General features: G+C 60.1%; 83 protein-coding genes and 2 tRNA genes (1 of these 85 running past the window's edge). 35 read left to right on the forward strand and 50 right to left on the reverse strand.

What is annotated here, in order from left to right:
- The 9 genes from exeE to OKB77_RS02195 form a co-directional block, all read right to left on the reverse strand.
- Positions 1-876 carry the 5' portion of a GspE family T2SS ATPase variant ExeE gene (gene exeE / locus OKB77_RS02155; protein ID WP_103251307.1) on the reverse strand. It extends 630 nt beyond the left edge of the window, so 876 of the gene's 1,506 nt are visible here — the first part of the coding sequence; the start codon lies at positions 874-876; the stop codon falls past the left edge of the window.
- Positions 876-2,915, reverse strand: a complete 2,040-nt coding sequence (gene exeD, locus OKB77_RS02160; RefSeq protein ID WP_252657086.1) for a GspD family T2SS secretin variant ExeD — start codon at positions 2,913-2,915, stop codon at positions 876-878. The genes exeE and exeD overlap by 1 nt, the downstream gene beginning before the upstream one ends.
- Before the next feature lie 21 nt (positions 2,916-2,936).
- On the reverse strand, positions 2,937-3,770 hold the full coding sequence (gene exeC / locus OKB77_RS02165; RefSeq protein ID WP_307772846.1) for a GspC family type II secretion system variant ExeC: 834 nt from the start codon (positions 3,768-3,770) through the stop codon (positions 2,937-2,939).
- Between the two features lie 227 nt (positions 3,771-3,997).
- Positions 3,998-4,690: a GspB family T2SS assembly factor variant ExeB gene (gene exeB, locus OKB77_RS02170; protein ID WP_005359023.1), complete on the reverse strand. Its 693-nt coding sequence runs from the start codon at positions 4,688-4,690 to the stop codon at positions 3,998-4,000.
- Positions 4,690-6,258: an ExeA family protein gene (locus OKB77_RS02175; RefSeq protein WP_270816857.1), complete on the reverse strand. Its 1,569-nt coding sequence runs from the start codon at positions 6,256-6,258 to the stop codon at positions 4,690-4,692. Before OKB77_RS02175 ends, exeB begins: the two co-directional genes overlap by 1 nt.
- A 327-nt stretch (positions 6,259-6,585) precedes the next feature.
- Complete coding sequence (locus OKB77_RS02180) at positions 6,586-8,031, reverse strand: HD domain-containing phosphohydrolase (protein ID WP_270816858.1); 1,446 nt, start codon at positions 8,029-8,031, stop codon at positions 6,586-6,588.
- A gap of 49 nt (positions 8,032-8,080) precedes the next feature.
- Complete coding sequence (locus tag OKB77_RS02185; RefSeq protein ID WP_069526331.1) at positions 8,081-9,202, reverse strand: beta-ketoacyl-ACP synthase III; 1,122 nt, start codon at positions 9,200-9,202, stop codon at positions 8,081-8,083.
- Positions 9,203-9,256: 54 nt separating this feature from the next.
- Positions 9,257-10,420: a vWA domain-containing protein gene (locus tag OKB77_RS02190; protein WP_252657082.1), complete on the reverse strand. Its 1,164-nt coding sequence runs from the start codon at positions 10,418-10,420 to the stop codon at positions 9,257-9,259.
- A gap of 3 nt (positions 10,421-10,423) precedes the next feature.
- On the reverse strand, positions 10,424-11,266 hold the full coding sequence (locus tag OKB77_RS02195) for an AAA family ATPase (protein WP_005347493.1): 843 nt from the start codon (positions 11,264-11,266) through the stop codon (positions 10,424-10,426).
- Between the two features lie 159 nt (positions 11,267-11,425).
- Here OKB77_RS02195 and cysK point away from each other — a divergent pair, with 159 nt between their 5' ends.
- The 4 genes from cysK (at position 11,426) to crr (ending at position 15,418) form a co-directional block, all read left to right on the forward strand.
- Entirely contained in the window at positions 11,426-12,394 is a 969-nt protein-coding gene (gene cysK, locus OKB77_RS02200) for a cysteine synthase A (protein WP_252657081.1), read from the forward strand.
- Positions 12,395-12,834: 440 nt separating this feature from the next.
- Positions 12,835-13,092: an HPr family phosphocarrier protein gene (locus tag OKB77_RS02205; protein WP_005338266.1), complete on the forward strand. Its 258-nt coding sequence runs from the start codon at positions 12,835-12,837 to the stop codon at positions 13,090-13,092.
- 46 nt (positions 13,093-13,138) lie between these two features.
- Positions 13,139-14,866: a phosphoenolpyruvate-protein phosphotransferase PtsI gene (ptsI, locus tag OKB77_RS02210; RefSeq protein ID WP_058058331.1), complete on the forward strand. Its 1,728-nt coding sequence runs from the start codon at positions 13,139-13,141 to the stop codon at positions 14,864-14,866.
- Between the two features lie 42 nt (positions 14,867-14,908).
- A complete protein-coding gene (gene crr, locus OKB77_RS02215) occupies positions 14,909-15,418 on the forward strand; it encodes a PTS glucose transporter subunit IIA (RefSeq protein WP_005338264.1) in 510 nt (169 codons plus the stop codon).
- 98 nt (positions 15,419-15,516) lie between these two features.
- Here crr and OKB77_RS02220 read toward each other — a convergent pair whose 3' ends face one another.
- From OKB77_RS02220 to pykF, 5 genes are all read right to left on the reverse strand, one after another.
- Complete coding sequence (locus tag OKB77_RS02220; protein ID WP_103251314.1) at positions 15,517-16,449, reverse strand: GGDEF domain-containing protein; 933 nt, start codon at positions 16,447-16,449, stop codon at positions 15,517-15,519.
- Between the two features lie 339 nt (positions 16,450-16,788).
- Positions 16,789-18,819: a M13 family metallopeptidase gene (locus OKB77_RS02225; protein ID WP_201952038.1), complete on the reverse strand. Its 2,031-nt coding sequence runs from the start codon at positions 18,817-18,819 to the stop codon at positions 16,789-16,791.
- Between the two features lie 54 nt (positions 18,820-18,873).
- Positions 18,874-19,278: a hypothetical protein gene (locus OKB77_RS02230; RefSeq protein ID WP_040065860.1), complete on the reverse strand. Its 405-nt coding sequence runs from the start codon at positions 19,276-19,278 to the stop codon at positions 18,874-18,876.
- Between the two features lie 408 nt (positions 19,279-19,686).
- A complete protein-coding gene (mscK, locus tag OKB77_RS02235; protein WP_005359039.1) occupies positions 19,687-23,016 on the reverse strand; it encodes a mechanosensitive channel MscK in 3,330 nt (1,109 codons plus the stop codon).
- A gap of 150 nt (positions 23,017-23,166) precedes the next feature.
- Positions 23,167-24,579 (reverse strand): pyruvate kinase PykF, encoded by a 1,413-nt coding sequence (gene pykF, locus OKB77_RS02240; RefSeq protein WP_031227651.1) that lies wholly within the window; start codon positions 24,577-24,579, stop codon positions 23,167-23,169.
- Between the two features lie 308 nt (positions 24,580-24,887).
- Between pykF and OKB77_RS02245 the strand changes: the two genes are divergently transcribed.
- Together OKB77_RS02245 and OKB77_RS02250 are read left to right on the forward strand one after the other, a co-directional pair.
- Positions 24,888-25,130 carry a hypothetical protein gene (locus OKB77_RS02245; RefSeq protein WP_201952036.1) on the forward strand — a complete coding sequence of 81 codons (243 nt, stop codon included), beginning with the start codon at positions 24,888-24,890 and terminating at the stop codon, positions 25,128-25,130.
- A 167-nt stretch (positions 25,131-25,297) separates the two neighbouring features.
- Positions 25,298-26,062, forward strand: coding sequence for a DODA-type extradiol aromatic ring-opening family dioxygenase (locus tag OKB77_RS02250; protein ID WP_201952032.1), 765 nt, complete (start codon positions 25,298-25,300; stop codon positions 26,060-26,062).
- Between the two features lie 92 nt (positions 26,063-26,154).
- Here OKB77_RS02250 and OKB77_RS02255 read toward each other — a convergent pair whose 3' ends face one another.
- The 3 genes from OKB77_RS02255 to OKB77_RS02265 form a co-directional block, all read right to left on the reverse strand.
- Positions 26,155-29,907, reverse strand: a complete 3,753-nt coding sequence (locus tag OKB77_RS02255) for an AAA family ATPase (protein WP_201952029.1) — start codon at positions 29,905-29,907, stop codon at positions 26,155-26,157.
- Entirely contained in the window at positions 29,904-31,130 is a 1,227-nt protein-coding gene (locus OKB77_RS02260) for an exonuclease SbcCD subunit D C-terminal domain-containing protein (RefSeq protein ID WP_201952027.1), read from the reverse strand. The genes OKB77_RS02255 and OKB77_RS02260 overlap by 4 nt, the downstream gene beginning before the upstream one ends.
- A 103-nt stretch (positions 31,131-31,233) precedes the next feature.
- Positions 31,234-31,662, reverse strand: a complete 429-nt coding sequence (locus OKB77_RS02265; protein WP_040065867.1) for a GNAT family N-acetyltransferase — start codon at positions 31,660-31,662, stop codon at positions 31,234-31,236.
- A 177-nt stretch (positions 31,663-31,839) separates the two neighbouring features.
- On the opposite strand from OKB77_RS02265, the gene rdgC reads away from it, so the two are divergent.
- Positions 31,840-32,751: a recombination-associated protein RdgC gene (gene rdgC / locus OKB77_RS02270; protein WP_005347467.1), complete on the forward strand. Its 912-nt coding sequence runs from the start codon at positions 31,840-31,842 to the stop codon at positions 32,749-32,751.
- 191 nt (positions 32,752-32,942) lie between these two features.
- Positions 32,943-34,724, forward strand: coding sequence for a gamma-glutamyltransferase (ggt, locus tag OKB77_RS02275; protein ID WP_201952024.1), 1,782 nt, complete (start codon positions 32,943-32,945; stop codon positions 34,722-34,724).
- A gap of 64 nt (positions 34,725-34,788) precedes the next feature.
- On the opposite strand, the gene OKB77_RS02280 is transcribed toward ggt, so the two are convergent.
- From OKB77_RS02280 to OKB77_RS02310, 7 genes are all read right to left on the reverse strand, one after another.
- Positions 34,789-35,259 (reverse strand): FKBP-type peptidyl-prolyl cis-trans isomerase, encoded by a 471-nt coding sequence (locus OKB77_RS02280; RefSeq protein WP_005347462.1) that lies wholly within the window; start codon positions 35,257-35,259, stop codon positions 34,789-34,791.
- Between the two features lie 174 nt (positions 35,260-35,433).
- Positions 35,434-36,582, reverse strand: coding sequence for a sodium:phosphate symporter (locus tag OKB77_RS02285; RefSeq protein ID WP_005338243.1), 1,149 nt, complete (start codon positions 36,580-36,582; stop codon positions 35,434-35,436).
- Positions 36,583-36,889: 307 nt separating this feature from the next.
- Entirely contained in the window at positions 36,890-38,236 is a 1,347-nt protein-coding gene (locus OKB77_RS02290; protein WP_064341208.1) for an APC family permease, read from the reverse strand.
- Positions 38,236-38,502, reverse strand: coding sequence for a hypothetical protein (locus OKB77_RS02295; protein WP_021230505.1), 267 nt, complete (start codon positions 38,500-38,502; stop codon positions 38,236-38,238). The genes OKB77_RS02290 and OKB77_RS02295 overlap by 1 nt, the downstream gene beginning before the upstream one ends.
- A 538-nt stretch (positions 38,503-39,040) precedes the next feature.
- Positions 39,041-40,390 carry an APC family permease gene (locus OKB77_RS02300; RefSeq protein WP_058057765.1) on the reverse strand — a complete coding sequence of 450 codons (1,350 nt, stop codon included), beginning with the start codon at positions 40,388-40,390 and terminating at the stop codon, positions 39,041-39,043.
- Between the two features lie 366 nt (positions 40,391-40,756).
- Positions 40,757-42,046, reverse strand: a complete 1,290-nt coding sequence (gene gabT, locus OKB77_RS02305; RefSeq protein WP_201952021.1) for a 4-aminobutyrate--2-oxoglutarate transaminase — start codon at positions 42,044-42,046, stop codon at positions 40,757-40,759.
- Between the two features lie 124 nt (positions 42,047-42,170).
- Positions 42,171-43,634 (reverse strand): NAD-dependent succinate-semialdehyde dehydrogenase, encoded by a 1,464-nt coding sequence (locus OKB77_RS02310; protein ID WP_201952018.1) that lies wholly within the window; start codon positions 43,632-43,634, stop codon positions 42,171-42,173.
- Positions 43,635-44,047: 413 nt separating this feature from the next.
- Between OKB77_RS02310 and puuR the strand changes: the two genes are divergently transcribed.
- The gene (puuR, locus tag OKB77_RS02315) at positions 44,048-44,650 is read left to right on the forward strand and encodes an HTH-type transcriptional regulator PuuR (protein ID WP_201952014.1); all 603 of its coding nucleotides are present in this window, start codon (positions 44,048-44,050) and stop codon (positions 44,648-44,650) included.
- A 45-nt stretch (positions 44,651-44,695) separates the two neighbouring features.
- A complete protein-coding gene (locus OKB77_RS02320; RefSeq protein ID WP_201952011.1) occupies positions 44,696-45,973 on the forward strand; it encodes an NAD(P)/FAD-dependent oxidoreductase in 1,278 nt (425 codons plus the stop codon).
- A gap of 127 nt (positions 45,974-46,100) precedes the next feature.
- Here OKB77_RS02320 and OKB77_RS02325 read toward each other — a convergent pair whose 3' ends face one another.
- From OKB77_RS02325 to OKB77_RS02345, 5 genes are all read right to left on the reverse strand, one after another.
- Positions 46,101-46,349: a DUF3297 family protein gene (locus OKB77_RS02325; RefSeq protein ID WP_005338226.1), complete on the reverse strand. Its 249-nt coding sequence runs from the start codon at positions 46,347-46,349 to the stop codon at positions 46,101-46,103.
- A gap of 112 nt (positions 46,350-46,461) precedes the next feature.
- A complete protein-coding gene (locus OKB77_RS02330) occupies positions 46,462-46,890 on the reverse strand; it encodes an N-acetyltransferase (protein WP_201952009.1) in 429 nt (142 codons plus the stop codon).
- An 85-nt stretch (positions 46,891-46,975) separates the two neighbouring features.
- Complete coding sequence (locus OKB77_RS02335) at positions 46,976-47,455, reverse strand: TIGR00645 family protein (protein ID WP_227096060.1); 480 nt, start codon at positions 47,453-47,455, stop codon at positions 46,976-46,978.
- Positions 47,456-47,647: 192 nt separating this feature from the next.
- A complete protein-coding gene (locus OKB77_RS02340; protein WP_005338217.1) occupies positions 47,648-49,033 on the reverse strand; it encodes an ATP-binding protein in 1,386 nt (461 codons plus the stop codon).
- Positions 49,033-49,707: a response regulator transcription factor gene (locus OKB77_RS02345; RefSeq protein WP_040066247.1), complete on the reverse strand. Its 675-nt coding sequence runs from the start codon at positions 49,705-49,707 to the stop codon at positions 49,033-49,035. The genes OKB77_RS02340 and OKB77_RS02345 overlap by 1 nt, the downstream gene beginning before the upstream one ends.
- A gap of 199 nt (positions 49,708-49,906) precedes the next feature.
- Between OKB77_RS02345 and OKB77_RS02350 the strand changes: the two genes are divergently transcribed.
- Positions 49,907-50,587 (forward strand): bactofilin family protein, encoded by a 681-nt coding sequence (locus tag OKB77_RS02350; RefSeq protein WP_201952006.1) that lies wholly within the window; start codon positions 49,907-49,909, stop codon positions 50,585-50,587.
- Between the two features lie 87 nt (positions 50,588-50,674).
- Here OKB77_RS02350 and OKB77_RS02355 read toward each other — a convergent pair whose 3' ends face one another.
- Together OKB77_RS02355 and tsaA are read right to left on the reverse strand one after the other, a co-directional pair.
- Positions 50,675-51,223, reverse strand: a complete 549-nt coding sequence (locus OKB77_RS02355; RefSeq protein WP_201952003.1) for a cytochrome b — start codon at positions 51,221-51,223, stop codon at positions 50,675-50,677.
- Between the two features lie 288 nt (positions 51,224-51,511).
- Positions 51,512-52,216 carry a tRNA (N6-threonylcarbamoyladenosine(37)-N6)-methyltransferase TrmO gene (gene tsaA / locus OKB77_RS02360; protein WP_042081000.1) on the reverse strand — a complete coding sequence of 235 codons (705 nt, stop codon included), beginning with the start codon at positions 52,214-52,216 and terminating at the stop codon, positions 51,512-51,514.
- 213 nt (positions 52,217-52,429) lie between these two features.
- Between tsaA and OKB77_RS02365 the strand changes: the two genes are divergently transcribed.
- Positions 52,430-53,428 (forward strand): NAD-dependent epimerase/dehydratase family protein, encoded by a 999-nt coding sequence (locus OKB77_RS02365; RefSeq protein WP_201952000.1) that lies wholly within the window; start codon positions 52,430-52,432, stop codon positions 53,426-53,428.
- 164 nt (positions 53,429-53,592) lie between these two features.
- On the opposite strand, the gene OKB77_RS02370 is transcribed toward OKB77_RS02365, so the two are convergent.
- The 4 genes from OKB77_RS02370 to cydD all read right to left on the reverse strand — a co-directional run bounded on the left by OKB77_RS02370 (position 53,593) and on the right by cydD (position 58,016).
- Positions 53,593-53,979 (reverse strand): DUF488 domain-containing protein, encoded by a 387-nt coding sequence (locus tag OKB77_RS02370; protein WP_139443901.1) that lies wholly within the window; start codon positions 53,977-53,979, stop codon positions 53,593-53,595.
- A gap of 9 nt (positions 53,980-53,988) precedes the next feature.
- Positions 53,989-54,360, reverse strand: coding sequence for an Rcs stress response system protein RcsF (gene rcsF / locus OKB77_RS02375; protein WP_013723982.1), 372 nt, complete (start codon positions 54,358-54,360; stop codon positions 53,989-53,991).
- 163 nt (positions 54,361-54,523) lie between these two features.
- Entirely contained in the window at positions 54,524-56,254 is a 1,731-nt protein-coding gene (cydC, locus tag OKB77_RS02380) for a heme ABC transporter ATP-binding protein/permease CydC (RefSeq protein ID WP_201951999.1), read from the reverse strand.
- Entirely contained in the window at positions 56,247-58,016 is a 1,770-nt protein-coding gene (cydD, locus tag OKB77_RS02385; protein ID WP_201951996.1) for a heme ABC transporter permease/ATP-binding protein CydD, read from the reverse strand. The genes cydC and cydD overlap by 8 nt, the downstream gene beginning before the upstream one ends.
- Positions 58,017-58,217: 201 nt before the next feature.
- Here cydD and OKB77_RS02390 point away from each other — a divergent pair.
- Positions 58,218-58,291 (forward strand) — tRNA-Gly (locus OKB77_RS02390).
- A gap of 15 nt (positions 58,292-58,306) precedes the next feature.
- Positions 58,307-58,381: transfer RNA gene (locus OKB77_RS02395), tRNA-Gly, on the forward strand.
- A gap of 161 nt (positions 58,382-58,542) precedes the next feature.
- On the opposite strand, the gene arcA is transcribed toward OKB77_RS02395, so the two are convergent.
- Positions 58,543-59,262, reverse strand: a complete 720-nt coding sequence (gene arcA, locus OKB77_RS02400) for a two-component system response regulator ArcA (protein ID WP_005338193.1) — start codon at positions 59,260-59,262, stop codon at positions 58,543-58,545.
- A 396-nt stretch (positions 59,263-59,658) separates the two neighbouring features.
- On the opposite strand from arcA, the gene OKB77_RS02405 reads away from it, so the two are divergent.
- Both OKB77_RS02405 and OKB77_RS02410 read left to right on the forward strand, forming a co-directional pair.
- Entirely contained in the window at positions 59,659-60,066 is a 408-nt protein-coding gene (locus tag OKB77_RS02405) for a DUF3293 domain-containing protein (RefSeq protein ID WP_201951993.1), read from the forward strand.
- 42 nt (positions 60,067-60,108) lie between these two features.
- Positions 60,109-60,588 carry a putative 4-hydroxy-4-methyl-2-oxoglutarate aldolase gene (locus tag OKB77_RS02410; protein ID WP_118854119.1) on the forward strand — a complete coding sequence of 160 codons (480 nt, stop codon included), beginning with the start codon at positions 60,109-60,111 and terminating at the stop codon, positions 60,586-60,588.
- A 3-nt stretch (positions 60,589-60,591) separates the two neighbouring features.
- On the opposite strand, the gene OKB77_RS02415 is transcribed toward OKB77_RS02410, so the two are convergent.
- Positions 60,592-61,071 carry a hypothetical protein gene (locus tag OKB77_RS02415; protein ID WP_064338427.1) on the reverse strand — a complete coding sequence of 160 codons (480 nt, stop codon included), beginning with the start codon at positions 61,069-61,071 and terminating at the stop codon, positions 60,592-60,594.
- A 157-nt stretch (positions 61,072-61,228) separates the two neighbouring features.
- Between OKB77_RS02415 and OKB77_RS02420 the strand changes: the two genes are divergently transcribed.
- The 7 genes from OKB77_RS02420 to OKB77_RS02450 all read left to right on the forward strand — a co-directional run bounded on the left by OKB77_RS02420 (position 61,229) and on the right by OKB77_RS02450 (position 67,641).
- Positions 61,229-61,627 (forward strand): META domain-containing protein, encoded by a 399-nt coding sequence (locus OKB77_RS02420; RefSeq protein WP_005359119.1) that lies wholly within the window; start codon positions 61,229-61,231, stop codon positions 61,625-61,627.
- A gap of 239 nt (positions 61,628-61,866) precedes the next feature.
- On the forward strand, positions 61,867-62,235 hold the full coding sequence (locus OKB77_RS02425; RefSeq protein WP_005338181.1) for an ArsR/SmtB family transcription factor: 369 nt from the start codon (positions 61,867-61,869) through the stop codon (positions 62,233-62,235).
- 4 nt (positions 62,236-62,239) lie between these two features.
- Complete coding sequence (arsD, locus tag OKB77_RS02430; protein WP_167564785.1) at positions 62,240-62,608, forward strand: arsenite efflux transporter metallochaperone ArsD; 369 nt, start codon at positions 62,240-62,242, stop codon at positions 62,606-62,608.
- A 27-nt stretch (positions 62,609-62,635) separates the two neighbouring features.
- Positions 62,636-64,399: an arsenical pump-driving ATPase gene (gene arsA, locus OKB77_RS02435; RefSeq protein WP_201951990.1), complete on the forward strand. Its 1,764-nt coding sequence runs from the start codon at positions 62,636-62,638 to the stop codon at positions 64,397-64,399.
- A 109-nt stretch (positions 64,400-64,508) separates the two neighbouring features.
- Positions 64,509-65,573 (forward strand): ACR3 family arsenite efflux transporter, encoded by a 1,065-nt coding sequence (gene arsB, locus OKB77_RS02440; RefSeq protein ID WP_201951986.1) that lies wholly within the window; start codon positions 64,509-64,511, stop codon positions 65,571-65,573.
- A 75-nt stretch (positions 65,574-65,648) separates the two neighbouring features.
- Positions 65,649-66,074, forward strand: coding sequence for a glutaredoxin-dependent arsenate reductase (arsC, locus tag OKB77_RS02445; protein WP_201951983.1), 426 nt, complete (start codon positions 65,649-65,651; stop codon positions 66,072-66,074).
- A 358-nt stretch (positions 66,075-66,432) separates the two neighbouring features.
- A complete protein-coding gene (locus tag OKB77_RS02450) occupies positions 66,433-67,641 on the forward strand; it encodes a NupC/NupG family nucleoside CNT transporter (RefSeq protein ID WP_201951980.1) in 1,209 nt (402 codons plus the stop codon).
- A gap of 77 nt (positions 67,642-67,718) precedes the next feature.
- On the opposite strand, the gene OKB77_RS02455 is transcribed toward OKB77_RS02450, so the two are convergent.
- Positions 67,719-69,818, reverse strand: a complete 2,100-nt coding sequence (locus OKB77_RS02455; RefSeq protein ID WP_103251343.1) for a hypothetical protein — start codon at positions 69,816-69,818, stop codon at positions 67,719-67,721.
- A gap of 441 nt (positions 69,819-70,259) precedes the next feature.
- Here OKB77_RS02455 and OKB77_RS02460 point away from each other — a divergent pair, with 441 nt between their 5' ends.
- Positions 70,260-70,409, forward strand: a complete 150-nt coding sequence (locus tag OKB77_RS02460) for a hypothetical protein (protein ID WP_005338159.1) — start codon at positions 70,260-70,262, stop codon at positions 70,407-70,409.
- Between the two features lie 179 nt (positions 70,410-70,588).
- On the opposite strand, the gene OKB77_RS02465 is transcribed toward OKB77_RS02460, so the two are convergent.
- Positions 70,589-71,365 carry a BPL-N domain-containing protein gene (locus tag OKB77_RS02465; protein WP_201951977.1) on the reverse strand — a complete coding sequence of 259 codons (777 nt, stop codon included), beginning with the start codon at positions 71,363-71,365 and terminating at the stop codon, positions 70,589-70,591.
- Between the two features lie 334 nt (positions 71,366-71,699).
- Here OKB77_RS02465 and OKB77_RS02470 point away from each other — a divergent pair, with 334 nt between their 5' ends.
- Positions 71,700-72,227 (forward strand): metal-dependent hydrolase, encoded by a 528-nt coding sequence (locus OKB77_RS02470; RefSeq protein ID WP_201951974.1) that lies wholly within the window; start codon positions 71,700-71,702, stop codon positions 72,225-72,227.
- A gap of 188 nt (positions 72,228-72,415) precedes the next feature.
- Here OKB77_RS02470 and OKB77_RS02475 read toward each other — a convergent pair whose 3' ends face one another.
- The 9 genes from OKB77_RS02475 to OKB77_RS02515 form a co-directional block, all read right to left on the reverse strand.
- Complete coding sequence (locus OKB77_RS02475; RefSeq protein WP_127908154.1) at positions 72,416-73,279, reverse strand: hypothetical protein; 864 nt, start codon at positions 73,277-73,279, stop codon at positions 72,416-72,418.
- The gene (locus OKB77_RS02480; protein ID WP_201951968.1) at positions 73,280-74,095 is read right to left on the reverse strand and encodes a HipA family kinase; all 816 of its coding nucleotides are present in this window, start codon (positions 74,093-74,095) and stop codon (positions 73,280-73,282) included.
- A 214-nt stretch (positions 74,096-74,309) separates the two neighbouring features.
- A complete protein-coding gene (locus OKB77_RS02485) occupies positions 74,310-74,690 on the reverse strand; it encodes a hypothetical protein (RefSeq protein WP_019445644.1) in 381 nt (126 codons plus the stop codon).
- Between the two features lie 646 nt (positions 74,691-75,336).
- A complete protein-coding gene (gene trpA / locus OKB77_RS02490; protein WP_201951963.1) occupies positions 75,337-76,143 on the reverse strand; it encodes a tryptophan synthase subunit alpha in 807 nt (268 codons plus the stop codon).
- Positions 76,140-77,333 carry a tryptophan synthase subunit beta gene (trpB, locus tag OKB77_RS02495; protein WP_201951960.1) on the reverse strand — a complete coding sequence of 398 codons (1,194 nt, stop codon included), beginning with the start codon at positions 77,331-77,333 and terminating at the stop codon, positions 76,140-76,142. Before trpB ends, trpA begins: the two co-directional genes overlap by 4 nt.
- A 69-nt stretch (positions 77,334-77,402) precedes the next feature.
- Positions 77,403-78,824 carry a bifunctional indole-3-glycerol-phosphate synthase TrpC/phosphoribosylanthranilate isomerase TrpF gene (gene trpCF / locus OKB77_RS02500; protein ID WP_234922472.1) on the reverse strand — a complete coding sequence of 474 codons (1,422 nt, stop codon included), beginning with the start codon at positions 78,822-78,824 and terminating at the stop codon, positions 77,403-77,405.
- Positions 78,825-78,910: 86 nt separating this feature from the next.
- Positions 78,911-79,924 (reverse strand): anthranilate phosphoribosyltransferase, encoded by a 1,014-nt coding sequence (gene trpD, locus OKB77_RS02505; RefSeq protein WP_058053107.1) that lies wholly within the window; start codon positions 79,922-79,924, stop codon positions 78,911-78,913.
- Between the two features lie 15 nt (positions 79,925-79,939).
- Positions 79,940-80,539, reverse strand: coding sequence for an aminodeoxychorismate/anthranilate synthase component II (locus OKB77_RS02510; RefSeq protein WP_005359135.1), 600 nt, complete (start codon positions 80,537-80,539; stop codon positions 79,940-79,942).
- Complete coding sequence (locus tag OKB77_RS02515; RefSeq protein WP_201934131.1) at positions 80,532-82,166, reverse strand: anthranilate synthase component 1; 1,635 nt, start codon at positions 82,164-82,166, stop codon at positions 80,532-80,534. Before OKB77_RS02515 ends, OKB77_RS02510 begins: the two co-directional genes overlap by 8 nt.
- A gap of 434 nt (positions 82,167-82,600) precedes the next feature.
- Between OKB77_RS02515 and rnm the strand changes: the two genes are divergently transcribed.
- The 5 genes from rnm to rluB all read left to right on the forward strand — a co-directional run bounded on the left by rnm (position 82,601) and on the right by rluB (position 86,685).
- Complete coding sequence (gene rnm / locus OKB77_RS02520) at positions 82,601-83,482, forward strand: RNase RNM (protein WP_075112437.1); 882 nt, start codon at positions 82,601-82,603, stop codon at positions 83,480-83,482.
- A 106-nt stretch (positions 83,483-83,588) separates the two neighbouring features.
- A complete protein-coding gene (locus OKB77_RS02525; RefSeq protein WP_201951957.1) occupies positions 83,589-84,209 on the forward strand; it encodes an L-threonylcarbamoyladenylate synthase in 621 nt (206 codons plus the stop codon).
- The gene (locus OKB77_RS02530; protein ID WP_160880718.1) at positions 84,202-85,071 is read left to right on the forward strand and encodes a segregation and condensation protein A; all 870 of its coding nucleotides are present in this window, start codon (positions 84,202-84,204) and stop codon (positions 85,069-85,071) included. Before OKB77_RS02525 ends, OKB77_RS02530 begins: the two co-directional genes overlap by 8 nt.
- Positions 85,055-85,627, forward strand: a complete 573-nt coding sequence (gene scpB, locus OKB77_RS02535; protein ID WP_005338125.1) for an SMC-Scp complex subunit ScpB — start codon at positions 85,055-85,057, stop codon at positions 85,625-85,627. Before OKB77_RS02530 ends, scpB begins: the two co-directional genes overlap by 17 nt.
- Before the next feature lie 134 nt (positions 85,628-85,761).
- Positions 85,762-86,685, forward strand: coding sequence for a 23S rRNA pseudouridine(2605) synthase RluB (rluB, locus tag OKB77_RS02540; protein ID WP_005347347.1), 924 nt, complete (start codon positions 85,762-85,764; stop codon positions 86,683-86,685).
- Positions 86,686-86,840: 155 nt separating this feature from the next.
- Here the strand turns inward: rluB and OKB77_RS02545 are convergent, their stop codons facing one another.
- Positions 86,841-87,569 (reverse strand): transporter substrate-binding domain-containing protein, encoded by a 729-nt coding sequence (locus tag OKB77_RS02545; RefSeq protein WP_201951954.1) that lies wholly within the window; start codon positions 87,567-87,569, stop codon positions 86,841-86,843.
- Between the two features lie 190 nt (positions 87,570-87,759).
- Here OKB77_RS02545 and tesB point away from each other — a divergent pair, with 190 nt between their 5' ends.
- Positions 87,760-88,626: an acyl-CoA thioesterase II gene (gene tesB / locus OKB77_RS02550; RefSeq protein WP_005338122.1), complete on the forward strand. Its 867-nt coding sequence runs from the start codon at positions 87,760-87,762 to the stop codon at positions 88,624-88,626.
- Between the two features lie 78 nt (positions 88,627-88,704).
- Here tesB and aceK read toward each other — a convergent pair whose 3' ends face one another.
- Positions 88,705-90,432 (reverse strand): bifunctional isocitrate dehydrogenase kinase/phosphatase, encoded by a 1,728-nt coding sequence (gene aceK, locus OKB77_RS02555; protein WP_101531469.1) that lies wholly within the window; start codon positions 90,430-90,432, stop codon positions 88,705-88,707.
- 206 nt (positions 90,433-90,638) lie between these two features.
- Here aceK and OKB77_RS02560 point away from each other — a divergent pair, with 206 nt between their 5' ends.
- From OKB77_RS02560 to thrC, 4 genes are all read left to right on the forward strand, one after another.
- The gene (locus OKB77_RS02560) at positions 90,639-91,346 is read left to right on the forward strand and encodes a tRNA/rRNA methyltransferase (protein ID WP_100654199.1); all 708 of its coding nucleotides are present in this window, start codon (positions 90,639-90,641) and stop codon (positions 91,344-91,346) included.
- A 247-nt stretch (positions 91,347-91,593) separates the two neighbouring features.
- The gene (thrA, locus tag OKB77_RS02565) at positions 91,594-94,053 is read left to right on the forward strand and encodes a bifunctional aspartate kinase/homoserine dehydrogenase I (protein WP_201951952.1); all 2,460 of its coding nucleotides are present in this window, start codon (positions 91,594-91,596) and stop codon (positions 94,051-94,053) included.
- 2 nt (positions 94,054-94,055) lie between these two features.
- Positions 94,056-95,066 (forward strand): homoserine kinase, encoded by a 1,011-nt coding sequence (gene thrB / locus OKB77_RS02570; RefSeq protein ID WP_201951949.1) that lies wholly within the window; start codon positions 94,056-94,058, stop codon positions 95,064-95,066.
- On the forward strand, positions 95,063-96,364 hold the full coding sequence (gene thrC / locus OKB77_RS02575) for a threonine synthase (protein ID WP_201951944.1): 1,302 nt from the start codon (positions 95,063-95,065) through the stop codon (positions 96,362-96,364). The genes thrB and thrC overlap by 4 nt, the downstream gene beginning before the upstream one ends.
- Positions 96,365-96,450: the final 86 nt, after the last annotated feature.

Below are 96,450 nucleotides of genomic sequence, written 5' to 3' on the forward strand. Positions count from 1 at the left end.
GGGGTCTTCCACCGTCAGAATGTTGCGATCCCGAGAGTTGATTTCAGACAGAGCAGCATAGAGGGTGGTGGATTTACCGGAACCGGTCGGGCCGGTGACCAGAATAATGCCGTGGGGCTTGCGAATAAGCTCGCTGATGATGGTGCGGTTGGCCGCGGTCATCCCCAGCTGCTTGAGTTCGAGGCGCACGTTGTTCTTGTCGAGCAGACGCAGTACCACCCGCTCGCCGTAGCTGGACGGCATGGTGGAGACCCGTACGTCGACGGCGCGGCCGCCGATACGCAACGAGATACGGCCATCCTGCGGCACCCGCTTCTCGGCGATATCCATCCGCGACATCACCTTGATCCGCGAGACCAGCAGTGATGCCAGCTTGCGATGGGGGCGCAGGATCTCCCGCAGTACCCCATCGATACGAAAACGGATCACCAGTGCCCGCTCGAAGGTCTCGATATGGATATCGGAGGCCTCCTCCTTGATCGCCTCGCTCAACATGGCGTTGATGAGGCGAATGATGGGGGCGTCGTCATCGGCATCCAGCAGATCTTCGCTTTGCGGCAGCTCTTCGGCCAGGGCGAAGAAGTCCATCTCGTTGCCGAGATCTTCCATCAGCTGGCGCGCCTCGGAGGAGTCGCGCTGGTAGTGGGCCATCAGCAGCTCTTCGAAGGCCTCGTTGTCGAGCTGCTCCACCGCGAAGCTGCAACCCGCGACCCGCCGCACCTCCAGCAGGGCTTGCGGGGTGACGCCGGGGCGGCACTGCAGCACGGGGGCGCCGTCCCGCTCAATCAGGATCACCCCGAAATTGCGGGCAAAGACAAAGGGGAGCTCGGGCAGTGGCGCAGGCACGACGCTTCCATCCAGATGGTAGGCACTCATCAGGGCTTACTCTGCACAAACGGGGTGGTGCTCTCGACAGTGTTCTGCTGTCTGCTCCGCATCTCGTTGATCTGCTTCTGGATCTCTTTTTGCAGCTCGGGCGACACCATCACATCCTGGCCATAGGCAGGCAATACCTGACGGGCGGGGGAGGTGAGATACCCCTCCTGCGAGGCGGCATTGAGCTGCTCGGCGCGGAACAGGGAGTACTTGTTGCTGGAGACACCGGTATAGACGTCCGCATCACGCAAGATGGTCGGCCGGATAAAGACCATCAGGTTGCGCTTGGAGGTGGTGTTGGATGTGGAGCGGAACAGATAGCCCAGCACCGGGATATCGCCAAGCAAGGGCACCTTGGAGACCTGCTCCTTGGTCTGTTCGTCCATCAAACCGCCCAGCACCACGGTTTCGCCGCTTTTGACCAGCACCGCGTTCTTGACGGTACGGGTGTCGAAGGTGGGGCCAAGGTTGGCAGTACCGGTCGCCTGTGTCTGGGCGACGCTGGAGACCTCCTGCTCGATATTGAGCAGCACCGAATCCCCTTCGTTGATCTGCGGGGTCACCACCAGCTTGGTGCCCACCGTCTTGCGCTCGATGGTGTTGAACACCTGATCGCTGGTGGTGGAGCTTTGCGAACCGCTCTGGACCGGGACCTCCTGACCGACGTTGAAAGAGGCCTCCTTGTTGTCCATGGTGACGATACTCGGGGTGGAGAGAATATCGTTCTTGGTATTGGAGGCCAGCGCCGTGGCCAGCATGGCCCAGTCGCCGTGATAGAAACCGGCGGCCATGCCGTTGAACTCTTTCAGCAGATTGGCGGCGGTGTCGGTCTTGCCATTCTGGTAATCCTTGCCCGCCGCAATGGCACCACCGAGAGGCAGACCTGAGTTGGTGAACTGGGTGCCACCGCCGTTGGCATTGCCCCACTGAACGCCGAGGGTAAGACCATCGCCATCCTGCATCTCGACGATGATCGCCTCCACCAGCACCTGGGCGCGGCGGATATCGAGCTTGGCCACCACCTGCTCCAGTTCGGACATCACGTCCGGCTGGGCAGTGATGACCAGCGCATTGGTGGTCTCGTCAGCGGAGATGGCCAGCTTGCCACCGCCGATGCTGGCGCCACCTGTGGTTGCGCCGCCGCCCTTCTTGTCGGCCTCGATGCTGGAGCTGACCCCCTTGAGCACCTCGACCATATCTTTGGCCTTGCCATATTTGAGGTAGAAGACCCGGGTGTTGCCCTGGCTTTGCAGGTCGCGGTCGAGCTGGCGCACCATCTGGATGATGCGGGCGCGCGCTTTCGGCTCACCACTCACCACCACAGAGTTGGTGCGCTCGTCGGCCACCACCTTGGGGGAGAGCAGCAGGGAAGCGGTGCCACCCTGGGGGTTGCCATCCTTGTTGAGGTTGGTTACCAGCCGCACCATTTCACCCGCCGAGGCGAACTTGAGCTTGATGATGTCCACATCCTGATCGCCTGCGCGGTCGACCCGGTTCACCACTTCCACCAAGCGGTTGACCACGGCGGCGCGGCCGGTGATCAGCAGCACGTTGGAGGGCTCGTAGTGCACCACGTTGCCACCGCCGGCGTTGTCGTTGAGCTGGCGCAGCAGCGGTGCCAGCTCACGGACCGAGACGTTGCGCACCGGCACTACTCTAGTCACCATCTCGTCGCCGGAGCCCGGGTTGCTGCCATCCACCACCGGAATGGCGGAGGTCTTGGCATCCCGCGAGCGCAGCACCTTGAGCACCCCGTTGTCCATCGGTACCACGGCAAAGCCGTAGACGTCGAGCACGCTCAGGAAGAACTGGTAGTACTGATCCTCATTGAGCAGGTCGTAGCTGCGCACGTTGATCTTGCCGCGCACCGAGGGCTCTATGATGATGGTTTTATTGAGGTTCTTGCCCACCGTATTGATGAACTCTTCAATCTCGGTGTTCTTGAAACTGGCAGAGTATTCGGTGGCCCAGGCTGAGCCCGCCATCATCAGTGCCGCTGCGATAGTGGCCAGACGCCAGCTTTTCCCTTTAGTGGTCATTATTGGTACGACTCCAAATCATTATTCTGACAAGCGCACATAGATGTCGAACTGTTCGCCCTGTCGCTCGACGGTCACTGTCATTTCCGTTGCGCCAGCCATCTGCTGCATCGCCTGCATGGCTTGCATGTTGTCCCGTAAATCCAGCCCGTTGATGCTGATGGCCAGGTCATTGGCCTGCAGCCCGCTCTGGTTGAAAAACTCAGGATTGCTGCCCGGGTTGAGGCGATAGCCGGTCATGCGGCCATCCACCTGAACCGGTGAAATATTGAGGTAATCTGTGATCTTGCCCGGATCGGCCATCAGCTCGCTGCGCAGGGAGCCAAGGGGGGCGGCGTTGGTCTGTGGCAGCGGCTTGCCATACTCCTCACCATCCAGCATCAGAGTCTCGTCGCGGCCATCCCGCTCGATGATCACCCGATCCGGATAGACCTGCCGGATCCGCGCCTGGGTGCCGTCAATCATGTCACCGATCCCGTAGGAGTTCTGGATGCCGGACATGGCGATGATGGCGATGGATTTGGCGGGATCCGAGCTCGCCAGCACTCCGTTGAGCTGGGCATTGAGCTGGGTACGCGGCGCATTGGCGGCCACGGCGGCTTTGGCCTGTGCCTTGGGGATCGCCTTGCCAAACAGCGCCAGTCGGCTTACCTCGCCCAGTTCAAGGCGCGGGTTGTTCTGGCCGCTGACCGCCACGGCGGAGGGTTGCCACGGTTGGCTGGTTTGCGGGCTTGCCAGGGTGAGCAGACGCCAGGTGAGGGCGGCGCTCTGCTGGGCCAGCATGATCAGCAGCGCCAGAAAGGCCACCTGGGTGACTCTGGTCATGGGAAGCCGCCGGCACTGGGCCAGCAGCATGGTCAAGATGTCATCCCTGAATCGTAGCGTCATATTAATCAACAAATTCCAGGCTCTGGGGCGGCTGCGTATTGTGTACGGCGGAGTGCTGTGACACAACGGGTTGGGGCGCGCCAAACCGTAAAAATGGATATTTCATCACACCGTAAACCTTTGAATGCTCACAAAAGTGGCACTCAGGTGAGGCGCATCCTGCTTGCCAGCGAACATCAGGGTACGGTGCTTACTCACCCTCGCCAATCCTGCAGCGCCTTGAGGGTCACGCTCTGTCCGGCGACCTGCAGCACTATGTATTGCTGGTCGATGGTGGCGAGCACGACTCCCGGGGCGATTTCGCTCCCCTCCCGGTATTCCCGGCCATTGAGCACTACGGCCCGCTTGGCGGGGTTGGAGGAGAACACATGAGAGCCGTAGCTCAATTGCGGGACCTGCTGGCGCACCGACTGGGGTGCCGAGCCCAGCGCCATCAATTGGGCTGGTTGCACGTTCTGGCTGGCGGCGTGTGGCGTCTCCTGCAATGGGGTCTCATTGAGGGCTTTCATCAGTTGCTCGGCCAGACTCAGCGCGGGGGTATTTCCCTGGCTGGTCCCCTCGTTTTTGGCCACTGCTCTGGGTTGGACCACTGGCTCCGGCAGGGGCGGGGGCAGCGGACGGGTCACCATTGCCTTGGGTTCAACCCGCACGAAGGGTGGAGTGATCACCTCTTTCACCTCCACCTTCTCCTCGATGGGGCGCAGGTGGATCAGATGCCAGCCATAGTTGGCGCCCGCCCCCAGCAGCAAGGCCAGGGGAGCCAGCAGCCAGCCGATGCGGCGTGGGCTGCGCTCCTCTTCCCGGGGCATGGGCAAGCCCATGGCCGGAATATGGGCGGAGAGTTGCGGTTGCTGCGCACGATGCAGCGCCTTGAGCAGGGTAGACATCAGGAGGCCTCCTCCAGTCTGGGCATGGGTTCACCGGAGAGGGCGTTGAGACGCAGCAGGGTGTTGCTGCCAGCGATGCCATCAGGGGCCAGCCCCTGATCCCGCTGGAACTGCTGCAACTTGTTCTTGAGCTCGCCATCGAAACGGCGCACCTTGCGTTCGGGTTGCTGCAGCGCACGGCTCAGGGCGTTGTCGAGCCACTGGATCTGGGTCTGACCGGCATTGCTGGCGATCAGGCTCACGCCCCCTTTCGGCATGCGCCAGAGCAGGGTGTAGCTGCCGCCCCAGTTGTCGCTGAGCCACTGGCGATCCACCTGCCAGCTTTGGTCGCCGATCATCAGGCTGGCTTTGTTTGGCCCCAGATTGACCAGGGTCGCATAGTAGAGGCCGCCAGTCTGGTCAGTGAGCGTGATCATGGCGGGATACTGCAGGGCGCGCAGCTCGTCGAGGCTTGCCTCTCCCGCCTGACAGCGCAGACCGGCACGGGGTGCGTTGTCACAGGTTGCCTCGAACGGTTCCGGTTCATAACCCCAGACCCGATAGAGATTCTGCATGGCGCTGTCGGGGTCGATGGCCTGATTGATCGCCTCGGTCAGCTGCTCCTGCTGCTCTGCGGTCTCGTCGATGGTGACCGGCACCTCGACCTTGACTACCGGACGGGTGGGGAAGACGCCGAAAAATTGCCAACCCCACCAGCCTGCGGCCACCAGCAGGGCGCCCGCCAGCGTCACCATCAGACCGGAGGCCCAGCTTCCTTCGTCCCGAACACCATTGACCTCGAAGGCGGCCTGGCTGATATCGCTGTGGACAATCTTGTAGCTGCCACGGGCGAAAGCGGCGATCAGGGCGCGGTCGCAGATGAGGTTGATGAAACGGGGGATGCCGCCACTCAGGCGATGAAGCGTCTTGATGGCGCGCGGGGTAAAGATGGGTTGTACGCAGCCTGCAACTTGCAGCCGGAAGCGGACGTAGGCATCCACATCGCTGTGAGAGAGTGGCAGCAGGTGATAGCGGGCGGTAATGCGCTGGGCCAGCTGGCGCAGCAGGGGTTGGCGCAGCATCTGTTGCAGCTCGGGCTGACCGATCAGTACCACCTGCAGCAGTTTTCGTTCGTCGGTTTCGAGGTTGGTGAGCAGACGCAACTGCTCCAGTACGCCGGGCAGCAGGTGCTGCGCCTCATCCACCAGCACCACGCTGCGCTTGCCTGCCGCCAGGTTGGCCAGCAGGTGATCGCGAATAAGGTCGAACAGCCGCTTGATCCCGGCATCTTCGGGATAGGGGAGTTGAAACTCGTCACAGATGGCGGCCAGCAGATCCCGTTCGGTCAGAGAGGGATTGAGGATATAGGCGATCTCGGTCTCGGCGGGCAGCTGTTGCAGCAGGCAGCGGGAGACGGTGGTTTTGCCGGTGCCCACTTCGCCGGTCAGCAGCACAAAGCCGCCGCCATCCTGCAATCCATAGTTGAGATGAGCAAGGGCTTCGCCGTGGCGCTCGCTCATATAGAGGTACTTGGGATTGGGCGAGATGGAAAACGGGTGTTCCGAGAGGCCGAAGAACTGTGTGTACATGAGGGTATTCTTTTGTAGCCGGCGAAAGATGAAAAATGTCTCCGGATGATAGCAAACCTCGCTTTCATTGGAAGCCATCATTGGCGCCGGAGGGCAAATTGCGGTCTTTTCCTGCCATCTTGTGATCCCGGTTGCGTCATTGGCACAAGTCCGGATCACAAAATGACAAAAAATAGCTGTAAATAAAGGGAAATATCAATATGGGCGCGGCGTGGCAAAGGCCGTCAGCATGGCGCTGAATCGGCGATCACCAGACCTGTTTGTGTACAATTTATGACGCCTGTTGCTCTGTCAGCCATCAGGGCAAGCTGGTCGGAATGTACTTGCTCAGTGGTGATCCTGAAACTGCGCGGCAATATCTCTGAACTGCGCTTCACAGGCGAGAAACGCCGCGACAATGTCGGGATCAAAATGGCTGCCGCTCCCCTTCACGATGATCTCCTTCGCTTCCTCATGGCTGAAAGCAGGTTTGTAGACCCGTTTCGAGATGAGGGCATCGTAGACATCCGCTACCGCCATCAAACGCCCGGAGAGGGGAATGTCCTCACCCGCCAGCCCTGCCGGATAGCCGCTGCCATCCCACTTCTCGTGGTGGGTGAGGGAGATCTCCCGGGCCAGCCGCAAGAAGGAGTTGGAGCCCAGCTGCGCCTCGGCGCTCGCCAGCGCATCGGCGCCGATCTGCGGGTGGCGCTTCATGATGGCGAACTCCTCGTCGGTCAGCTTGCCCGGTTTGAGCAGGATGGCGTCGGGAATGCCCACCTTGCCCACATCGTGCAGGGGAGCCGACTTGAACAGCAGGTCGATGGTGGCGTCATCGAGCGGATAGCGATCCCAATCACTGCGACTGAGGTATTGCGCCAGCGCTTTGACGTAGTGCTGGGTGCGGATGATATGGGCGCCGGTCTCGTTGTCACGGGTCTCTGCCAGCGAGGCGAGGCCGAGGATGGCCACGTCGCGGGTCAGGTTGAGCTCGTCACTGCGGGATTTCAGCTCGCCGATCATCTGATTGGTGCTGGCGGCGATAAGACCGAACTCGTCATCCCGGGTGACCGGCACCCGGGCGTCGAAGTCACCACACTGCACTCTGGCCATGGTGCGGGTCTGCTGGCGCAGGGATAGGCCGAGATTGCGACCATAACCGTGAATAATGAGGGCGAGATAGCAGAAGGTCACCGTCATCACGAAGGCGATCTCCCACAGGATGTAGTGCTGGGCATCGACCCTCGGCAGGCTGCGCTCCACCGTCACCAGCCACTCCAGATCCTTGTTGAACAGCAAGAAGAAGACGCCCCCCAGCAGGGTGAGGGTCGCCAGGGTAAAGAGGGTGAACTTGCGTGGCAGCGGCATGGCCAGCGGGTGGCTCAGTGCCAGGCTCTGCTCGGCTTGCCGTGTTCTGGCCCGATTCCAATCCCGCTCCAGGGTCAGATCGGCCGCCACCAGAAAGCCGAGGGTGGTCATCCCCAGCAGCACCTTGAGGTGACTCTCCAGCGGGAAGTCGTGGGCCAGGGCGTTGTAGCCCGAGAGCAGTAGTGCTCCCAGCAGGTAGAAACCCACCTCCAGTCCAAACCCGTCCAGCCCGTTGCGCGCCAAGGGCCGCCTTGAAAGCAGCCAATTGCGCACGGCGAACATGATGGCGAACGTCACCAGGGTTGGCCCCAGCAACTGGGGCAGGGTGAGACTCTCGAGAAACGGGCAAACCTGCCAGCCATAGAGACAAAATAGTGACAGGGTTACCCCGTAGTGCAGGGCGCAGCGCCCCGTGATCCTCTGCATATTCCCACCCATGTTGCTGGTTATTGTTATGTCGGCGGGAGGCCCGCCATTACAGGCGCCGCAGCAGCAGGCTACCGATGGAGTAGCCAGCGCCAAAGGAGCACAGTACGCCGCGAGCCCCCGCAGGAAGGTCGCGATTGTACAGATGAAACGCGATGATGGAACCCGCCGAGCTGGTATTACCATAGCTATCAAGAATGACCGGCGCCTCCTGCTGGCTGGCATCGTGACCGAGCAGCTTGCGACCGATGAACTGGTTCATGGTGAGGTTGGCCTGATGGAGCCAGAGCCGGTTCAGGCTCTCGGCAGGCCAGCCCTGCTCGTCGAGCTGGTTGGCTATCTGGTCGCACACCAGCGGCAACACCTCCTTGAACACCTTGCGCCCCTGCTGGCGAAACAGCTTGTCGTCGCCGTAGCGGGTGCGCGGGCTCAGCCGGTTCAAAAAGCCGAAGTTGTTGCGGATGTTGTTGGAGTACTGGGTCACCAGCTTGCTGGCTACCAGTTGCCACGGGTTGGCCACCTTGCAATCTTCCGCTCGCTCCAGCAGCACCGCGGTGCAGGCATCGCCGAAGATAAAGTGGCTATCACGATCGCGAAAATTGAGGTGCCCCGAGCAGATCTCCGGATTAACCACCAGCGCCACGTTGGCTGTGCCTGCCGCCAGCATGTCTGCGGCTGTCTTGATGCCGAAGGTGGCAGACGAGCAGGCCACGTTCATATCAAAGGCCATGCCGCTCGCTCCCAGATAGTGCTGCAGCTCGATGGCCAGTGCCGGATAGGGGCGTGGCATGTTGGAGGCGGCCACGATGACCAGATCGATCTCGCCGGGCTCGCGGCCGGCGGCGATCAGCGCCTGCTCGGCGGCGGCCACCGCCATCTCCACCATGATGGAGGGCATCTCATCGGGCCGCTCCGCCAGCAGCGGCTGCATGATGTCGGGGTTGAGCACCCCCTCGCGGCTCACCAGATAACGGCTCTTGATGCCGGAGGCCTTCTCGATGAACTCGCAGCTCGAGTGCTGCTTGGCGGGAAGCTGGCCAGCGTCGATGGCGGAGGCGTTCTCCTCGTTGTAGAGATCCACATACTGGTTGAAGGCGGCCACCAGCTCTTCATTGCTGACGGCAAAGGGTGGGGTATAGAGGCCTGAGCCACTGATCACGATAGAGGTCATCTTTGCTCCTCGCCGGGTGCGTTCCCGGCTTGTCGGTTTATAGGGTAGAGAGGGTTAGAGCTGGTCGATCGCCGCAGCGAGACCCGCGAGAGTCAGCGGATGCATCCGTCCGCCAACCACGTCATTCATCAGCTTGATGGAGGGATGCCAGAGCCACTCCCGCCGCGGGGTGGGGTTGATCCACACCAGTTTGGGAAAGTGTTGCTGCAAGCGGGTGAGCCACACCTGACCCGACTCCTCGTTCCACTGCTCGACGCTGCCGCCGGGCCAGGTGATCTCGTAGGGGCCCATGGTGGCATCCCCCACCAGGATCACCCGGTAGTCGCTGCCGTAGGTGCGCAGCAGCCGCAGGGTATCGAACCGCTCCTCAAAGCGGCGGGCGTTATCTTTCCAGACGAAGTCGTAGAGGCAGTTGTGAAAATAGAAGTACTCCAGATGCTTGAACTCGTGGCGCAGGGCGGAGAAGAGGCGCTGTACCTCGGCCACGTGGGCATCCATGGAGCCTCCCACATCGAAAAAGACCAACAGCTTCACCCCGTTGTGGCGCTCGGGCCGCAACTTCACATCGAGCCAACCCTGGCGGGCAGAACTTTTTATGGTGTCGTCGAGATCCAGCTCGTCGGGATTGCCTTTGCGCACCCAACGTCTGAGTTTGCGCAGCGCGAGCTGGATGGCGCGCTGGCCGAGCGGCGAGTCGTCGCTGAAGTTGCGATAGTGACGGGCCTCCCATACCTTGGCCGCCTTGCCGTGCTGCCCCTCTCCACCCATGCGCACCCCCTCAGGGTGAAAACCGCCGTGGCCAAACGGGCTGCTGCCACCGGTTCCCACCCACTTGTTGCCACCGGCGTGGCGCTCTTTCTGTTCGCTTAACCGCTGGTTGAGGGTTTCCAGCAGCTTGTCGAGTCCGCCGAGGGATTTGAGCAGCGCCTTCTCCTCTGGGCTCAACAGCCGCTCGAACTCCTTGCGCAGCCACTCCTCGGGCAGGCTTTCCGGCAGCAGGGGGATGGCTTCCAGCCCCTCGTAGTATTCGGCGAAGGCGCGATCGAAGCGATCGTAGTGGGCCTCGTCTTTTACCAGCAGGCAGCGGGAGAGCTGGTAGAATTCGTCCATATCGACAGCAACCAGCCGGGCCGCCAGTGCGGCGTGCAAGTCCAGCAGCTCGCGCAGGCTGCAGGGGAGCTTGTGGCGGCGCAGGTGGGTAAAAAAGTCGATCAGCATGGGTCAGCTGCCGCGCCGGGCCAGAAAGGCGAGCTTCTCGAAGAGATGCAGGTCCTGCTCGGTCTTGAGCAGGGCGCCATATAGCGCGGGTACCAGCTTGCCGGGCTCGCGGGCACGCATCGCCTCGGGGGCGATATCGTCGGCCAAGAGCAGGCGGATCCAGTCCAGCAGCTCCGAGGTGGAGGGTTTCTTGCGCAGCCCCTCTACCTCGCGCAGCTCGAAGAAGAGATCCATTGCCTCGCCAAGCAGGCTCTCCTTGAGGTCGGGGTAGTGGAGCTTGACGATGGCCTGCATCTCGGCCTTGTCGGGGAAGCGGATATAGTGGAAGAAACAGCGGCGCAGGAAGGCATCCGGCAGCTCTTTTTCGTTGTTGGAGGTGATGATGACCACCGGCCGCTGGCGCGCCTTGACTCGCTCGCCGGTCTCGTAGACGTCGAACTCCATCCGATCCAGCTCCAGCAGCAGATCGTTGGGGAATTCGATGTCGGCCTTGTCGATCTCGTCGATCAGCAGCACAGGTCGCTGCTCGGCGCTGAAGGCCTGCCACAACTTGCCTTGACGAATGTAGTGGCTGATATCGGCCACTCTGGGGTCGCCGAGCTGGGAGTCCCGCAGCCGGGCCACCGCATCATATTCGTAGAGTCCCTGCTGGGCCTTGGTGGTGGACTTGATATGCCAGGCAATGAGATCGGTGCCAAGATGGTCGGCGACCGCTTCTGCCAGCACCGTCTTGCCGGTGCCCGGCTCCCCCTTGATCAGCAGCGGTTTTTCGAGGGTGATGGCGGCATTGACCGCCATCTTCAATGCATCGGAGGCGAGATACTGGCTGCTTCCTGAAAATCCCATAACGTCGGTTCCTTTGACGATTGGCGCCCGGAGTCAGGGGCCAGAGAGAATAAGCTCTATATGTTGTAATACCATATGGTTATAACGAATAGTCACTTCTCATTCAGAAACCACAGGGTAATCTTGTTTCATCGTCGTAACAAACACAGGGATAGCGCCATGAGCAAAATTTTTGAGGACAACAGCCAGACTATCGGTAACACCCCGCTGGTTCGTCTCAACCGTGTTACCAAAGGCCGCGTGCTGGCCAAGATCGAGAGCCGTAACCCCAGCTTCAGCGTCAAGTGCCGTATCGGCGCCAACCTGATCTGGGATGCCGAGAAGCGCGGCATCCTGACCAAGGGTAAGGAGATCATCGAGCCCACCAGCGGCAACACGGGTATTGCTCTGGCCTTTGTCGCGGCAGCTCGCGGCTATCCCATCACCCTGACCATGCCGGCCACCATGAGCCTGGAGCGCCGCAAGCTGCTCAAGGCGCTCGGTGCCAATCTGGTGTTGACCGAAGGGCCGCTCGGCATGAAGGGGGCTATTGCCAAGGCCAACGAAATCCTCGAATCCGAGCCGGGCAAGTATGTGTTGCTGCAACAGTTTGAAAACCCGGCCAATCCGGAGATCCACGAAAAGACCACCGGCCCCGAGATTTGGGATGCCACTGACGGCGAAGTGGATGTGTTCGTGGCCGGGGTCGGTACCGGCGGCACCATTACCGGGGTCTCCCGCTATCTGAAGCAGACTAAAGGCAAGGCGGTGGTCTCTGTCGCGGTCGAACCGGCCGAGTCGCCGGTCATCAGCCAGAAGCTGGCCGGGGAAGAGATCAAACCGGGCCCCCACAAGATCCAGGGGATCGGCGCCGGCTTTATCCCGGGCAACCTGGACCTCTCCCTTATCGATCGGGTGGAGAAGGTGACCAGCGATGAAGCCATCGAGATGGCCCGCCGCCTGATGGAGGAGGAGGGGATCCTGGCCGGTATCAGCTCCGGTGCTGCGGTGGTGGCTGCCAGCCGTCTGGCCGAGCTGCCGGAATTTGCGGGCAAAACCATAGTGGTCATCCTGCCGAGTGCGGCGGAGCGTTACCTCTCCAGCGCCCTGTTTGCCGGGGTGTTCAGCGAGCAGGAGCTGCAGCAGTAACTGATCGGAATCTTTCAAAACAGCGGCGCTCCCAGGAGCGCCGCTTCTTTATGGGCTAGACTCAACCCCTGTTAGTGTCACTTGATCCTTATTTTTTGGGGTAAAATAACAAGTTCCGGAGTGAGAAAAAAAGCAGACATTCCGCTCTAAATCTCATATCCTGTGCGGCGTCACGCGGTGTTTGCTGGCTGGGTATCACAAAGTAACAAAGTGTTATTTTTCGTTATAAAATAATTTCAGGCCAGTCCTGATGCGGCTTGTAGCCCAATAACTGAAAATTGCCAACCAGCGCGCCGATTACTGCACAGAAACTTGACCTGGATTAAACCATTGCGGGTCTGCTTTCGTTACTTTACAACATATCCATACTGACACGGTGGGTCAGGTTGCTTCAAAAACGACCAATCCACCAAAAAATATCAATAATATGGGGTGAAACCATGTACGAGAAGTCTGTTGTTATTACTGCTGAAAACGGCCTGCACACCCGTCCGGCAGCTCAGTTCGTGAAAGAAGCCAAAGAATTCCAAAGCGAGATCACTGTGGTCTCCGGTGGCAAGTCCGCCAGCGCCAAGAGCTTGTTCAAGCTGCAGACCCTGGGCCTGACCAAGGGTACCAACGTAACTATCCAGGCTGATGGTCCGGATGCTCAGCAAGCTGTTGAGAAGCTGGTTGCCCTGATGGACGAGCTGGAGTAATCCAGCTTTAGATTCCTCCCCCACAGTCGTTTTAATAGGAAGGATTATGATATCTGGCATTCTTGCGTCCCCCGGTATCGCATTCGGTAAGGCGCTTCTTCTGAAAGAAGATGAAATCGTTATCAATCAGGGCAAAATCTCTGCTGACCAGATTGATGCCGAGATCAACCGTTTCCTCGAAGCTCGTACCAAGTCAGCTACCCAGCTGGAAGCCATCAAAGAGATGGCCGGTCGCACCTTCGGTGAGGAAAAAGAGGCCATCTTCGAAGGCCACATCATGCTGCTCGAAGATGAGGAGCTGGAAGGGGATATCAAATCCTTCATCAAAGACAACAAGGCTTCCGCTGACAAAGCCATCTATGAGGTGATCGAACAGTACGCCAAGATGATGGCCGAGCTGGATGACCCTTATCTGCGCGAACGCGCTACCGACTTCCGTGACATCGGTACCCGTCTGGTCAAGAACGTACTGGGCATCGCCGTTGTCAACCTGAGCACCATCGACGAAGAGGTGATCCTGGTCGCCAAAGACCTGACCCCGTCTGAAACCGCTCAGATCAACCTGAAATATGTGCTGGGTTTCGTCACCGACATCGGTGGCCGTACCTCTCACACCTCCATCATGGCCCGCTCCCTGGAGCTGCCGGCCGTGGTAGGCACCAACGACATCACCGAGCGCGTCAAGAACGGTGACATGCTGGTGCTGGATGCGATCAACAACCAGATCATCATCAATCCGACCGCTGAACAGCTGACCGAAGCCAAGAAGTTCCAGGCTCAGTTCCAGGCCGAGAAAGATGAGCTGGCCAAGCTGAAAGATCTGCCTGCCATCACGCTGGATGGTCACCAGGTCGAAGTGTGCGCCAACATCGGTACCGTCAAGGATACCGAAGGTGCCATCCGCAATGGCGCCGAAGGCGTGGGTCTGTACCGTACCGAGTTCCTGTTTATGGACCGTGACGCGCTGCCGACCGAAGAAGAGCAGTTCAAAGCCTACAAAGAAGTGGCCGAAGCGATGCCGGATCAGCCGATCATCGTGCGTACCATGGACATTGGCGGCGACAAAGAGCTGCCATACATGAATTTCCCGAAAGAGATGAACCCCTTCCTGGGCTGGCGTGCCGTGCGTATTTTCTTCGACCGCGAAGACATCATGCACGCTCAGCTGCGGGCCATTCTGCGCGCCTCTGCCTTCGGCAAACTGCGCATCATGTTCCCGATGATCATCTCTGTCGAAGAGTTCCGTAGCCTGAAAGCTACCGTAGAGACGCTGAAGGCCGAACTGCGTGCCGAAGGCAAAGCCTTTGATGAATCCATCGAAGTGGGTATCATGATCGAGACCCCGGCCGCTGCCGTGATGGCTCATCATCTGGCCAAGGAAGTGGATTTCTTCAGTATCGGTACCAACGACCTGACCCAGTACACCCTGGCTGTCGATCGTGGTAACGAGATGATCTCCGCCATGTACAACCCGCTGTCACCCTCCGTCCTGACCCTGATCAAGATGGTTATCGATGCGTCCCACGCCGAAGGCAAGTGGACCGGTATGTGTGGTGAACTGGCTGGTGACGAGCGCGCTACCCTGCTGCTGCTGGGTATGGGTCTGGATGAGTTCTCCATGAGCGCCATCTCTGTACCGCGTATCAAGAAGCTTATCCGCAACACCAACTTCGAAGATGTGAAGGCAATGGCTGATCAAGCACTGAGCTTTGCCACCGCCGCTGAAATCGAAGCATGCGTAGATAACTTTATTAAGCAGAAAGCAGTCTGCTAAGATCGGCTGCAAACAGCGACAAATCATCTCTAGGAGCTTTATATGGGTCTGTTTGATAAACTGAAGAAACTGGTTTCCGACGATAGCTCTGACACCGGCGGCATCGAAATCTTTGCTCCGCTGTCTGGCGAAATCGTGCCGATCGAAGATGTGCCTGACGTTGTCTTCGCCGAGAAGATCGTTGGTGACGGTATCGCCATCAAGCCGGCTGGCAACAAGATGGTTGCGCCGTGCGATGGCACCATCGGCAAGATTTTCGAGACCAACCACGCGTTCTCTCTGGAATCCGACTCCGGTATCGAGCTGTTCGTTCACTTCGGTATCGACACCGTTGAACTGAAAGGCGAAGGCTTCAAGCGTATCGCTCAGGAAGGTCAACAGGTCAAGCGCGGCGACACCATCATCGAGTTCGATCTGGCCGTTCTGGAAGCGAAAGCCAAGTCTACCCTGACTCCGGTTGTCATCTCCAACATGGACGAGATCAAAGAGCTGATCAAAATGACTGGAGCCGTGACTGTGGGCGAGACCCCGGTTATCCGTATCAAGAAGTAATGCCCGGCTGGCTCACGCCAGTTGCGCAGTAAAAAACCGAAGCCTTGTGCTTCGGTTTTTTTATGGCCGCGAGTCGGCTTTCCATTCTGGTTACCACTCTATTCCGTCGAGATGACAACCCGGTTACGGCCCTGATCCTTGGCCTGATAAAGGGCTCGGTCTGCCATCATCAGCAGATAGTCGATGCTCTCCTGCCCCTTCATGCTGGCACACCCCAGACTGATGGTGAGGGATAGCTGCTTCCCCTGCCATGGCAAGCGGGTGGTACTGACATGCTGGCGCAGCTGCTCGGCGCGCCGTGCTGCCTGTTCAATATCGCAACCAGGCAGGATCAGCAGGAACTCCTCCCCGCCCCAACGGGCCAGACTCTCCCCCGGCAACAGCTGGCCCGCCATAGCGTGGGCGACGGCGCAGAGCGCGGCATCGCCCGCAGGGTGGCCGTAGCGGTCATTGACTTGCTTGAAATGGTCGATATCTCCCAACACCACCGAGAGGGGCTCACCCTGCAACCAAAGGGCCTGCAACTGTTGCTGGGCGCCACGCCGGTTGGTCAGTTCGGTGAGCGGATCGGTGCAGGAGAGGCGGCTCACCTCTTCCACCATGCACTGCAGGTCGTGGATATCGCGAAAGGTGACGATATGGCCATCCGGGATGGCATCGGCTCCCAGCTGGGCAGTGACGATAAACCAGCGCGACTGACCGCTCTTGCAGCGGATCAGCGCAGGCATTTCGGCGACCTCCAGCCCTTGCGACAAGCTCTGTTCCACCTGGGAGTGCCAGGAGTCGATGATGGTGCGGCGATACCCTTCATCCGGGTAGGCGACCTGAAACCAGGAGGCCATGTCCGGCAGATCGTCAAGGTTGTAGCCCAGCTGCTCAATAAAGGCTTTATTCAGGAAGCGGTGGCGCCGCTGCGGGATCATGTCGGGTGAGCAGCCATCGTGACGGGCAATGGATTCGGACACCAGAATAGGCAGCGGGATCACATCGAAGGAGCGAAACAGGATCTGTTGCAGTTCTCGGTCATTCATAGGAAAAGCGGCTCCACGATGCATCTTTTACATGCTTTACCATAGGTCAGACCTGTTTGGTGGTAAACCGATTTATAGCGGTTCCACCGCCGGTTTTTCAGCCAATGGCAAAGGCGAAAAAACGGTGGAGTTGTTTGCCGTGGCCGTATCGGGTGAAAGCTGGGCAGGCTGAGGAGAAGGGGCAGAGCAAAAGGGTCAAAAAAACCCACATGGTCAGGCACATGTGGGTCTGGAAAAACCAGGCAGGGTAAAACAGACACTCCCTGTGTCGGTCATCTTCAGCTCAGGTGGAGGTGGTCCATCTGCTGGAGCTTTTCGGGCCAGGGCCCCTGCTGGTGGTCACCAAATCTTCACGCGCTCGGAAGGTGGCAGATAGAGCTTGTCTCCCGGCTTGATGGCAAAGGCGCTATAGAAGGCCGGCATATTGACGACGACGCCGTTGACCCGGTACTCCAGCGGCGAGTGGGGATCTGTCTTGAGCAGAACGGCCGCGAGCTCGGGCCGGTACTTCCCTTTCCACACCTGCGCCCAGCCGATAAAGAAACGCTGCTCGGCAGTGAAGCCATCGAGCACCGCTGGCTGGCGGTTGCCCAGGGCGAGCCGGTACGCCTTGTGGGAGATGGTCAAGCCGCCGAGATCGCCGATGTTCTCGCCAAGGGTCAGCTGGCCGTTGACATGCTCCCCCTTGATGGGCTCGAAACGGTCGTACTGTTTTGCCAGTTTTTGCGCTCTGGCGGCGAACTCCTTGAGATCGGCCGGAGCCCACCAGTTGTGCAAGGCACCGTTGCCATCGAATTTGGCCCCCTGATCATCGAAACCATGGCTCAGCTCGTGACCGATGACCGCGCCGATGGCGCCATAGTTGACCGCATCATCCGCCTTCAGATCGAAGTAGGGCGGTTGCAGTATGGCTGCCGGGAAGACAATCTCGTTGTTGTTCGGGTTGTAGTAGGCGTTCACCGTCTGCGGATTGTCGAACCACTCCTCCTGATCCACCGGTTGATGGAGGCGGGCAAGGTGCTCGTTGTAACGCACCGTGGCCGCGCGCTGGGCATTGCCGACCAGATCATCGGGACGGATCTCGATTGTGCTGTAATCCTGCCACTGGTCGGGATAGCCGATCTTGACCCGAACCTTCTCCAGTTTCGCCAGCGCCTGCTGTTTGGTCGGGGCAGACATCCAGTCGAGCCCACCGATCTCCTGGCGATAGGCGGTGATCAGATTGCGCACCATGGTCGCCATCTGTGCCTTGGCTTCGGCCGGGAAGTAGCGCTCCACGTAGAGTTTGCCCACCGCCTGACCCAGATAGTCGTCCAGCACCTCCATGGCCTGCTTCCAGGGCTCCCGCTGCCGAGGGATGCCGCTCAGGGTTGTACCGTAGAAAGCGAAGTGCAGGGCATTGCTCTGGCTGTCGAGATAGGGCGCATAAGTACGTAGCAGATGGAACAGGCAGTAGGATTGCCACTGCGCGATGCTGGTCTCCTGCATCACGGCGGCCAGCTTCTCCAGATAGTCCGGCTCACTGACGATGATCTCCGTTTCCCCGGCGATACCGGCCTCTGCCAGGTAGCGTTGCCAATCCAGCGTGGGCAGCAACTGACTGAGGCGGGCGATGGGCAGTTTGTTGTAGGTGAGGTTGTCATCCCGCCGCTTGACTCTGCCCCACTGCAGGCTGGCGAGGCGGGTCTCCAGCGCCAGAATGCGATGGGCCTGCTCGCTCGCCCCCTCGACGCCGGCATGGTTGAGCAGGGCGGTAATGAACTGCTCGTAGCTGGCCCGCAGTGTCTTGCTGGCGGCATCTGCTTTCAGGTAGTAGTCCCGATCCGGCAGACCGAGGCCGGATTGCTGCAGGTAGATCCCGTAGCTGTCAGGCTGCTTCTTGTCGGCCATGATCCCGATACCAAAGGGAGCGCCGCCCCCCAGCTTGCTGACCCGGGCAAAGTAGGTGGCTAGCGAGGCGCCATCATGGATGGCCATGATCTCGTCGCGCAGTGGTTGAATGGGGGTCAGCCCTTTGGCATCCCGCCCGGCCTGATCCAGATAGCTGGCGTAGAGATCGGCGATCTGCTGGCGAGGGGTTCCGGACTGTTGCGGGCGCTTAAGCAGCTCCTCCAGCAACACCTTGCGATCCTCCAGCGACTTGTCCGCCAGCAGATTGCCGATGGTCTGCCCCGGCATGTCATCCGGTATTTGGGTCTGGGCCAGCCAGTTGCCGTTGACGTGGCGAAACAGATCGTCCGCCGCGCGCACGCTGTTATCCATGCTGGCCAGATCCACCCCGGAGTGGCCGCTGGTGGCACCGGCGCATGGAGCGAGGCCAAGCAGGGCCAGCGCAATGAGGCTGGCGATCATGCTGCGTTGCTGTTTCATCGTGTGTGTCCTGTATGGGGTGCCAGTAGTGAATTGGCTATACCCGCTGGCCAATCAGCTGCGAACGACCGAGAGGAAGCGACCGTCGTGATTGAAGGTGCAGGTAAAGTCGACCGCATCATCGTTGGTCTCGTACTGGCCATAGACCTTGTATCTGTGGCCGCTCTCTTCTGCCGACTCGGTGGTGATATCGCGGGGGGAGACATGGAATTTGCTGGCTGCTGCCCCCGAGCAGTAGCGGGGCATCTTGCTGGTGGCCATATGCTGGTCATCGCTATCGTCATGTTGGCCATCATGCTCGTGTTTGTTATCGCTGTGCTTTTTCCCGGCGTAATAGCCAGCGGCGCCGATGGCACCCAGCGCAGCTGCACCTATCAGGACTTTCTTGGTATCCATATTCTGGCAGCCGCTCAATGCCAGACAGGCGGCTATTCCCATTACCATCAAGGGGTGTTTCATCTCTCGGATCCTTTCAATTATCAAATGAGCAAGTCGGTGTCAGCCGGGCGGTGGTCACAGGGCCCGGCGCTGGAATGGCGCCACTTTGCAATGGTCAGGATGAAGAGGACACTCAAATAAAATTAAAAAAAGTTATAAAAATCCGGGAGCCGGAGCGAGCGCGGTATGGGGGGCGCGGTGAGGGGAGAAGGGCGCAGGTTTCATCCATGCGGTAAGTAGTCGTGTAGGGCAAGTGTTTGTTTTTAGACTTTTATTTCTCTTTATATTTTATCAAGGGTGATGGCTGCCTGTTGTGCGGCGGCCAGCCATGTTGGCAATGGATAACTGTCTCTATCGCCATAAACTGGGCATAAAAAAGCCGCTCACCTGGGCGAGCGGCTGTTGTCATCAGATTCATGCAGTTCGCTATCAGGCTGGCTGCTTGCCATCTTCCGCGGGCGGCGGCAGGGCGGCGGAGTTGGACTCCACCTTCTGCTCTTCGCCCTGCATGTTCTTGATGTAGACATCCATCTGGTTGAAGGCGATCTCGATGCCATTCTCGCGGAACAGCTGGTCGATCTTGCGGTTCAACTCGTCCACCGCCGGGTTGCGGTCTCCCAGTTCGCTCACGAAGAAGCGCAGCTCGTGATCCAGCGTGCTGGCGCCAAAGGTGAGGAAGTAGACGATGGGGGCCGGATCTTTCAGCACGCGGCTGTTTTCGTCGGCCGCCTGCTTGAGCAGGGTGCGGGTTAGTTCCAGATCGGAACCGTACGCCACGCCCACCCGCACGATCACCCGGGTGACGGTGTCACTCAGCGACCAGTTGATGAGCCGTTCTGTCATCAGCTGCTGGTTGGGGATGATCACCTCTTTGCGGTCGAAGTCGGTCAGGGTGGTGGCGCGAATGCGGATCCGCGAGACGGTACCGGAGAAGGAGCCGATGGTGACGGTGTCACCGATCCGCACCGGGCGCTCGAACAGGATGATGATGCCGGAGACGAAGTTGGAGAGGATCTCCTTCATGCCGAAACCGATACCAACTGACAGACCACCCGCTACCCACTGCAGCTTGTCCCACTGCACGCCCATCATGGAGAGAGCGGTGAGGGAGCCAAAGCCGATCAGCACATAGTTGAGCATGGTGGTGATGGCGTAGGCGGTACCCTGAGCCAGATTGAGCTTGGAGAGCACCAGCACCTCCAGCAAGCCCGGCAGGTTGCGCGCCAGTGACCAGGCACCGCCGAGCAGCAGGAAGCCGATCAGCACGTCACTCAGGCTGATGGGGAAGAGCACGGCGTTGGCGCCGGTGCCTTCGCTGCGGTGCCACAGCACCATGCTGTCGAGGTAGGAGAAGACCGCGACCAGATCGGACCAGAGCCAGTAGAAGGCGACGCCAAAGATCAGCATCAGCACGGTACGGGTCAGACGCAGGGACTGCTGGCTGACATCCTCCAGATCCATGGGCTGCTCTTCAATGGACTCACCACCTTCCGCATCTTCCGAAGATTTGTGCTCACGCTTGGCCACCGCACGGCGGTAGGCCAGACGACGGGCCGCCAGCTCCAGACCACGCAGGGCGGTGCGGTAGACCAGGCTCCAGATGATGATGAGGTAGAAGGATTCGATCAGGCGACCGGTCAGCTTCAGCGCGGTGTAGTAGTAACCGAGCACCGCCAGCACGATCAGCGCCACCGGCGCCAGCGCCAGGGCGATGGCGATCAGCGACTTCTGCATGCTCGCCTCGCCCTTGATGCGGGCGCGGGAGATGGGGAACACCAGATAGGCGGCCAGCCCCAGCAGGGTCAGGGTCATGGCCTGGCCGATCACGTCGTTGCCCAGGGTGGAGGGTTCAACCACCGCCTTGGTTGCGAGCATGATGAGCGGCAGCAGTGGCAACCAGATGTAGCGCATGCTGTTGCGCTTGGCCTGCAGCTCCGCTTTCGGGATCCGGAAGTGGGTTTCGGCGATGCCGCCCGGGCGCATCACCGCCAGATAGACGCTGAACACCAGATAACCGAGGGCGAGGTTCAGGGTGATCTGGAACATCAGCTTGGGACTGAGCAGACCGCAGTAGGTCAGCAGCAGACCGCCAGCCAGAATGAACATGCTGCCCGGCAGGCGTTGCAGTACGGTATAGAGCAGGGCGCGCGGGGTGTGCCACTGGCTGTCCTGACGGAAACGGCCAAGGTCCTTGGTGATCTTCTTCTCGCGCTCAACCAGCGCCGGACGTTTCCAGACCAGCAGGCCGCCGATCAGCAGCAGCGGGAAGGCGAGCAGGGAGATCCCCAGCAGCTCTTCGCGCCAGCGTTTCCAGTCCGGTTTCAATACCCAGTCGGAGGCCTGTTTGTAGGCCTGGGCGGGCCAGCTGATAAACCACTTGCTGTCGATGGGCTTGTTGCTGCTTACCCAGAAGATGTGTTGCTGCAGGGTAAATTCGATAGAGGCATAGACCCGCGCCAGCTGCTGCTGGGTCAGCTGCAGGCTGATGGCGTTGGTGAGCTGGCTGTCGAGTTGGCGGTTGAGCTGATCGAGCAGATTGATACGGGTATCGAGCAGCTTGGCAAGGCTCTCCTTGTCCTCCTCGCTCACCGGATCCTTGCTGCCGGCGATCAGATTGTCCAGATAGAGGTTCTTCTGGAATAGTTGGTCACGCTGCTGGCTCAGTTCAAACTGGGCCAGATGCAGATCGGCAATCTGCTCTTCCAGATTTTTGACGGCGATGGTGGGTGCCGCTTCCAGCTGCTGGTAGAGCTGATAGAGGATGCGCGACAGCAGCAGATTGCCCTTGAGCATCTGCACCTGTTCATTGAGGTTGCGCTCGGTCTGGATGCCGCGCTCCAGCCAGCTCTTGGCTTGCAGGTTTTTTTGTACCAGCGAGTTGAGGCTGGTGGTGGCACCGATCAGCTGCTGGCTGAGCTGGTGGTTGAGCTCCTGCTCTTTTTGCACCAGCGGGCTGTCTTCGGTCGCCACCAGTTCACCGGTCTGCTCGGCGGTTTTCTCTGTGTCGCCGAGGCGCTTGGCGCTGCTCTGATCCTGCAACAGCTGCAGTTTCTGCTCTTCGCTGGCGAGACGGGCACTCTGGTAGTCGCGCTGCTTGATCGCCAGATCCTGCATGCTGGTACGGTTATCCAGCTCCTTTTGCAGGTGGGCCAGTTGCAGGTCGAGCAGGGCCAGCTCGGCACCGAGCTTCATCTTCTCGGCGCTGGAGACGCTTTCACCGGCGTTGAGGCGGGTACGGATCTCCTGACTGCGCTGGTAGGCGCGGCTCATGCTGGCCTGGGCCCGCTCCGGCAGGGTCTGCAAGCTGGTGAGCTGGCTGCCGATGGCGCCGAGGGCCTCCTGGGCCGCCTGCATGTTGGCCAGCACTTCCGGCTGACGGCTGTCGAGCTCTGCCAGACTCATGCTGGCGTATTCGCTCTTGATCTGCTCGGCACTCTTGCCCTTGGTCAGGGCATCGAGCTTGGCGCTGATCTCTCTGAGCTCGGTGGGCAGGTTGCGGATCCGCTGGGCCTGGGTTTTGGCCTTCGCCTCTTCCTTGTCGATGCTGTCGAGCAGTCCGAGGGTTTCGGTCAGCAACTTCTGATCCGCTTGCTGACTGACGGTCAGGGTCTCTGATTTACCCAGACCATCCAGCGCTCGCTGAACTGCGTTGCGAGAGGGGACATCTTGCGCCATGGCTTGCGGCACGCAGAGGCTGGCGAGGAGACAGAGCAGCGGCAACAGGGTGGCCGAGACTCTTTTAAAACGTATTGAGGGCATATAACTTCCGGGTTATTACGCGATATTCGGGAGATTTCCCGCATAGATTAAATTCGCGTGGATTCTAACACCGGGCTTGTCAGGTAAGCAGGGGGGAGGGACAAAAAAAACGGCGCCCGCAGGCGCCGTTTTCAACTCGTTCAGCTCTGATTAAAGAACGTGAACAGAAGCGGTGTTGGTTGTGCCGCTCGGTACCAGAGCACCGGAGACCATCACAACCACGTCACCTTTCAGACCCATGCCGATTTCCAGCGCGGCTTCTTTACCGATGCGATAGAAATCGTCGGTAGAGGCGATGCTGTCAACCACGTGAGCAACCACACCCTTGGTCAGAACCAGCTGGGCAGCAGTTTTCTTGTTGGTGGTGATAGCCAGGATCCAGGCTTTCGGGAAGTACTTGCGAATGGCCTTGGCAGACTTGCCGCCTTCGGTAGCGACCACGATCAGCGGGGCGTCCAGCTTCTCGGAGGTCTCTACGGCGCCTTTACATACGGCTTCGGTGATGCGCAGCTTGTTGCTGTCGTTGGCAGCAGACAGGTTGGACGGCATCACGGCATCGGTACGCTCGCAGATGGTGGCCATGATGGTCACGGCTTCCAGCGGGTACTTACCCTTGGCGGATTCACCGGACAGCATGACTGCGTCGGTACCGTCCAGGATGGCGTTGGCCACGTCACCAGCTTCGGCGCGGGTCGGACGCGGGTTCTTGATCATGGAGTCCAGCATCTGGGTGGCAGTGATAACCACTTTGCGGGCTTTGTTACACTTGGCGATGATCATCTTCTGGGCGAAGATAACTTCTTCAACCGGGATCTCTACACCCATGTCGCCACGAGCAACCATGATGCCGTCGGAAACAGCCAGGATCTCGTCGAAGTTGTCCAGACCTTCCTGGTTTTCGATCTTGGAGATGATCTGGATGTTCTCGCCACCGTGGGCTTTCAGGTGCTCACGGATTTCCAGAACGTCTTCTTTCTTACGGATGAAAGAAGCAGCAACGAAATCAACGCCTTGCTCGCAACCGAAGATCAGGTCGCGCTTGTCTTTCTCGGCCAGGGCCGGCAGCTTGATGGAGACGCCCGGCAGGTTAACGCCTTTGTTCTCGCCCAGGTCACCGTTGTTCAGCACTTTACAGATAACTTCGCGCTCGGTGATTTCGATAACGTCCAGACCGATCAGGCCGTCATCAACCAGGATGCGGTTGCCGACGCGCAGATCGTTGGCGAAACCTGCATAGGTCACGGCCACTTTGTCTTTGTTGCCAACCACAGTCTGGTCGGTGGTGAAGGTGAAAGTCTGGCCAGCGACCAGCGCGACGTCGTTGCCGCCTTCCAGCTTCATGGTACGGATTTCCGGACCCTTGGTGTCCAGCAGGATAGCTGCGTGCTTGCCGGTCTCGGCCATAACAGCGCGCAGGTTGCTGATGCGGCTGCCGTGCTCGGCGTAGTCACCGTGGGAGAAGTTCAGGCGCATGACGTTCATGCCGGCGTCCAGCATTTTGGCCAGCATTTCTTTGGATTCGGTCTTCGGACCGATGGTGCAGACAATTTTGGTCTTTTTCATGTCAATCTTCATGGTTAAGGAATTTCCGCCGAGCAATATACACCAGTTTTTGGAATCTTTTTATGATCCAGAAACAACGTTTTGACCAGATAACGTTTTCTTTTCAGGGATAACGTTTTCCTGTGAGTCACATTTTAGAGCATACGGCCACAGGTTCGGGCTGAAGGGATACAAATGTTGCCATCTGTGGTTGTTTGGCCGGGTTGAGGTTCAGATGTTGTAAAATGACCACCCGTCCGCTGTCACCGTCTTGTCACCGGCTTGCGCAAAAATGTTAGTTCATTGGCGCACGGGTGAAGGAGGCCGGGATGAAAAACAGCCATGAAACCGGATGGGCTCTGCTCTTGCTGGGCGCCGCCCTGCTGCTGGTTCAGACACTGCCAACCCGCTACTGGCCTGACAATGCCGGTCTGCTGGCGATCTTCTCCCATCCGGTGAAAGGTGAGGCGGCCGCCGAGGGATTGGCGTGGCGAGAGTGGCAGGATCACAGTGCAGCGACCCGGATGGCGCTTCGTGCAGCCCGACAGCTGCCGGAAGCGCCGCAGCCTTGATATCTATTGCTGCTTACCGGTAGTGAAAGCGTGAAATTATCAACCATTAGTTGATAGTTCTTATCTATCTTGCTGGATTGTCCACCTTTCATGGCAGGGGGATAATCGATTCCAACAGCGATATCCCCTCCGGTATCGCCCCCTGATACTTTGTTGGAGTTCGCTTTATGTCCCTCGCCCCCGTTTGGTTTATCTCTCACGGCGCACCGGATCTGGTGCTGCGTGAGCAACCCGCCACTCGCTTTCTGCGAACCCTGCGTCTGGGTGAGCTCAAGGGGCTGGTGGTCATCTCCGCCCACTGGTTCAGCCGCGAGTTGCAGATCAACGTCGAGCCCAAACCGGCCTTGATGTACGACTTTTACGGCTTTCCCGAGCCCCTCTACCGGATGCGCTGGCCTGCCAGCAGCCCCGAGTGGCTGCAACAAGGGGTGAGCGACCAGCTGGCACTGGCCGGACTGACCGCCACCCCGGTGCGGCGCGAGCTGGATCACGGGGTCTGGTCGCCGCTCTCCCTGATCGACCCAAACAGCGAGATCCCGCTGGTGCAGATCTCCATTCCCGCGAGCTTTACCCCGGCCCAGTTGTGGCAACTGGGAGAGGTATTGGGGGCGCTGCGCAGTCAGGGGATTGGCATCCTCGCCTCCGGCGCCATCACCCACAACCTGCGGGCGCTGGCACCGGAAGGCTCGCCAGTGCCGGAGTGGGCCAGCCAGTTTGTCGACTGGCTGGAGCAGAAGATGGCCGACGAGGATCGTCTGGCGCTGCTCGACTATCGCCAGCAGGCCCCCGGAGTGGTGGAGTCTCATCCCCACGATGACCACCTGCGCCCGCTCTTTGTGGCGTTGGGGGCTGCTGATGGTGTGGCGCCCACCCGGCTGCACGAGAGCTGGGATGGCGGCAGCCTCTATATGGGCGCCTACCGCTTCGGCTGATAGCCTCTCAACAAGACCCCGCCAATTGGCGGGGTCTTGTTGTTTACGGCGTGGGGGGGAGCCGATGGTATTGGTGATGGAACTGATGCTACTCAGGGGACCACCACCCGGCTCTCGCCGCCGCCGAGAGCTTCGACCCTGATCTGCACGCCGATCCGCTCCACCAGGGTCTGGACGTGGGAGATGACCCCGATCTGGCGACCGGCGGCTTGGAGGGAGTCGAGGCTGGCGAGCGCCAGATCCAGACTGTCCGGATCCAGGGTGCCAAACCCTTCATCAATAAACAGCGACTCGACCTGGGTCTGCCGTGACGAGAGGCTGGAGAGGGCCAGCGCCAGCGCCAGTGACACCAGAAAACTCTCGCCACCGGAGAGGGAGTCCACCGAGCGCACCTCGTCCCCCATGTCGAGATCCACCACTTGCAGCGCCAGATCGGTGCCGGGCACCCGTTCCAGCCGGTAGCGGGGCGAGAGCTCGGCGAGCTGGGCGTTGGCCTCCAGCAGCAGACGCTCGAGGGTGAGGCTCTGGGCAAAGGTGCGGAACTTGGCGCCGTTGGCCTGCCCAATCAGATCGCACAGCTGCTGCCAGTGGTCGGCCACCGCCTGCTGGGCGGCCAGCTCCTGTTGCAGGCTGCCTGCCTTGAGAGCGGCTGCTTCGGCCTGTGCCAGCTTGCTCTTGCACTCGAACAGCTGCTCTTCAAGGGCGCGACAGCGGGCATCGAGTGCCGCCAGCTGCTCGCTAAGCTCTGCATCCGGCAGGGCGGCCAGCTCGGGGTGGTGCTCGCGATAGCGATCCCGCTTGCTCTCCTCCAGTGCCAGCGCCCGTTGCCGCTCGGCAAGGCGGGTACGCGCCTCGCCAAGGGCATCTTCCAGCCCTTGCAGGGCCGTGCGGCGAGCCTTGAGTTCATCGGGGCTGATGGCGAGCAGGCGGCGCAGGTCGTATTCGGCAATGCCGAGGGTACTGGCGTGGGCAGCCCAGCGCCCCAGCACCTCCCGCTTGCGGCGACTGCTGGTCTGCTTTTCCTGCTCCACATGGGTGAGGCGGGTCTTGAGTTCGGTCTGCCGCTCCCGCAGAACGCGGGCGCTGCTTTGCATCAGCTCCAGTTCGCTGGCGAGCTGTTGCAGCCGCTGTTGCCAGCGGCTCTCGACCAGCGGGATCTCCTCGCCATTCAGACAGACGGCGCGGCTGGTGAGCAGCCCCTGCCGCTGCTGCTCGTGCTCCTTGTAGTCCCGCTCAAGTTTGTGCAGCAGCTCGCGCTGGGTCTGCAGGCGCGCCTCCTGCGCACTTAGTGCCGGGGTGAGGCTGGCGATCTCGCTGGCCAGCCGCTCCCACTCGCTCTGGCCATGCAGCCAGGCTTCGCAGGCTCGCTGCCACTCGTGCCACTGCTGGCTGCCGAGCCACTGGCGCCACGGTTGGCCGCCCATCTGTTCGTCGAGGCGGTGGGCTCCCTGTTCGAGGCGCTGGCGCAGGGTCGCCTCCTGCTCACCCATCCCCTTCACTTCCCCTTCCAGTGCGATGCGCTGGCGGTCGGCCTCCTGCCACTGCAGGTCAAACTGCTGGTGTTGGGCAGCCAGTTGGCTTAGTTGTTGACGCACCCCTTGCAGCTGTTGTTGGCCAAGCTGGGCCTGACGCAGCTGCTGCTGGCTCTGGGCCAACCCCTGCTCCAGCGCCTGTCCACGGCCAAGCAATGTGCTCATCAGCTCGTTCCACTCAATGGGGCTTTGGCGCAGCGGCAGCGGATGGCCGAGCAGGGTATCGCCACCCAGCTGTTGCCAGCGCTGGGTCAGCTGCCCGGCGCGGGTTTCCAGCTCCGGCAGATGTTGCTGACGCACCGCCAGCTGGCGGGCCAGCTCCTGACGCTCGCTCTCGCACTGGATGTATTGATGATTGAGCCGTTCCCACTCCAGTTCCAGGCTGCGGGCCCGTTCTGCCAGCTGACCGAGAATGCCGGCCACTTGGGGCTGGCTCTGGCTGTAGGGGTGCTCCCCGGAACCGCACAGCGGGCAAGGTTCGCCATCGCTCAGGATATGGCGATACTGCTCGAAGCTGGCGATGGCGCGGGACTGCTCCAGCGCGTGGCGCGCCTCATCCCGCTGCAGGGCGAGCCGCTCGCGGGCGGGGACCAGCTCTTCGCCAAGGGTGGCGAGCTTGCCCAGCGCCTGCTCCAGCTGGGCAATCTCCTGCTGCAGGCGGGTATGCTGCTCGCCGTGGTTGCGGCCATAATCGGCCAGCTCCAGCAGCTGGCGCAGCTGGCCCAGCTGTTCGGTTTGCTGCTGCCACTGCTCCTGCGCCTTGGCGAGGCGGCTCTCCCACTGCTGCTCCTGCAACTCGTTCTGTTGCTGTTGCAGCCGAGCTTGTTCATGTTGCCAGTAGTCGCGCTCTTGCTGGCCTTGCTCCAGCTGGCGCTGCAACTTTTGCAGGGCGCGCAGCTTGTGATCCCGCAGGGTGAGCAGTTGCTGCAGCTTGTCGGCATCCTCGGCCCAATCCTGCATGGCGCTGAGCAGGGGCTGCCACTGGCGGGCCACCGGTGCCAGCTCCTTGTGCTCTTCGAGCCAAAGGCCCCACTGCTGGTGCTGCTGCTTGAGCAGCTCCACCTGTCGGCTCTGCTCGCGCCAGCCCTGCTCGAGGGTGAGCTGCACTTCTCGCTCCTGTGCCCCCTCCTGCTGGATCTTCTGCAACTGCTGCACTTTCTCCCTGATGCGGGTATCGAGCTCTTGTGCCCGCTTGAGTTCGGGTTGCAGGGCACCCCATTCCCGCTCGGCGGCGATCTTCTCCGCCAGCAACTGCTGTTCGGTCAGCGCGCTCTGCTGGGTCTGCTCCTCGAGTTTGGCCAGCTCCGGCCCCAGCTCGGCGATCAGCTTCTCCTGCTGCTGTACCTCAAGGGTGAGGCGGGCCAGCTCGTCGTGATCGGCGCGGGCCACCTGGGCCTGTTCGGCACGAGCGAACTCCTCGCGCTCGGGGGCCGCGGCGCCGTGGGCCTGCAGGGCGGCATCGAGCGCCGCCTGCCCCTCGGCGCAGCCCTGCAGCTGGGCGGCAATGCGGCTATTGAGGTCGCGCAAGTCCTGCATCAGCAGCTGCTGTTGCTGCTCGTGCTTGAGGGTGGTGGAGAGGCTCACCTGCTGACTTACCCAATGCTCGCGGGTCGCCGCGTCCATCAGCGCCACGTCGCCGAGGCGCTGGGCGATGGTGGCCAGCTTCTGCTGTTCTTCCCGCGCCCGTTCATAGGTCTGGATGGAGATGGCGGAGTAGAGCTCGGTGCCGGTCATCCGTTCGAGCAGAGCGGAGCGCTCGTTGGCATCCGATTTGAGGAAGGCGGCAAACTCCCCTTGCGGCAGGATCACCGCGCGGCGGAACTGCTCCCAGGAGAGACCCACCAGCTCGTCGATGCGATCCTGCAGCTCCCGTTTGCTGCCGGAGAAAACCTGCCCTGACTCCACATCGGTCAGGGTGCGCTCCTGCGCCTGAAAACGCCCCTCCGAGCGATTTCGCGCCCGGCGCACCGCCCAGCGGGCCAGCCAGATGCGACCATCGCAGTCACGAAACTGCACCTCGGCAAAGCCGCTGGCGTGGCCGCGACTGAGGATGCCACGCACGTCGTTGGCCTTGAGCTTCTCTTCGTCATCCATGCGGCCCACTTCGGCCACGTTCTTGCGATTGGCAATAAAGCGCGGCATCTCGTCGTAGAGGGCCAGACAAATGGCGTCGAGCAGGGTGCTCTTGCCGGCGCCGGTGTTGCCGGTGATGGCAAACAGACCGGCGGCGCCGAGCGCCCCCCTGGTAAAGTCGATGGTGAAGGGGCCGGTCAGACTGGCCAGATTCTCACCAGATAGAGACAAGATTTTCATTGGTTTGACTCCTTCACCTGCTCCAGGATCTCTTCAAACGAGGCAACCAACTTGGCCTCGGGTTCCCCCTCGAACTGGCGCTGATAGCAGAGGCGAAACACCTCGGTGGGGGAGAGCTCATCGAGCCTGCGCCGCTCGCGACCATCGGCCAGTCCTTCTCCCGAGCCCTGATACTGGGTGCTGATGCGGGCCAGACGCACCGGTTTGTCTGCGATGGCCGCCAGAATGCGCTCGCGGATGCGGGCCTCGGGCTTGGGCAGCAGCAGCCGCACTTCGAGGAAGGGTTGTGCCTCTTGTGGACAAGCAGGCAGCTCGAGCGATGCGATGGCGTTCAGCGCGTCGTCGAGGGTGCTCCGGGGCAGGCGGATCATCTCCACCGCGCGGGGCACCGGGATCCGCTCCAATCCGGTCAGTTTCCCCTCTGCAAAGGTCACTTCCAGCACCTGATGGTTGTAGTTCGCTTCGGCAAGTGAGAGCGGTAGTGGCGAACCGCTGTAGTGCACCCCCTCGGCCGGGCTCTGGGCCAGATGGAGGTGGCCGAGCGCCGTGTAGTCTGCACCGGCAAAGAGTTCGGCGGGCAGGGCGTGCTGGTTGCCGCCAAGCACCCGCCGCTCTGACAGTTCCGAGAGCTGGCCCGCCGCCAGATAGGCGTGGCCCATGGCAATCAGTGGCAGCGCCTCACCGCAGCGAGCGCGCCCTTCAGTCAGCACCTCGGCGTAGACCTGTCGAACCCCTTCGATCAGCCTGTCTTGTCCTTCTTCCAACGACTCTACCCGCAGATCGCTGCTGCGCAGGAACGGCACGGCAGCGCACCAGGCGGCGATCTTGCCCTCCCGGTCTTGCAGCGGTACCAGCAGGCGGTCGGTCTCGAGCTTGCCCTCACTGTCGCGGCTGATGCTGCCCACCAGATGCAGATCAAAGGCGCGCAGCAGCTCGTGGGGGGCGTCGAGCTTGGAGGGGGAGTCGTGGTTGCCGCCGATCAGCACCATGTTGAGGTGAGGCAGCTCGGCGCGCAGCCGCGCCAGAAAACGGTAGAGCTGTTGCCAGGCGCTGGCGGGAGGATTGGCGGTATCGAACAGATCGCCTGCTACCAGCAGGGCGTCGATCTCGCGCGCCTTGAGGGTGTCGCTCAGCCAGTCGAGAAAGGCATCGTGTTCAAAACGGCGGTCATGACCATGGAGTTGATGGCCAAGGTGCCAATCGGCGGTATGGAGGATTTTCATTGGAAAGCAGCCCGGTTGCAGGGACGGTGCCTGTGGCACCCGATGAGGACAAGATGAGGATGCCCCGTGCTTTTTTCAAGTAAAACAGGGGGCTGGCATCGATTCAGGCGGGTTCGCAGCACATCCGGTATTGGGGGTGGCCGGTAAGGGGATCGGACTCCTCGGCCTCGATAACGAAGCCGTGGCGACGATAGAAACGCACCGCCTGATCGTTCTCGACGAAGACCCGGGCGTGGAGCGACGCCCCCTGACGCTTGGCCTCCTGCAGCAGGGCGTGGCCGACGCCGCGGCCCTGACGGTCGGGGCGTACGAACAGGGCGGCGAGATAGTTGTCCACCATCGCCATGAAACCGAGCAGATCGCCGCGCTCCTCGAACACCCAGATGGCGGCGCGATCGAGATAGCGGGTACGCAGATCCTCCTGGGCCTGCCACCAGCAGGAGGCATCGACGAAATCGTGGGCCTGCAGGGAGGCCAGCAACCAGATTTCGACGATCTCTTCCATGTCTTCCGGGCGACTGGGCCGCAACATACCTTCATCCTTATTAACAATTTACTTTCGCAGTCTAGGAGAACTTGATGAACAAACTGGTGACATAAATGAGACCCTGTGAGGTCGATCGCCCTTTATTTAGCGAGAATGATTGGCTGATCACAAAGCGCCTCTCTAGTACAATGCCCGCCGGACAATCTAGAGACCGAGGACGCCATGTGGTTTAAAAACCTGCAGATTTATCGCTTTACCCGCCCCTTTGACCTGACCGTGGATCAGCTGGAAACCCAGCTGGAAGCCTGTGCCTTCACCCCTTGCGGCAGTCAGGACATCTCCCGTTTCGGGTGGGTCAAGCCCCTTGGCAAATTCGGCTCAACCCTGACTCACTCTGCCTCCGGTCACATCCTCATCTGCGCCCGCAAAGAGGAGAAGATGCTGCCCGGTACCGTGGTCAAGGAGATGCTGGCCGAGAAGGTAGAAGCGATCGAGTTCGAACAGGGACGTGCCCTCAAGAAGAAAGAGAAGGAGGCGCTGAAAGAGGAGATCCTCCACACCCTGCTGCCCCGTGCCTTCAGTCGTACCAGCCAGACCTTCGCCTGGATCAATCCGGCCGACAATTTGATGGTGGTGGACGCAGGTTCTGCCAAGAAGGCGGATGATCTGCTGGCACTGTTGCGCAAATCCATCGGCTCCCTGCCGGTGGTGCCGGTGGCCCTCAAGAACCCGCCGGAGATCACCATGACCGAGTGGTTGAACGAGGGCAATCTGCCCGCCTCCTTCACTCTGGAAGATGAAGCCGAGCTGCGCAGTGCCATGGAGCACGGCGGCATCATCCGCTGCAAGCAGCAGGATCTGATGACGGATGAAATCAAGAACCACCTGGCCAACGACAAGCTGGTGACCAAGCTGGCCCTCAACTGGGGTGAGACCGTCAGCTTCGTGCTGGGGGATGATCTCTCCATCAAGCGCCTGAAATTCAGCGAAGAGCTGCGCGAGCAGAACGACGACGTCACCAGCGAAGATCCGGCCGCCCGTCTGGATGCCGATTTCGCGCTGGTCACCGCCGAGCTGTCCCAGTTTATCCCGGCGCTGTTTGCCGCCCTGGGTGGCGAAGAGCAGTCCATCTAACCGGACTTGCGCCTGTTTGGCCTCTGCCATCCCATCGTAAAAGCCGCCTTCGGGCGGTTTTTTTATATCTGTTACGGATAGCCATTATTGATAGATGAGTAAGATATTGATCTTGTTCAATAACTTGAGCTACCAGCGCCAATCGTGACATAGTCCCTCTTCATGGTCATAAAACAGACAAGGAGAGTGTCATGTTGCGCAAACCTCTGGGGCTCGCTATCGCCCTTGCCCTGCTGGCCGGTTGTGCCAGTGACAACGGCTTTCACTACACCCCGCCAGCCCAGACCCTGATCGCGCCGGAGGCGGCCAGTGGCTGGACCGACAAACAGGGTTGGCAGGGCCATGACTTCATGGTGGCGGCCGCCAACCCGCTGGCGGTGGATGCGGGCTACCAGATCATCAAGGCCGGTGGCAGTGCCGTCGATGCCGCCATTGCGGTGCAACTGGTGTTGACGCTGGTGGAGCCGCAATCCTCCGGGATCGGTGGCGGGACGCTGCTGCTGGTGTGGGATGGCCACAAGGTGAGTGCGGTGGATGGCCGCGAGACGGCGCCGGCTGCCGCCACCGACCAGCTGTTTATGCAAGATGGCAAGCCGCTGGCGTTTTATGACGGGGTGGTCGGGGGTCGCTCGGTCGGCGTTCCCGGCACCCTGCGCGCTCTGGCACTGGCCCATCAGCGTTATGGCAAGCTGTCCTGGGCTGCGCTGTTCGAGCCCGCCATCACGCTGGCAGAACAAGGATTTGTAATAAGTCCACGGCTGGCCACATTGCTGGCCAAGGATCCCTATCTGGCACGGGATCCGGAGGCGCGTGCCTATTTCTATCAGACGGATGGCAGCCCCAAAACGGCGGGCACCCTGCTGACCAATCCGGCGCTGGCCAGGGTGCTGCGCACTCTGGCCACAGAGGGGGCGGATGCCTTCTATCGGGGGCCGCTGGCGGATGCCATGGTGGCCAAGGTACGCCAGCATCCCACCAATCCCGGAGTACTGGCGGCCACCGATCTGGCCAGCTATCAGGCCAAACTGCGGGATGGCCTCTGCTTTGACTATCGCCAGAGCAAGATCTGCGGTTTCCCCACTCCCTCATCCGGCACCCTGGCACTCGGCCAGATCTTCGGCATGCTGGAGAGCCGCGATATGGCGGCCCTCAAGCCGATCACCACGAAGGAGGGGGGACAGGCTGCTTCCAGCGAGGCTATCCACCTCTACAGCGAAGCGGCGCGTCTGGCCTTCGCCGATCGCAACCAGTACGTCGCCGACAGCGATTTTGTCAGCGTGCCGGTGAAGGGGCTGCTGGACAAGGGCTATCTGGCCGAACGCGGCAAGCTTGTCGGTCAGCACTCCATGGGGATTGCCAAGCCCGGTACGCCGCCACTGGCGCTGGTGCGCGGCAAGGATGCGACCCCCGAACTCCCCTCTACCAGCCATGTCTCGATCGTCGACAAGGCGGGGATGGCCATCTCCATGACCAGCTCCATCGAGGATGGTTTCGGATCGCGTCAGATGGTCAACGGCTACCTGCTCAACAACCAGCTCACCGATTTCTCCTTCACCTCGGTGGATGCCGCCGGTCTGCCGGTGGCAAACCGGGTGGAGCCGGGCAAGCGGCCCCGCTCCTCCATGTCACCCCTGCTGGTGTTTGACAAGCCAAGCGGCGAGCTGACCATGACGCTGGGCTCGCCGGGGGGCTCCGCCATCATCAACTACGTGGGCAAGACCCTGCTCGGCACCCAGGATTGGGGCCTGAACCTGCAACAGGCCATCAACCTGCCCAACTTTGGCAGCCGCAACGGCCCCACCGAGCTGGAGGCGGGACGCACCCCCATGTCGGTGGTCGAGGGATTGAAGGCGAGGGGACATGAGGTGGTGCTGAACGAGCAGACCTCCGGCCTGCAGGGGGTTGAGCGCAACGCTGGCGGCTGGTTTGGCGCAGCGGATCCACGCCGGGAAGGGATCGCCAAGGGGGAGTGAGGTTTCCATAGCAACAAGGCCAGCATGATGCTGGCCTTGTTGTTGATGGAGCGTGACGGAGCGGTTACTGGATACCCAACAGCTCCACGTCGAAGATCAGGACTGATCCCGGCGGGATTTTGCCTGCGGCACGGTCGCCGTAAGCGAGGTTGGCGGGGATGTAGAAACGGGTCTTCTCACCTTCCACCATCAGTTGCACCCCTTCGGTCCAGCCAGCGATCACCTGATTGAGGCCAAACTCGATGGGCTCGCCACGGGCGACCGAGCTATCAAAGACGGTGCCGTCCAGCAGCTTGCCCTCGTAGTGCACCTTCACCTTGCTGGTGGCGGTGGGGTGAACGGTGCCGGTGCCCGGGGTCAGCACTTCGTACTGCAGGCCGGAGGCGGTGGTGGTCACCAGCGGTTTCTCCTTGTTGCTGGCGAGGAACTCGGCGCCAATCCGCACGTTGTCGGCCGCCAGCTTCTTGTTGTTGCTGCTGGAGTAGAAGTAGTAGGCCACACCGGCGATGAGCAGCGCGATCAGTATGAATTTCATCGGTTTTTCCTGTTCCATGAAATGTAAAAAGTGCAATGAGGGCGTCATCTTATCGCGCACCGCCCCTGATGGCGAGCCACAGGGCGGGAGGATGTGAGCGGGCAGGCAAAGCCCGGCGAGCTGGACGCAAAAAGGGGCGAGTCGGTGACTCGCCCCTTGTCATGGCGGCGGCGCTTACTTGGCGGCCACCATCATCAGGGCGGGCAGGGCGAAGAAGAGACCCGTCACATAACCCAGAGCCAGCAGCTTGTTCTCGCTGCCTACCCGGGCCAGCCCCTCGGCGGCGCGCACCGGCAGGTCGCGCAGGAAGGGGATGCCATAGATGATGACTACGGCAAAGAGGTTGAACAGCACGTGGACCAGCGCGATGGTCAGGGCCAGCTGGGCACCGGCTCCACTGATGGCGGTGGCAGCCAGCAGGGCGGTGATGGTGGTCCCGATATTGGCCCCCAGAGTGAAGGGGTAGAGCTGACGGGTGCTGAACACGCCGCCGCCGGCCAGCGGGATCATCAGGCTGGTGGTGGTGGAGGAGGACTGCACCATGATGGTCACCAGCGCACCGGAGGTGATGCCGGTCAGCGGGCCACGGCCCAGCGCCTTGTGCAGCACCTCTTTGGCGCGGCCAACCAGTACCTGTTGCAGCACTTTGCCGAGATAAGTGACACAAGCGAGGATCAGCAGGATACCGATGATGATGGTCGCGATGGCGGCACCCTTGCCCGGCAGGAAGGCAACGGCGCTGTCAATCAGCTGCTGGGCCGGTGCGGTCAGCGGCTTCATGAAGTCCATGCCCTTCATCGACATGTTGGCAGAGCCTACCAGCAGGTTGGCCAGCCACTCGGCGCTGTGTTGCAGCAGGCCGAACATCAGCTCCAGCGGCAGGAAGATGAACACCGCCAGCAGGTTGAAAAAGTCGTGCACGGTGGCGGCGGCGAAGGCGCGGCGGAACTCGGCGCGATCCCGCACATGGCCCATGGAGACGATGGTGTTGGTGATGGTGGTACCGAGGTTGGCACCCATGACCATGGGGATGGCCATGCTGATGGGCAGGCCGCCAGCCACCAGACCGACGATCACCGAGGTGACGGTGCTGGAGGATTGCACCAGCGCGGTAGCGAGAATACCCAGCAGCAGGGCGACAAAGGGGTTGTTGGCAAAGGCGAAGATCTGGGCTGCGCCCTCGGCGCCGCCGGAGAAATCTTTGAAGCCGTGGGAGATGGCGCCCACGGCAACCAGGATCAGGTAGACCAGTACGATGACACTCATCCAGTTGAACAGGGCGCGGGTCGCGGGCGGCTGTGACAAGGAGTGATGGTGTTGCATAAAGCCTCTTGAGACGGTCGTTCCGTCTTGGGTTGTTGATGACCCGCGCATTTAATCAGTGGTTAATGACAGAAATATGACAAGGTGACACTTTTATGATGGTTTTATGACTTGCTTTGGTGATTTGCTCGCCAATAGATGATGGGGATGGCGAGAAATATGGCTGGTGGCGCCATCCACCCTGTCTGTTCCTTGCCGACCAAGCAAGTGCGGGAGAGTGGCAATAGTCGAGCCCCATATTCAGCCAGTCAAATAGCAAGAAGGGGAGCCATGGCTCCCCTTCTGTCTATCCGTTATCCGCAAAGGATCAGGCGTCAGCCGCCTCTTCGTACTGACGGAACGGGATGCGGAACACCGCCAGACGCAGGAACAGATAGGTTGCGCCGAGGCCAGCCCAGATCAGGCCCAGCTCCAGCGAGCTCTGCTCCAGGTTGATCCACAGAGCACCGATGGTGGCGGCACCGAGCAGCGGCATCAACAGGTAGATGACATGATCCTTGAGGGTCTTGTTGCGTTTCTCGCGCACCCAGAACTGACCGATCACCGACAGGTTGACGAAGCTGAACGCCACCAGTGCGCCAAAGTTGACCAGCGCCAGCGCGGTATCCAGATCAAACGACACGGCGGAGAGGGCCAGACCGCCCACCATCAGCACGTTGATGGCCGGAGTGCGGTATTTCGGGTGGATGTAGCCAAACACCCGCTCCGGGATCATGCGGTCACGCCCCATCACGTAGAGGATGCGCGACACACCGGCGTGAGCCGCCATGCCGGAAGCCAGTACCGCGACCGTGGTGCAGACCAGCACCACGGACTGGAAGAAGGTGCCGCCAACGTAGAGGGCGATCTCCGGCAGTACCGCATCCGGATGCTGGAAGCGGGAGAGGCTCGGGAAGTAGAGCTGCAGGCAGTAGGAGACCACCACGAAGATGATGCCGCCGATAAGGGCAGTCAGCACGATCGCTTTGGGGATCACCTTGCCGGCGTTCGGAGTCTCTTCGGAGAGGGAGCTCAGACCGTCAAAGCCCAGGAACGAGAAGCAGAGGATGGTTGCACCGGTAAAGAGCGGCACCAGCTGTGCTGACTCGAAGTGGAACGGACGGCTGCTCATCAGGGTGCCAGCCCCTTCACCGTGGTAGATGCCCCACGCCATCAGGCCGATAAAGAGGGTGATGATGGCCAGCTGGATCACCACGATCAGACCGTTGAAGTTGGCCACCAGATTGATGCCGCGCAGGTTGAGGAAGGTCATCACGGTCACCAGACCGAAGATGAACACCCAGGGCTCAACGCCCGGGAACATGGCGGTCAGGTAGATCTTGGCCAGCAGGATGTTGATCATCGGCATGAACATGTAGTCGAGCAGGGAGGACCAGCCGACCATGAAACCGACGTAGGGGTTGAACACCTTCTGGGCATAGGTATAGGCAGAGCCCGCAGAGGGGAACTTGCGTACCAGATGTCCGTAGCTGAGAGCGGTGAGCAGGATGCCACCCAGAGCCAGCAGATAGGCGGTGGCGACCCGGCCATCGGTGATGTCACCGACGATGGCGAAGGTGTCGAAGACAGCCATGGGGGTCAGATAGGCCAGACCCATCACAATCACTTGTGTCAGGGTAAGGGTCTTGAGCAGCTTGGCGTTTTGCGATGCCATTACGCTTTCTCCTCAATCAGTGCCGCAGCACGTGCTTGCAACGAGCGCAGGGATACGATGGATTCGCAAGCCTGTACATCAAGGGCGCCGGGGAGGCGCATACCGGGCTGTACCGGCAGGAAAGCATTAAAACGCCCCATTGTTATCCTCTCAACGTCGGGAGATTGTTTGGCAATCTCGAATATCACTTCCGGAAACGTTCCGGCCTCTTGTGGTGGGTTTGTACTGCACTTCAAAAATACAAAAACCGATGTCGCAGTGAACATCGGTCCTTTATTGGCGGCGTATTGTGCATTCGGTCAGCCCCCTTGACAAGCAAAAAAGGGCTGGTTAACGCATTTTTTTGCATACGCACGGGGCAGGTAAGTGGTCACTCGCCCCCTGCAGCGGTCCCCGAGCCGCTCCCCCTTTTTCGGGGGGGAAGAGAACCCTGTCATGGCGTATGAAAAATCGGCAAATCGGGGCTGCAGGGTGCATAGCGCCTCAACATTGATCCTGATCATATTTGCCAGCGTCCCCCCGGGCTCGAGTCCAGCGATCTTATCGGCTGGCGGGGGATGGGAGGGGGTGAAGTGGAAAAAGAGTGGCTGCATATCCATTCACATTAATGACTGAGGATAGAAGGCAACGCGGCTCGGGCCATGGCACGGCGAGCAGCCCGGCTGGGTAGTTATTTGAAATCAGTCACACTTCCTGCAGAAACCGAATTTCTGGCAACCCGTGCTGCTGGCCACCAGAGCACCGCAAAAACAACAAGGAGCCCGCGGGCTCCTTGTTCTCTATCGGGGGGAGGGGCGCCAGCGGTTACTGGGCGATCTCCACCTTGTCGGCGGTATGCAGCGGGATGCGGAACACGGTGAGGCGCAGGAACAGGTAGATGGCCCCCAGCGCCGCCCAGATCAGCCCCAGCTCGAAGGAGGAGGGCTCGAGGTTGAGCCACAGTACCCCGATGCAGGCGGCGCCACAGAGCGGCAGCAGCAGATACATCAGGTGATCCTTGAGACACTTGTTGCGGCCCAGCTTCACATAGAAGTGGGCAATCACCGCCAGATTGACGAAGGTGAAGGCCACCAGAGCGCCGAAGTTGATCAGCGCCAGCGCCATCTCCAGATCCAGCGACACCGCAGAGAGGGCCAGCAGGCCGACCAGCAGCACGTTGAACGCCGGGGTCTGCCACTTCGGATGGATGTAACCGAAGAAGCGGGCGGGCAGGGCGCGATCACGACCCATCACGTAGAGCAGGCGCGATACACCGGCGTGGGAGGCGAGCCCCGAGGCCAGTACCGCTACTGTGGTGCAGACCAGCACCACCGCCTGGAACAGCTTGCCACCGACATAGAGGGCGATCTCCGGCAGTACCGCATCCGGATGCTGGAAGCGGGAGATGTCCGGGAAGTAGAGCTGCAGGAAGTAGGAAGTAGTGACGAACAGCACACCGCCGATCAGCGCCGTCAGCACGATGGCGCGGGGGATCACCCGATCCGCGTCCGGGGTCTCTTCCGACAGGGTACTGATGGCGTCAAAACCGAGGAACGACAGACAGAGGATGGAGGCCCCCATCAGCAGTGGTGACACCTGGATCTGTTCGGAGAAGAAGGGACGGCTGCTGGCCACGGTCCCCAACCCTTCACCGTTGTGAACGCCCCAGGCGATCAGGCCGATAAAGACGGCGATGATGCTGAACTGCATGACGACGATGAGGCTGTTGAAGTTGGCTACCAGCTTGATGCCACGCAGGTTGAGGGCGGTCATCACCGCCGCCAGACCGAAGATATAGGTCCAGGGCTCCACGTTCGGGAAGAGGGCTTCGAGATAGATCTTGGCCAGCAGCATGTTGATCATCGGCATGAACATGTAGTCGAGCAGGGAGGTCCAGCCCACCATAAAGCCGACATAGGGGTGAAACACCTTCTGGGCATAGGTATAGGCGGAGCCGGCTGACGGGAACTTGCGCACCAGATGGCCGTAGCTCAGGGCAGTGAACAGCATGCCGATGAGGGCAAACAGGTAGGCGGTCGGCACATGGCCTTCGGTGATCTCGGTGACGATGCCGAAGGTGTCGAACACCGCCATGGGGGTGAGGTACGCCAGTCCCATAACCACGACCTGCCACAGTTTGAGGGTCTTTTTCAGACCGACCTGCTGGGCCGCCATTATGCATGTTCCTCATGCAGTGCCAGAGTGGCACGGTCCATCAACGAAACCGGGAGAGAGGCCCGGGAATCAAGGGCGCCAGGGCGGCGCACACCGGCCATGACCGGTTGGAAAGCATTGAGATGCCCCATGTTGTTCCTCACTAGACTTGGTGTCGGGAGACTGCTGCCAATCTCGCTATCTTTTCCGGGGGTGATCCGGCCTCGTTTATGGGTTTGTTCACTGTCTAAAAAAGAACCGATGCCATTGTTTTACATCGGTTCTTTCAGTGGCGGCGCATTGTGCATTTGCAGGGCCCCCTTGACAAGAAAAAAAGGGGGCAAAATTGCATTTATTTGCACAGGTGAGTGGTCACTTTCCTGCTGGTCAGGCCAGCACGGCCTCCAGTGATTTTTCAAGGAGTTGCAGCCCCTCGTCAATCACTGCCGCAGGGGCTGTCAGGGGGGCGAGAAAACGGATGACATTTGCGCGCACCCCGCATGAGAGCAGGACCAGACCCCGTTTGCCCGCCTCGGCCACCAGACGTTTGGTGAGGTCGGGATCGGGCTGGCTGGCATCACGGCGTTTCACCAGCTCCATGGCCACCATGGCACCGGGGCCGCGAATTTGACCTATGCAGTCAAAACGCTCGGCTATGCGTTCCAGCCCCGCCTTGATCTGCTCCCCCTGATCGAGCGCTTTCTGGTTGAGTTTCTCCTCGTCGATCACCTGCAAGACTGCCAGCGCAGCGGCGCAGGCGATGGGGGAACCGGCATAGGTGCCACCCAGGCCCCCCGGCTTGGCCGAGTTCATGATCTCCGCCTTGCCCACCACCGCCGAGAGAGGGAAGCCCCCCGCCAGACTCTTGGCCAAGGTCATGATGTCCGGCTCGATGCCGGCATATTCGGTGGCGAAGGTTTTGCCGGTGCGGCAAAAACCGCTCTGGATCTCGTCGCAGATGAGCAAAATACCGTTCTGGTCGCAGACGCTGCGCAGCTTCTGCATAAAGCTCGGGGAGGCGGGATAGAAGCCCCCTTCGCCCTGTACCGGCTCGATAATGATGGCGGCAACCCTGCTCGGCTCGATATCGGCACTGAAACAGAGCTCGAGGGCGTGCAGGGCATCCTCTTCACTCACCCCGAGATAATCGGCGGGGAAGGGGATGTGGTAGACCTCGCCCGGGAAGGGGCCAAAGCCGGTCTTGTAGGGCACCACCTTGCCGGTGAGCGCCATCCCCATCATGGTTCGGCCGTGAAAGCCCCCCTTGAAGGCGATGGTGCCGCTGCGACCGGTGTGGGCGCGGGCAATCTTGATGGCGTTCTCGACCGCCTCGGCGCCGGTAGAGAGAAACAGGGTGCGCTTCGGCGTTGGGCCAGGCACCAGGGCGTTGAGCTTCTCGGCAAGCTCGATATAGCCGGGGTAGGGGGTGACCTGAAAGCAGGTGTGGCTGAATTTTTCCAGTTGATCGCGCACCGCCGCCAGCACTTTGGGGTGGTTGTGACCGGTGTTGAGCACGGCGATGCCGGAGGCAAAGTCGATGTAGCGGTTGCCCTCCACATCCCACAGCTCGGCATTTTGCGCGCGGTCGATAAAGACCGGCAGCAGGGTGCCAACGCCGTTGACCACGGCCGCTTCGCGGCGCGCTTGCCACGCCTTGTTTGATTCTGACTGACTCATCTTTCCTCCCTGAGGGGCCGCAGCCCCGGATATTCCCTGAAAATGTGGCGGGCGTTTTGGCGCCCATCACCGCCGATCAGCCCATCGGGCCAGAGCGGCGGCGCCTTGTCTCTCTGATGCTGCCCTAGCGAATGGCGCCAAAGCAGAGGTATTTGGTCTCCAGATACTCCTCCAGCCCCTCGGCGGCCCCTTCCCGGCCCAACCCCGACTCCTTGATGCCGCCAAAGGGGGCCAGCTCGGTGGAGATGATCCCCTCATTGATGCCGACCATGCCGTACTCCAGCTGCTCGGCCACCCGCCACACCCGGGCGATATCGCGGCCATAGAAGTAGGCGGCGAGCCCGTAGGGGGTGTCGTTGGCAGTGGCGATGGCCTCGGCTTCTGTCTCGAAGCACACCAGCGGGGCGACCGGGCCGAAGATCTCCTCCTGCAGGATGGGGTTGGTTTTATCCACCTTGCCCAAAATGGTGGGTTGGTAGAAGAGGGGGCCGGCGGGGTGAGCTTCGCCCCCCAGCAGCACTTCGGCACCGGCGGAGACCGATTGCTGCACCAGCTCGGCCACCTTGCTGGCGGCGGCGGGGTTGATGAGCGGGCCGATCTGGGTGCCCTCCGCCATGCCATCCCCCACCTTGAAGGCCTTGACGGCGGCAGTCAGCTTCTCGGCGAAGGCGTCATAGACGCTGGCCTGCACCAGAATGCGGTTGGCGCAGACGCAGGTCTGCCCGGCGTTACGGTATTTGGAGGCGAGTGCCCCGGCCACTGCGGCATCGAGGTCGGCGTCGTCAAAGACGATAAAGGGAGCGTTGCCGCCCAGCTCCAGCGACAGCTTCTTCATGGTGTCGGCGCACTGGCGCATCAGCAGCTTGCCGATGCGGGTAGAGCCGGTGAAGGAGAGCTTGCGCACCACCGGATTGCTGCACAGCTCGTTGCCCACCGCGCTCGCCTGATGACTGGTGACGATATTGATGACCCCGGCGGGGATCCCCGCCTGCTCGGCAAGCAGCGCCAGTGCCAGCGCGCAGAGCGGGGTCTCGGCGGCAGGTTTGATGACGATAGTGCAACCGGCGGCCAGCGCCGGGCCCGCTTTGCGGGTGATCATGGCTATCGGGAAATTCCACGGAGTGATGGCGGCGACCACGCCCACCGGCTGCTTGATGGTGGCCAACCGGCGATCGCCGCTAAAGCCCGGGATGGTGCGGCCATAAGCGCGCTTGCCCTCCTCGGCGAACCACTGGATAAAGCTGGCGCCGTAAGCCACCTCGCCTTTTGCTTCCGCCAGCGGCTTGCCCTGCTCGCAGGTCATGATGCGGGCCAGCTCGTCGCTGTGGGCGGTGATGGCGGCAAACCAGGCGTAGAGCTTGTTGCTGCGCTCCTTGGCGGTCAGCGCTGCCCAGGCGGGTTGCGCCGCGTGGGCGGCCGCGATGGCGCGGCGGGTATCCTCGGCATCCATGTCGGGCACCTGGGTAATGACGGCACCGCTGGCGGGGTTGGTGACCTCGAAGGTGCGGCCGCTGGCGGCCTCGCACCACTGTCCATCTATATAGGCGCGGGATGTGATCAAGCTGGAGTGGGATGTTGTTCCTGACATGAGAAGCCTCGAGTGTGGGTCAGAGCAGCTGGTTGCCGGAGTGAGCCGACCCTTCCTGCGCTGCTGCCGTATAAAATAATAAGCACAGGAAGACCATAATTTGAGCTGAAATGTTTTTCAAGTGTTAAATATATTTGAATTGCTGGGGGGCGCCATGCTAGAAAATGGGCTGTGTAGCGCGCTTTCTCCGGTTCGCTTGCAGGCTGCAAGTGGGCAGACGACTGGGGGATGGTAAATCAGGTGTGCAAAATAATGAACGGTTTTGCTGTGTAACATAGTGAACGGCAAGGGAAAGCTGGTCGGCTATTTTAACCCGCAGGGTAAACAGGCAGCGCCTGATCCGATGCGATCACGCGCAAGCAGGAGAGGCTGATGATGCAAGGATGCAGACATGGCGCAGCAGGGGGCCTTTCATGAGCGGGCCACAGAGCCGGGAGGGCGTGGCTCGACCGTTGAGTGTGGCTGACGCCGGGGCGCGCACCATGGGGGAACGGCTGGCGGCGGTGCGCCATCAGCTGGGGCTCTCCCAGCGGCGAGCGGCCGAGTTGAGCGGCCTGACTCATGGCGCCATCTGCATGATCGAGCAGGACAAGGTGAGCCCCTCGGTCGCCTCCCTGCAAAAGCTGCTCACCATCTACGGCCTGCCGCTGTCGCGCTTCTTCGCCGAGGAGGATAGCCGCACTCCGGAAGTGGTGATCAAGGCTGATCAGCTGATCGAGCTGGGCAGTCAGGGGGTCTCCCTCAAGCTGGTGCACAACGGCAACAACCGCCGCCAGCTCGGCTTTATGCTGGAGACCTATCCCCCCGGCACCGACACCGGCGGTCAGGTGACCCATCAGGGGGAGGAGGTCGGCACCGTGCTGGAGGGGTCGGTGATCCTGACGGTGGCGGGCCAGAGTTATCAGCTGGAGGCGGGCGACAGCTATGTGATCGACACCGGCGAGCCCCACAGCTTCAGCAATCCGTCGGGGGAGACCTGTCGCATCGTCAGCGCCCACACCCCGGCGAGCTTTTAATCCTGACAGTAGTTTGGCAACCGAACCGGTAAGGAAACAGGGATCATGACCGAACATGTAAACAGTTACTACGCAGCCAGCGCTAATAAACACGCGCCCTACCCGACATTGACCGAGCAGCTGGAGTGCGATGTCTGCGTCATCGGGGCGGGTTATACCGGCCTCTCCAGCGCGCTGCATCTGGTGGAGAAGGGCTACAAGGTGGTGGTGCTGGAGGCCGCACGAGTCGGCTTTGGCGCCAGCGGCCGCAACGGCGGCCAGATCGTCAACTCCTACAGCCGCGATATCGACACCATAGAAGCGAACTGCCCGCCGGATCAGGCCAGGCTGCTCGGTTCCATGTTGTTTGAGGGGGGACAGATCATCCGCGAGCGGATCAAGCGCTACAACATCCAGTGCGATCTGCAGGAGGGGGGGGTCTTTGCCGCCGAGACCGAGAAGCAGCTGCACGATCTCAAATCCCAATACGCCCGCTGGCAGAAGTGGGGCAACGACCAGCTGGAGCTGCTCGATGCCAAAGGCGTGCGCGAGGTGGTCGCGAGCGATCGCTACGTCGGCGCCCTGCTCGACAAGAGCGGCGGCCATATTCACCCCCTCAATCTGGCGTTGGGGGAGGCGGAAGCGATCCGCATCCAGGGTGGGCAGATCTTCGAACAATCCGCCGTCACCAGTATCACCCCGGGGCAGCCAGCCTTGGTCAAGACCGCCAAGGGGGCGGTGAAGGCGCGCTTTGTGGTGGTGGCGGGCAATGCCTACCTCGGTAATCTGGTGCCGGAACTGGCCAGCAAGAGCATGCCCTGTGGTACCCAGGTGATCGCCACCGAAGTGCTGGGGGAGGAGCGGGCCCGGTCACTCTTGCCGCAAAACTACTGTCTGGAGGATTGCAACTACCTGCTCGACTACTACCGCACCTCCGGCGATCACCGGCTGCTCTATGGCGGTGGCGTGGTCTATGGCGCGCGGGATCCGGCGGATATCGAGCGGCTGATCATCCCCAAGATGCTGAAAACCTTCCCGCAACTGGCCGACGTCAAGGTGGAGTACACCTGGACCGGCAACTTCCTGCTCACCCTGTCGCGCTTGCCGCAGTTTGGTCGCATCGGCCCCAACATTTACTACATGCAGGGCTACAGCGGCCACGGCGTCACCTGCACCCATCTGGCGGGCAAACTGCTCTCCGAGGTGCTGAGCGGTCAAGCGGAGCGCTTCGATGCCTTTGCCAAACTGCCGCACTACCCCTTCCCGGGTGGCCGCCTGTTCCGTATCCCCTTCACCGCTGCGGGCGCCGCCTGGTACACCCTGCGCGACCGGCTGGGGGTATAAGAGCCGCTCTGCGAGAAATGTGGGCTGGTGGCTGCAGCTTAGATAACGCTAACGCCAGCACCAATACCGGAAACAACAAGGCCACCGCGAGGGTGGCCTTGTTGTTTATCAAACTGCAGCGCGCTGTTTAGCTGTAGAAGGCTTCAACGGTGCCTTTGAGTTTGATCAGGATGGGCTGACCACGGCGATCCAGCGCCTTGGGGGAGGGGATCTTCACCCAACCTTCGCTGATGCAGTACTCCTCGACATCGGTGCGCTCTTTACCGTTCAGGCGAATACCGATCGGGTGCTCGAAGCAGGCGGCCACATAGTGAGGGCTGCGGGGATTGCAGGAAAGGTGATCCGGCAGAGCCGGTTTGGTGCTGGTATCGCTCATCGATATAACCCGAAATGAATAAAAAGTGGGTCATTGTAGAGAATGCCGCCATGGCATTCAAGGCGGCCCCAAAACAGGCAAAGCGTGCTCGCCATCGCTATGGGCGACCCGCTTATCCTCGTTGCCAATGCATCACCAGCTCGGGGTGTCCGCTATGCTCGCACAACTGCTGCTCACCCTCTTTGAAACCGTTGCGGGAATAGAAGCGCCGCGCCTGCTTATTTTCGGCGTAGACCGTCAACTCGAGTCGATCATATTGGGCTTTGAGGTGTTCGAGCAGTTGGCGACCCAGCCCGTGTGATTGGTGATCTGGGGAGATAAACAGGGCGGCGACAGACCCCTGATACCAGGAGATAAAGCCCAGTAGCTGTCCATCCTCCTCATAGACCCAGCTCTTGCTGGCGGGCAGATAGATGTCCCGCATCGCTGCCCGTTGCTCATGCCAAAAGGCGGCGGAAATAAAGTCGTGGGCTTGCACCGATGCCTGATACCAGAGCTCGACGGCGGCATCCAGATCGGTGGCAGATAATGGGCGGATCATATTGGCCTCGACTGTGAAGAGTGGTCGCACGATATGCCCGATCCATGTCGTGTTATCGGGCATATCGTCTATCGCAGGCTGGCTACTATTTGCGGGTCAGCTTGTCGAGGTAGCCCATGGCGAAGGCCGAGAGGACAAAGGTGATGTGGATCAGCAGGTACCACTTGATCTTGTCGTTGGGGAGATTTTCGGCATTCATAAACACCTTGAGCAGGTGAATAGATGAGATGGCGACAATAGAGGCGGCGACCTTGTTTTTCAGGGAGCCGGCATCGAGCTTGCCGAGCCACACCAGTTTGTCGCTCTCATCCCCGACATCGAGGCGCGAGACGAAGTTCTCATAGCCGGAAAACATCACCATCACGATAAGTCCCCCCACCAGGGTGATATCGATCAGCGACAGTGTGACCAGCACCAGATCCACCTCTTTCATCTCCAGTATGTTGGGCAGGATATGGAGGATCTCCTGAAAGAATTTCACTCCCAGTGCCAGCAGTATGAGGCTGAGCCCAAGATAAATGGGGGCCATGATCCAGCGGGATGCGTACATCAATCTTTCAAACATGTTTTCCATAGTGCGATTACAGGTCCATCAAATGGTTAACAAACGAGTCGGCCATAGCTTAACCGAGATGCCTCACATCTCAAGCATCTCGATAGCATATTGCTGAATTGGGTGGTGTCAGGCAGGAGTTTTTAACCCTGGGTAGGGCGATGGAGCGGGAGGCTGAGGGCCCGTGGTCGGGCCTATCCGGTGTCAGGGCAGGTCCAGGGTAAAGCGGGCACCGCCGAGGGGGGATTCATCGACCCGGATCTGGCCGCCGTAGCTGTGGACGATTTCGGTCACCACCGCCAGACCTATGCCCTGACCGGGTGAACTGTCTGCCCGCACGCCGCGCTGGAAGATCTGCTCCGATTTGGCCGGGTCGATACCCGGGCCATCATCTTCCACTTCGATGCGCAGCCGCTCGAGATGGCGGCGCACCGTCACCTTCACTTCGCTGATGGCAAACTTGCAGGCGTTGTCGAGCAGGTTGCCCATCAGCTCCATCAGGTCGCCCTGTTCGCCGTGAAAGAGGGCGTCATCATCGAACTTGAAGTGGGTTTGCAGCTTCTTGTGGCGATAGACCTTGGTCAGGCTGGCCAGCAGTTTTTCAATCAGCGGCACCGGCTCGGTGCCCTTGCTGGCAAGGCGCTGGCGGCCGGTCACGGCCCGTCTGAGCTGATACTGGATCATCTGATCCATGGTGAGGATCTGCTCGTTGATGTTGTCGTGGATCTCCCGCCCCAGCTTCACTTCGCGGGTGGTGATCTGGATCAGCGCCAGCCGGGTTTTCAGGCTGTGGGCGAGATCGTTGAGGGCGTGCTGGTAGCGCTGGGTCTGCTGGCGTTCGTTCTCCAGCAACTGGTTGATGGAGTCGGTCAGCGGGGCCAGCTCCCGCTCAAAATCGCTCGAGAGGTCATCGCGCTTGCCAGCCCGGATATCGTCGATCTGACGGGCGATGGTGCGCAGGGAGCTGAGGCTCCAGAAGGTGGTGAGCAGCAGCAGCCCGGCCAGCAGCATATAGGCGAGCAGCGCCTGTTTGGCGGTCTGGTAGAGATAGGTGCGGGACTCTTCGTGATAGCGTTTGGCCGAGTCGATCATCACCACGTAGTAGGCGGTGGTGCCGCTGCCGGGATTGCGGATAAACCGCAGGCTGTAGACGAAGTAGCTCTCGCCGTTCTTGATGGTGTGCTTCTTGAAGAAGTAGTCGAGATCCATCCCCCCCAGATACTTCATCAGATCGCCGCAGATGGTCTGTTTGGCCTTGATCACCTCCGGCATATGGAGGCTCGACCAGACCAGATCGCCATCGGCGCGGCAGATCAGGGTATCGAGGTTGCGATCCCCTGCTCCACGGGATATCCGCCCCAGCTCGACGTTTGACCCCTTGTCATCCGGCTCGGTGGAGGAAAACAGCTTGGCCAGGTTCTCCTGCATCCGGGCGCTGGCCTTCTGGGTCTGCTCCTCGACGTGGCCGAGGTAGAGGGCGTAGACGGCAAACCCCATGATCAGCGCGATGACCAGCAGCGAGCTGAGCAGCAGTTTGATGTGCAGTGAGCTGCGGATCATCTTGATGGGGCGCGGCAGATGAAACTGCATCAGTTACAGGAGAGGTTGAAGATATAACCCTGACGCCGGATGGTGGAGATGGGTTGAATCGTCCCCTCCGGATCCAGCTTCTTGCGCAGGCGGCTCACCATCACCTCGATGGTGTTGGGGTCCCCTTCGCCGTCACCGTAGAGCTGGTCGAGCAGTTGCTGCTTGGAGACCACCTGACGGGCGTTGCGCATCAGGTACTCCAGAATGAGGTATTCAAAGCTGGTGAGCACCGCCACTTCACCGGCGATAGTCAGCTCCTTGCGGGAGAGATCCAGCTCGTAATCACCGGCTTTCACCTTCGGCGAGATAAAACCGGCGCTACGGCGCACCAGCGCATTGAGTCGGGCCAGCAGCTCATCTTTCTGGAACGGTTTGACCAGATAGTCATCAGCACCTGCTTCCAGTCCTTCGACCTTGTCCTGCCAGTTGCCACGGGCGGTCAGCACAATGATGGGGAAGGGGATCTGCCGTTCGCGCAGTTGCCGGATCAGTTGCAGGCCGTCCATATCGGGCAGACCGAGGTCGATGATGGCCACATCAATGGGATAGTCGGCGGCGTAGTGCAGTGCAATCCCGGCCTGGTCGGTGCTGTAGACCTGATTGTCGGCTTCGGTCAGCAGAGAGGAGAGGTGGTGATTGAGCAGCTTGTCGTCTTCGACCAACAGAATTTTCATGATGTGAGCGGTCATAGGGATCCAGGCTGTCAATTAGAAAGTGTATGTCGCTTCGAGTCAATTCGAATCCTAATGCATCCCGGCTGTATCGGGACTGAATCAGCGGGACTTCAGAGTTCGCGCCAACTGGTCGTTTAACCATGGTCCGGGTTGTCGATGGCATGCTGGTCGGCAGCCATGTTGCGAAAGGTTTGATGTGATGAGAGAGATGGCCGGGAGGCTGCTGGCGCTACTGCAACAGCGTGAGCGCAGCGACCTCCTCTATATTGTCTGGCTCTGCTGGGGGGCAGCCTTGCTGCTCTACGTGCTGGGGTCGCCCTGTTTTTTGTGGCCAGTGGCGCCGATGCCGCTGGTTCTGCTTGTGTGGTTGGTGGAGAGAGTACGGATGTTTGGAAGAAACAAAGGTGGTGCGGCTACTGGGTCGGCGGGGGCCACCGTGATTGCAGCCGGTGCCCGCTTCAAGGGCGGGTTGCAGGTGGAGGGGGATCTGGAGGTGCGCGGTCAGATCAATGGCACCATCCAGCTCATCGGTGGTGTGCTGCGCATCATGCAGGGCGGCAGTGTTGAGGGAGAGGTGAGTGCGCCCCACGTGATCATCAATGGTCTGCTGGAAGGCACCTGTACCTCCGCCGAGGTGGAGATCCTGGAGAGCGGCAAGATGCAGGGGATCTTCAAGGGGGGCAGTCTCTCCATCTGCAAAGGCGGCAACTTTGTTGGCCAGTCCCAGCCCACCGTGGCCGGCAAGGCCGCTCCCGTGTTGCAAGCCTTGTCTGAAAACAGTTCGTCCGGGAGCAAGCTCCCGGAGAGCAAGAGCAATGTGAAAAAGCTGCCGCACGAGCCGAAAGGCAAGCCGACCGAGGAGCTTGCCAAGCAGGCGTGATGCCGTTTGCCAGCGGTGCAGATGACGGTTGTTCAGGAAAACAGAGAGGGGGCCACGATGGCCCCCTCTGCGTTTCTCTGTCACCCGTTAGCTGCGGCGTGGCGGCAGCATATTGCTGAGGGTGTTGTCTTTGAGAATATGGTGGTGATAGAGGGCCGCCACCGTGTGCAGGCCTATCAGGGCGTAACCGATATTACCCAGGGTCTCGTGCACCTCCTTGATCAGCCCCTTGAGGTCCGGACTGGGGGAGAGCAGGGCAGGCAGCTCAAGCCCGAAGAAGGGGATGGGCTTGCCCGCAGCGCTTAGCAGCAGCCAGCCAAACAGCGGGGTCAGAATAAGAAAACCGTAGAGGGCGAGGTGGGCCAGTTTTGCCAGCTTGTGCATGATCGGGGAGAGCTCGGGCACTATACGGGGCGTCGGGCTCATCCAGCGCAGGGCCAGTCTGACAAAGACCAGGGCGAAGATAAGCAGCCCCAGCATAAAGTGCCACTCCTTCATCAGATCCCGGCCAGGGTCCCCTTTGGGGAAAATATCGCGAAATTCGATCAGGGCGTAGACGGCGATCATGGCCCATAGGGTCAGCCAGTGCAGCACAATATTCAGGGTGCCATAACGTTGTTCACTGTTCATCAGCATAGGTTTGTTCCTTCGAAGTGCTGTCACATCCGTGTGGCATCCCCGCACTCAAACGTGTCGGGGTGAGGCCAGATCCTTTGGCGGCAACAGGCTGGCTGCCATGCTTGCCATCAACCGGCAGCCTGCGGCTGGCCTCAGTCAGAGAGGAGATGCCCTCTGCTGTCTGCATGGTATCACTGGCAACCGGGGGGATAGTCTGATCAATGCCACACAATTTACAGGCTCATTAAGCCCCTTGTGACGTGAAGAAGGCGTGAAATAGCATCAGTGATGTCGGCCCGCCCAGGTTCAGGCGGGCTCGATGGCCAGCACCACGCAATCCGGCTCGCTGATGCGAAAACGGACGTTGCAGTCAAACAGCCGCACCCCGTACTCCTTCTCATCGGGCTTGCCCTTCTTGTAGGCGGGGCGCGGATCTTGCGCCAGCACTTCGCTCACCAGCTGGCGCAGCTCGGGATGGGCCTTGAGCCAGGGTTGCAACTGCTGCTCTGCCTCGGCACTGAAGCTCACCGCCAGCGGCGGGGTGGGGGCGTCGGGGGCAAAACCACCACGGGCATCCGGCAGGCTGTCGGCATAGGGAATATAGGGTTTGATATCGACGATGGGGGTGCCATCGAGCAGATCCACCGCCCCCAGCTCCAGCCACAGCTTGCCCCGCTCGCGACCAACCCCGTGCAGCTCGACCACCGAGAGCCCAAGCGGATTGGGGCGGAAGGTGGAGCGAGTGGCAAAGACGCCGACCCGTTCGTTGCCGCCAAGTCGTGGCGGGCGCACCGTCGGGTGCCAGCCCTGCGCCATGGTCTGGTGAAAGACGAAGCTGAGCCACAGATGGGAGAACTGCTCGATGCCGCGCAGCACATCCGGCTGATCGTAAGGGGGGAGCAGCTCGAGGCGGGCGCGGGCTGATTTGACCAGTCCGGGCTGGCGGGGGATGGCGAACTTCTCCTTGTAGGGAGAGCGGATGATCCCGAGGGTGTCGATTTCGAACTTCATGGCGGATCCTGACTGAAAACCCCGGCAATTTAGCACAGGCGGCCCCAAAACGCAGGCTTGACCTCAATACGCCCTTTTCTGCGGCGCTGCCGTGATCCCTGTCCCATCCCGGCCAGTCGGGGGCTGTGCCCGCGCGCCAAGTTGCGTAGGGTGAAGGCAACTGGCGTGTCAGGATGAAATGTGCGCACTCGCGCCGAAGGGGGAGGGAGAGGGATGAAACTGCTGATTATCGGTGGCACCGGCTTTTTGGGGCGCCACCTCACCGCGCTGGCGCTGGATTGGGGCCATGAAGTGACCCTGTTCAACCGTGGCCTGCACCAGCATCCGGACTGGCGCGATCTGGTGCAGCTCACCGGCGACAGGGACAAGAGCCTGATTGCCCTGCAAGGGGCCGGGTTGCAGTGGGATCTCGTCATCGACACCTGCTGCTATCGCCCCGAGCAGGCGGCAAGCCTCTCGGCGGCCTTGCTAGGACGCTGCGATCGGCTGATCTTTATCTCCACCATCAGCGTCTATCGCGATTTCTCACTGCCCGGAATGGATGAGTCGGCGCCGCTGCATGCTATCCCCGAAGGGGAAATGCCCACTGACTATGGCCCCCTCAAGGTGTTGTGCGAGCAGGCGTATCGCGCCCGCTGGGGTGAGCGGCTCTGCATCCTGCGCCCGGGCGTGCTGTGCGGCCCCCATGATCCTACCGGGCGCATGGCCTGGTGGATTAAGCGGGTGCAGCAGGGCGGGCCCTGGTTGCTGCCGGGCAGTGGCGAGGATCGCTTGCAGTATCTCGATGTGCGCGACTGCGCCGAGTTTGTGCTGCGTGCGGCCGAGCAGCAGTTGGGGGGCACATTCAACTTGCTCAAATCCGGTATTACCCTGAGTGACTGGCTGGAGCGGCTGAGCGCTAGGTTGCAGCCAGCCCGCCCCATCCAGCCCGAGTGGCTGCCTTGGTCGACCCTGATGGCGGCCGGTATCGAGCCCTGGCAGAGCTATCCCACCCTGCTGCCCTGCGCGCAGGCGGAGTTTGCCGGTTATGGCTCTATAAGCGCCGAGGCGGCCATCGTCCACGGGTTGAACTTCCGGCCGCTGGAGGAGACCGCCGTCGACCTTGCCAATTGGCTGGCCATCGAGCCTGCCGCCGGGGTGGCGGAACATGCCATGACTCTGTCCCAGGAGGACTTGCTGCGTCAGCAGTTGCTGGAGCCCATCGTGTTATAAGAGATTGGCGTGCTTATCGTGCCGCTGCTGCCGAGTGTGGCGCGGCAGGTGTGAATACAACGAGAAAGGGCATCCCGCGGGATGCCCTTTCTATCTATCCATGCCTGATGGTTGCCGAATACAGGCTGACGCGATTCCCCATCGTATCGCTGTCGCTCACCGAGTTAGCGGATGGCGGCCCCCGCGGCTACCAGCAGCTCTTTCAAAATGGTGCGATGGCAGCGGGACTCCTGCTCGCAGTAGCAACCCACCGACAGATTGGTGGTGTGGGAGAGGGCGGCCAGCAGCGCCAGATCGTGCCTGGCGGCAGGTTGCGCCATCTCGGCCTTGTACTGTTTGCCAAACGCCGCCCACTGAGCCGGTGTCTCGGCTGCCTGCCCCAGCTTCATGGTCTCGCTGCTGGGAGCAAGGTTGGGAAACCAGACATCGTACCAATGCTGGCTGGCAAATTCGCTCTTGGGGACGCCGCGGGGCGGGCGGCGCACCGTGCCGATCCGCAGCCCCTCATCGGGCAGGCGCGGGCTGCCAAGGCGAACGATAGCGATGGCCATGATAGCGAGTTACTTCTCTTCGGCCACTTTCAGCGCCTGCCCGTAGCAGATCACCTGTTTCAGGCAGCCCGGGGTGTCGCTGAACTCGGCGCATTTGTCGATGGTGACGCCGTTGCCACCCATGTCGGCCGCGCGGCGGCGGGCCAGGGTGCGCGCTTCACCTGCGTTAGGCACCGGCTGGTTGGCATCGGCCTGGCAGGATTCACCCTCGATAGTGCCGAGGTAGAGGTAGTTGAGGTCAGCCAGCTCATCCTGTTCATAGATGCGCACGCTACCGGGTTTGAAGTATTCGTCGAAGTTCTCTTTATCCAGATTGCTGTTGAAGGCGTAGTTGGCACAGCCGGAGGCAATCAGGGGCATCATCAGGATCAGGCGTTTCATCGTCTCGTATCTTGTGTCGGTGATGAGGACAGTAGAAATGCGCAGGCGCTCCATGTCGGCATCTTGTTGAATAATGAGGGGGACATTATAGGGGCCAGCCGCCTGCGGCGACCAGCCCCGTTTTGCGCCCGGTTGTCAGGGTGTGAGCCCCATCAGGCTGATATCAAACCGGAGCCAGTCGCTGATAGAGGCTGCGGTAGTAATCATCCCCAAGCAGCTCGTCATGAGGGGCGCAGAGGCGGATCTGTCCCTCTTCCATCAGGGCAATCCGGTCCATCTGCTCCATCCCCAGCAGACGGTGGGAGATGAGCAGCAAGGTGCGATCTGCCCCGAGCCGGAACAGCAGCTCCATGATCTCCCGCTCGGTCTGGCTGTCGAGCCCTTCGGTCGGTTCGTCCAGCAGCCAGAGCGGCGCATCGTGCAGCAGGGCGCGGGCGATGCCGATACGGCGACGCTCACCACCGGAGAGGGGGCGGCCGCCGTCACCGAGCCAGGCGTCAAGGCCCGCCTCATCTTCCAGCAGATTGGCCAGTCCGACCTGGGTCAGTACCGCAATCAGCTGCTCGTCAGTGGTGGTCGGGGCGGCCAGCTTGAGGTTGCCCCTCAGGGTATCGGCAAACAGATGCACCCGCTGGCTCACCACCGAGATGGAGGCGCGCAGCGCCCCTTCGCTGTAGTCGGTGAGCGGCTTGCCACCCAGCAGGATCTTGCCCGCCTGCGGGCTCCACTCCCGGGTCAGCAGCCCCATCAGGGTCGATTTGCCGCAGCCGGTCTGGCCCAGCAGCGCCAGCTTCTCACCGGCGTGCAGTTGCAGGGTGCAGCCACGCAGCACCGGCTGGGGGTTGCCGGGGTAGCCAAAATAGAGGTCATTGATCTGCAGCGCACCAACGGTGGCATGGGTCTGTTCGTCGCCCCACACGGGGGCTTTGGCATCTTGCAGGATCTCGTTCAGGCGGCGTGCCGAGGTAAGACTGGTGGAGAGGTGCTGGAAAGCCCCCGCCAGCGGCATCAGTGCCTCGAAGCTTGCCAGGGTGGCAAAGACCATCAGTGCGGTAATGGGGTCGGGCGCAGCACCCGCTACCCCATGACCGGCCAGCCAGAGCATCAGGGTCAGGGTCCAGCCGCTCAGCAGTTGCACCGAGAAGTTGGCCAGCCCGCTCACCTTGGCCATGCGGGCCTGCGCGACCAGCAGCGCCTGTTCAGCCTGTTGCAGCTCAACCAGCGCCTTGGGGGCGGCGGCAAACATTTGCAGTTCGGCCTGACCATCCAGATAGTCCACCATCCGGGTGCGCAGGGTCGATTTTTCGGCAATCAGCGCCTGACCGGGGCGACGGCCGAGGAAGTAGAACACCAGCGGCAGGGCAATCATGCCAAATAGCAGAATGGCCCCCAGGGTGAGGGCGAGACGGTTGTCGAAAAACGACAGGAAGAAGACCAGTCCGGCGGTACTGAGCAGGGCCGCGCCTATGGGGGTGATCAGCCGCAGATAGACGTGATCCATCGCATCGATGTCGGCCACCAGTCGGTTGAGCAGATCCGCCTGACGGAAACCGGCCAGGGTACCGGTGGATAGCGGCGAGAGTTTCTGCCAGAACCAGACCCGCAGTCGGGTCAGCACCCGGAAGGTGGCATCGTGGCTCACGACCCGCTCACCCCAGCGACCGGCGGTACGGACGATGGAGAAGAAGCGCACCCCGCCTGCAGGGGTCATGTAGTTAAAGGCATGGGTCGTCGCAACGGTCATTCCCGCCACGGCGGCGGCGGAGAGGAACCAGCCGGAGAGGGAGAGCAGCCCCATGCCGGCGGCCAGGGTCACCAGCGCCAGCAGCAAACCAATGGTGAGGCTGAGCCAGTGTTGGCGATAGAGGCGCAGAAACGGCAACAGATCACTCATCGAGAGAACCTCCGGAACGTTGGGAGAGCAGGCGGGCAAAAGGCCCCTGCCCAGAACTAAGTTGCTGGAAGCTGCCTTGCTCCACCAGCTGGCCGCGGGCCAGCACCATTATCTTGTCCATCTTGGTAAGCTGGTCGAGACGGTGGGTGATCATCAGCAGGGTCTGGCCAGCCATCGCCTGCTCAAGAGTGGTCATGATGGCGCGTTCGGAGTGGCGGTCCAGACTGGCGGTCGGTTCATCGAGCACCATCAGCTGGGTTGATTTGAGCAGGGTGCGCGCCAGTGCGAGGCGCTGGGCCTGACCGACCGAGAGGCCGCCTGCCTGATCGCCGACCGGATAGTCGAGCCCCTTCTCCATGGCAAATTCCCACGCCTGCGCCCGTTTCAGGGCATCTTCCAGCTCGGCGTCGCTGGCCGTCGGTTTGGCCAGCAGCAGGTTGTCGCGCAAGGAGGCGTGGAACAGCTGTGGGTTCTGCGAGAGCCAGCCCAGCTGCAGGCGCCACTGGCTCATGTCGAGGGTGGCGAGCTCCTGCCCGTTGACCTTGAGCTCACCGCGATAGGGGGCAAAGCCGAGCAGGGCGTTGACCAGCGAGCTCTTGCCTGCGCCGCTGACGCCGATGAGGGCGGTGCGCGAACCGGCTTCCAGGGTGAAGTCGATGGGGCCGACCAGCACCTTGCCTTCGGCGCTCAGCACTTCAAGTCCTTTGGCTTCTACCTTGACCGGGCTGTCGGCATGGAACGGCGCCGTGCCTGCGGCCGGTTCGCTCACCTCGGCTTCGAGGAATTCCAGCAGCTGCTCGGCAGCGCCAATGGCCTGCGCCTTGGCGTGGTAGTGGGCACCCAGTTCCCGCAGCGGGGCGTAGAACTCGGGGGCGAGAAACAGCACGAACAGGCCGGTAAAGAGGGTGACCTTTACCCCATAGCTACCAAAGTTCAGATGGTCGATATAAGAGAAGCCAAAGTAGACGGCAACCAGCGCCACAGAAATGGCTGCGAAGAACTCCAGCACGGCGGTGCTCAAAAACGCCAGGCGCAGCACCTCCATGGTGCGCTCGCGAAAATCTTCCGAGGCGTCGCGAATGGCGTCACCTTCTGCCTGGGTACGCATAAAGAGTTGCAGGGTACGCAGCCCCTTCAGCCGATCGAGGAAGTGGCCGGAGAGGCGAGCCAGCGCCTGAAAATTGCGGCGGTTGGCATCGGCGGCGCCCACACCCACCAGGATCATAAAGATGGGGATGAGGGGCGCAGTGCCGAGCAGGATCAGACCTGCCGCCCAGTTGACCGGGAATACCGCCACCAGAATGACCACCGGAATAAAGACGGCGATGGCCATCTGCGGCAGATAGCGGGAGAAGAAATCCTGCATGTTTTCAATCTGTTCCAGCAGCAGGCTGGCCCAGCTACCGGCCGGACGGCGCTGTATATAGGCTGGGCCGAGACGGCTCAAGCGCGTGAGCACCAGTTGGCGGATGGTCTGGCGCACCGCGCTGCCCGCCTTGAAACTGGCCACTTCGCGGCCATAGGCCAGCGCCGCTTTGCCAAGCGTCACCAGCAGCAGGGTAATAAAGAGCGTGATGGATTGCTCAGGCGTTGAGCCTTCGATGATAAAGCCGTGCAACAGGGTCGCCAGCAGCCAGGCTTGCGCCACTATCAGAATGCCCTGGCCAAGGCCAAAAGCGATGGATATCGTGATCCAGCGGCGACCGTGACTCGATTGCTTGCGCAACCAGCCATAGAGACGTTTTTGCGTTTTTTTATCCATTACCACCATCCTCGCGTCGAGTGGCGCAAGACTATCCTTGCCGTTTGGCCTTGGCAACCTTGTAAATTATCTGTGTTGAAAATGTTTGATTGAAAAAGCAACCGTTTGTTCAATCCTTGTCCGAACAGATTGATTTATTGAAAAAAGTGGCAAAGGCGCCATTGCGCTCGGCGGCAAAATGCATATAGTAGGAGCCCTGACGCGGGTGTAGTTCAATGGTAGAACGGTAGCTTCCCAAGCTGCATACGTGGGTTCGATTCCCATCACCCGCTCCAAATTTCAGATGCCAGGCGGGCATCGTATAATGGCTATTACCTCAGCCTTCCAAGCTGATGATGCGGGTTCGATTCCCGCTGCCCGCTCCAGCTTCAAAACAAAAAGCCCACTCCTGCGAGTGGGCTTTTTGTTTTTCATCTATCCTGTGCGCCGTTCGACGTCACGCTCACGGTTTCTCAGCTTTAAGGCAAACCGCAGAGACAGAAAAGGCGCCCGAGGCGCCTTTTCAGATCAACAGCGTAGCGGGAGCTTATTCCTGCTCCAGCTCACCACAGAAACGGTAGCCTTCGCCGTGGATGGTGGCGATGATCTCCGGAGTATCGTTGACGCTTTCGAAGTGCTTGCGAATGCGACGGATGGTCACATCGACGGTTCGGTCGTGGGGCTTGAGCTCACGGCCGGTCATCTTCTTCAGCAGCTCGGCGCGGGTCTGGATCTGGCCCGGGTTTTCGCAGAAGTGCAGCATGGCGCGGAACTCGGAGCGCGGCAGCTTGAACATGTCGCCAGTCGGGCTAACCAGTGCGCGGCTGTTGATATCCAGCGCCCAGCCGTTGAACAGGTAACGCTCAACCAGCTTCTTCTCTTCGCCACCGGCTGCCACGTTCATGGTGCGGCTCAGCAGGTTGCGGGCACGGATAGTCAGTTCGCGCGGGTTGAACGGCTTGGTGATGTAATCATCGGCGCCGATCTCCAGACCCAGGATCTTGTCCACTTCGTTGTCACGACCGGTTAGGAACATCAGGGCGATGTTGTCGTTCTCACGCAGCTCACGGGCCAGCAGAAGGCCGTTCTTGCCCGGCAGGTTGATGTCCATGATCACCAGATTGATGGTGTGGGAAGTGAGGGCCTGGTGCATTTCGTCGCCGTTGTTGGCTTCGAGCACGATGTAGCCTTCGGCTTCAAAAATGCTTTTCAGGGTATTGCGTGTGACCAGCTCGTCTTCGACGATCAGAATGTGTGGTGTTTGCATGAGTATTCCCAGATTCTTATCAGTTAATTATCTTAAATTTAACACTCTTTGGCGTTTCAAACCGATTTCCTGACTGATCCTGAAAATTTATTACGTCATCCTGGGTATGAGAGTCAGGTCGGAATATCGCGAATTAGGCATCAGTACCGGCAAGTATCCCTGTGCCACTTATAGGTTCCCGACAAGTCTGGTCGAGCAGAGCCTGGAAAGGTCGTCCATTACGAAAGTGGCCGCATTTTATCAGTTAACAGGAGCATAACAACACTCTTTGCCGTCAGATAGCAACTTTTTAACTCTGATTTGATATAGGTCAAACCCTGGTACAGCTGCATCATACTTGGCCTGAACCGGGTTTTCGCCCCTACAAAATGTAATGGAATGTAACATGTGATTGACATGAATTTGTGGGAAAACTACAAGAAAATCTGCTTTATCGCGCCATTTGAGCCACCAGACTGGTCTGCCTTTGCCATCATCACAGCCTGGAATCCGGCCAGCCAGTGGGTCACACAACGACGCAATATGCGGCGGGAACGGGCGCTGTGGCGCCATCTGATCGTGGATTTGCAGGTGCCCGTGGTGGGGCCGTTTTGGGGATCTGACCCGGACGAACGCTGGCAGGAGTCATCGCTGGCGGTGGCGCTATCCCTGCCACAAGCCCGTCAGCTGGCTGCCCGTTTTGGCCAGAACGCCATCTACTGGGTGGAGGATGGCCAGCTCTGGCTGATACCAGTATTGATGGATAAATCAGCAGTTTGTCTGGGCAATATTGAATCCTTCTGGATTGCCAGAAACCTTGCCTGATGAAAGAATGAACACTTTCATGCATCTGAAAGGAATCAAATCATGCTGGATCTCCTGCCTGACCTCTGCGATCAACATGGCGACTTGCTGCAAGTGGCCGACCCGGTGTTTCAGGATTTTGGCGGCAAGGCCCTCTTTTATGGTCGCGCCGTAACGCTCTCCTGTTATGAAGACAACAGTCTGGTGCGGGATCTGGTGACCCGCCCCGGTCACGGCAAGGTGATGGTGATCGACGGCGGCGGCTCGCTGCGCCGTGCGCTGCTTGGCGATCAACTGGCGGTCAAGGCGGTGGAGCAGGGGTGGGAGGGGATCCTGATCCACGGCGCGGCGCGGGATGTGGGCACCCTGGCGACATTGGCGCTCGGGGTCAAGGCGCTGGCGGCCTGTCCGGTCAAGACCGAGAAGCGGGGATTGGGAGAGCTGGGGGCCGTGGTCAGCTTTGCCGGTGTGACCATCCACGAAGGGGATTACGTCTATGCGGATCGCAACGGCGTGGTGGTGAGCGCCACGCCGCTGTTGTGATCATCAGAAGTTGAAGCCGACCCCCAGACTCAGTGCCTGATCGGCAGTGATGGCGCTGACCCCGTAGTTGGCGGTGAGGGAGAGTCTGGGGGTCAGCAGCAGGCTGGAGTTGAGCTCCAGCAGGGTGCTGGCCTTGTTGAGATCAAGATGCTTGATCTGGCTGCCGATATTGAATGCCGGAGAGAGCTGGTAGCGTACCCCCGAACTCATATTGAAACCGGATGTGCGATTCTGATCCGCAACCGCCGGGCCCGCTTCCATAAAGAGGGTCACATCATCCACCACCGGATATTGATAGCCGCTATTGACCAGCCAGAGATCAAAACTGTCGCTGTGATGGCTATGGCCATTGAGCAACACACCCGAGTAACTTTTGACATAGAGAGACGGGTTGGATTGCGGCTGAACCACTGCCCAGTCGGCGGCCTGTGCGGCCATGCTGGCGCAGGTTGCAAGCAGTGTGATGATGAGTGATTTGACCATTCGTTTCCCCTCCCTGGGTCCGGAACTGAGCCTAAGCATGGCACATGCCAGCTGGTAGTAAAGTGAAGGGAGATCACAATAAAATCCTTTGGCATGGGCGTCAGCCATGATAAACAGGCTGCCGTATTGATGGCTCTAATCATTAAGAGGTGAATCCATGAACAAGAAACTGACTCTGCTGGCCGCGCTGGCACTGGGAGGCTGCGCAATGGCAACAGGTTCCAGCATGGCTCAACTGCAAGCATCCAGCTGGCAGCTGCAAGGCGCCACCGGCGATACCTTCACCCTGCAAGTGGTCGACGGCAAGGTGGCGGGCAAGGGCGGCTGCAACCGCTATTTTGGCGGCATCACCAAGCAGGGTGACGGTGTCTTGACGCTGGGCGCCATGGGCTCCACTCGCATGATGTGCATCGGCGACGCCATGAACAAAGAGACCGAGTTCCTGCAAAAGCTGGAGAAGGTGGCAACCTACTCCATCAACGGCAACCAGCTGACCCTGAGCGATGCCAACAAAGCGGCCCTGCTCACCTTTAACGCTGTGCCTGCTGCCAAATAAGGCACGCGTTTGTCTGATTGCCCCGACAGTTCTGACTGTCTGATACGCCCTCCCTCTGGAGGGCGTCTGTTTATCTGCGATGAACCCTGTGTGGTCTTCCGCTACTGTTGTTCACTCGTCGATTCTCCAGTCAGCCCGGTTTGATACCAGAATCTCGTATCTTCGCTTCGGTACGTATCTTGATCATTTCAATAATTCTTGTATAGTTGAAATGAAAGGTCGCACCAAGGGGAGTGAAGATGAACAAAGAGATGGCCACCAAGGTCTTTGAATCGCTGGCATCCGGCATCCGGCTCGATGTATGGCGGCTGCTGGTGAAGGCCGGGCTGGAGGGGCGGGTCGCCGGTGAACTGGCCAGCGAGCTCGATATTGCCCCCAATACCCTCTCGTTTCACCTCAAGGCGATGCTCAACACCGGTCTGCTGTCGGTGGAGCAGGAGGGGCGCTTTCTGCGCTACCGCGCCAATATTCCCCTGATGCTGGATGTGATCGCCTACCTTACCGAGGAGTGCTGCGCCGGTCATCCCGAGGCGTGCGGCGTGATGCGTGCCGAGTCAGCCTGCTCCCCCCATGTTCTGCCTGCGCAGCCCTGCTGCAACAAGGAGTAATGCCATGTCCTCCATTCAGATTTTTGATCCCGCCCTCTGCTGCTCCAGCGGTGTCTGCGGTACCGAGGTTGATCAGGCACTGGTCACCTTCGCAGCAGACCTCGCCTGGGCCAAGGAGCAGGGCGTTGCCATCGAGCGTTTCAATCTGGCCCAGCAGCCGATGCAGTTTGCCGAGACACTTGCCGTCAGCGCTTTTCTGACCCACGCCGGGGAGGAGGGGTTGCCACTGGTGCTGGTGGAGGGGCAGGTGGTGTTGACCGGTCGTTATCCGAGCCGCAGCGAGCTGGCTCGTTATGCCGGGCTGCCTGCGCCACAAGCGGCCATCAAGGGGATCGTCAAGGGCGGCTGCTGCTCTGGCAGCGGTTGCTGCTGAGTCGCGACGCACCATTCGGGAGAGGCTATGTATCATTTTCTGACCAATCCACCGCCGTTTCTCTTCTTCACCGGCAAGGGGGGGGTGGGCAAGACCTCGCAGGCCTGCGCCAGTGCGGTGGCTCTCTGTGATATTGGCAAGCGGGTGCTGCTGGTGAGCACAGATCCTGCCTCCAACGTGGGGCAGGTGTTTGCCACCGAGATCGGCAATCGCGTTACCGCCATCGCCGCTGTGCCCGGTTTGTCGGCGCTGGAGATAGATCCCCCCGCGGCGGCCAAAGCTTATCGGGAGCGGATCGTCGGGCCGGTGCGCGGCAAGTTGCCCGAGAGCGTGGTGCGCAGCATCGAGGAGCAGCTCTCCGGCGCCTGCACCACCGAGATCGCCGCCTTTGACGAGTTCACCGCCCTGCTGACCGACCAAACACTGCTGGCCGAGTATGACCATATCGTCTTTGATACGGCCCCAACCGGTCACACCATCCGGCTGCTGCAACTGCCGGGCGCCTGGAGCGAATTTCTGGAGCAGGGCAAGGGGGATGCCTCCTGCCTCGGCCCGCTGGCGGGGCTGGAGAAACAGCGCAGCCAGTATGCCGACGCGGTCGCCGCACTGGCTGATGCTGCCCGCACCCGCTTGGTGCTGGTGGCGCGGGCCCAGCAATCCACTCTGCGGGAAGTGGCCCGCACCCACGAGGAGCTGGCCGCCATCGGCTTGCTGAATCAGCAGTTGGTGATCAATGGCCTCTTCCCCGAAGGCGCCATTGCCGCAGATCCGCTGGCAATGGCGCTCTGGCAGCGCGAGCAACAGGCTCTCGCTCAGATGCCGCAGGGGATAAAGGGGCTGGCGCAGGATCATATCCCGCTGCTGGCCACCAATCTGGTGGGGGTCGACAGTTTGCGCCTGTTGCTGCAATCAGAGGGAACAACCGCTCAATCCCCGACAGTACAGTCCACTGTCAAGCATACCCAGCCTGAGTTGAGTTCACTGGTGGACGAGCTGGCCGCCGATGGTCACGGCCTCATCATGCTGATGGGCAAGGGCGGGGTGGGCAAAACCACCCTAGCGGCTGCCGTGGCGGTGGAGCTGGCGAGCCGCGGTTTGCCGGTGCACCTCACCACCTCGGATCCCGCCGCGCACCTGAGCGAGACGCTGGCAGCTAGTCTGCATCATCTGGAGGTGAGCCGCATCGACCCCCACGCCGAGACCGCGCGTTACCGCGCCCAGGTGCTGGCCACCAAGGGGGCGGCCCTGGACGAGCAGGGGCGGGCGTTGCTGGAGGAGGACTTGCGCTCCCCCTGTACCGAGGAGATCGCCGTGTTTCAGGCCTTCTCGCGCATCATTCGCGAGGCGGGCAAGCGCTTCGTGGTGATGGATACTGCCCCCACCGGCCACACCCTGCTGCTGCTCGACGCCACCGGCGCCTACCACAGGGAGATCGCTCGCCAGATGGGAAACAAGGGGCTGCACTTCACCACCCCCATGATGCAGTTGCAGGATCCCAAACAGACCAAGGTGTTGATTGTGACGCTGCCCGAGCCGACGCCAGTGCAGGAGGCGGCCAATCTGCAATCCGATCTGCGCCGGGCCGGCATCGAGCCCTGGGGCTGGCTTATCAACCACAGCTTGCAGCAAGCTGCGGTCAGCTCACCGCTGCTGCAACTGCGGGCCGAGCGCCAGTTGCCCCATATCGAAGCGGTCGAGCAGCAACATGCCAGCCGCTACGCCGTGGTGCCGCTGCTCGCCGAGGAGCCGGTGGGGCCCGATGCCCTGCGCCGCCTCTGCCAGCACCATTGAGTCGCCGCCCCGGCCAGCAGCCGGGGCGGCTTGAATATGCCGTTACTTGTTATAAACCCGTGTTTTGAACCAATAGAAGATGCGGGATTGCGCCGCATCGGGAGCTGTGATGTCTGCAACATGTGATGCCAAGGCCGTGCCTGCCATCGGCTTTTTTGAACGTTATCTGACCGCCTGGGTCGCCCTCTGCATTCTGGTGGGGATTGGCCTCGGGCAGGGGTTGCCGGATCTCTTCAAGGCGATCGGTGCCATGGAGGTGGCCAAGGTCAACCTGCCGGTGGGGCTGCTAATCTGGGTGATGATCATCCCCATGCTGCTCAAGATCGATTTTGGCGCCCTGCATCAGGTGAAGGGCCACATGAAGGGTATTGGGGTCACCCTCTTTATCAACTGGCTGGTCAAACCCTTCTCCATGGCCTTCCTCGGCTGGCTCTTTATCCGCGTGCTGTTTGCCGACTGGCTGCCGGCGGATCAGCTCGACAGTTACGTAGCGGGCCTGATCCTGCTGGCGGCGGCCCCCTGCACCGCCATGGTGTTTGTCTGGAGTCGCCTCACCAACGGCGATCCCTACTTCACCCTGTCGCAGGTGGCGGTGAACGACGTCATCATGGTGTTTGCCTTCGCACCGCTGGTGGCGCTGCTGCTCGGGGTCTCCAGCATCATAGTGCCGTGGGATACCCTGCTCACCTCTGTGGTGCTCTATATCGTCATCCCGGTCATCATCGCCCAACTGCTGCGCAAGGCTTTGCTGAAAAAGGGTGAGGCCCATTTTGATGGCGTCATGACCCGCATCCAGCCCTGGTCGGTGGCGGCCCTGCTGCTCACTCTGGTGCTGCTGTTCGCCTTTCAGGGCAACGCCATCATCGAGCAGCCGCTGGTTATCGCCCTGTTGGCGGTGCCCATCCTGATCCAGGTGCTGTTCAACTCGGGATTGGCTTACTGGCTCAACCGCAAGGTGGGGGAGAAGCACTCGGTTGCCTGTCCTTCCGCCCTGATCGGCGCCTCCAACTTCTTCGAACTGGCGGTGGCCGCCGCCATCAGCCTGTTCGGCTTTCACTCCGGCGCGGCGCTCGCCACCGTGGTCGGGGTGCTGATCGAGGTGCCGGTCATGCTGCTGGTGGTGCGGGTGGTTAACGCCAGCAAACCCTGGTACGAAGCGGGGCTGGGCCGTTAACTGATGGCCGCTAACAGCTGGCCGCGAACTGATGCTATCGATTTTCTATTCACTTGATTAATGAGAGACACGCAAATGAGTGCAATCACCATCTATCACAACCCGGAATGTGGTACCTCCCGCAACACCCTGGAGCTGATCCGCAACAGCGGCGTGGAACCTACTGTCATCCACTATCTGGAGACGCCCCCCTCCCGTGACCAGCTGGTGGCGCTGATCGCCGCCATGGACATGCCGGTGCGCGATCTGCTGCGCAAGAACGTGCAACCCTACGAGGCGCTCGGTCTGGCGGAAGATCGTTTCAGCGATGATGAACTGATCGATGCCATGCTGGCCCACCCCATCCTCATCAACCGGCCTATCGTGGTCACGCCTCTTGGCACCAAGCTGTGCCGTCCGTCGGAAGTGGTGCTCGATATTCTGCCCGATCAGCAAAAAGGGGCCTTCGCCAAGGAGGATGGCGAGCAGGTGGTGGATGCGAGCGGCAAGCGCCTCAAGTAATCATCTGAACGCTCAAGTACGGATTGAAACAGGGCCAGCTTCACGCTGGCCCTGTTTCGTTGTGTGAACAAGTTGAAAAAGTTACTCCGGCCAATCGTTTTACCGCTTTTTCTGTGACGATGATCACTGTACCATCGCCGCCCGACCTGCCACCCGGCCGCATCTCCCCCTGCGACGGCGCTGGCGTCACCCGATACATGCTGTCACCCGGAACGTGAATGACCCCAGGATGGGACCCGCCACTAACCTGTAGGTTTGTGGTCTGCGTGTCGCGTGGGTCGGCACCTCTCCCGCCGGATCGCCCGCGACGCCTGTCTGCAGACTTGCCATATGAAACTCCTCTCTTCATAGGTGCAAGATGACACTGTTATTGAGTCTGGTCGGTATGCTGGCCCTGATGTTTATCGCCTGGCTGGCGAGTGAAAGCCGCCGAGCCATCCGCTGGCGAACCGTGCTGGGTGCGCTCGCCCTGCAAACCGGTTTTGCTGCACTGGTGCTCTATTTCCCCCCCGGACAAATCATGCTCGGTTCCATGAGCAATGGCGTCTCCGCCCTGCTCGGCTTCGCCGACAGCGGCATCCGTTTCGTGTTTGGCGATCTCGCCAGCAACGGCTTTATCTTCGCCGTGCGGGTGCTGCCGCTGGTGATCTTTATCAGCGCTCTGATCGCCGTGCTCTACCACTTCGGCATCATGCAGTGGGTGATCCGGGTATTGGGCGGTGCCATTCACCGCCTGCTCGGCACCAGCCGCGCCGAATCCCTGGTGGCCACCGGCAATATCTTCCTCTCGCAAGGGGAGTCGCCGCTGCTTATTCGCCCCTTCCTCGCTGGTATGACCCGTTCCGAACTCTTTGCGGTGATGACCTGCGGCATGGCCTCGGTGGCGGGCTCGGTGCTGGGCGGTTACGCCGGTCTGGGTGTGGATCTGAAATACCTCATTGCCGCCTCCTTTATGGCGGCGCCGGGTGGCCTGTTGATGGCCAAACTGCTGGTGCCGGAGCAGCAGCAGGTGAGCGATCAGACCGAGATCACCCTCGACAAGAGTGACTACAGCAACGCCATTGACGCGCTGGCGGGTGGCGCCATGGGCGGCATGAAGATCGCCGTTGCCATCGGCACCATCCTGCTCGCCTTTGTCAGCGTGATTACCATGATCAACGCCGGTCTCACCACCGTCGGCGAGTGGTTCGGCTGGGCCGATCTCTCCCTGCAGCAGCTGCTGGGCTATCTGTTTGCTCCGGTGGCCTGGCTGATTGGCGTGCCCGCCAGCGAGATGATGGCGGCAGGATCCCTGATTGGTCAGAAGGTGATCATGAACGAGTTCGTTGCCTATCTGGACTTTGCCAATATCAAGGCAGATCTGAGCGCTCACACCCAGATCATCATCACCTTCGCCCTCTGCGGTTTTGCCAATCTGGGCTCCATTGCGGTGCAGCTTGGCTCCATCGGCACCATGGCACCGGAGCGCCGTCACGATGTGGCCAATATGGGCTTCAAGGCTGTGTTGGCGGCGACCCTCGCCAACCTGATGAGCGCCACCCTGGCCGGGATCTTTGTCTCCCTCTGATGAGATAAAACGAGGCTGCGTCAGTAAAAAAGCGCCCGCCCCATCTGGGGCGGGCGCTTTGCTTTCTGGGCAGGGTGCTAGCGAGCGTTCGCTTCCCCCAGCCGTGGGTTGAGGGAGAGAATGCGGGTCTTGCTGACCCGGTGGCGATAGATCTCCCGCAGATAGAGCAGCGCCTTTTTCACCGATTCGCGACTGAGGCGAATATCGTTGATGGAGACGAACTTCTCTTTCTCGCGGATAAGCTCCCGATATTTCTTCTCATACATGGGCTTGATGGCGTACCAGTTGGTATCGAGGATCTTGGCCGGGTTCTCGAACTCGTTGAGCATGCTGTCGAGCAGTGTGTCGTTCCACTCCTCATTGCAGATCATCTCGATCACCGCCTTGTCCAGATGCTCATCGAAGCGATAGTGATCCTTGGCAAAGCAGCGCTTGATAAAGGCCACGATCAGGGTCAGGAAGTCATCGCTCAGGCAGGGGCTCTTGACGATCAGGGTGGTGAGGGAGATGTTGGCCGACGCTCCGATGACCAGCGCATAGCGCTTGAGGGTGGTATTGGGGAAGAGCCCGTTGAGGTGAGACTTGAGCCGGTTGAGATCCATATAGGAGAGCTTGTACTCCTTGGGCAGGGAGATGATCGACACCACCGATGAGCAGTTCTTGAAGAAGTGCAGCTCGTTGAGGTGGGCCGGGTCATGGCCACTTTTCACATAGTCGTCCAGATACTCCCGATAGTTGCCCGCCTCGATGGGCAGCAGACTGATCCCCTCGATGGCCTGGGTCATCTTGTTGAAGTGGGGCAGCTCGATGGAACGGGTGAAGAGATCGTCCACATTAAGCCCGTCCTCCTTGTCAAACAGGCCGCCGGGGGGCGAGATGGACTCGGCATACGCCACCGCCACCGGCCCAGCCAGACTCATAAAGAGGTCGTTGGCATCGAGCCGAATGGTCTCGCTGATGTCGATGCCCGCCCGGCGAAAGTAGTTCTCGTCGTAGTCGGTGGTGACGGCCTGGGCGGTGAGGATGTTGAAGATCTGCTGGGAGATGTACTGGTTGGCGTACTTCTCCATGGTGTTGACGTCAACGTGCTGGATCTCGCCATCGTCGCTCTCTTCGGCGTAGCGCATGATGTCGTTGGAGATCAGCATCATGGCATTCCAGGGCCTGATCCGCTTGAGCATGCTGGCATCGCACGCCTGCTCGTTGTCGAAGTGATAGGAGAAGTCCCACTCCTCGGCCAGATACTTGCACAGCAAACGCCCGGCGTTGATGTGCAGCGCTTCCGAGATCTCGATACCCCGATCACAGATGTTGGGCAGGATGCAGATGCCGCTGGTGAAGATGGGATCGAACATGAAGTGCTCCCCGAGGGAGAGGTGCTCCTCCTCTTCTGACGGGGGGGAAAAGGTCTTGCTCATGTAGGAGTACTGCTGGGCCAGCCCGAATTCGGAGGCCATGCCGGAGCCGGTGCCGCCCCCGGCGCTGAAGATGTAGAAATAGAGGCGGGACTGGTTGGCCTTGATGCCGCAGGAGTCCACCAGATAGGTATGAATGGCCTGCCACTCCGAGTTGGCGAAGTAGTGGGGGCTCTTGTTGAGGATGATCTTGGCCAGATACTGACCCAGGATGGGGGCGTTACCCGCGCCTCCCGCATGGATCTCCGACAAGTCCATCACCCGCATCTTGGCGTAGTCACGCAAGGAGCCACCTTCGCCGCTGCGATTGGAGTGGCGGATGCGGCCATCGATGTCCTTGTCCAGATCCCCCAGCATCACCATGGGCTCGATCAGAAAGACCGGCCGGGCCCCGTTGTTTGGTAGCCGCAGATTGCGCCGGATCCAGCTTACCGGACCAAACTCCTTCTCCCGCTTGCGTTGCTCTTCACTGTTGAACTCATTGAGATAAAAGCTGCGGGCGTTGTAGACCAGCGAGGCCACATCCTGCGCGATGTTGGAGCCGCAGCGTCCCAGCCCCACCAGACAGACGGACGGAAAGTTGTGGGGCACGGTGGCGCCCGTTTCGCTCTCTCCGATGGCGGCCGGAAACACCGCGTGGCGCAGCTGTTCCAGATTGGCAAGAATGCGGGCCAGGTCCCCTTCGGTGTAGTAGAGGTAACGGTTGCCTGCGTCCTGCTCATCATCCGTGCTGATAGGTAGCAGATCGATATGCTCGGTCATGAAAAAAGATCCCTCTTGGCGGCGAATGTATATAAATCAGCAGCTTTGGACTGCCCGCTAACTCTAGATGATAAAAAGCGGGGGCGCGGTGAGAGGAGGGCGAGAGTTGTGACTGTGTGATCATGGGCACAGCAACACGCTGGAAATCAGCCGGTACCCCGCACTGGACGGATGGGGCAACGGCGCCCCATTCCCCTGAAAAGGGGACGACCACACTCAACAACGTGTTGGCCGCGTGCCGGATTATCCCGCTCTGAGCGGTCTGTTTCCCTCGCGCTGGCGTGGTGGAATAAACACGAAAAGAATTTTTAGATTGGTTTTAGCACTTCCAATCGATTATTTGATTGGGCAGTAACGGCATTAGCGGTGTCAGATTAGGGGTGCAGGTTGGCCAACGCGCCGTCAGCCAGTCTTTACGCGGTCACACAAGGAGACACTCTGATGGAAACACTTGACCAGAAAATCGACACCATGCGAGAAGCATTTATGCAGCAGGAGCGCAAACAGGCCCACGACAAGTGGCAAGCCAGGGTCGAGGAGCTGCTACAGATACGGGGTGAGGAGAGACAACCGGAGGAGCAGGAAGAGTAGTGCTCGTTCCCGGGCGAAAGTTGAGGTAGCGAACCCTTCGTATCGGCTACCCGTTATCTACCACCGATAAAAAACCACCGACCTTCAAAGGTCGGTGGTTTTTTATGGATTGCGGCCGATTGGATGGCCTGACTTCCTGGCCGAGCAATGGGGTCACATCCAGGGGCGTAGGGGCGCGCCTACTTCGAATCGGTGACGGGCTCTTCGGAGAGCAACTCGTTGACGAATCCAACTGCTAAATGAATATTCGACTCCATCTTGTCGCCGTCCACCGCATTCTCTTTCCACGATTCGGGGGCTTCGGGGTGTGGCCCGGAAACGGCCACCTTGCCTTTCCCGTATGAGCTGATCAGCGCGGCAATCTGATGGTTTTGAAAATGGGCGATAACCTTGATCTGCTCGGGGCTTGGCACCGGCGTAAATTGCGGACCGGCCTGGTAATACATCTGGCGCTCTTCGCCAAGCCAGGTGATCGGGAAGATCCTGGCGCTAAAGTCGCCGTCATAATCATCGGATGTGGCAGGGACGAGGCCCAGCGCCGGCACAAAGCCTTCGTCCTCAGACCAGCCAGTGGATGCCACAAAGGCCCCCCCACAGATCCCGAGGTAGCGGCCACCGTTTTGCAAATAGGTTTTTAATGCCGAGCGCGCGTCTGCGGTGAAGGCGTTGAGGAGCGGCTCAACATCGTCCTCAGTGCCGCCAACGATAAACACCCTGGCATTATCGAGCTCTGCAGGCAGCGCCTCGATATTGGAGAGATACCTGACTGGCAAGCCCACCTGCTTGACCACATCCGCAATCGCCTTGGTGCTATCCCCATCAGAAACCGGCCCGTTATAGATCAGCGCATACGGCTCTTGCTGCGGCAGCGCAGAGGCGGCCTCTGCCATGCATCCTGTCATTAACCAAAGGCTGATAACGCTCGCAATCCGCACGACGCTTTTTGATACATTCATCGCTGCCACTATCCCTGTGATGTGAATCGAAGAGACTACTTATCACGATCCCGCTCTGTATGTCAGCCGCTGTTAAATGAACATTTCAAGTTAACGCGCCAACGCTGATTGGGCCTGCGTTCGACACACAACGAACGAGCCAATACAGAGGGACAAACCACAGGATTTCGGCCCCTGCTTCGGAGCGCGTGCAACAGCTTTCCTGTGTGACGCCTCTTCTGGCTGATGGCTAAGGATTTGAGGGGGAATACAGCAACATAAGAGGGGGCACTTCACCTTCACTTCACCGAGCGGGGGTAGGGTAGCCTCACGTTTTCAGTTGGAGCTTCACTTTATGCCCACCATCGTCACCCACGCCGCCGTCCCTCTCTGCCTTGGTCTCGGGCTTGGCAGCCGGATTATCCCGCCGCGCCTGCTGCTGGCTGGGGTCGCCATCGCCATGCTGCCCGATGCCGATGTGCTCGCCTTCAAACTGGGGGTCGCCTACGGCCATGTCTTTGGCCACCGCGGCTTTACCCACTCACTGCTGTTTGCCTTTGCCTTGCCCACACTGGCCATGCTGTTTCACCGCCAATTTCGGGCCAGCGCCGCCACCATCTGGTCGTTTCTGCTGGTCTCTCTGCTTTCCCACAGCCTGCTCGATTCCCTCACTACCGGCGGCAAGGGGGTTGGCTGGCTCTGGCCGTGGCGTGACGAGCGTTTCTTCGCCCCCTGGCAGGTGATCCGTGTCGCCCCCTTCAAGTGGGAGGCCTACCTCACCGCCAGAGGTGAGGCGGTGATCCTCTCCGAGCTCTACTGGGTCTGGCTGCCGGGGGTTGTGTTGATGCTGGTGTTGATGGGGTGGCGGGTGTGGGGGAGGTAGGAGTGAGATTGAAAGGGGGGAATATATCGTAATCAAAACAGGGCTCCCACCTTTGTGTTTTGGCTATATAGTTTTTTGCCAGAAAGCTGGGGCCCTGACTTTTAAAATTACCGTCGAATAAAAATCAACGATTTAATAAAAAGAACCAAGAGGAATAAGTCACTTTTAAATAATGCTAATGCTAATGCTCATGCCACATTAGCCCACAAGCATATCTCGTCCGCTAAGCCATTAATAGATGTGTGCCCTCCAACTGAAATACCTTGCTTGTTCATGTGCCAATTGAATTTATCAAGTGTGTTTTCGATTGATATCACTTGCTCTTTATTTAAGTTTTCGACCTCATCGCCAGGCATTAATATGAATACTGATGCTTTATTTCCTTTCCCTAACTTAACCGCTGCTTCTACATCTCTAGCCGCTTTTAATAGGTTAAGTTCTATTCTTTGGACATTTGAATAAACAGTTGAAGCAAGTCCACCAACAAGACTTTTATTGTCTCGGAAGGGTACAAACAATTCATGGGAACCCAGTGAATCATTAATTAGTATGGAGCTATCAGCGGGAACAAACTGTTCAAACTGTAAGCCTGCCTTTATTTTTAATGCATCAACCAAACAGGTGTAAAGTTTTTCTGTATTCACAGAATTAAATCGTGCCTCACTGTTTGGAACGCGAATTTTTTTCTGCAAAGGAACCGTTTGTTCAAAAAGACTAGTTAGGATTTCGTCAACAGAAAAGCCTTGAGCATAACCTGAGTGATCATAGGTAATCTGAGGGATTGGTGAGGATTTTTTATTTTGACGTAAGCTCTCACCTACGATAGATGTGACAAGTTCTGCATGGTAAATGCCTCGTTCACCATATAAACACTTTAATCTTTCAAAATAGCTTAATAATCGGCTATGCACTCGCCCCTGTTCGACAAAACCAACGCCAATATTTAGTTTTTCACCTGTAGCTAAATCAGGTGTCCATCTGATATTAAACCACTCACCTTTTACTAGATTGGCATCTGTACTTTGCCCCAATAATTTTTCAAGATTATTCATTTAGGCCACCAATAACCCTGTTTTGTTCTTAATCCTAGAAACACTAAGGTTTGCGCGTGCTTCAAGAAAGTGCCGAAGGTGTGATGAACAATCTTCATCAAGTAACACGTCACACCATTTAATTAACTCTTGATGTGCTTTTTTAAAAGCCTCAGGGTGGAGTTTGCTTGATTCAACTAATGCAACAGATAAAGGTAATGGAAAGTTGTTTTGATATAAACCATCAAGCAGCTTATTTTTGTACACCTTTTCAATAACTAAGTTTTCATTAGTCCACATCTCAGAAACAGGCACATTGCCATGATCAATTACATAAAAGTCATTGTACCCTTTTATCGTTATGTTTCCTGTATTTCTATCTTGATTGGCAACCCAGTCATCAAAGGCTAGCATACTTGGAAAAGATTTCCATTTCTGCAGTATCTCTATACATCGGTTATACGCAACCATGTCACTCATTTTTAGATATGTATTAGGAGTCGTACCAGACTCTTCACTTGCCCACCCCCAATAGTAGTCACCAGAACATTCAAAGTCACCTTTGAAATTGCTCTCTATAACTTCTTTAGGAATTTGTATAATGGCCACTCTTCTCGGTTGCGGTATACCGGTTGCGTGAGCAACTAGGTAGCCAGTAATTTCATTGATCAAGCCTTTGGGGTGACACTTTGGGTATACTTTTACATAGAAACGCCCAGGGGTGTTGTCAATCCACTTAACATTAGCTAAGTGTGTTGCTGCCATTATTCCATCAGACGTCCGTTCCAATGGTGCTATATACTTGTCAAACGAGAGGATTTTCACTATATCGCTCATGTATAATTTCCTTTTCGAGTATTATGTAGCGAATTTTAGTTATGTGAATTCTGTATGATTTTGGCGGCAACTTACGGTGTTTTATAGCTAACAGCTGAAATTTGCAAGATGAGTAGATATGTGTCTAATAAAGGTTTGCTCTACGTTGTTGCAATGCCTAAATAACAATTCCATAAATGCGTTATTGTACGGATTTAATGAGTGCTAAATAAATTCAAATTTCATCGAATCGGTCGTCTTCAGGCAGGTTCAAATCAAATACAATAGTGTTATTGATTATCTTAAATGACCATTCATCTTCGATACGGTCGCCTCCGCACATATCTTTGCAGCCGTAATATGCATCCCAATCATATTCAACACATGCAGTGCCAACATTATCATCAAAATTTATTGCAACTTCTGTAACTGCAAATGTATCAGTTAAAACCTCTGCACGCATATCATATTGGATGCTTACTCTTGACATTCGTTCATTAAATGCGTTGGCATTTTCCTCGATAATGTTTTTAACAACATATTCTAGTTGCTCTTCTCGGTTCTCATGTGCAATTTCAAATGAAAACTCCAAGTGCAAATTATTTTTAATGGACATGTTTATACATCTCTTACTAAAAAGTTAAGTATTCTCTGGAGCTGAAATGCTCTAATAGTGTTTATATGAATGTTAGTATTAATCCGATAATCTAGCATTCCAGATGACTACTTATAGTTATACTTAGTACCACAAATAACTTAAAGTCATACTATGGCCTGCATGCCCCTAATTTTCGGAGTATATTTTCTTGGCACCTTCTTTTGGAACCATTACCGCCATTTTACTAAATGCCATCAAGAGTTGTTCATCAACAGTCATATCTATCGATGATATTTTGAGCAGGCAAAGCTACCGCCCCTGAATTACAGCCTCCAGTTCGCTGCTGTTAACCTGCGAGATAACAACAATCGCTGTCATGGCGTTCTTCCGAGAGGTTGATTGTCATTCGGGTATCTTAAGGGGGAGGGTAGTGTGTTGAGAAGCGGGTTTTGGTGGGAATCTGTGTTGGATCAACAAATTAGTCATTAGTAGTGTTCAATGTCAGCAAATAGGGTTGCCGTAGACTCCCCTCACCCCAGGCCTCTCCCAGAGGGAGAGGGGGTAAAAAGAAAAGGGAGCCGGTCAGGCTCCCTTTCTCATGGTTATGGAGTGGTTATGCGAACTGGCAGATCAGGGTCACAACCAGCTGACCCCATAACCGACCTTATCGATTGGTCGCGGCCTTCATCCCTTCCACAAACTCTTTCAGACGAGTGAGCATATGCTCCGGGTTGTTGTGGTGTGTCTCGATGATCTTCACCACGGCGGAGCCGGAGATGGCACCGGCGGCGCCAGCGGCGATCGCTTCACGCACCTGAGCCGGTTCGCTGATGCCAAAGCCGAGCAGGGCGGGGGGCGCCTTGAACTCGCGCAATGTGTTGATGAGACCTTCCACCGGCATGCCAGCCTTGGTCTCGGCACCGGTCACACCAGCGCGGCTCACCAGATAGGTGTAACCATTGCCGAGCTCCGCCACCTGTTTCAGGGTCTCGGCGTCGCCATTGGGCGGGGCGATAAAGATGCTGTCGATGCCGAACTTGTCGGCAGCCGCCTTGTAGGGGGCGCACATCTGTACCGGCACGTCGGCCACCAGTACCGAATCCACACCTGCCTGCTGGCACTTCTCATAAAAACCGTCGATGTGGCGCACATAAACCAGATTGGCATAGACCAGCAGGCCAACGGGCAACTGCGGGTACTTGGCGCGGATGCGAGCGAGCAGCTCGAAGCAGTCGTCCGGGGTGGTGTGGCTGGCAAACGCCCGCAGGGCGGCGCCCTGAATGGTGGGGCCGTCCGCTACCGGATCGGAGAAGGGAATGCCGAGCTCGAGGGCATCGGCGCCCCCTTCGACCAGCGCATCGACGATGGCCAGTGACAATTCGGGGGTGGGGTCACCCAGCATCACGAACGGCACAAAGGCGCCCTGATTGACCGCATCCAGACGGGAGAAGAGTTGTGCGTAACGGTTCATGACAAGGTTCCTTCTTTTTCAAAAATGTCTGCCACGGTGAAGATATCTTTGTCGCCACGGCCGGAGAGGTTGACGATGAGCACCTGCTCTTTCTCCGGTTCACTGCGGGCCATCTTGAGGGCGTGGGCCAGCGCATGAGCAGACTCCAGCGCCGGGATGATCCCCTCTGATTTGGCCAGCTCCTGGAAGGCGTCCAGCGCCTCCTTGTCGGTGATGGAGACATACTCGGCACGGCCGATGGAGGCCAGATAGGCGTGCTGCGGGCCGACGGAGGGGAAGTCGAGCCCCGCCGAGACGGAGTAGGACTCCTGAATTTGCCCCTGCTTGTCCTGCATCAGGTAGGAGTGCATGCCAAAGAAGACCCCCTTGCTGCCGTGACCCAGCGGCGCACCGTGCTCGCCGCTCTCGATGCCGTGACCACCCGGCTCGACGCCGATCAGACGCACCGATGGTTCATCGATAAAGTCGGCAAACATGCCGATGGCGTTCGACCCGCCGCCGACGCAGGCGATCACCGCATCAGGCAGTCGCTCTTCCTTCTCGAAGCACTGGGCCTTGGCCTCTTCGCCGATCATCTTCTGGAACTCCCGCACGATAGTGGGGAAGGGGTGCGGGCCAGCGGCGGTGCCGAGCAGGTAGTGGGCGGTGTCGTAGTTGGCAGCCCAGTCGCGCAGCGCCTCGTTGCAGGCATCTTTCAGGGTGGCGGAGCCTGAGTGCACCGGAATGACGGTGGCGCCCATCAATTTCATACGGAATACGTTGGGTTTCTGGCGCTCGCAATCCTTGGCGCCCATATAGACCCGGCACTTGAGGCCGAGCAGGGCACAGGCCAGTGCAGTGGCGACGCCGTGCTGACCGGCACCGGTCTCGGCGATGATCTCGGTTTTGCCCATCCGCTTGGCCAGCAGCGCCTGACCCAGCACCTGGTTGGTCTTGTGGGCGCCGCCGTGCAGCAGATCTTCACGCTTCAGGTAGAGGCGGGTCTTGGTGCCCCTGGTCAGGTTGCGGGTCAGGGTGAGCGGGGTCGGGCGACCGGCATACTCGGTCAGCAGCTCCTGAAATTCGGCGATAAAGGCCGGATCATCCTTGGCATCGACGAAGGCTTTCTCCAGCTGGAGCAGGGCGGGGATAAGGATTTGGGGTACGTACATACCGCCAAATTCACCAAAAAACGGGTTGAGCAGGGTCATAGACTATTCCTTGTATTTATAGGCTAATGAGGTTCATTAATCTGGTGCATATCGGGGCGCATGGCCCGTTTACAGTTGGCGCAGGGCAGCAAACACGGCCGCCAGCTTGTGCGCATCCTTCTGGCCCGGGGCACTCTCCACCCCGGAGTTGAAATCAAGGCCGAGGCAGCCGACCTGCGCCGCCTGCAGGGCGTTATCGGGATTCAGCCCCCCCGCCAGCATCAGTTTGCTCTTGTCGAGCGTGGCCAGCATGGCCCAGTCGAACGCCTGACCGGTACCGCCGCTCTGGCTGCCGACTTTCGTATCCAGCAGCAGCCGATCCGCCGGATAGTCGAGGGCAGGCAGCGGCTCGCCGCTTGTGACTCCCACCGCTTTCCAGATCTGGCAGCCAGCCGGCAGCAGCGCACGCAGCCCCTCGATATAGGCGGCATCTTCATCACCATGCAGCTGGACAGCCGCCAAGTTCAGAGCATCCACCGTCTTGGCGATGGTGGTGGGCTGGGCATTGCGAAATACCCCCACATAGGAGAGCGGCGCGCCCGCCATCACGGCGCGGGCGGCGGGGATGTCCACATAGCGCGGGCTTTTCGCCACAAAGATCAGGCCACCAAATACCGCACCCGCCTGATGGGCGGCGGCGGCATCCTCGGCACGGGTCAGGCCACACACCTTGTTCTGGCCGAGGGTGAGCTTGCGCACCGCCGCCTCCAGATCCGGCTCGGCCATCAGGGATGAGCCCACCAGAAAGCCCTTGGCATGGTGGCGCAGATCCGCCACTTGGGCGCGGTGGTTGATGCCGGACTCGCTGATCACCACCCGATCGCTCGGAATATCTCTGGCCAGCTGTTTGGTGCGGTTGAGATCGACGCTCAAATCCCGCAGATCCCGGTTATTGATGCCGATCACCGGCGCCCCCAGCGCGATGGCGCGGGTCAGCTCCTCCTCGTTGCTCACCTCGGTGAGCACGCCAAGGCCCAGCTCTTTGGCCACCGCGAACAGGGCGCGATAGCCCTCGTCGGTGAGCACCGAGAGCATCAGCAGGATGGCGTCCGCCTGATAGTGGCGGGCCAGATAGACCTGGTAGGGGTCAATCATGAAATCCTTGCAGAGCACCGGTTGCGATACGCGGCTGCGCACCCGTGGCAGGAAGGCGAAATCCCCCTGAAAGAACTTCTCGTCGGTCAGCACCGAGATGGCGGTGGCGTATTTGCCATAGATGTCGGCGATGGCCTCCGGGCTGAAATCGTCGCGGATCAAGCCCTTGGAGGGGGAGGCCTTCTTGCACTCCAGAATAAAGCGGGTGGAGCCCGCCTTGAGCGCACCGACAAAATCCCGATCGCTTGGGGTCAGCGCGCTCTGGAAGCTCTCCAGTGGCTGGGCCAGCTTGCGGGCGGCAACCCACTCCTGTTTGGCCGCCACGATCTTGCCGAGAATGGTCTGGCTGATGGAGGCCATGTTCAGAAAAGCATGGGGGGCAATAAGGTCTGACATCTCGTTATCCTTGCGAAACTGGGTACTGCCCTGCGGGCGATCTGAGCTAGTGCCTGAGTGAGTGCCGTGCTGGTTCTTGGCTGACATCATGCCTCCTGATGGCTCAGGGTGGCCAACTTGGCAGCGAGCTCTGCCGTCTTGCCGCTTGCCAGCACCGCCAGCACTTCGGCCGCCGCGCTCTTGAGATCTTTCGCCTTGCCCGCCATCAGCAGCAGTGGCGCCACGTTGGCGGCGATGGCGGCGTTGTGGGCCGGGGTGCCACGTCCTTCCAGAATGGCGGCGGTGATGGCGCGGTTCTCTTCAGGCTCACCGCCCTGAATGGCGCTGACCGGATAGGTCTCGAGGCCAAAGTCAGCCGGGGTGATCATGAATTCGCGGATCTCGCCGTCACGGATCTGGGCCACCTGGGTCGGGCCGTGGATGGCAATCTCGTCGAGCCCGGCGCCGTGAACCACCATACCGGTTTTCAGCCCCAGTGCCAGCAGGGTTTCTGCGATGGGGCGCACCAGCTCGGGGGCATAGACCCCCATCAGCTGATAGGTGGGACGAGCGGGGTTGATGAGCGGCCCCAGCACGTTGAACAGGGTGCGGGTCTTGAGGGCCTGACGCACCGGCATGGCGTGGCGCACGCCAGCGTGGTATTGGGGGGCGAACAGGAAGCAGATGCCGAGTTCATCCAGACAGTGGCGTGCCTGCGCCGGGCTCATGTCGAGCTTGATGCCCATCTTGTCCAGCAGATCGCTGGAGCCTGACTTGCTCGAGACCGAGCGGTTGCCGTGCTTGGCCACTTTCAGGCCGCAGGCGGCGGCGACCAGCGCCGAGGTGGTGGAGACGTTGATGGTGTTGAGGCCATCGCCCCCGGTGCCGACGATATCGCAGAACGCATAGTCTGGACGCGGGAAGTCGCGCGCTTCCGCCAAGAGAGCCTCGGCGGCGCCAGCGATCTCCTCCGGGGTCTCCCCCTTGATCTTGAGGGCGGTCAAGAGACTGGCCAGCACAATGGGATCCACTTCGCCACGTACCACCTGGCCGAAGGCGTCGCGGGTACTTTCACGGCTCAGAGACTGACCCTGATAGAGGGTGTTGAGATGTTGATGCATGTTGGTCTCCTTACCTTAACGCACGCTGCTTTCTGGGCGGGTGATATGGGCGAGCGCCTGAGTCAGCAGACGGGCCCCTTCCGAGGTCATGATGGATTCCGGGTGGAACTGGAATCCCAGCACCCGCTCATCCTGCTGCTCAATGGCCATGGGCATGCCCTGATAGTGGGCAATCACCGTCAGCTCTTCCGGTACATAGGTGGCGACCAGCGAGTGGTAGCGGGCCACCGGCAGCGGGCTCGGCAGACCGGCGAAGGCGCCGTGGCCGTTGTGCTCAATCAGGGAGCGCTTGCCGTGGACGATTTCGCCCGCCGCGCCGACGGTGCCACCGTAGGCTTCGCACAGGGCCTGATGACCGAGACAGATGCCGAGGATGGGCACCTGACCGCGTGCCAGCTTGATCAGGTCAATCAGGCAACCCGCTTCATGGGGGGCGCCCGGCCCCGGCGAGAGCACCAGCACGGCGTCCCCTTCACAGGCGGCGATTTCGCTCATGATGCGGCTGGCCGGCAGGCTGTTGCGATAGATCCTCACCGGATAGCCGAGGGAGCGGAACTGGTCGACGAGGTTGTAGGTAAAGGAGTCGAAGTTGTCGAGCAGGAAGATGTTAGTCATGGCTCACGTCCTTATGTTGCTCCTGCTGGGCGTTCAGTGCTTGCAGGGAGGTGCCATGGCTGGCAGCGATGGCGGCCAGCACGGCGGCCGCCTTGGCGCGGGTCTCGTCCGCTTCGGCCTGCGGTTTGGAGTCATAGACCACCCCGGCACCGGCCTGCACATGGGCCATGCCATCTTTCACAAAGGCGGAGCGGATGACGATGCAGGTATCCATCTCGCCTGCACCGTTGATGTAGCCGACGGCGCCGCCGTAGCTGCCGCGGCGCTTGCCTTCCACCATGCGAATCAGCTCGCTGGCGCGGATCTTGGGTGCGCCGGTGAGGGTGCCCATGTTCATGCAGGCCTGATAGGCGTGCAGGGCGTCAAGGTCGGCGCGCAAGGTACCGACCACCTTGGAGACCAGATGCATCACGTGGCTGTAGCGATCCACTTTCAGCAGCTCCTTGACGTAGCGGGTGCCGGGCTCGGAGATGCGGGCGATGTCGTTACGGCCCAGATCCACCAGCATCAGGTGCTCGGCCACCTCTTTTTCATCCTGACGCAGCTCCAGCTCGATGCGGCCATCGAGATCCCGGTTGATGCTGCCATCGGGGTTGAAGCCACGGCGGCGGGTACCGGCGATAGGGTACATCTCGACGTCGCGGCTGGCGGCGCAGAACTTCACCGCGCTCTCCGGCGAGGCGCCAAACAGGGTGAAGCCCTCATCCTGCACGTAGAACATGTAGGGGCTGGGGTTGGTCTGTTTGAGGCGGCGATAGGCGGCCAAGGGGCTGGGGCAGGGCAGGGAGAAGCAGCGGGACGGCACCACCTGGAAGATGTCGCCACGGCGGATAAAGCCCTTGAGCTTCTCCACCTCGGCACAGAACTGCTTGTCGCTCTTGTCCACGCTCATGCCGCCGCTCAGGGGCTGGGTGGTCAGCTCGGCGCTAAGGGGTTGCTGGCAAAGCTGTTTGAAGTCGGTGAGTCGCTCGGTCAGGCGGGTGTATCTGTCTTCCACCTGGCTCTCGTCGCTGTCGCCGCCAAAGATGCAGGCCAGCAGTTGAGTGGTGCGTTCGATATGGTCGATGGTGATCAGGGTCTCGGCCACGTAGAAGCAGTAGTCGGGGCAGTGGTTGCTCCCCTCCGGCACCTCGGGCAGATCCTCGAAGGAAGCGATCAGGTCATAGGCGAAGCTGCCCGCCATAAAGAGCGCCTCTTTACCAAGCTGGCAATCGAGCTCTCGCTGCAGGGTGCGCAGCACGTCCAGCACGCTGCACCCCTTGAGGCGGGAATCTTCGTCCAGCTCCCGATCGGAGGCCGGGAAATCGAGCTGCAGCTCGCCATCTACCAGCGAACGAGCCACCACCGCAGGCAGCCGCTCGGCCAGCAGGCTCTGCAACTGGGCGCCGTTGTCGTTGAGGGTGCGAACCCGCACGGTGCGACCACGGCACTCGATGCGCAGGCAGGCATCGACCAGCAGCAGGCTCTGTTTGCCCGCCTTGGAGTCGATCTCCACCGATTCAAGCAGCAGGTTGTTGGGGCGACCCTGACAGAGGCGGGTATAGAGCGCCAGCGGATCGGCCACATAAGGGGCGTTGAGTTTGAGGGTATCGAATTCACCCAGAGGAAGGCGATGTGTGGCTGTCATAGTGCGTTCCCTTGCGTGTGATGCGGTTTACCGATGTTCATGCGTCTAATCCCGTAAAAATGCTTTGGAAATTGGGTCGGTTCGGGCGGTTTCAGTAGGGTCGCCATCGCCAGGTCATTGCGCTTGTCTGAATTCTCGGTTTCATCACAGGTCCATTTGCCGGATAATAAAAAAGCCCGCTGGGGTCAGCGGGCTTTTTCTTTGGGTTCTTAATTTGCTGTCAGATTACAGGTACAGCAACGACCACACGCCCGCATGTCAGGGAGTGTGCCACCACCAGATGGTCAGGATGGAAGTCGTTTGCATGATAAAGTCCTGTAAAAAGATGTTTGCAATGAAGTGCCTACAGAAAACGATAAAGCCGCGGCCAAGTCAAGTCGCTTTTTAGCCTTCTTTTTTTCAAGCGGGCCCCAAGACAAGAGCGAAACAAGCCGATGAGATTCGATCTTCACTGCCATACCACTGCCTCCGACGGGGTGCTGAGCCCGGCCGAACTGGTGCGCCGCGCCGCTGAAAAACAGGTTGAGGTGTTAGCGGTTACTGACCACGACACCCTTGACGGGCTTGATGAGGTGCGCCGCACCATCGAGACCGAGCAGTTGCCGCTGCGACTGGTGAGCGGGGTCGAGATCTCCACCGGCTGGGAGCATCACGAAATTCATATCGTGGCGCTGGGGGTGGATGAAAAAAATCCGCAGTTGGTGGCGTTTTTGGCCGGACAACGGGCTCGCCGCGAGGCTCGCGCACTGGAAATCGGGCGCCGTCTGGAGAAGTGTCTGATCCCCGGCACCTATGAAGAGGCCAAGGCATTGGCCGGTGATGCGGCTGTGACCCGTGCCCACTTCGCCCGGGTGCTGGTGGCGCGCGGGGTAGCCGACAACATGCAGAAGGTATTCAAAAAGTACCTGAGTCGTGGCAATAAAGGGTATGCCCCGGCCGAGTGGCCCGAGATGAGCGAAGCAATCACAGCCATTCACGCCGCGGGCGGGCTGGCGGTGCTGGCTCACCCCAGCCGTTACGATCTCACCGCCAAGTGGATCAAGCGGCTGCTGGTGGCGTTCAAAGCGGCCGGTGGCGATGCCATGGAGGTGTCATTGCCCCAGCAGAGCCCGCAGGAGCGGGCCAATCTGGGCCAGTGGGCCAAGGAGCACGACCTCTATATCTCGGTGGGATCGGATTTTCACTTCCCCTCCAACTGGACCGAGCTGGGCCGCCACCTCTGGCTGCCCAAAGAGGGAATGCCCGTCTGGCTGGCCTATCCCGGTCACTTCGGGCTCACCACCGAGCAGCATGCTGAGCTGCTGGCAAGCCGGTAACGGCGCCAGCGAAGCGGCCACAAACAGGTTAAGGTAGTGTCATGGGTCTTTGACCCGTGACCATACGAGCGGGCAGGTATTGCTGCCCCCATTGCGAGAACAAGCTATGAGTCAGCATTTTTACGTACATCCTGAAAACCCCCAGGCCCGTCTGATCGGTCAGGCGGTACAGATCATCCAGAACGGCGGTGTGATCGTCTATCCGACCGACTCCGGTTATGCGCTGGGTTGCCAGATGGGTGACAAGGGCGCGCTGGAGCGCATCTGTCGCATCCGTCGCCTCGACGCCAACCACGACTTCACCCTGGTGTGCCGCGATCTCTCCGAGATCTCCACCTACGCCAAGGTCGACAACAGCGCATTTCGCCTGATCAAGAACAACACCCCGGGCGCCTACACCTTCATCTTCAAGGCGACCAAAGAGGTGCCGCGCCGCCTGATGAACGAGAAGAAAAAGAGCATCGGCATCCGGGTGCCGGACAACAAGATTGCCCAGGCACTGCTGGAAGCACTCGGCGAGCCGCTGCTCTCCACCACACTGATCCTGCCGGACTCTGAAATGGCCGAGTTTGACCCGGAAGAGATCTTCGACAAGCTGGACAAGCAGATCGATCTGGTGGTCAACGGCGGTTATCTGGGCGAGCAGCCCACCACAGTGGTCGATTTCTCTGACGACGAGCCGGTATTGCGTCGTCGCGGCGCCGGGGATCCGACTCCGTTTGAGTGATGTCGCTGAACCGGTGACAGTCCCCTCCGCCGAGACGGGAACTGGCGCCGCACTACCCATCGCGAAAGTCCTGGGGCAGCCCTATCACGAGCTGCCCCAGGACCTGTTCATCCCGCCCGATGCGCTGGAGGTGTTCCTCGATACCTTCGAGGGGCCGCTCGATCTGCTGCTCTACCTTATCCGGCGCCAGCAGCTCGATATTCTCAACCTGCCGATCCTGCAGATCACCGCCCAGTACATGGAGTACGTGGAGCTGATGCAGGGGCTCAACCTTGAGCTGGCGGCCGAATATCTGCTGATGGCGGCCTGGCTGGCGGAGATCAAATCCCGCCTGCTGCTGCCCAAGGCGCCGGAGCTGGAGGATGAAGAGGAGGGAGAAGACCCGCGGGTGACGCTTATTCGCCGCCTGCAGGAGTACGAGCGCTACAAGGTAGGGGCGGAGAGGGTCAATGAGCTGCCACGGGTGGAGCGGGAGATTTATATCGCCGCTGCCTTGCCCCCCGATTTTGGCGCCCTCAAGCCACTGGCGCCCGATGTTTCGCTGGTTGAACTCGCCCTTTACATGCAAAGTGTGGTAAAACGCGCGACTCATTTCGAACATCACCAGATCCGCCGCGAGCAGATCCCGACCCGGGTGCGCATGGCGGAGATCCTCGCCATGCTCACGCTGGGGCAGACCCTGCGCCTTGAGCAGGTGCTGCGCGCCGAAGAGGGGCGCATGGGGGTTCTGGTGACGTTTCTGGCCCTGCTGGAGCTGTGCAAGGAGCAACTGATCTGGATCCTGCAGGCAGAACCACTCGGTCCTATCCATTTTGCATTGGCCGAGCAGAGCGAGGAGGGCAACCGTGGCGCTGCCCACTGAACGACTCAAGACCCTGATCGAAGCGGCATTGTTTGTGGCCGGTCGCCCGCTCAATGTCAGCGAACTGAAAAGCAGCGTGCTGGCGGATTATCCGGTGACCAGTCGCTATGTTCAGCTGCTGTTGGCCGAGATCAGGCAAGATTACAGCTCGCGGGGCGTCGAGCTCAAAGAGGTCGCCTCCGGCTGGCGCTTTCAGGCGCGTCAGGAGTATGCCGAGGAGCTCTCGCGGCTCTGGAGCGAGCGTGCTCCGCGCTATTCCCGCGCCGTGATGGAGACGCTGACCCTGATCGCCTATCGCCAACCCATCACCCGGGCCGAGATCGAAGCGATCCGCGGGGTGGCGGTGTCGAGCCAGATAGTGAATACCCTGAAAGAGCGTGGCTGGGTGCGCAGCATAGGCCACAAAGAGGTGGCGGGTCGCCCCGAGCTGCTCGCCACCACCAGAGAGTTTCTGGATTACTTTAATCTGCAGAGTCTGGAGCAGCTCCCCGAGCTGGATCCGGAGCTGCAACCCCTGTTGCCCTCTGCGGTGGACGGGGAGAACGATGCCCGGTGAATGGCGCCCAAGCGTGCCGATGTCACCGAGATATACATTTTTCAACTGTGACGAGAGCTCCAACCGGCGTTTGTTACAGTTAACCCCGTTGCCCCTTTTACCAGTGGGCAGCGATCAACAATCAGGTAACCCCGATGAGTGAAAAACTGCAAAAAGTGTTGGCCCGCGCGGGTCACGGCTCCCGTCGTGAGATGGAGGCCCTGATCACCGCAGGTCGGGTCAGTGTGGATGGCAAGGTCGCCACACTGGGGGATCGCGTCGAAGTGAACGCCGTGATCCGGGTGGATGGTCACCAGGTCAAGACCCGTGCCGCAGAGGAAGTGATCTGCCGCGTATTGGCTTACCACAAGCCGGAAGGGGAGATGTGTACCCGTCACGATCCGGAAGGTCGTCCCACCGTGTTTGATCGTCTGCCCAAGATGGAAGGTGCCCGCTGGATTGCGGTCGGCCGCCTCGACGTCAACACCTCCGGTCTGCTGCTGTTCACCACCGATGGTGAGCTGGCCAACCGTCTGATGCACCCGAGTCACGAAGTGGAGCGGGAATACGCGGTACGTGTCTTTGGCGAAATCACCGAAGCCATGCTGCAGCGTCTGCGCAAGGGCGTGCAGCTGGAAGATGGCACCGCCAAGTTCAACAAGATCAAACCGGCTGGCGGTGAGGGTCTGAACCAGTGGTTCAACGTTACCCTGACCGAAGGACGCAACCGTGAAGTGCGCCGCCTGTGGGAATCCCAGGAAGTGCAGGTGAGCCGCCTGATGCGGATCCGCTACGGCGACGTCAAGCTGGACCGCGGCATCCCGCGCGGCGGCTGGCAAGAGCTGAAACTGCCGGAAGTAAACTACCTGCGCGGTCTGGTCAACCTGCCGCCGGAGACCGAATCCAAGGTCGATCTGCAGCAGGATGGCAAAACCAGCCGTCACAAGCAGGCCGCCCAGATCCGTCGCGCCGTACAGCGTCACAAAGAGATGCAGGGCAAAGAGCCGCGCGCTCGCGCCACCACCGCCCGTCGCAAGCCGCAAGCCTCTACCCGCAACTCAGGTACCGGTAGCAAGTAAGCCGACAACCCGTTGCGAACTGCGCGCCGTCAAATAGCGCACAGTCGGCCAAGCAAAGGCCCGCACCAACTGGTGCGGGCCTTTTTCATCTCTAGCGGGTGACCTCCAGCTGCAGGCTGGCTCTGGTCATGTGGTAATGATTGCTCTCACACTCCTCAGTTGGCCGGTGTCATCCACTCTTTGTTGAAGTCACGTATAAACATCTCTCCCTCTTCATTGCGGGCGGTGACCAGATAGAAGGTGACGTTCTGGCGAAACAACGAGAGGCGGTAGAGGGCGGCGTTGTCCTCCTCCGAGAGGTTCTTTTTCGAGGTGTCGTTGATGGGCACCAGATCGACTTTGCCCTTTTTCAGCAGTTCGACACACTGGTTGAGGCGGTTGGTGGTTCTGACGATCAGCTTCTGCTCGATGGTCACCCGCTCGATAGCATCGGAGAACCACCCCTTGGGCACGCAGGCGGTTTTCTGCTGCCAGGGCGGGGATTCCAGCCCCTTCTTGTCGGGCGTGGTGTACCAGGACTGGATATCGAATGCGATGGGGGTACTGAACAGCAGGGTGTTGCTGCGCTCGTTGGTCCAGGTAAAGGGGAAGGCGGCGATGGCGTTGCCCAGTTCGATGTTTTTAAGTCCTCTCGGCCAGGGTTGGTAGGAGACCCGCAGATCCGGGTGGCCCGCCGCTTTGAGAGTGGTGAGCACCTTGCTCGCCAGCTCGCCGCCATTGGCCTGCGTCGCCGAAGAGTAGGGGGGCAATTCGCCGGTGATAATCACCGCGCTCTGCACCGTGGCGGCCGGGAGCAGCGAGAGAGCAAACAGGGTGGCAAGAAAGCGAAGGGACGAGCGGAGGCGATAAGTGGCAGAGGGCGTGACCGGATAACGGATGTGCATGGCGGGTGACCTCACCTCTATCGATTGCTGACAGCGTAGCGGTTTCGGCAGGGAAAAAACAGACTCGATAAATGCTGTTGGTCGCGGTGTATGGCCCTTGGCGTTCCCTTTGGCGGGCGGAAGGGGTTGTGGCGGTTGCTCTGCTCCGGTGAGCTTGTTAGCCTGTGCGGTTCTGATAGAGGAGTGAACGATGAGCAAGGTACTTGATGAGCTGCTGGCGTTGCTGGCGCTGGAAAAAATCGAGGAGGGCCTGTTTCGGGGCCAGAGCCAGGATCTCGGTCTGCGGGCCGTGTTTGGCGGACAGGTAATGGGGCAGGCCTTGTCAGCCGCCAAGCAGACGGTCGAGACCGGCCGTCAGGTTCACAGTTTTCACTCCTACTTCCTGCGTCCGGGGGATGTGACCCGTCCCATCGTCTATGACGTGGAGAATATCCGTGACGGCCAGACCGTCTCCACCCGCCGGGTCAAGGCGATTCAGGGCGGCAAGCCCATCTTCTATCTCAACGCCTCGTTTCAGGTGCCGGCCGACGGCTTCGAGCATCAGGCGCAGATGCCCACCGGCATCACCCCGCCGGAGGAGCTCAAGAGCGAGCTGGAGCTGGTGCGCCCCTACGAGAACCTGATCCCGGCCTCTCTGCGCGACAAGATCCTCTGCGAGCAACCCATCGAGATGCGCCCGGTGACCCTGGTCGACCCTATTCGGCCGACGGTGCAGGATCCGGTGCGTCACGTCTGGTTCAAGGCCAATGGCCAGATGCCGGACGATCTGCGGGTGCACAAATACCTGCTGGCCTACGCCTCCGACTTCAACTTCCTGCTCACCTCGCTGCAGCCCCACGGGGTGTCGTACTGGGAGCCGGATATGCAGGTGGCCACCATCGATCACTCCATGTGGTTCCACCGGGATTTCCGCTTCGACGACTGGCTGCTCTACGTGGTAGACAGCCCGAGCGCCAGCAGCGGTCGCGGTCTGGTGCGCGGTCAGTTCTTTACCCGTGACGGCGTGCTGGTGGCGAGCACCATGCAGGAGGGGGTGATCCGCCGTCGCGGCAGTTAAGGCGCAAAGCGGATAGCAAAACGGGGTGGCTTTGGCCACCCCGTTTTCGTTGCTGCGATGTGCGCGGGCGCTGCGGGATCAGCCGCCGCGCTGGTACTTGAAGCGCTTCTTGCGCCGGTAGGGATAGACATCCTCGAACACCCCCACCTTGATGTTGCTCTGCAGCATCTTCCAGTAGTTGGCGTCGAACATCTCCTTGTGCAGTTGCAGCATGATCTCCCGCACCTGCGGCTTTTGCAGCAGGAAGGTGGCGAACTCCTCGGGGAAGATGTCGTTGGGGGCCACCGAATACCAGGGTTCGGCGCTCCACTCATCCTCGGGGTAGCGAGGCGGCGGGATCTGGCGGAAGTTGCACTCCGTCATGTAGCAGATCTCGTCGTAGTCGTAGAAGACCACCCGGCCGTGACGGGTGACGCCAAAGTTCTTGAACAGCATGTCCCCCGGGAAGATGTTGGCCGCCGCCAGCTGCTTGATGGCGTTGCCGTACTCCTCCAACGCGAGGCGGGTCTGCTGCTCGTCCGCCTTGTCCAGATAGAGGTTGAGGGGGATCATCTTGCGTTCGGTATAGAGGTGCTTGATCACCAGCTTGTCGTCGCTGATGGTGAGCGCAGAAGGTGCCACCGTCTTGAGCTCGGCAAGGAGCTCCGGCGAGATGCGGTCCAGCGGAAACTCGAAGTTGGTGAACTCCTGGGTATCGGCCATCCGACCCACCCGATCGTGCTGTTTAACCAGCCGGTATTTTGCCTTCACCTGCTCGTGGCTCACATCCTTCGGGGGAGTGAACTCGTCTTTTATCACCTTGAACACCACATCGTAGGAGGGGAGGGTGAACACGCTCATCACCATCCCCTTGATGCCGGGGGCGATGATGAACTGATCCCGACTCTGGGCCAGATGATGGCGGTAGTGGCGATAGAGCTCGGTCTTGCCGTGCTTCTGGCAGCCGATGGCGTTGTAGATCTCGTAATCGGGCTTGTGGGGCATGATCTGGCGCAGGAAGGCGACAAACAGCGCCGGTTCGCGGGCATAGACCATAAAGTAGGCGCGGGCGAAGCCAAACACGATGGAGGCGAGATCCGGCTCGAAGATCACCGTGTCCACATAGATGCTGTGGCCGGTGCTGAGCAGGGGCAGGATAAAGGGGAAGACCTGATCTTTTACCCGGATCAGCCCTACCAGATAGGCCCCCTTGTTGCGGTAGAACACCTCTTTGAGCAGCTCGATGGCAAAGGGCTCATCATGGAGGATTTGCGGGCCGTTCTCGGCAAGATGGCGGTGGATGTCGACAATATCCCGCTGCTTGTCCTCGTAGGGGAGGGTGAAGCTGTAATCCCCCAAAAGCTGGCTCAAGGTCTGCGGCAAGTGGGCGAGATCGGTGCGATAGATCCGCAGCAGGGCGCTCAGGTCCGGTTTTTCGCCACGGCTGACAAAGGGGTGGATGTAGAGGTTCTCGTCGCGGATATTGCGATGACGAAAGATCCGGCGATAGACGGAGTTGAAGAAGGACTCCGCCACCTCGAAGTTGTCACAACGGGGTAGCAGGTCGCTGAAGGCGCTTTTGACCCGCTTGAGCAGCTCCTGGGTGGCGTGGTGCTCCCCCATCATCTGGCGGATGGAGCTGGCGGTGGCCCCCACATGGTGGTCATAGAGGCGAATTCGCTCGCGCCCGGCGAGCTGCACCCCCAGCCAGTCACTGTTCTCGAAGCGGCTCTTGCTGCCCTGGGTTATCTCGAGAAACCGGCTGTAAAACGACTCGAAGCGTTGCAGGATAGTCTCGGCGACGGCCTGTTCCAATGGCTGCTGCATCTCTCTCTTCCTTGTGATCTGTCGGGCCGATAGCGCGAAGGATTGGGTGTAATTTGTTCAGACGTCAGGCCACTATCGCAACATTCAAACGTCTGTTCAAGTGGCAATTTTCGGGGATAAACGGTAGATTGCGCCCCTGTTTTGGTGATGGTTTAGCGACTGTTTGCTGTCTGTTTGAGAGGCCGTCCGGCCTGTGAGGAAACCCGATGAAGCTCTATTTTGTCCTGGTGGCACCTGCCCGACCTGCGAACGTGGGGGCGGCTGCCCGCGCCATGAAAACCATGGGATTCGATGCCATGCGACTGGTGGCGAGCCGGGTACACGAAGAGGAGGAGGCGAGCTGGGTGGCTCACGGTGCCCAGGAGATCCTGACTCAGGCCGAGGCGTTCGACACCCTGCCCGAGGCACTGGCGGACATGGATCTGGTGATTGCCACCACTGCCCGTGAGCGCGGTCGCTACCAGCACTACCTCACGCCGGGGGAGATCCGCGAGCAGATCCGCAGCAAGCCTTCACTCAACAAGGTGGCCATCGTCTTTGGCTGCGAGGAGTCGGGGCTCTCCAACGAGCAGCTGGCCGAGGTCGATCTCATCAGCTATCTGCCCCTCAAGGTGAGCTACCCGTCTCTCAATCTGGGGCAGGCGATCATGCTCTATGCCTACGAGATGAGTCAGCTGATGGATGAGCTGAACGCCGACGGCGGCGCTGCGGTAGCAGAAAATTTTGATAACGCCGGGCAGGTTCGGGTGCTGAAAAGCAAAACAGCAGAATTGCTTGGTGAACTCGGAGTTTCGCAGGATGAAAAACTGCATCAGTGGGTGATGGACCGGGTGCCCATGCTGCCGCAGCGGGATTTGAACATGCTCCACCTGCTCTGCAAAGACCTTGCGCGCAAACTTGGCAAAGAGGTTTAAGTTGACAGCCCATCGCCCGCCGCGGTATTGCTAAAAGCCAGCTTCGTCAACGAGTGTTCGTCATGCAGTTATTCACCAACGTCATCACCACCATTATTACCGGTACCACCACAGGTGGCACTGGGGCCGGTTGATGCGCTGACGAACAAGCACAGAAATCAAAAAAGGCCCGTACCCACCCAGTACGGGCCTTTTTGTTGGATTGGTTTTTAGATTGAATTTCATAGATTTACAGGGAGAGAAAGCGATGAGAGTGTTGAAATTTGGCGGGTCTTCACTGGCCGATGCAGAACGTTTTTTACGGGTGGCCGATATCGCGGTCAACACCCACGGCCAATCTCAGGTAGCCCTGGTGCTCTCTGCACCTGCCAAGGTGACCAATCATCTGGTGGCGCTGGTGGAGCAGACCAGTCGCGGCATGGATGCCAGTTCCACCCTGTTTGAAGTCAACGGCATCTTCTCCCGCCTGCTGGCCGGGTTGAAGGCGGCCTATCCGGCGCTCGATGACAAGGCGCTGCTGGCCCGCCTCACCGCTGAGCTGGATCAGGTGGAGCGGCTGATGCAGGGCATCCGTCTGCTGGGCCTCTGCCCGGACAACGTGCAGGCGCGCATCCTGAGCCGTGGCGAGAACCTCTCCATCGCCTTTATGCACGAACTGCTGCGGGTGCGTGGCCTCGAGCTGGGTCTCATCGTGCCGGAAGAGCTGCTGGTGACCGATGGCGGCTATCTGGAAGCCCACGTCGATATCGAAGCCTCCCGCCTGCGCTTTGCCGCCAAGGGGCTGCGTAGCGATTGCCTCTACTTGATGCCGGGCTTTACCGGTGGCAGCGACAAGGGCGAGACCGTGCTGCTGGGTCGTAACGGCTCCGACTACTCCGCCGCCGTGTTGGCTGCCTGCGTCGATGCCGAGTGCTGCGAGATCTGGACTGACGTCGAAGGCTGCTACAGCTGCGACCCCCGTCTGGTGCCGGATGCCTACCTGCTGAAAACTCTCTCCTACAAGGAAGCGATGGAGCTCTCCTACTTCGGTGCCAAGGTGCTGCACCCGAAAACCATCGCGCCGGTGGCCCAGTTCCACATTCCCTGCCTCATCAAGAACAGCTTCAACCCGCAAGGGCCGGGCACCCTGATCGGCCCCGAGAGCGGCGACGATGACCTGAAAGTGAAGGCCATCTCGGATCTTTCCGGCATGTGCATGTTCAACGTCTCCGGCCCCGGCATGAAGGGGATGGTCGGCATGGCCGGTCGCATCTTCTCAGCCGTCTCCCGCGCCGGGGTCAGTATCGTGCTGATCACCCAGTCCTCTTCCGAGTACAGCGTCAGCTTCTGTATCCACAGCTACGACAGCGAGAAGACCCGCAAGGTGCTGGAGCGCGAGTTCGAGCTGGAATTCAAAAACCAGCTGCTGGAGCCGCTGGATATCATCAGCGATCTGGCGATCATCTCCCTGATCGGTGACGGCATGCGCACCAGCAAGGGGATGGCAGCCCGCTTCTTCACCTCGCTGGCGCAAGCCTCCATCAACATCGTCGCCATCGCGCAGGGCTCCAGCGAGCGCTCCATCTCGGCGGTGGTGCGGGATCGCAAGGTGGCGGAAGCCATCAAGGCGTGCCACCAGAACTTCTTTGGCAGCCAGCAGTTTATCGATCTGTTTGTGGTCGGGGTCGGTGGCGTCGGTGCCGCGCTGGTGGATCAGATTGCCCGCCAGCAACCGGTACTGGCCGAGCAGGGCACTGGCCTTCGCGTGGTCGGCATCGCCAACAGCCGCCAGATGGCGGTCAACAAGGATGGCCTCAACCTCGCCAACTGGCGCGAACAGCTGGTGGAAGCCCGCGACAGCTTCTCGCTGGAAGGGGTGAAAAAGCTGGTGGAAGATAGCCACATCATCAACCCGGTGATCGTCGACTGCACCTCCTCCGAGGCGGTGGCCGTCCAGTATGCCGACTTCCTCGCCGCCGGTTTCCATGTGGTCACTCCGAACAAGAAGGCCAACACCGGCTCGCTCGATTACTACAAGGCGCTGCGCCGCACTGCCCGCCAGACTCGCCGCAAGTTCCTGTACGAGACCAACGTGGGTGCTGGCCTGCCGGTTATCGAGAACCTGCAGAACCTTATCAAGGCCGGTGACAAGCTGCGTGCCTTCGATGGCATTCTGTCCGGTTCACTCTCCTTTATCTTCGGCAAGCTGGATGAGGGGATGGCGTTCTCGGAGGCGACCCAAATCGCTCGCAGCAACGGCTTTACTGAGCCGGATCCCCGCGACGATCTCAACGGCATGGATGTGGCGCGCAAGCTGCTCATTTTGGCTCGCGAGGCGGGCATGGCGCTGGAGCTCTCCGATGTGGAAGTGGAGCAGGCGCTGCCGCCCGGCTTTGATGTGAGCGGCGATGTGGAAGCCTTTATGGCCCGTCTGCCGGAAGCTGACGGCTGGTTCCGCGACCAGTTCGCCGCCGCCCAGCGTGAAGGCAAGGTGCTGCGCTATGTGGGCTCCATTGACGGTGGCAAGTGCAAGGTCGCCATCAAGGCGGTCGGGGCCGACGAGCCGCTGTTCAAGGTCAAAGACGGGGAGAACGCGCTCGCCTTCTTCTCCACCTACTACCAGCCGATCCCGCTGGTGCTGCGCGGCTACGGCGCCGGTACCGAAGTGACTGCGGCGGGTGTCTTTGCCGACGTGCTGCGCACCCAGAACTGGAAGCAGGAGCTATAAGCATGAGTTCAGACATGTACCCCTCTTATATGACGGAAGGCGCCATGGGTAATGACAGAAGTGTGGTTGCCTATGCCCCCGCCTCCAGCGCCAACCTGAGCGTGGGATTTGATGTACTGGGGGCGGCGCTCGCCCCCGTGGATGGCTCTCTGCTCGGCGATCGGGTGCAGGTAAAAGCGGCTGACGTGCCGTTCGCCCTCTCCGCCGTGGGCCGCTACGCCCACAAGCTGCCGGACGATCCGAAAAAGAATATCCTCCATGACTGCTGGGTCGCCTATGGCGAGGCGCTGGAGAAGCGCGGCCTTGGCCTCAAGCCCCTCGAAATGGTGCTGGAGAAGAACCTGCCGGTCGGCTCGGGTCTGGGTTCCAGCGCCTGTAGCGTGGTGGCGGCGCTGGAGGGGCTCAACGCCTTTCACGGCGCGCCCCTCGACGAGCACGCCCTGCTGCTGCTGATGGGGGAGATGGAAGGCAAGATCTCCGGCTCCGTTCACTACGACAACGTGGCCCCCTGTTATCTGGGTGGCATGCAGCTGGTGGTGGAGGAGGCGGGCGTTATCAGCCAGGGCATTCCGGTGTTTGACGAGTGGTACTGGGTGGTCTGCTACCCGGGCACTGTGGTCTCCACCGCCGCGGCCCGCGCCATCCTGCCGGCCCAATATCGCCGTCAGGATTGCCTCACCTATGGCCGCCGCCTGGCTGCCTTTGTTCACGCCAGCTACACCGGGCAGGAGCCGCTGGCGGCGAGCGTATTGAAAGATGTGATTGCCGAACCCTACCGCGCGGCGCTGATCGAAGGCTTTGCCGAGGTGCGGGCGCAGGCGGCCCAGAACGGGGCGCTCGCCACCGGCATCTCCGGCTCCGGCCCCACCGTGTTTGTGGTGATGAAGGAGCTGGCGCAGGCCGAGCGGATGAAGGATTGGATGGAAGCACATTTCGTGCAGAACGAAGATGGATTTGCCCGGGTCTGCAAACTGGACATGGCCGGGGCACGGGTAACAGGAAGCGAGCTATGAATCTCTACAACATCAAGGACAACAGCGAACAGGTGAGCTTCGCGCAGGCGGTGCGTCAGGGCTTGGGTCGCGAACAGGGGCTCTTCTTCCCCGAACAACTCGAACCGCTCGCCGATGTGGATGCCCTGCTCGATCTGCCGCTGGCCGAACGCTCTGCCCGCATCCTGAGCCACCTGCTGGGGGATGAAGTACCCGCCGCCAAGGTGAGCGAGCTTATCAACGCCGCCTTCACCTTCCCGGCGCCGCTGGTGAAACTCAAAGACGGCTCCGATCGCAAGATATATGCCCTCGAACTGTTCCACGGCCCGACCCTGGCGTTCAAGGATTTCGGCGGCCGCTTTATGGCCCAGTGCCTCGCAGCCTTTAGAACCGTGTCTGCCGAAAAGAATGACAAGATCACCATCCTCACCGCCACCTCGGGCGATACCGGCGCCGCCGTGGCCCACGCCTTCTACGGGCTGGAGGGGATCGAGGTGGTGATCCTCTATCCCAAGGGCAAGATCAGCCCCTTGCAGGAGAAGCTCTTCTGCACCCTCGGCGGCAATATCCGCACCATCGCCATCGACGGCGACTTCGATGCCTGTCAGGCGCTGGTAAAACAGGCCTTTGACGACGAAGCGCTGAAAAAGGCCATTGGCCTCAACTCCGCCAACTCCATCAATATCAGCCGTCTGCTGGCGCAGGTTTGCTACTACTTCGAAGCGGTAGCCCAGCTGCCGAAAGCCTCCCGCGCCAAAGCGGTCATCAGCGTGCCGTCCGGCAACTTTGGCAACCTCACCGCAGGCTTGATTGCCAAGGCGCTGGGGCTGCCGGTGAAGCGCTTTATCGCCGCCACCAACGCCAACGATACCGTGCCGCGCTACCTGAAAACCGGTCAGTGGGAGCCGCACCAGACAGTGGCCACCCTGTCGAATGCCATGGATGTCAGCCGCCCCAACAACTGGCCGCGGGTAGAAGAGCTCTGCCGTCGCAAGGGTTGGGCACTGGAGACCTTAGGCTCCGGTATGCGTGACGATGCCCAGACCCGCGACGCGCTCAAACGCCTGCATCAGCTGGATTACCTCTGCGAACCCCACGGCGCCATTGCCTGGGATCTGCTGGAGGAACAGCTGGCCGAGGACGAAGTGGGGGTGTTCCTCTGCACCGCCCATCCCGCCAAGTTCAAGGAGTCGGTAGACGAGATCCTCAATCTCGATGTACCGCTGCCCGGCCCGCTGGCCAAGCACGCCGAACTGCCGCTGCTCTCCGTTAATTTGCCTGCGGAGTTTGCCCGGTTAAGAGCGTTTTTGGTGGGCTAAGCCGCTTAGGGAAGGTGCGAACAAGTCCCTGATGTGAGATCATGAGCCCCACTTGGCATCAGGGATAAGGTTCAGCATGAATCATC

It is taken from the genome of Aeromonas sp. Y318-3, assembly GCF_027706185.1.
In the GTDB taxonomy this organism is placed as follows: domain Bacteria; phylum Pseudomonadota; class Gammaproteobacteria; order Enterobacterales; family Aeromonadaceae; genus Aeromonas; species Aeromonas veronii.

Coding starts and splice junctions, on each gene's coding strand:
- OKB77_RS02480 (WP_201951968.1), bottom strand. CDS start 74,095: ATGAGCGATATAGTGAAAATCCTCTCGTTTGACAAGTATATAGCACCA.
- pykF (WP_031227651.1), bottom strand. CDS start 24,579: ATGAAAAAGACCAAAATTGTCTGCACCATCGGTCCGAAGACCGAATCC.
- cydD (WP_201951996.1), bottom strand. CDS start 58,016: ATGGATAAAAAAACGCAAAAACGTCTCTATGGCTGGTTGCGCAAGCAA.
- thrA (WP_201951952.1), top strand. CDS start 91,594: ATGAGAGTGTTGAAATTTGGCGGGTCTTCACTGGCCGATGCAGAACGT.
- OKB77_RS02475 (WP_127908154.1), bottom strand. CDS start 73,279: ATGAATAATCTTGAAAAATTATTGGGGCAAAGTACAGATGCCAATCTA.
- OKB77_RS02320 (WP_201952011.1), top strand. CDS start 44,696: ATGACCGAACATGTAAACAGTTACTACGCAGCCAGCGCTAATAAACAC.
- OKB77_RS02350 (WP_201952006.1), top strand. CDS start 49,907: ATGAGAGAGATGGCCGGGAGGCTGCTGGCGCTACTGCAACAGCGTGAG.
- ptsI (WP_058058331.1), top strand. CDS start 13,139: ATGATATCTGGCATTCTTGCGTCCCCCGGTATCGCATTCGGTAAGGCG.
- OKB77_RS02515 (WP_201934131.1), bottom strand. CDS start 82,166: ATGACAGCCACACATCGCCTTCCTCTGGGTGAATTCGATACCCTCAAA.
- aceK (WP_101531469.1), bottom strand. CDS start 90,432: ATGCAGCAGCCATTGGAACAGGCCGTCGCCGAGACTATCCTGCAACGC.
- OKB77_RS02460 (WP_005338159.1), top strand. CDS start 70,260: ATGGAAACACTTGACCAGAAAATCGACACCATGCGAGAAGCATTTATG.
- trpCF (WP_234922472.1), bottom strand. CDS start 78,824: ATGTCAGACCTTATTGCCCCCCATGCTTTTCTGAACATGGCCTCCATC.
- OKB77_RS02325 (WP_005338226.1), bottom strand. CDS start 46,349: ATGAGCGATACCAGCACCAAACCGGCTCTGCCGGATCACCTTTCCTGC.
- OKB77_RS02285 (WP_005338243.1), bottom strand. CDS start 36,582: ATGCAACACCATCACTCCTTGTCACAGCCGCCCGCGACCCGCGCCCTG.
- OKB77_RS02485 (WP_019445644.1), bottom strand. CDS start 74,690: ATGTCCATTAAAAATAATTTGCACTTGGAGTTTTCATTTGAAATTGCA.
- OKB77_RS02295 (WP_021230505.1), bottom strand. CDS start 38,502: ATGTTCACTGCGACATCGGTTTTTGTATTTTTGAAGTGCAGTACAAAC.
- cysK (WP_252657081.1), top strand. CDS start 11,426: ATGAGCAAAATTTTTGAGGACAACAGCCAGACTATCGGTAACACCCCG.
- OKB77_RS02470 (WP_201951974.1), top strand. CDS start 71,700: ATGCCCACCATCGTCACCCACGCCGCCGTCCCTCTCTGCCTTGGTCTC.
- OKB77_RS02250 (WP_201952032.1), top strand. CDS start 25,298: ATGTCCCTCGCCCCCGTTTGGTTTATCTCTCACGGCGCACCGGATCTG.
- OKB77_RS02245 (WP_201952036.1), top strand. CDS start 24,888: ATGAAAAACAGCCATGAAACCGGATGGGCTCTGCTCTTGCTGGGCGCC.
- rdgC (WP_005347467.1), top strand. CDS start 31,840: ATGTGGTTTAAAAACCTGCAGATTTATCGCTTTACCCGCCCCTTTGAC.
- OKB77_RS02265 (WP_040065867.1), bottom strand. CDS start 31,662: ATGTTGCGGCCCAGTCGCCCGGAAGACATGGAAGAGATCGTCGAAATC.
- OKB77_RS02220 (WP_103251314.1), bottom strand. CDS start 16,449: ATGAATGACCGAGAACTGCAACAGATCCTGTTTCGCTCCTTCGATGTG.
- OKB77_RS02405 (WP_201951993.1), top strand. CDS start 59,659: ATGAATTTGTGGGAAAACTACAAGAAAATCTGCTTTATCGCGCCATTT.
- OKB77_RS02195 (WP_005347493.1), bottom strand. CDS start 11,266: ATGGGATTTTCAGGAAGCAGCCAGTATCTCGCCTCCGATGCATTGAAG.
- OKB77_RS02330 (WP_201952009.1), bottom strand. CDS start 46,890: ATGATCCGCCCATTATCTGCCACCGATCTGGATGCCGCCGTCGAGCTC.
- OKB77_RS02420 (WP_005359119.1), top strand. CDS start 61,229: ATGAACAAGAAACTGACTCTGCTGGCCGCGCTGGCACTGGGAGGCTGC.
- rluB (WP_005347347.1), top strand. CDS start 85,762: ATGAGTGAAAAACTGCAAAAAGTGTTGGCCCGCGCGGGTCACGGCTCC.
- ggt (WP_201952024.1), top strand. CDS start 32,943: ATGTTGCGCAAACCTCTGGGGCTCGCTATCGCCCTTGCCCTGCTGGCC.
- OKB77_RS02410 (WP_118854119.1), top strand. CDS start 60,109: ATGCTGGATCTCCTGCCTGACCTCTGCGATCAACATGGCGACTTGCTG.
- exeC (WP_307772846.1), bottom strand. CDS start 3,770: ATGCTGCTGGCCCAGTGCCGGCGGCTTCCCATGACCAGAGTCACCCAG.
- OKB77_RS02310 (WP_201952018.1), bottom strand. CDS start 43,634: ATGTCAGGAACAACATCCCACTCCAGCTTGATCACATCCCGCGCCTAT.
- cydC (WP_201951999.1), bottom strand. CDS start 56,254: ATGAGTGATCTGTTGCCGTTTCTGCGCCTCTATCGCCAACACTGGCTC.
- OKB77_RS02300 (WP_058057765.1), bottom strand. CDS start 40,390: ATGGCGGCCCAGCAGGTCGGTCTGAAAAAGACCCTCAAACTGTGGCAG.
- OKB77_RS02175 (WP_270816857.1), bottom strand. CDS start 6,258: ATGTACACACAGTTCTTCGGCCTCTCGGAACACCCGTTTTCCATCTCG.
- gabT (WP_201952021.1), bottom strand. CDS start 42,046: ATGAGTCAGTCAGAATCAAACAAGGCGTGGCAAGCGCGCCGCGAAGCG.
- trpD (WP_058053107.1), bottom strand. CDS start 79,924: ATGCATCAACATCTCAACACCCTCTATCAGGGTCAGTCTCTGAGCCGT.
- OKB77_RS02450 (WP_201951980.1), top strand. CDS start 66,433: ATGACACTGTTATTGAGTCTGGTCGGTATGCTGGCCCTGATGTTTATC.
- exeD (WP_252657086.1), bottom strand. CDS start 2,915: ATGACCACTAAAGGGAAAAGCTGGCGTCTGGCCACTATCGCAGCGGCA.
- OKB77_RS02465 (WP_201951977.1), bottom strand. CDS start 71,365: ATGAATGTATCAAAAAGCGTCGTGCGGATTGCGAGCGTTATCAGCCTT.
- OKB77_RS02190 (WP_252657082.1), bottom strand. CDS start 10,420: ATGCTGATCGACTTTTTTACCCACCTGCGCCGCCACAAGCTCCCCTGC.
- OKB77_RS02560 (WP_100654199.1), top strand. CDS start 90,639: ATGAAGCTCTATTTTGTCCTGGTGGCACCTGCCCGACCTGCGAACGTG.
- OKB77_RS02205 (WP_005338266.1), top strand. CDS start 12,835: ATGTACGAGAAGTCTGTTGTTATTACTGCTGAAAACGGCCTGCACACC.
- trpB (WP_201951960.1), bottom strand. CDS start 77,333: ATGACCCTGCTCAACCCGTTTTTTGGTGAATTTGGCGGTATGTACGTA.
- OKB77_RS02365 (WP_201952000.1), top strand. CDS start 52,430: ATGAAACTGCTGATTATCGGTGGCACCGGCTTTTTGGGGCGCCACCTC.
- OKB77_RS02260 (WP_201952027.1), bottom strand. CDS start 31,130: ATGAAAATCCTCCATACCGCCGATTGGCACCTTGGCCATCAACTCCAT.
- rcsF (WP_013723982.1), bottom strand. CDS start 54,360: ATGAAACGCCTGATCCTGATGATGCCCCTGATTGCCTCCGGCTGTGCC.
- exeB (WP_005359023.1), bottom strand. CDS start 4,690: ATGTCTACCCTGCTCAAGGCGCTGCATCGTGCGCAGCAACCGCAACTC.
- OKB77_RS02370 (WP_139443901.1), bottom strand. CDS start 53,979: ATGGCCATCGCTATCGTTCGCCTTGGCAGCCCGCGCCTGCCCGATGAG.
- OKB77_RS02280 (WP_005347462.1), bottom strand. CDS start 35,259: ATGAAATTCATACTGATCGCGCTGCTCATCGCCGGTGTGGCCTACTAC.
- OKB77_RS02415 (WP_064338427.1), bottom strand. CDS start 61,071: ATGGTCAAATCACTCATCATCACACTGCTTGCAACCTGCGCCAGCATG.
- OKB77_RS02255 (WP_201952029.1), bottom strand. CDS start 29,907: ATGAAAATCTTGTCTCTATCTGGTGAGAATCTGGCCAGTCTGACCGGC.
- crr (WP_005338264.1), top strand. CDS start 14,909: ATGGGTCTGTTTGATAAACTGAAGAAACTGGTTTCCGACGATAGCTCT.
- OKB77_RS02335 (WP_227096060.1), bottom strand. CDS start 47,455: ATGTTTGAAAGATTGATGTACGCATCCCGCTGGATCATGGCCCCCATT.
- OKB77_RS02425 (WP_005338181.1), top strand. CDS start 61,867: ATGAACAAAGAGATGGCCACCAAGGTCTTTGAATCGCTGGCATCCGGC.
- OKB77_RS02525 (WP_201951957.1), top strand. CDS start 83,589: ATGAGTCAGCATTTTTACGTACATCCTGAAAACCCCCAGGCCCGTCTG.
- OKB77_RS02225 (WP_201952038.1), bottom strand. CDS start 18,819: ATGAAACAGCAACGCAGCATGATCGCCAGCCTCATTGCGCTGGCCCTG.
- rnm (WP_075112437.1), top strand. CDS start 82,601: ATGAGATTCGATCTTCACTGCCATACCACTGCCTCCGACGGGGTGCTG.
- OKB77_RS02510 (WP_005359135.1), bottom strand. CDS start 80,539: ATGACTAACATCTTCCTGCTCGACAACTTCGACTCCTTTACCTACAAC.
- OKB77_RS02180 (WP_270816858.1), bottom strand. CDS start 8,031: ATGCAGAGGATCACGGGGCGCTGCGCCCTGCACTACGGGGTAACCCTG.
- arsC (WP_201951983.1), top strand. CDS start 65,649: ATGAGTGCAATCACCATCTATCACAACCCGGAATGTGGTACCTCCCGC.
- thrB (WP_201951949.1), top strand. CDS start 94,056: ATGAGTTCAGACATGTACCCCTCTTATATGACGGAAGGCGCCATGGGT.
- OKB77_RS02345 (WP_040066247.1), bottom strand. CDS start 49,707: ATGAAAATTCTGTTGGTCGAAGACGACAAGCTGCTCAATCACCACCTC.
- mscK (WP_005359039.1), bottom strand. CDS start 23,016: ATGCCCTCAATACGTTTTAAAAGAGTCTCGGCCACCCTGTTGCCGCTG.
- OKB77_RS02290 (WP_064341208.1), bottom strand. CDS start 38,236: ATGGCATCGCAAAACGCCAAGCTGCTCAAGACCCTTACCCTGACACAA.
- puuR (WP_201952014.1), top strand. CDS start 44,048: ATGAGCGGGCCACAGAGCCGGGAGGGCGTGGCTCGACCGTTGAGTGTG.
- OKB77_RS02545 (WP_201951954.1), bottom strand. CDS start 87,569: ATGCACATCCGTTATCCGGTCACGCCCTCTGCCACTTATCGCCTCCGC.
- trpA (WP_201951963.1), bottom strand. CDS start 76,143: ATGAACCGTTACGCACAACTCTTCTCCCGTCTGGATGCGGTCAATCAG.
- arsB (WP_201951986.1), top strand. CDS start 64,509: ATGTCTGCAACATGTGATGCCAAGGCCGTGCCTGCCATCGGCTTTTTT.
- OKB77_RS02340 (WP_005338217.1), bottom strand. CDS start 49,033: ATGCAGTTTCATCTGCCGCGCCCCATCAAGATGATCCGCAGCTCACTG.
- OKB77_RS02355 (WP_201952003.1), bottom strand. CDS start 51,223: ATGCTGATGAACAGTGAACAACGTTATGGCACCCTGAATATTGTGCTG.
- OKB77_RS02455 (WP_103251343.1), bottom strand. CDS start 69,818: ATGACCGAGCATATCGATCTGCTACCTATCAGCACGGATGATGAGCAG.
- arsA (WP_201951990.1), top strand. CDS start 62,636: ATGTATCATTTTCTGACCAATCCACCGCCGTTTCTCTTCTTCACCGGC.
- OKB77_RS02185 (WP_069526331.1), bottom strand. CDS start 9,202: ATGACCTCTATCGTGATCAGTGGCTCAGGCCTCTATACCCCACCCTTT.
- OKB77_RS02230 (WP_040065860.1), bottom strand. CDS start 19,278: ATGAAACACCCCTTGATGGTAATGGGAATAGCCGCCTGTCTGGCATTG.
- arcA (WP_005338193.1), bottom strand. CDS start 59,262: ATGCAAACACCACACATTCTGATCGTCGAAGACGAGCTGGTCACACGC.
- tesB (WP_005338122.1), top strand. CDS start 87,760: ATGAGCAAGGTACTTGATGAGCTGCTGGCGTTGCTGGCGCTGGAAAAA.
- tsaA (WP_042081000.1), bottom strand. CDS start 52,216: ATGAAGTTCGAAATCGACACCCTCGGGATCATCCGCTCTCCCTACAAG.
- arsD (WP_167564785.1), top strand. CDS start 62,240: ATGTCCTCCATTCAGATTTTTGATCCCGCCCTCTGCTGCTCCAGCGGT.
- thrC (WP_201951944.1), top strand. CDS start 95,063: ATGAATCTCTACAACATCAAGGACAACAGCGAACAGGTGAGCTTCGCG.